The sequence below is a fragment of the Nonomuraea sp. NPDC047529 genome (genome assembly GCF_040642995.1).
Lineage (GTDB): Bacteria > Actinomycetota > Actinomycetes > Streptosporangiales > Streptosporangiaceae > Nonomuraea.
On sequence record NZ_JBEYTJ010000024.1, the window covers coordinates 55,854 to 164,720 of the forward strand.

Annotated in this window: 104 protein-coding genes, 1 tRNA gene and 3 pseudogenes; 56 read left to right on the forward strand and 52 right to left on the reverse strand. The window is 71.7% G+C overall.

What is annotated here, in order from left to right:
• Positions 1-37: 37 nt before the first annotated feature.
• Positions 38-388 carry a hotdog fold thioesterase gene (locus tag ABZ815_RS31840; protein WP_357704627.1) on the reverse strand — a complete coding sequence of 117 codons (351 nt, stop codon included), beginning with the start codon at positions 386-388 and terminating at the stop codon, positions 38-40.
• Positions 389-519: 131 nt separating this feature from the next.
• On the opposite strand from ABZ815_RS31840, the gene polA reads away from it, so the two are divergent.
• From polA to ABZ815_RS31860, 4 genes are all read left to right on the forward strand, one after another.
• Positions 520-3,210, forward strand: a complete 2,691-nt coding sequence (gene polA, locus ABZ815_RS31845; protein ID WP_357704430.1) for a DNA polymerase I — start codon at positions 520-522, stop codon at positions 3,208-3,210.
• Positions 3,211-3,372: 162 nt separating this feature from the next.
• Positions 3,373-4,428, forward strand: a complete 1,056-nt coding sequence (locus tag ABZ815_RS31850; protein WP_357704432.1) for a polysaccharide deacetylase family protein — start codon at positions 3,373-3,375, stop codon at positions 4,426-4,428.
• 192 nt (positions 4,429-4,620) lie between these two features.
• A complete protein-coding gene (rpsA, locus tag ABZ815_RS31855; RefSeq protein WP_352358288.1) occupies positions 4,621-6,102 on the forward strand; it encodes a 30S ribosomal protein S1 in 1,482 nt (493 codons plus the stop codon).
• Positions 6,103-6,210: 108 nt separating this feature from the next.
• A complete protein-coding gene (locus ABZ815_RS31860; protein WP_357704434.1) occupies positions 6,211-7,332 on the forward strand; it encodes an epoxide hydrolase family protein in 1,122 nt (373 codons plus the stop codon).
• A 10-nt stretch (positions 7,333-7,342) separates the two neighbouring features.
• On the opposite strand, the gene ABZ815_RS31865 is transcribed toward ABZ815_RS31860, so the two are convergent.
• The 3 genes from ABZ815_RS31865 to ABZ815_RS31875 all read right to left on the reverse strand — a co-directional run bounded on the left by ABZ815_RS31865 (position 7,343) and on the right by ABZ815_RS31875 (position 10,618).
• On the reverse strand, positions 7,343-8,071 hold the full coding sequence (locus ABZ815_RS31865) for a class I SAM-dependent methyltransferase (RefSeq protein WP_357704436.1): 729 nt from the start codon (positions 8,069-8,071) through the stop codon (positions 7,343-7,345).
• Between the two features lie 322 nt (positions 8,072-8,393).
• Positions 8,394-9,737: an erythromycin esterase family protein gene (locus tag ABZ815_RS31870; RefSeq protein ID WP_357704438.1), complete on the reverse strand. Its 1,344-nt coding sequence runs from the start codon at positions 9,735-9,737 to the stop codon at positions 8,394-8,396.
• Between the two features lie 107 nt (positions 9,738-9,844).
• The gene (locus ABZ815_RS31875; RefSeq protein ID WP_357704440.1) at positions 9,845-10,618 is read right to left on the reverse strand and encodes an SDR family oxidoreductase; all 774 of its coding nucleotides are present in this window, start codon (positions 10,616-10,618) and stop codon (positions 9,845-9,847) included.
• A 120-nt stretch (positions 10,619-10,738) separates the two neighbouring features.
• Here ABZ815_RS31875 and ABZ815_RS31880 point away from each other — a divergent pair, with 120 nt between their 5' ends.
• The gene (locus tag ABZ815_RS31880) at positions 10,739-11,197 is read left to right on the forward strand and encodes a LysR family transcriptional regulator (protein ID WP_357704442.1); all 459 of its coding nucleotides are present in this window, start codon (positions 10,739-10,741) and stop codon (positions 11,195-11,197) included.
• A 31-nt stretch (positions 11,198-11,228) separates the two neighbouring features.
• Here ABZ815_RS31880 and ABZ815_RS31885 read toward each other — a convergent pair.
• Positions 11,229-11,459, reverse strand: a pseudogene (locus ABZ815_RS31885) (alpha/beta hydrolase); the annotation flags it as partial.
• On the opposite strand from ABZ815_RS31885, the gene ABZ815_RS31890 reads away from it, so the two are divergent.
• The gene (locus tag ABZ815_RS31890) at positions 11,458-11,658 is read left to right on the forward strand and encodes a hypothetical protein (RefSeq protein WP_357704635.1); all 201 of its coding nucleotides are present in this window, start codon (positions 11,458-11,460) and stop codon (positions 11,656-11,658) included. The pseudogene ABZ815_RS31885 and the gene ABZ815_RS31890 sit on opposite strands and share 2 nt — an antisense overlap.
• A 38-nt stretch (positions 11,659-11,696) precedes the next feature.
• Here ABZ815_RS31890 and ABZ815_RS31895 read toward each other — a convergent pair.
• The 3 genes and pseudogenes from ABZ815_RS31895 to ABZ815_RS31905 all read right to left on the reverse strand — a co-directional run.
• Positions 11,697-11,939, reverse strand: a pseudogene (locus ABZ815_RS31895) (acetylhydrolase); the annotation flags it as partial.
• The gene (locus tag ABZ815_RS31900; RefSeq protein ID WP_357704444.1) at positions 11,825-12,196 is read right to left on the reverse strand and encodes a hypothetical protein; all 372 of its coding nucleotides are present in this window, start codon (positions 12,194-12,196) and stop codon (positions 11,825-11,827) included. The pseudogene ABZ815_RS31895 and the gene ABZ815_RS31900, both read right to left, overlap by 115 nt.
• Positions 12,197-12,250: 54 nt before the next feature.
• Positions 12,251-13,600, reverse strand: a complete 1,350-nt coding sequence (locus tag ABZ815_RS31905) for a hypothetical protein (RefSeq protein WP_357704446.1) — start codon at positions 13,598-13,600, stop codon at positions 12,251-12,253.
• A gap of 253 nt (positions 13,601-13,853) precedes the next feature.
• Here ABZ815_RS31905 and ABZ815_RS31910 point away from each other — a divergent pair, with 253 nt between their 5' ends.
• From ABZ815_RS31910 to coaE, 5 genes are all read left to right on the forward strand, one after another.
• Positions 13,854-15,050 (forward strand): MFS transporter, encoded by a 1,197-nt coding sequence (locus ABZ815_RS31910; RefSeq protein ID WP_357704448.1) that lies wholly within the window; start codon positions 13,854-13,856, stop codon positions 15,048-15,050.
• 32 nt (positions 15,051-15,082) lie between these two features.
• On the forward strand, positions 15,083-15,505 hold the full coding sequence (locus ABZ815_RS31915; RefSeq protein ID WP_357704450.1) for a heme-binding protein: 423 nt from the start codon (positions 15,083-15,085) through the stop codon (positions 15,503-15,505).
• 155 nt (positions 15,506-15,660) lie between these two features.
• On the forward strand, positions 15,661-17,247 hold the full coding sequence (locus ABZ815_RS31920) for an alpha/beta hydrolase (RefSeq protein ID WP_357704452.1): 1,587 nt from the start codon (positions 15,661-15,663) through the stop codon (positions 17,245-17,247).
• 51 nt (positions 17,248-17,298) lie between these two features.
• Complete coding sequence (locus tag ABZ815_RS31925) at positions 17,299-17,751, forward strand: GNAT family N-acetyltransferase (RefSeq protein WP_357704629.1); 453 nt, start codon at positions 17,299-17,301, stop codon at positions 17,749-17,751.
• 43 nt (positions 17,752-17,794) lie between these two features.
• Positions 17,795-18,397, forward strand: a complete 603-nt coding sequence (gene coaE / locus ABZ815_RS31930) for a dephospho-CoA kinase (protein ID WP_357704454.1) — start codon at positions 17,795-17,797, stop codon at positions 18,395-18,397.
• Positions 18,398-18,432: 35 nt separating this feature from the next.
• On the opposite strand, the gene ABZ815_RS31935 is transcribed toward coaE, so the two are convergent.
• Positions 18,433-24,024, reverse strand: a complete 5,592-nt coding sequence (locus ABZ815_RS31935; RefSeq protein WP_357704456.1) for a TIR domain-containing protein — start codon at positions 24,022-24,024, stop codon at positions 18,433-18,435.
• 57 nt (positions 24,025-24,081) lie between these two features.
• On the opposite strand from ABZ815_RS31935, the gene ABZ815_RS31940 reads away from it, so the two are divergent.
• Positions 24,082-25,254 carry an SLC13 family permease gene (locus ABZ815_RS31940; protein ID WP_357704458.1) on the forward strand — a complete coding sequence of 391 codons (1,173 nt, stop codon included), beginning with the start codon at positions 24,082-24,084 and terminating at the stop codon, positions 25,252-25,254.
• A gap of 13 nt (positions 25,255-25,267) precedes the next feature.
• Here the strand turns inward: ABZ815_RS31940 and ABZ815_RS31945 are convergent, their stop codons facing one another.
• Genes ABZ815_RS31945 through ABZ815_RS31955 form a run of 3 tightly spaced genes read right to left on the reverse strand, consistent with a single transcriptional unit; the run spans position 25,268 to position 27,690 of the window.
• Positions 25,268-26,071 (reverse strand): inositol monophosphatase family protein, encoded by an 804-nt coding sequence (locus ABZ815_RS31945; protein WP_357704460.1) that lies wholly within the window; start codon positions 26,069-26,071, stop codon positions 25,268-25,270.
• Positions 26,072-26,081: 10 nt separating this feature from the next.
• A complete protein-coding gene (locus ABZ815_RS31950; RefSeq protein WP_357704462.1) occupies positions 26,082-26,702 on the reverse strand; it encodes a hypothetical protein in 621 nt (206 codons plus the stop codon).
• Positions 26,703-26,712: 10 nt separating this feature from the next.
• A complete protein-coding gene (locus ABZ815_RS31955; RefSeq protein ID WP_357704464.1) occupies positions 26,713-27,690 on the reverse strand; it encodes a hypothetical protein in 978 nt (325 codons plus the stop codon).
• A gap of 266 nt (positions 27,691-27,956) precedes the next feature.
• On the opposite strand from ABZ815_RS31955, the gene ABZ815_RS31960 reads away from it, so the two are divergent.
• On the forward strand, positions 27,957-28,841 hold the full coding sequence (locus tag ABZ815_RS31960) for a PIG-L family deacetylase (RefSeq protein ID WP_357704466.1): 885 nt from the start codon (positions 27,957-27,959) through the stop codon (positions 28,839-28,841).
• Positions 28,842-28,885: 44 nt separating this feature from the next.
• Here the strand turns inward: ABZ815_RS31960 and ABZ815_RS31965 are convergent, their stop codons facing one another.
• From ABZ815_RS31965 to ABZ815_RS31975, 3 genes are read right to left on the reverse strand one after another with little or no spacing between them, the layout of a single operon-like run.
• Positions 28,886-29,659 (reverse strand): sporulation protein, encoded by a 774-nt coding sequence (locus ABZ815_RS31965; RefSeq protein ID WP_357704468.1) that lies wholly within the window; start codon positions 29,657-29,659, stop codon positions 28,886-28,888.
• 9 nt (positions 29,660-29,668) lie between these two features.
• Positions 29,669-30,910: an SPFH domain-containing protein gene (locus ABZ815_RS31970; protein ID WP_357704470.1), complete on the reverse strand. Its 1,242-nt coding sequence runs from the start codon at positions 30,908-30,910 to the stop codon at positions 29,669-29,671.
• Positions 30,907-32,523: an SPFH domain-containing protein gene (locus tag ABZ815_RS31975; protein WP_357704472.1), complete on the reverse strand. Its 1,617-nt coding sequence runs from the start codon at positions 32,521-32,523 to the stop codon at positions 30,907-30,909. The genes ABZ815_RS31970 and ABZ815_RS31975 overlap by 4 nt, the downstream gene beginning before the upstream one ends.
• A 141-nt stretch (positions 32,524-32,664) precedes the next feature.
• On the opposite strand from ABZ815_RS31975, the gene ABZ815_RS31980 reads away from it, so the two are divergent.
• From ABZ815_RS31980 to ABZ815_RS32005, 6 genes are all read left to right on the forward strand, one after another.
• Positions 32,665-32,898, forward strand: a complete 234-nt coding sequence (locus tag ABZ815_RS31980; RefSeq protein ID WP_357704474.1) for a helix-turn-helix transcriptional regulator — start codon at positions 32,665-32,667, stop codon at positions 32,896-32,898.
• A 35-nt stretch (positions 32,899-32,933) separates the two neighbouring features.
• The gene (gene uvrB, locus ABZ815_RS31985) at positions 32,934-35,042 is read left to right on the forward strand and encodes an excinuclease ABC subunit UvrB (protein ID WP_357704476.1); all 2,109 of its coding nucleotides are present in this window, start codon (positions 32,934-32,936) and stop codon (positions 35,040-35,042) included.
• 123 nt (positions 35,043-35,165) lie between these two features.
• Positions 35,166-35,789 (forward strand): PepSY domain-containing protein, encoded by a 624-nt coding sequence (locus ABZ815_RS31990; RefSeq protein WP_357704478.1) that lies wholly within the window; start codon positions 35,166-35,168, stop codon positions 35,787-35,789.
• A 299-nt stretch (positions 35,790-36,088) separates the two neighbouring features.
• Positions 36,089-37,033 (forward strand): COX15/CtaA family protein, encoded by a 945-nt coding sequence (locus tag ABZ815_RS31995; protein ID WP_357704480.1) that lies wholly within the window; start codon positions 36,089-36,091, stop codon positions 37,031-37,033.
• Between the two features lie 208 nt (positions 37,034-37,241).
• On the forward strand, positions 37,242-38,591 hold the full coding sequence (locus ABZ815_RS32000) for an alpha/beta hydrolase (protein ID WP_357704482.1): 1,350 nt from the start codon (positions 37,242-37,244) through the stop codon (positions 38,589-38,591).
• 101 nt (positions 38,592-38,692) lie between these two features.
• Positions 38,693-39,103: a VOC family protein gene (locus tag ABZ815_RS32005; protein ID WP_357704484.1), complete on the forward strand. Its 411-nt coding sequence runs from the start codon at positions 38,693-38,695 to the stop codon at positions 39,101-39,103.
• 28 nt (positions 39,104-39,131) lie between these two features.
• Here the strand turns inward: ABZ815_RS32005 and ABZ815_RS32010 are convergent, their stop codons facing one another.
• Positions 39,132-40,004: an RIO1 family regulatory kinase/ATPase gene (locus ABZ815_RS32010; protein ID WP_357704486.1), complete on the reverse strand. Its 873-nt coding sequence runs from the start codon at positions 40,002-40,004 to the stop codon at positions 39,132-39,134.
• Positions 40,005-40,251: 247 nt separating this feature from the next.
• Between ABZ815_RS32010 and ABZ815_RS32015 the strand changes: the two genes are divergently transcribed.
• Positions 40,252-40,809, forward strand: coding sequence for a hypothetical protein (locus ABZ815_RS32015; RefSeq protein WP_357704488.1), 558 nt, complete (start codon positions 40,252-40,254; stop codon positions 40,807-40,809).
• Positions 40,810-40,840: 31 nt separating this feature from the next.
• Here the strand turns inward: ABZ815_RS32015 and ABZ815_RS32020 are convergent, their stop codons facing one another.
• Positions 40,841-41,164 carry a transcriptional regulator gene (locus tag ABZ815_RS32020; protein WP_357704490.1) on the reverse strand — a complete coding sequence of 108 codons (324 nt, stop codon included), beginning with the start codon at positions 41,162-41,164 and terminating at the stop codon, positions 40,841-40,843.
• A 137-nt stretch (positions 41,165-41,301) separates the two neighbouring features.
• Here ABZ815_RS32020 and ABZ815_RS32025 point away from each other — a divergent pair, with 137 nt between their 5' ends.
• Both ABZ815_RS32025 and ABZ815_RS32030 read left to right on the forward strand, forming a co-directional pair.
• A complete protein-coding gene (locus tag ABZ815_RS32025) occupies positions 41,302-42,813 on the forward strand; it encodes a hypothetical protein (RefSeq protein ID WP_357704491.1) in 1,512 nt (503 codons plus the stop codon).
• A gap of 203 nt (positions 42,814-43,016) precedes the next feature.
• A complete protein-coding gene (locus tag ABZ815_RS32030; protein WP_357704493.1) occupies positions 43,017-43,328 on the forward strand; it encodes a hypothetical protein in 312 nt (103 codons plus the stop codon).
• 138 nt (positions 43,329-43,466) lie between these two features.
• Here ABZ815_RS32030 and ABZ815_RS32035 read toward each other — a convergent pair whose 3' ends face one another.
• On the reverse strand, positions 43,467-44,042 hold the full coding sequence (locus tag ABZ815_RS32035; RefSeq protein WP_357704495.1) for a Uma2 family endonuclease: 576 nt from the start codon (positions 44,040-44,042) through the stop codon (positions 43,467-43,469).
• A gap of 42 nt (positions 44,043-44,084) precedes the next feature.
• Complete coding sequence (locus ABZ815_RS32040; protein WP_357704497.1) at positions 44,085-44,690, reverse strand: hypothetical protein; 606 nt, start codon at positions 44,688-44,690, stop codon at positions 44,085-44,087.
• A 161-nt stretch (positions 44,691-44,851) separates the two neighbouring features.
• On the opposite strand from ABZ815_RS32040, the gene ABZ815_RS32045 reads away from it, so the two are divergent.
• From ABZ815_RS32045 to ABZ815_RS32055, 3 genes are read left to right on the forward strand one after another with little or no spacing between them, the layout of a single operon-like run.
• Positions 44,852-45,658: a glucose 1-dehydrogenase gene (locus ABZ815_RS32045; protein ID WP_357704499.1), complete on the forward strand. Its 807-nt coding sequence runs from the start codon at positions 44,852-44,854 to the stop codon at positions 45,656-45,658.
• Positions 45,648-46,559: an alpha/beta hydrolase gene (locus ABZ815_RS32050; protein ID WP_357704501.1), complete on the forward strand. Its 912-nt coding sequence runs from the start codon at positions 45,648-45,650 to the stop codon at positions 46,557-46,559. The genes ABZ815_RS32045 and ABZ815_RS32050 overlap by 11 nt, the downstream gene beginning before the upstream one ends.
• A gap of 11 nt (positions 46,560-46,570) precedes the next feature.
• Positions 46,571-47,365: an alpha/beta hydrolase gene (locus ABZ815_RS32055; protein ID WP_357704503.1), complete on the forward strand. Its 795-nt coding sequence runs from the start codon at positions 46,571-46,573 to the stop codon at positions 47,363-47,365.
• 101 nt (positions 47,366-47,466) lie between these two features.
• On the opposite strand, the gene ABZ815_RS32060 is transcribed toward ABZ815_RS32055, so the two are convergent.
• The 3 genes from ABZ815_RS32060 to ABZ815_RS32070 are packed head-to-tail and all read right to left on the reverse strand — an operon-like array spanning position 47,467 to position 50,179.
• Positions 47,467-48,603: a ScyD/ScyE family protein gene (locus tag ABZ815_RS32060; protein ID WP_357704505.1), complete on the reverse strand. Its 1,137-nt coding sequence runs from the start codon at positions 48,601-48,603 to the stop codon at positions 47,467-47,469.
• Positions 48,604-48,663: 60 nt separating this feature from the next.
• A complete protein-coding gene (locus ABZ815_RS32065) occupies positions 48,664-49,269 on the reverse strand; it encodes a DUF4126 domain-containing protein (RefSeq protein ID WP_357704507.1) in 606 nt (201 codons plus the stop codon).
• Positions 49,270-49,273: 4 nt separating this feature from the next.
• Entirely contained in the window at positions 49,274-50,179 is a 906-nt protein-coding gene (locus ABZ815_RS32070; RefSeq protein WP_357704509.1) for a phosphotransferase, read from the reverse strand.
• Positions 50,180-50,247: 68 nt separating this feature from the next.
• Here ABZ815_RS32070 and ABZ815_RS32075 point away from each other — a divergent pair, with 68 nt between their 5' ends.
• Positions 50,248-52,632, forward strand: coding sequence for an FAD-dependent oxidoreductase (locus ABZ815_RS32075; protein WP_357704511.1), 2,385 nt, complete (start codon positions 50,248-50,250; stop codon positions 52,630-52,632).
• Here ABZ815_RS32075 and ABZ815_RS32080 read toward each other — a convergent pair.
• The 3 genes from ABZ815_RS32080 to ABZ815_RS32090 all read right to left on the reverse strand — a co-directional run bounded on the left by ABZ815_RS32080 (position 52,595) and on the right by ABZ815_RS32090 (position 55,252).
• A complete protein-coding gene (locus ABZ815_RS32080; protein WP_357704513.1) occupies positions 52,595-53,368 on the reverse strand; it encodes a GntR family transcriptional regulator in 774 nt (257 codons plus the stop codon). The genes ABZ815_RS32075 and ABZ815_RS32080 overlap by 38 nt on opposite strands.
• 35 nt (positions 53,369-53,403) lie before the next feature.
• On the reverse strand, positions 53,404-54,522 hold the full coding sequence (locus ABZ815_RS32085; RefSeq protein WP_357704515.1) for a nitronate monooxygenase family protein: 1,119 nt from the start codon (positions 54,520-54,522) through the stop codon (positions 53,404-53,406).
• A gap of 67 nt (positions 54,523-54,589) precedes the next feature.
• Positions 54,590-55,252, reverse strand: a complete 663-nt coding sequence (locus ABZ815_RS32090) for a DapH/DapD/GlmU-related protein (protein ID WP_357704517.1) — start codon at positions 55,250-55,252, stop codon at positions 54,590-54,592.
• 131 nt (positions 55,253-55,383) lie between these two features.
• Between ABZ815_RS32090 and ABZ815_RS32095 the strand changes: the two genes are divergently transcribed.
• The 9 genes from ABZ815_RS32095 (at position 55,384) to ABZ815_RS32135 (ending at position 64,941) form a co-directional block, all read left to right on the forward strand.
• Positions 55,384-57,048 (forward strand): CTP synthase, encoded by a 1,665-nt coding sequence (locus ABZ815_RS32095; protein WP_357704519.1) that lies wholly within the window; start codon positions 55,384-55,386, stop codon positions 57,046-57,048.
• 76 nt (positions 57,049-57,124) lie between these two features.
• The gene (locus ABZ815_RS32100; RefSeq protein WP_357704521.1) at positions 57,125-57,733 is read left to right on the forward strand and encodes an NUDIX hydrolase; all 609 of its coding nucleotides are present in this window, start codon (positions 57,125-57,127) and stop codon (positions 57,731-57,733) included.
• A 15-nt stretch (positions 57,734-57,748) separates the two neighbouring features.
• Positions 57,749-58,654 carry a site-specific tyrosine recombinase XerD gene (locus ABZ815_RS32105; RefSeq protein ID WP_357704523.1) on the forward strand — a complete coding sequence of 302 codons (906 nt, stop codon included), beginning with the start codon at positions 57,749-57,751 and terminating at the stop codon, positions 58,652-58,654.
• 117 nt (positions 58,655-58,771) lie between these two features.
• Positions 58,772-59,713, forward strand: a complete 942-nt coding sequence (locus ABZ815_RS32110; RefSeq protein ID WP_125630250.1) for a ParA family protein — start codon at positions 58,772-58,774, stop codon at positions 59,711-59,713.
• A complete protein-coding gene (locus ABZ815_RS32115; RefSeq protein WP_357704526.1) occupies positions 59,710-60,531 on the forward strand; it encodes a segregation/condensation protein A in 822 nt (273 codons plus the stop codon). The genes ABZ815_RS32110 and ABZ815_RS32115 overlap by 4 nt, the downstream gene beginning before the upstream one ends.
• A gap of 346 nt (positions 60,532-60,877) precedes the next feature.
• Positions 60,878-61,399, forward strand: coding sequence for an SMC-Scp complex subunit ScpB (gene scpB / locus ABZ815_RS32120; protein ID WP_357704631.1), 522 nt, complete (start codon positions 60,878-60,880; stop codon positions 61,397-61,399).
• A complete protein-coding gene (locus ABZ815_RS32125) occupies positions 61,396-63,300 on the forward strand; it encodes a pseudouridine synthase (protein WP_357704528.1) in 1,905 nt (634 codons plus the stop codon). Before scpB ends, ABZ815_RS32125 begins: the two co-directional genes overlap by 4 nt.
• 69 nt (positions 63,301-63,369) lie before the next feature.
• Positions 63,370-63,729: a chorismate mutase gene (gene aroH / locus ABZ815_RS32130; protein WP_357704530.1), complete on the forward strand. Its 360-nt coding sequence runs from the start codon at positions 63,370-63,372 to the stop codon at positions 63,727-63,729.
• Between the two features lie 117 nt (positions 63,730-63,846).
• A complete protein-coding gene (locus ABZ815_RS32135) occupies positions 63,847-64,941 on the forward strand; it encodes a prephenate dehydrogenase (protein ID WP_357704532.1) in 1,095 nt (364 codons plus the stop codon).
• 40 nt (positions 64,942-64,981) lie between these two features.
• Here ABZ815_RS32135 and ABZ815_RS32140 read toward each other — a convergent pair whose 3' ends face one another.
• The gene (locus tag ABZ815_RS32140) at positions 64,982-65,836 is read right to left on the reverse strand and encodes a glycosyltransferase (protein ID WP_357704534.1); all 855 of its coding nucleotides are present in this window, start codon (positions 65,834-65,836) and stop codon (positions 64,982-64,984) included.
• Between the two features lie 116 nt (positions 65,837-65,952).
• Between ABZ815_RS32140 and ABZ815_RS32145 the strand changes: the two genes are divergently transcribed.
• From ABZ815_RS32145 to aspS, 5 genes are all read left to right on the forward strand, one after another.
• Complete coding sequence (locus ABZ815_RS32145) at positions 65,953-66,558, forward strand: TetR/AcrR family transcriptional regulator (RefSeq protein WP_357704536.1); 606 nt, start codon at positions 65,953-65,955, stop codon at positions 66,556-66,558.
• A 13-nt stretch (positions 66,559-66,571) separates the two neighbouring features.
• Positions 66,572-67,933, forward strand: a complete 1,362-nt coding sequence (locus tag ABZ815_RS32150) for a carotenoid oxygenase family protein (protein ID WP_357704538.1) — start codon at positions 66,572-66,574, stop codon at positions 67,931-67,933.
• A gap of 54 nt (positions 67,934-67,987) precedes the next feature.
• Entirely contained in the window at positions 67,988-68,644 is a 657-nt protein-coding gene (cmk, locus tag ABZ815_RS32155; RefSeq protein ID WP_357704540.1) for a (d)CMP kinase, read from the forward strand.
• A gap of 36 nt (positions 68,645-68,680) precedes the next feature.
• Complete coding sequence (gene der, locus ABZ815_RS32160; protein ID WP_357704542.1) at positions 68,681-70,072, forward strand: ribosome biogenesis GTPase Der; 1,392 nt, start codon at positions 68,681-68,683, stop codon at positions 70,070-70,072.
• A 275-nt stretch (positions 70,073-70,347) separates the two neighbouring features.
• Entirely contained in the window at positions 70,348-71,604 is a 1,257-nt protein-coding gene (aspS, locus tag ABZ815_RS32165) for an aspartate--tRNA(Asn) ligase (RefSeq protein WP_357704544.1), read from the forward strand.
• Between the two features lie 24 nt (positions 71,605-71,628).
• On the opposite strand, the gene ABZ815_RS32170 is transcribed toward aspS, so the two are convergent.
• Genes ABZ815_RS32170 through ABZ815_RS32180 form a run of 3 tightly spaced genes read right to left on the reverse strand, consistent with a single transcriptional unit; the run spans position 71,629 to position 74,362 of the window.
• Positions 71,629-73,185 carry an MFS transporter gene (locus tag ABZ815_RS32170; RefSeq protein WP_357704546.1) on the reverse strand — a complete coding sequence of 519 codons (1,557 nt, stop codon included), beginning with the start codon at positions 73,183-73,185 and terminating at the stop codon, positions 71,629-71,631.
• 5 nt (positions 73,186-73,190) lie between these two features.
• Positions 73,191-73,844, reverse strand: a complete 654-nt coding sequence (locus tag ABZ815_RS32175; protein WP_357704547.1) for an LppX_LprAFG lipoprotein — start codon at positions 73,842-73,844, stop codon at positions 73,191-73,193.
• A gap of 59 nt (positions 73,845-73,903) precedes the next feature.
• Positions 73,904-74,362: a MarR family transcriptional regulator gene (locus tag ABZ815_RS32180; protein WP_357704549.1), complete on the reverse strand. Its 459-nt coding sequence runs from the start codon at positions 74,360-74,362 to the stop codon at positions 73,904-73,906.
• Positions 74,363-74,442: 80 nt separating this feature from the next.
• Here ABZ815_RS32180 and ABZ815_RS32185 point away from each other — a divergent pair, with 80 nt between their 5' ends.
• Positions 74,443-75,372, forward strand: coding sequence for a cation diffusion facilitator family transporter (locus ABZ815_RS32185; protein WP_357704551.1), 930 nt, complete (start codon positions 74,443-74,445; stop codon positions 75,370-75,372).
• Here ABZ815_RS32185 and ABZ815_RS32190 read toward each other — a convergent pair.
• The 3 genes from ABZ815_RS32190 to ABZ815_RS32200 all read right to left on the reverse strand — a co-directional run bounded on the left by ABZ815_RS32190 (position 75,369) and on the right by ABZ815_RS32200 (position 78,042).
• On the reverse strand, positions 75,369-75,959 hold the full coding sequence (locus ABZ815_RS32190; RefSeq protein ID WP_357704553.1) for a 4'-phosphopantetheinyl transferase superfamily protein: 591 nt from the start codon (positions 75,957-75,959) through the stop codon (positions 75,369-75,371). The genes ABZ815_RS32185 and ABZ815_RS32190 overlap by 4 nt on opposite strands.
• 17 nt (positions 75,960-75,976) lie before the next feature.
• Positions 75,977-76,561: a hypothetical protein gene (locus ABZ815_RS32195; protein WP_357704555.1), complete on the reverse strand. Its 585-nt coding sequence runs from the start codon at positions 76,559-76,561 to the stop codon at positions 75,977-75,979.
• Between the two features lie 86 nt (positions 76,562-76,647).
• On the reverse strand, positions 76,648-78,042 hold the full coding sequence (locus tag ABZ815_RS32200) for an aminopeptidase P family protein (RefSeq protein WP_357704557.1): 1,395 nt from the start codon (positions 78,040-78,042) through the stop codon (positions 76,648-76,650).
• A gap of 137 nt (positions 78,043-78,179) precedes the next feature.
• Between ABZ815_RS32200 and ABZ815_RS32205 the strand changes: the two genes are divergently transcribed.
• From ABZ815_RS32205 to ABZ815_RS32230, 6 genes are all read left to right on the forward strand, one after another.
• Positions 78,180-78,608 carry a CBS domain-containing protein gene (locus ABZ815_RS32205; protein WP_357704559.1) on the forward strand — a complete coding sequence of 143 codons (429 nt, stop codon included), beginning with the start codon at positions 78,180-78,182 and terminating at the stop codon, positions 78,606-78,608.
• Between the two features lie 46 nt (positions 78,609-78,654).
• Positions 78,655-79,311: a hypothetical protein gene (locus tag ABZ815_RS32210; RefSeq protein ID WP_357704561.1), complete on the forward strand. Its 657-nt coding sequence runs from the start codon at positions 78,655-78,657 to the stop codon at positions 79,309-79,311.
• Between the two features lie 207 nt (positions 79,312-79,518).
• Entirely contained in the window at positions 79,519-79,860 is a 342-nt protein-coding gene (locus ABZ815_RS32215) for a PfkB family carbohydrate kinase (RefSeq protein ID WP_357704563.1), read from the forward strand.
• Positions 79,857-81,143, forward strand: coding sequence for an alpha-glucosidase/alpha-galactosidase (locus ABZ815_RS32220; RefSeq protein WP_357704565.1), 1,287 nt, complete (start codon positions 79,857-79,859; stop codon positions 81,141-81,143). The genes ABZ815_RS32215 and ABZ815_RS32220 overlap by 4 nt, the downstream gene beginning before the upstream one ends.
• A gap of 90 nt (positions 81,144-81,233) precedes the next feature.
• Complete coding sequence (locus ABZ815_RS32225) at positions 81,234-82,007, forward strand: cyclase family protein (RefSeq protein WP_357704567.1); 774 nt, start codon at positions 81,234-81,236, stop codon at positions 82,005-82,007.
• A complete protein-coding gene (locus tag ABZ815_RS32230; RefSeq protein WP_357704569.1) occupies positions 82,004-83,653 on the forward strand; it encodes a thiamine pyrophosphate-binding protein in 1,650 nt (549 codons plus the stop codon). Before ABZ815_RS32225 ends, ABZ815_RS32230 begins: the two co-directional genes overlap by 4 nt.
• A gap of 70 nt (positions 83,654-83,723) precedes the next feature.
• On the opposite strand, the gene ABZ815_RS32235 is transcribed toward ABZ815_RS32230, so the two are convergent.
• The 3 genes from ABZ815_RS32235 to dhaK are packed head-to-tail and all read right to left on the reverse strand — an operon-like array spanning position 83,724 to position 85,713.
• The gene (locus ABZ815_RS32235) at positions 83,724-84,098 is read right to left on the reverse strand and encodes a phosphoenolpyruvate--protein phosphotransferase (RefSeq protein WP_357704571.1); all 375 of its coding nucleotides are present in this window, start codon (positions 84,096-84,098) and stop codon (positions 83,724-83,726) included.
• The gene (gene dhaL / locus ABZ815_RS32240; RefSeq protein ID WP_357704573.1) at positions 84,086-84,733 is read right to left on the reverse strand and encodes a dihydroxyacetone kinase subunit DhaL; all 648 of its coding nucleotides are present in this window, start codon (positions 84,731-84,733) and stop codon (positions 84,086-84,088) included. Before dhaL ends, ABZ815_RS32235 begins: the two co-directional genes overlap by 13 nt.
• Positions 84,733-85,713: a dihydroxyacetone kinase subunit DhaK gene (gene dhaK / locus ABZ815_RS32245; RefSeq protein ID WP_357704575.1), complete on the reverse strand. Its 981-nt coding sequence runs from the start codon at positions 85,711-85,713 to the stop codon at positions 84,733-84,735. The genes dhaL and dhaK overlap by 1 nt, the downstream gene beginning before the upstream one ends.
• 155 nt (positions 85,714-85,868) lie before the next feature.
• Between dhaK and ABZ815_RS32250 the strand changes: the two genes are divergently transcribed.
• Positions 85,869-86,615: a lysophospholipid acyltransferase family protein gene (locus tag ABZ815_RS32250; RefSeq protein ID WP_357704577.1), complete on the forward strand. Its 747-nt coding sequence runs from the start codon at positions 85,869-85,871 to the stop codon at positions 86,613-86,615.
• A 28-nt stretch (positions 86,616-86,643) separates the two neighbouring features.
• Here the strand turns inward: ABZ815_RS32250 and ABZ815_RS32255 are convergent, their stop codons facing one another.
• Together ABZ815_RS32255 and ABZ815_RS32260 are read right to left on the reverse strand one after the other, a co-directional pair.
• Positions 86,644-87,450, reverse strand: coding sequence for a serine/threonine-protein kinase (locus ABZ815_RS32255; protein WP_352358144.1), 807 nt, complete (start codon positions 87,448-87,450; stop codon positions 86,644-86,646).
• Between the two features lie 56 nt (positions 87,451-87,506).
• A complete protein-coding gene (locus tag ABZ815_RS32260; RefSeq protein WP_357704579.1) occupies positions 87,507-88,760 on the reverse strand; it encodes an MFS transporter in 1,254 nt (417 codons plus the stop codon).
• Positions 88,761-88,825: 65 nt separating this feature from the next.
• Here ABZ815_RS32260 and ABZ815_RS32265 point away from each other — a divergent pair, with 65 nt between their 5' ends.
• Entirely contained in the window at positions 88,826-89,431 is a 606-nt protein-coding gene (locus tag ABZ815_RS32265; RefSeq protein ID WP_357704581.1) for a winged helix-turn-helix domain-containing protein, read from the forward strand.
• Positions 89,432-89,503: 72 nt separating this feature from the next.
• Here the strand turns inward: ABZ815_RS32265 and ABZ815_RS32270 are convergent, their stop codons facing one another.
• The 4 genes from ABZ815_RS32270 to ABZ815_RS32285 all read right to left on the reverse strand — a co-directional run bounded on the left by ABZ815_RS32270 (position 89,504) and on the right by ABZ815_RS32285 (position 93,765).
• Positions 89,504-90,127: a DJ-1/PfpI family protein gene (locus ABZ815_RS32270; RefSeq protein ID WP_357704583.1), complete on the reverse strand. Its 624-nt coding sequence runs from the start codon at positions 90,125-90,127 to the stop codon at positions 89,504-89,506.
• Positions 90,128-90,131: 4 nt separating this feature from the next.
• A complete protein-coding gene (locus tag ABZ815_RS32275) occupies positions 90,132-91,094 on the reverse strand; it encodes a GlxA family transcriptional regulator (protein WP_357704585.1) in 963 nt (320 codons plus the stop codon).
• A 127-nt stretch (positions 91,095-91,221) separates the two neighbouring features.
• Positions 91,222-92,847, reverse strand: a complete 1,626-nt coding sequence (gene pruA, locus ABZ815_RS32280; RefSeq protein WP_357704587.1) for an L-glutamate gamma-semialdehyde dehydrogenase — start codon at positions 92,845-92,847, stop codon at positions 91,222-91,224.
• On the reverse strand, positions 92,848-93,765 hold the full coding sequence (locus tag ABZ815_RS32285) for a proline dehydrogenase family protein (protein ID WP_357704589.1): 918 nt from the start codon (positions 93,763-93,765) through the stop codon (positions 92,848-92,850).
• Between the two features lie 76 nt (positions 93,766-93,841).
• Between ABZ815_RS32285 and ABZ815_RS32290 the strand changes: the two genes are divergently transcribed.
• Positions 93,842-94,909 (forward strand): helix-turn-helix domain-containing protein, encoded by a 1,068-nt coding sequence (locus ABZ815_RS32290; protein WP_357704591.1) that lies wholly within the window; start codon positions 93,842-93,844, stop codon positions 94,907-94,909.
• On the opposite strand, the gene ABZ815_RS32295 is transcribed toward ABZ815_RS32290, so the two are convergent.
• From ABZ815_RS32295 to ABZ815_RS32305, 3 genes are all read right to left on the reverse strand, one after another.
• Positions 94,894-95,613 (reverse strand): glycoside hydrolase family 16 protein, encoded by a 720-nt coding sequence (locus ABZ815_RS32295; protein ID WP_357704593.1) that lies wholly within the window; start codon positions 95,611-95,613, stop codon positions 94,894-94,896. The two genes, ABZ815_RS32290 and ABZ815_RS32295, sit on opposite strands and share 16 nt — an antisense overlap.
• A gap of 160 nt (positions 95,614-95,773) precedes the next feature.
• A complete protein-coding gene (locus tag ABZ815_RS32300; RefSeq protein ID WP_357704595.1) occupies positions 95,774-96,877 on the reverse strand; it encodes a glycosyltransferase in 1,104 nt (367 codons plus the stop codon).
• A gap of 106 nt (positions 96,878-96,983) precedes the next feature.
• Complete coding sequence (locus ABZ815_RS32305) at positions 96,984-98,816, reverse strand: SpoIIE family protein phosphatase (protein ID WP_357704597.1); 1,833 nt, start codon at positions 98,814-98,816, stop codon at positions 96,984-96,986.
• Between the two features lie 73 nt (positions 98,817-98,889).
• Here ABZ815_RS32305 and ABZ815_RS32310 point away from each other — a divergent pair, with 73 nt between their 5' ends.
• Positions 98,890-99,597: an ANTAR domain-containing protein gene (locus ABZ815_RS32310; RefSeq protein ID WP_357704599.1), complete on the forward strand. Its 708-nt coding sequence runs from the start codon at positions 98,890-98,892 to the stop codon at positions 99,595-99,597.
• A gap of 4 nt (positions 99,598-99,601) precedes the next feature.
• On the opposite strand, the gene ABZ815_RS32315 is transcribed toward ABZ815_RS32310, so the two are convergent.
• Positions 99,602-99,958, reverse strand: a complete 357-nt coding sequence (locus ABZ815_RS32315; RefSeq protein ID WP_357704633.1) for an STAS domain-containing protein — start codon at positions 99,956-99,958, stop codon at positions 99,602-99,604.
• Between the two features lie 206 nt (positions 99,959-100,164).
• Between ABZ815_RS32315 and ABZ815_RS32320 the strand changes: the two genes are divergently transcribed.
• Entirely contained in the window at positions 100,165-100,908 is a 744-nt protein-coding gene (locus tag ABZ815_RS32320) for a SigB/SigF/SigG family RNA polymerase sigma factor (protein WP_357704601.1), read from the forward strand.
• A 37-nt stretch (positions 100,909-100,945) separates the two neighbouring features.
• Positions 100,946-101,359 carry an ATP-binding protein gene (locus ABZ815_RS32325; RefSeq protein WP_357704603.1) on the forward strand — a complete coding sequence of 138 codons (414 nt, stop codon included), beginning with the start codon at positions 100,946-100,948 and terminating at the stop codon, positions 101,357-101,359.
• A gap of 103 nt (positions 101,360-101,462) precedes the next feature.
• Here the strand turns inward: ABZ815_RS32325 and ABZ815_RS32330 are convergent, their stop codons facing one another.
• The 4 genes from ABZ815_RS32330 to ABZ815_RS32345 form a co-directional block, all read right to left on the reverse strand.
• Positions 101,463-101,660: a hypothetical protein gene (locus ABZ815_RS32330; RefSeq protein ID WP_357704605.1), complete on the reverse strand. Its 198-nt coding sequence runs from the start codon at positions 101,658-101,660 to the stop codon at positions 101,463-101,465.
• Between the two features lie 5 nt (positions 101,661-101,665).
• Positions 101,666-102,736 (reverse strand): hypothetical protein, encoded by a 1,071-nt coding sequence (locus tag ABZ815_RS32335; RefSeq protein WP_357704607.1) that lies wholly within the window; start codon positions 102,734-102,736, stop codon positions 101,666-101,668.
• Positions 102,737-102,742: 6 nt separating this feature from the next.
• On the reverse strand, positions 102,743-103,288 hold the full coding sequence (locus tag ABZ815_RS32340; RefSeq protein ID WP_357704609.1) for a hypothetical protein: 546 nt from the start codon (positions 103,286-103,288) through the stop codon (positions 102,743-102,745).
• A 70-nt stretch (positions 103,289-103,358) separates the two neighbouring features.
• A complete protein-coding gene (locus ABZ815_RS32345; protein ID WP_357704611.1) occupies positions 103,359-103,787 on the reverse strand; it encodes a hypothetical protein in 429 nt (142 codons plus the stop codon).
• Positions 103,788-103,877: 90 nt separating this feature from the next.
• On the opposite strand from ABZ815_RS32345, the gene ABZ815_RS32350 reads away from it, so the two are divergent.
• Positions 103,878-103,954, forward strand: a tRNA-Pro gene (locus ABZ815_RS32350).
• Between the two features lie 75 nt (positions 103,955-104,029).
• Here the strand turns inward: ABZ815_RS32350 and ABZ815_RS32355 are convergent.
• The 3 genes from ABZ815_RS32355 to ABZ815_RS32365 are packed head-to-tail and all read right to left on the reverse strand — an operon-like array spanning position 104,030 to position 106,850.
• Positions 104,030-105,175, reverse strand: coding sequence for a tyrosine-type recombinase/integrase (locus ABZ815_RS32355; RefSeq protein ID WP_357704613.1), 1,146 nt, complete (start codon positions 105,173-105,175; stop codon positions 104,030-104,032).
• A complete protein-coding gene (locus tag ABZ815_RS32360; protein ID WP_357704615.1) occupies positions 105,172-105,372 on the reverse strand; it encodes a helix-turn-helix domain-containing protein in 201 nt (66 codons plus the stop codon). Before ABZ815_RS32360 ends, ABZ815_RS32355 begins: the two co-directional genes overlap by 4 nt.
• Positions 105,369-106,850 carry a replication initiator gene (locus tag ABZ815_RS32365; RefSeq protein WP_357704617.1) on the reverse strand — a complete coding sequence of 494 codons (1,482 nt, stop codon included), beginning with the start codon at positions 106,848-106,850 and terminating at the stop codon, positions 105,369-105,371. Before ABZ815_RS32365 ends, ABZ815_RS32360 begins: the two co-directional genes overlap by 4 nt.
• A 110-nt stretch (positions 106,851-106,960) precedes the next feature.
• On the opposite strand from ABZ815_RS32365, the gene ABZ815_RS32370 reads away from it, so the two are divergent.
• Positions 106,961-107,827, forward strand: coding sequence for a GntR family transcriptional regulator (locus ABZ815_RS32370; RefSeq protein WP_357704619.1), 867 nt, complete (start codon positions 106,961-106,963; stop codon positions 107,825-107,827).
• Between the two features lie 157 nt (positions 107,828-107,984).
• Positions 107,985-108,867 (forward strand): annotated as a pseudogene (locus tag ABZ815_RS32375) (IS3 family transposase); the annotation flags it as partial.

Sequence of the window (108,867 nt, forward strand, 5' to 3'; positions counted from 1 at the left end):
GATGGGGCCGCTGCGCAAAGGTTCCGTCAAAGTGACGTCAGGGGCGCTGGTCGCGCAGCATGCACGTCAATCTGGAGGTGCACACGCGGCGTCCCTCGTCGTCGGTGATCTCGATCTCGTACGTCGCCAAAGTGCGTCCGCCGTGCAACCTGGTCGCGACCCCGGTCACGTGGCCGGAGGTCGCCGAGCGGTGATGGGTGGCGTTGATCTCGATGCCGACGGCGATCCGGCCGGGGCCCGCGTGGATCGCCGCGGCCACCGAGCCCAGCGTCTCGGCCAGCACCACCGACGCGCCGCCGTGCAGCAGGCCGTAGGGCTGGGTGTTGCCCTCGACCGGCATCCTGCCGACGACGCGCTCGGCGCCGGCCTCGACGAACTCGATGCCCATCCGTTCGGCCAGCGTGCCCTCGTGCACCGCGCCGTAGGCGGAGAAGTCCAAAGGATCGGTATGCGTCAAGGGGATCTCTCCACTCTTCCGAGCTCGGGTTTTCTGTCGTTGACGCAGACTAGGCTGCGTACGTGCCGAAGAGTGAAGTGACCCCCAGCCGCCCGTGTCTGTTGCTGCTCGACGGGCATTCCCTGGCCTACCGCGCCTTCTACGCGCTCAAAGACGCCAACCTCATGACCACCGACGGTCAGCACACCGAGGCGGTCTACGGGTTCACCTCGATGCTGACGAACATCCTGCGCGACGAGCAGCCGACCCATGTGGCGGTGGCCTTCGACAGGTCGGAGCCGACGTTCCGCCACGAGGAATACTCCGACTACAAGGCCAACAGGAGCGAGACCCCCGAAGACTTCCGCGGCCAGATGCAGCTCATCTACGAGCTGCTCGACACGCTGCGCGTCCCGCACCTGTCCAAGGCGGGCTTCGAGGCCGACGACCTCATCGCCACCCTGGCCACCCGCGCGGCCGAGCAGGGGATGAACGTCCTGATCGTCACCGGCGACCGCGACGCCCTGCAGCTCGTCAACGAGAACGTCACCGTCCTCATGACGCGCCGGGGCATCAGCGACATGACCAGGTTCACCCCCGAGGCGGTCGAGGAGAAGTACGGCCTGACCCCGGCCCAGTACCCCGACTTCGCCGCCCTGCGCGGCGACCCCAGCGACAACCTGCTGTCCATCCCCAGCGTCGGCGAGAAGACGGCGGCCAAGTGGGTGCGCGAGTTCGGCTCGCTGACCGCCCTGGTCGACCGCGTCGACGAGGTCAAGGGCAAGGTCGGCGACAAGCTGCGCGAGCACGTCGCCCAGGTGCTGATGAACCGCCGCCTCACCGAGCTGCTGCGCGACGTGCCGCTCGACGTCGACCTCGGCGACCTCACGCAGGGCGTGTGGGAGCGCGAGGAGATCAACAAGCTGTTCGACACCCTGCAGATCCGCGGCGAGCTGCGCGAGCGCGTCTTCAAGGTGCTCGGCACCGGCGAGGCGGAGCCCGAGCAGGGCTTCGAGGTCGAGACCGTCATCCTCGGGCCCGACCGGGTCGCCGGCTGGCTGGCGGCGCTGCCGCAGGGCCGCGCCGGGCTGGCCTTCAAGGGCTCCTACGGCAGCGGCTCGGGCCGCATCGACGGCATCGCCGTCGCCTCGCCCGACGGCACCGCCGCCCACATCGACCCCGTCAAGCTCACCGAGGCCGACGAGGCGGCGCTGCGGGCCTGGCTGGGCGACGCGAGCAGGCCCAAGGCCGTCCACGACGCCAAGGGCCCGATCCTGGCCCTGTGGGCCCAGGGCCTGGAGCTGCGCGGCCTGAGCTGCGACACCGCGCTGGCCGCCTACCTCGCCATGCCGGGCCAGCGCACGTTCGCGCTGGAAGACCTGGCCAGGCGCTACCTCCACCGCGACCTGCGGGCCGAGGAGGACTCCGGCGGCCAGGCCGCGCTGTTCGGCGACGACGAGGACGCCCCGGCCAAAGACCTCGCGCTGCGCGCCCACGCCGTGCGCGAGCTGGCCGACTCCCTGGAGAGCTTCCTGGCCGGCCGCGGCGGCACCCAGCTCCTGGCCGACGTCGAGCTGCCGCTGCTGTCGGTGCTGGCCGAGATGGAGCGGGCCGGCATCGCCGTCGACAGCCAGTACTTCGCCGGTCTGGAGGCCGAGTTCGGCGCCGCGGTCAAGCACGCCGTGGAGGAGGCCCACCGCGCCGTCGGCGAGCAGTTCAACCTCGGCTCGCCCAAGCAGCTGCAGGAGATCCTCTTCACCCGGCTCAACCTGCCCAAGACGAAGAAGATCAAGACCGGCTACAGCACCGACGCCGACCAGCTCGCCTGGCTCGCCACCCAGACCGAGCACGAGCTGCCGACGATCATGCTGCGCCACCGCGACCAGCAGAAGCTGCGCACCACGGTCGAGGGCCTGATCAAGGAGATCGGCGACGACGGCCGCATCCACACCACGTTCAACCAGATCATCGCCGCGACCGGCCGCCTGTCGTCGGAGAAGCCCAACCTGCAGAACATCCCGATCCGCACCGCGGAGGGCCGCCGCATCCGGCAGGGCTTCGTGGTCGGCGAGGGCTTCGAGCAGCTGCTGACGGCCGACTACAGCCAGATCGAGCTGCGCATCATGGCCCACCTGTCCGGCGACGAGTCGCTGATCGAGGCCTTCGAGTCCGGCCACGACTTCCACCAGGCCACCGCGGCCCGGGTGTTCGACCTGCCGCCCGAGCAGATCGACGGCGAGCTGCGGGCGCGCATCAAGGCGATGAACTACGGCCTGGCCTACGGCCTGTCCGACTTCGGCCTGTCCGGGCAGCTCAACATCCCGGTCTCCGAGGCGCGGGCGCTGAAGGAGGAGTACTTCACCGAGTTCGGCGGCGTGCGCGACTTCCTGCAGGCCATCGTGGCCCAGGCGCGCACCGACGGCTACACCGAGACGATCATGGGCCGCCGCCGCTACCTGCCCGACCTGACCAGCGACAACCGCCAGCGCAGGGAGATGGCCGAGCGCATGGCGCTCAATGCCCCCATCCAGGGTTCGGCGGCCGACATCATCAAGGTCGCCATGCTCCACGTCCACCAGGCCATCGCCGAGGAGGGGCTGGCCTCCCGGATGTTGCTGCAGGTGCACGACGAGCTGGTGTTCGAGGTCGCGCCGGGCGAGCTGGAGACGTTGCGGCAGCTCGTGTGCGACCAGATGAACGCCGCCTACCACCTGCGCGTTCCGCTGGAGGTCTCGGTGGGCGTCGGGCGTACGTGGGAGGACGCCGGCCACTGACGATGTTTATCCCGACACGGCGGGGCAGTCCGACATATCGCGAACGGCGTAGCCCCGCCGTCTCCGGGGCTTCTCGTCTACGCTGAAGATAGTTTTGGCCGAGTTGCCGGGAGATTTGTGCGGGTACCAACGTCGTTCACGCGGATCATCGCAATCGCGAACGTGGCGGTGGTGGCCGTGGCCATCGTCGGGCTGAGTCTCTTACCTGACGGTGAGACCCCTACTACCCAGGCGTCGGCCAGAGTCGGCGTGATCGCCCCCGTCACTCCTCCGCAGGGACAACCCCAGAACGTCTCCGAGCCTCCGGGCGTGGTCGCCACCCCCGAGTTCGCCCGGCAGGTGCGCGCCAACGAGGCGGGCCTGGTGCCGATCATCATGTACCACCGGATCCTGCGCAAGCGCGTGGCCTCCATTGACCGCACCCCCGGCCAGCTCCGGCAGGAGCTGGAGAAGCTGGCCAAGCAGGGCTACGTGCCCATCACGGCCGGAGAGTTCGCCACCGGCGACATCCGGGTGCCGGCCGGGCGGTTCCCCGTGGTGCTGACGTTCGACGACGGGCACCCGAGCCACTTCGCGCTGGACGCCTCCGGCAACCCCGAGCCCGACACCGCCGTCGGCGTGATCCTCGACGTGGCCGCCCGTTACCCCTCGTTCCGGCCGACCGCGACGTTCTGGATCACCCGTGAGCCCTTCGGGCTGCGCGATCAGGAGCAGCAGGCGGCCGCCGTGCGGTGGCTGGTCGAGCACGGCTTCGAGGTCGCCAACCACACCTGGTCCCATCCGGACCTGCGGCGGCTGTCGAAGAAGAAGGTACGCGAGCAGATCGTCCGGGTGGAGCGCCTGCTCAAGAGGCTGGGGGCGCCGCCCGACAGGACCCTGGCCCTGCCGTACGGGTCGATGCCGCGGCCCAAGAAGCTCGCCCGTACCGGTTCCTGGGACGGAACCCGATATGATTTCGCCGGCGTGTTCCTCGCCGGAGCCCAGCCGTCCCTTTCGCCCTACGCGAAAAATTTTGATCGTGGGGCGATCCAGCGGATCCAGAGCAACGGCAAGCGCGGGGAGTGCCGCAAGTGGTGCTCGCAGTACTGGCTGGAGTGGCTGAACAAGCACCCTGGCGAGCGCTACGTCTCGGACGGCGATCCCGAGCGGATCTCCATCCCGCAGAAACAAAGAGGTAATATCAACCCCAAGCGGGAGTCCCAGATCATTGCGTACTGATGCGCCCCCGGATTGACCTCGTGGCCAACGTCTCATATGCTGATCGCTGCGCTGTGGGCTCGCGCGCGCCTCAGACGGAGCGGGCTCGCGCTCGGTCACGTCGATGTCGTAATTCCTCGGCTTGATGCGGAAGAGGGCCTGCCGCGCATCCGCCACATCGACATCCTGTCCGCGTTCGGAGCAATTCCACACATGACGTCCAGCACTGAGGCCACCTCGAGCACCCCGCAGGTAGCGGTCAACGACATCGGGTCCGAGGAAGCCTTCCTCGCAGCGATCGACGAGACCATCAAATACTTCAACGACGGCGACATCGTCGAGGGCACCGTCGTCAAGGTCGATCGAGACGAGGTCCTTCTCGATATCGGCTACAAGACCGAGGGTGTCATCCCCTCGCGCGAGCTTTCGATCAAGCACGATGTCGACCCTGCTGACGTCGTGGAGGTCGGGGAGCACGTCGAGGCCCTGGTTCTCCAGAAGGAGGACAAAGAGGGCCGCCTGATCCTGTCCAAGAAGCGCGCGCAGTACGAGCGCGCCTGGGGCACGATCGAGAAGATCAAGGACGAGGACGGCATCGTCACCGGTACCGTCATCGAGGTCGTCAAGGGTGGTCTCATCCTCGACATCGGCCTGCGCGGCTTCCTCCCCGCCTCCCTGGTCGAGATGCGACGGGTCCGCGACCTGCAGCCGTACGTCGGCCGCGAGCTCGAGGCGAAGATCATCGAACTCGACAAGAACCGCAACAACGTGGTTCTCTCCCGCCGCGCCTGGCTGGAGCAGACGCAGTCCGAGGTGCGCCAGACGTTCCTCAACACCCTGCAGAAGGGCCAGGTCCGCAAGGGCGTCGTCTCTTCGATCGTCAACTTCGGCGCCTTCGTCGATCTCGGCGGGGTCGACGGTCTGGTCCACGTGTCCGAGCTGTCCTGGAAGCACATCGACCACCCGTCTGAGGTCGTCGAGGTGGGCCAGGAGGTCACGGTCGAGGTCCTCGACGTCGACATGGAGCGCGAGCGCGTCTCCCTGTCGCTCAAGGCCACGCAGGAAGACCCGTGGCAGCAGTTCGCCCGTACCCACCAGATCGGCCAGGTCGTGCCGGGCCGCGTCACCAAGCTGGTGCCGTTCGGTGCGTTCGTCCGGGTCGAGGAGGGCATCGAGGGCCTGGTCCACATCTCCGAGCTGGCCGAGCGCCACGTGGAGATCCCGGAGCAGGTCGTCCAGGTCGGCGACGAGATCTTCGTGAAGATCATCGACATCGACCTCGACCGTCGCCGCATCAGCCTCTCGCTGAAGCAGGCCAACGAGGGTGTGGGCACCGAGGTCGAGTTCGACCCGACCCTCTACGGCATGGCGGCCACGTACGACGACCAGGGCAACTACATCTACCCCGAGGGTTTCGACCCGGAGACCGGGGAGTGGCTCGAGGGCTTCGACAAGCAGCGTGAGGAGTGGGAGCGGCAGTACGCCGAGGCCCAGACTCGCTTCGAGGCTCACCGCAAGCAGATCGAGGAGGCCCGCAAGGCCGAGGCGGAGGCCGGCGAGGCCGCTCCCTCGTCCTACAGCGGCGAGACCGCTCCTCCGTCGGGCAGCTCGTCGTCGGCTCCGGCCAGCGGCGCGCTCGCCTCTGACGAGGCGCTCGCTGCCCTCCGCGAGAAGCTCGCGGGCGGTCAGAGCTAAGGCTCAGCCTTGAAAGGCCCCGCACGGGTTTCCTGTGCGGGGCTTTTTCATGCTCCCGTACGGGGATCGCGGAACGATCCTTGCCGCATGGGTTCCTAGTGTTCCCCCATGAAGCCCTTTCGCATCGACATTCCGCAGGCCGACCTCGACGACCTCAAGGAGCGGCTGCGGCGCACCCGCTGGGCCGGGCCGCTGCCGGGCGGGTGGGACCGGGGCGTGCCGGTCGGCTACCTGCGTGAGCTGGCCGCGTACTGGGCCGACGAGTTCGACTGGCGGGCCGTCGAGGCCCGGCTCAACGCCTTCGACCAGTACACGACGATGATCGACGGGCAGACGATCCACTTCCTGCACGTCCGCTCGCCCGAACCGCACGCGCTGCCCGTCGTCCTGACGCACAGCTGGCCGAGCTCCGTGCTGGAGTTCACCGAGGTCGTCGGGCCGCTCACCGACCCGCGGGCGTACGGGCTCGACCCGGCCACCGCCTTCCACGTCGTGGCGCCCTCGCTGCCCGGGTTCGCCTTCTCGCCGTTCCCCGACCCGCCGGACGAGCGGCCGTGGAGCATCGTCCGCGTGGCCCGGACGTGGGCCGAGCTCATGGCCCGCCTCGGCTACGACCGGTACGGCGCCCACGGCAACGACGCGGGAGCGCTGGTGACCCCTCAGCTGGCCGCCCTGGACGGCGAGCACGTGGTGGGCTCGCTCATCACCGCCGGCCTCGGCATCCCCACCGGCGAACCCGGCGAGCTCGACGGGGCGGACGAGGAGGAACTGGCCTCGCTCGCCGAGCTGACCGCGTGGACCTCGGGCGGCAGCGGATATGGGCCCTACCTGGCCAAACGGCCCCAGACGCTCTCCTACGGGTTCGTGGACTCGCCCGTGGCGCAGCTCGCGTACCTGGTGGAGCGGTTCAAGGAGTTCGACGGCTGGTCGCCGCTGAAGGAGCCGGTCGCGCGGGACCTCGTCCTGGCCAACGCCAGTCTGTACTGGCTGACCGGCACCGGCGGGTCTTCGTCATGGCCGTACTACGAAGGGGCCGCCGGGCTGCCGATCGATCAGCGGGCGGTGCCGACGGGGGTCTCGCACGGAGGTGCGGCGATCATGCGGCGCATCGCGTCCCGCCGGAACGACCTGCGGTGGTGGGGCGACGCGGTGAGCCCCAGCCACATGGTGGGCCTGGCCGCCCCGGAAACCCTGGTCACAGCCATCCGCACCTTCTTCGGCCTGCTCTGACCCGCGACCGTCAGGCGGCTTCCAGGACGAAGAACAGGAAGCTCAGGAACCGCGTGCCGGTGATCTCGCGGAACTCCTCGGGGAACAGCTCGCGGGCCTCCGGCGCGGCCGGCGGTTCGCTGATGACGCTGATCCGGAAGCCGGCCTCGGTGAACGCCTCGCTCATCGCGTGCAGCGGCCGGTCCCAGAACCTCATCCGGGCGGTCTGCCCTCCCATGGTCCATTCTTCGACCCGGTCGCGAGTTCCGAAGTAGACGGGCCTTTCCCCGGCCATGTGCTTGACGAGGGTGCTGACGAAGGGATGGTCGACCGAGACGAGGAGCCGGCCGCCGGGCTTCAGCACGCGTCGCAGCTCGGCCAGCGCCGGCCCCCAGTCCTCCAGGTAGTGCAGCACCAGGGACGCGATGACGTCGTCGAACTCGCCGTCGGGCAAAGGCAGTGGGCTGCCCAGGTCGGCGACCCGCAGGTCCGCGTCGGCGCCCAGCCGTCGCCGGGCCAGCTCCAGCATCCCGGCGCTCGCGTCGACGCCGGTCACGACGGCCCCTCGATCGCGCAGCTCGGCGAACAGGGGACCCGAGCCGCAGCCGGCGTCGAGGACGCGCCGGCCGGTCACGTCCCCGGCGAGCTCCAGCATCGCGGGCCGCTCGTAGTACGCGTTCACGAGGCCGGTCTCGTTCTCGGCCGTGTACCCCTCGGCGATCCTGTCGTAGTCGTTGAATCCGGACGGAGTGGAAGGCATGCGGGCCATTTTGGCCCATGGCGAGATGATCAGGTGAGAGGAGGGAGCACGGCAGGCCGTGCGGTACCGGCGCCCGCCTGTGCCGAAACAACGCGGCTCACCGCGAATCGCCGGACGACGTCGACACGTCGACCTTCGGCTCGCTGGATCACCGGTCAGGTGCTGCGGGTCGCCGGCGGGCACGCCCTCTGAGGGCTCGGCCGTGCGTGCCCACCACCACGAACGGTGGTGGGCACAGGGGGCAGGGACGGGCGGTTCCCACGCGAGCCAGGTCAGCGCGGTCGTGGCTCGCCCTGCTCCCGTCCGGCCGTGCCGTGAGATCTCACGGCAGGAGCCGGGCGGCCTTGACCTGGTGCAGGTGGATGACCACGTCGAAGGAGCGTCCCAGGGCGGCCTGGACGGCCTGGCCGGGCGACCAGAACCCGCCGCCGATCAGGCGGGTGTTCCGGGCTCGCGACAGCCACGCCTTGGCGGCGGCCGGCGCGGTGCGGGTGTCGAGCATGAAGTCGCGGTGGCGCACCTGGTCCAGCGTATGCTCGTTGTAGTCGGCGGGCGCGGCGGGGACCGAGCCCTTGCACGTCATCGGCCGCTCGGCGGGCTTGACGCCGTCCGGGCAGCCGTCCTCGGAGCCGGCGAAGTTGTAGCCGCCCTGGTCGAAGCTGGTGCCGACGGTGACGAACCGGTCGCCGAGCCGCTTGCGCAGCAGGCCGCCCATCGGGGTCGGCACGAACGCGGTGTCGATCGGGGTGTAGCTCAGATGCGCGTTCAGCCCGGACACCTGGATCTTGGCCCCGGTGGTGGCGTTCCACCAGGCCACGTTGTCGGCCAGCACGCTGTCGCGGTACTCCTGGGCCTGGCGGCGGCCGTCCTCGGTGGCCTGGTCGAAGGCGAAGTCGGTGAAGGTCTGCGACAGCGCGCGGGCGTGCTGCACCGCCCACTTGTCCGCGCCCTGGCGCTCCAGCAGCCTGAGCGCCTGCGTGGCGCGCCGCGCGTGGTCCTGCCTGGTCTTCAGGGGTACGGCCATCGCCTGTGCCATGTACTCCCCGGCGTTCTTCGTGGTGGGCCGCAGCCCGTCGTACAGCCGGGTGAGCTCGGGCAGCAGGGCGGGGTGGCGCTGCTTGACGTAGGCCAGCACCTTGTCGAAGAGGATGTCGCCGGGGTAGAGCAGGTCGGCGCCCATGAACTGGACCTTCTCTGCGTGGCCGGCGTTGTGGGCCCGCATGTACCGGACCAGGTCGAGGAACTCGCGGTTGTCGAACAGGTCGTAGGGGCCCTTGACCTCGTCGTGGAAGATCGCCTGCGGGTCGCCCTTGCCGTACAGGACGTAGTCGTTCAGGCGCAGGCCGGTGCTCCAGCTCAGCTCGCGGGCGAACGTGGTGAACCCCTTCTCGGCCACCAGGTAGCGGAACAGCCGCTGGTTGAGGGTGTAGAACTCGGCGGTGCTGTGCGTGGCCTCGCCCACGCCGACCACCTGCGCCCGCCCCACCATGGCGCCGAAGGCGTCGAGGTCGTGCCCGCGAGCCCCGGGAGAGGTGGAGGCCAGCGGCTTGGCCACGCTGTCGAGCGCGGCCACCACGCCGGTGTCGGCCGACGCGGGCGCGGCGACGGCGATGGTGCCGGCCATGGTCAGGCCGGCCGAGGCCAGGCCGAGGGCAAGAAGCTTCATCGTGTTTCCTGAAAGGTGAGAGGGCTGTTTGCGGTAGGTCCAAAACTGCCGGGACGCGCTGACACCCGGTTGAGCATCGGCTGACGGCGGCCCGGGGCGCTGTCAGCTCAGATCCGGGGACCGAGGAAACAGCCGCCGGAGGCGTCGACGACCTGGCCGGTCACCCACCGTCCGGCCTCCGAGGCCAGGAAGGCGACCACGTCGGCGATGTCGTCGGGCCGGCCGACGCGGGGGATGGCGTTGCCGGTGCCGACCATCTGCTGGACCTCGGGGTTGCCGAGCATCCATGGGTTCATGTCGGTGACCGTCGGCCCGGGCGCGACGGCGTTGACGGTGATGCCGCGCGGGCCCACCTGCTGGGCCAGGGAACGGCTGAGCACCTCGATGCCGACCTTGCTCATCGCGTACGGCGCCTCGGGCATGGCGATCCTGGTCGCCGCGGTGGTCACGTTCACGATCCGGCCGCCGTCGTTGAGCAGCGGAAGGGCCCGCTGGACGATGAACAGCGGCGCCTTGGTGTTGATCGCGATCAGCCGGTCGAAGGCCTCGGGGGTGACGGTGCCGATCGGCCCGCCGGTGTTGATGGCGGCGTTGTTGACCAGGATGTCCAGCCGCACCTGGCCGGTCCTCGCGGTGAGCCCCGCCTCCAGTCCGGCGAACAGGGTGTCGACGTCCCCGGGCACGCCCAGTTCGGCCCGTACCGGGAAGGCGCGGCCGCCGTCCTTCTCGATCAGCTGCACGGTCTCCAGGGCCGCGTCCTCGTTGCTGCCGTAGTGCACGGCCACCAGCGCGCCCGCGGCCGCCAGCCGCCGTGCCACGGCCCGGCCGATCCCTCGCGAGGCCCCGGTCACCAGTGCCGTCTTGCCTGTGAGCTGCGTCATCTTGTCACTCCAGAATCGTTCGACTTGTTCGGTGACCCAGGATCCAGGCGCTGAACAGCCCGAAACAATGACAAAATGCGCAAGGCAGAATTGACCCCGAGAGCAACGTGAGGGGGAGTCGTGGAGCTGCGCGACATCGAGATCTTCCTGACGCTGGCCGAAGAGCTCCACTTCGCCCGCACCGCCGAGCGGTTGCACGTCACCCCCGCCCGGATCACCAAGGCGGTCCAGAAGCAGGAGCGCCAGATCGGCGCCCTGCTCTTCGAACGAAGCTCTCGGTCGGTACGGCTGACGCCGATCGGCCGGCAGCTCCGCGACGACCTCTGGCCGATGTACAGCGGCCTCCAGGAGGGCGTGCGCCGGGCCAGGCTGGCCGCCGAGGGGATCACCGGCGTGCTCAGGGTCGGCATGATCCCGCACAACTCCTACGACCTGCGGCGCTACTGGGACGATTTCCGCGACCACCATCCCCAGTGGAGGCTGCAGATCCGGATCTCCCCGTTCGCCGATCCGTTCGCCCGGGGACGCCGGCGCCGTCCTCAAGGCCGAGCTGGTCCATCAGGACGCCCAGGTCGGTGAAGGACGTGTGCGCGGCTCCCGTGAGCAGCAGCCAGCGCTTCCAGCCGTTCAGCCGCGTCCAGACGCGCTCCCACGAGGCGGCCGAGTCGCCCTTGCCCGGCGTGTACGTGGCCGGCTTGCCCAGGAACAGGAACGGCCGTGTCGACCCGGCCTCCGGGAGCGTCGTCTCCACGCTGCCGTCGAGGTCGATGCCGGCGCGCAGCCGGCTGTCGGCCAGCAGGGACGCGACGGTCGCCGCGCCGCCCGCCGAGTGACCGGCCATGGCGATCCTGGACGGGTCGACGAGGCCGGCCCCCTTCCACTTCGCGTGTGCGCCGGTGAGCTGGTCGAGCACGAACGACACGTCGGCCGCCCGGCTCTTCTCCAGCTTCGCCCACCAGGCCGGGCCCTTGTCGTCGATCTCGCACGTGACGCAGGTGGTGACCCGGCCGTCGGGGAAGGAGGTGGCGACGTTCTCGTAGGTGTGGTCGACGGCGGCCACCACGTAGCCGCGGCTCGCCAGCTCTTCGGCCAGGGCCGTGAGCTCGGTCCGGGGCTTGCTGTGCCCGGGGGACAGGACGACGAGGGGCAGGCTGCGGGGGCGTCCGGCGGGGCGGGCGTCGGTGAAGGCGTTGGTCCGGGTCCTGCTCAGGATGTCGGGCGGGAGGTCGGTGATCCCGCCGTCCTTGAGAGCAGCAGCTCGGACGCCTTCGCCGTCATGTACGGGGCCCGGTGACGGCCCGGCGACCTGGCCGGGTACCACAGCGAGACCATGAGCTCGCGCGCCTTGACCGAGGGGACCCAGGGGTCGGGACGCGAGGTGTCCTTCAGGTACAGGGACGTGGTGCCGACCGGCCGTGACCCGGTGGGGGCCGGCAGGTACGGCGCAGGCGTCCCGGACGCCGCGGCGGGAGAGGCGTGGACGAGCCCGGCGGCCAGGACGGCGGCCAGCCCGGCGGCGACCGCCGTCCGGCCACGACGCGGACGGACTGATGTCAGGTGCTTGATCGTGTGAACCACGCCAGCAATATACCTCGGGAGTATATACGCGGTGTATAAACCGATCGCGGGCGCTCAGAGGCAGCCGGCGCGCGGCCGGACCGCGACGACGACGTCCACGCTTGAGCCCGCGGGCACGGTGCCGCCCGGCTGCGGGCTCTGGCCGACGACCTCGCCCAGGTGGTTGCACAGACGGTCGTCCGGCGTCGTGCTCCCGGTGCCGAGCAGGAGGCCGACGGCGAGCAGCGGCCGGCTCGCCAGGATTCCGAGCGTCCCGGTCAGGTCGGGCACCACGACCGATCCCGGCGCCGCGACGGCCAGGACCGCGATGCCGGCGCTCGCGGTCACCACACCGCTCAGGCCGCCGACCACCGCCGGAGCGAGAACAGGATTGCCCGCGCTCGCGACGCCGTTGCCGGCCTGGCCGTAGGTGTTGTCGCCCCAGTAGCGCAGCGCGCCGGCGGAGTCGACGGCCAGGCTCTCACCCTGGCCCGCGCTGACATGGGTGACGCCGGACAGGCCGAGGCGGACCGGGGTGGCGTGGTCGTTCACCGTGCCGTCGCCGAGCTGGCCGGCCCAGTTCCTGCCCCAGGCCCAGACGGTGCCGTCGCCGCCGAGCGCCAGCGTGTGCCCGATGCCCGCGGAGATCTCGGTGATGCCGGACACGTGCCGGTCCACGCGGACGGGTGTGGAGCGGTCCGTGGTGGTGCCGTCCCCCAGCTCGCCGGAGAAGTTGTATCCCCAGGACCAGACCGAGCCGTCGTTGCGCAGCGCCATCCCGAACTCGCCCGTGGCCGACACCTGCGTGATCCCGTACGGGACCTTCACCCGGACCGGGGTCGCGCGCTGGGTGGTCGTGCCGTCGCCCAGCTGCCCGAAGCGGTTGAGCCCCCAGGCGAACGCCTCGCCGTTCGACCTCAGGGCGAGACTGAAGCCCGACCCCGCGGCCGCCTGGACGACGCCGGTGATCGGCACCCTGATCGGGGTCGGGGTGCGGGTGGTGGTGCCGTCGCCCAGTTCGCCGAAGTCGTTGGAGCCCCACGCCCAGAGCGAGCCGTCCCGTCCCACGGCCAGGGTGTGGCCGATGCCGCTGCTGACCTGCTTGATCGGCGGCAGGCCGGGCACCGGCTCGGGGATCTGCCGGGTTCCGTCGCCCCACGTCCACAGCGAGCCGTCGGCGTGCAGGCCGTAGCTCTCCAGGTAGACGCCGCTCACCTGGACCACGTCGTGGCCGCCCGCGGAGACCATCGGGATCGGCCGGGTGACGGGGGTGTCGTTCGTGCCGTTGCCGACCTGGCCGAAGAAGTTGTACCCCCACGCGTGCACGATGGGCGCCCCGGCGGCCTCCGCCGGGGACGCGTGGACGCCGGTCGCCACCAGCGCGGCCCCGACCAGAACCGATCGAAATCCTCTCGACAGCTTCAACCTCGCTCCTCTCCGGTTGCCCGTCTCTACCGGCAGGGCGTTCCATCCCGTTCCACGGCCCTGCCTTTGCGCGTCCAGGGGGTTCCGGCGGCGCCGACCTGGAGATCGTCCAGCCCGAGGGCGGGCTTCGCCGCCCGGCGACCCCGGCCTTACCGGGCGGCGCGGGCAAATGCCCGCGTTTGCACTTATAGCGCGTGTGCAACTATTGTCGGAGCTTGCAAAGTGCACCAGCAATCACATGAAGGGTCGCGCGATGCCTCTCGCACTCCTCGCCCTGGCCATCGGGGCCTTCGGGATCGGCACCACCGAGTTCGTGATCATGGGCCTGCTGCCCGAGATCGCCGGCGACTACGGTGTGTCCATCCCCACCGCGGGCCTGCTGGTCACCGGCTACGCGATCGGCGTGGTCATCGGCGCCCCGCTGATGACGGCGCTCGGCACCAGGATCAGCCGCAAGACGATGCTGCTCGTGCTGATGGGCCTGTTCGTGGCCGGCAACCTGCTGTCCGCGCTGGCGCCGGGCTTCGGCACGATGCTCGCCGGCCGCATCGTGGCCTCACTGGCCCACGGCGCCTTCTTCGGCATCGGCTCGGTGGCCGCCGCCGACATGGTCGCCCCGCACAAGAAGGCCGGCGCCATCGCCACCATGTTCACCGGCCTGACCATCGCGAACGTCGTGGGCGTGCCGCTGGGCACCTTCATCGGGCAGGCGGTGGGCTGGCGCACCACGTTCGCGATCGTCGCCGTGCTGGGACTGGTCGGCCTGCTCGGCATCGCCGTGCTCGTGCCCGCCATGCCCCGGGCCGAGGGCACCCGCCTGCGCGGCGAGCTGAGGGCGTTCCGCAACCCGCAGGTGCTGCTCGCGATGGCGATGACCGTGCTCGGCTTCGGCGGCGTCTTCGCCGCGATCACCTACGTCGCGCCGATGATGACCCAGGTGGCCGGTTACTCCGCCGACGCGGTCACGTGGCTGCTCGTGCTGTTCGGCGTCGGCATGTTCCTCGGGAACCTGCTCGGCGGCCGGTTCGCCGACCGCGCCCTGATGCCCCTGCTCTACACCACCCTCGGCGGGCTCGCCGTCGTGCTGGCGCTGTTCACCCTGACCGCGCACAACAAGGTCGCCGCCGCCGCGAGCATCCTGCTGGTGGGGGCGCTGGGCTTCGCCACCGTGCCGCCGCTGCAGAAGCGCGTGCTCGACCAGGCCCATGGCGCGCCGACGCTGGCCTCCGCCGTCAACATCGGCGCGTTCAACCTCGGCAACGCGCTCGCCGCCTGGCTGGGCGGCCTGGTCATCGCCGCGGGCCTGGGCTACACCGCTCCGAACTGGGTGGGCGCCCTCCTGGCCGCCGCCGCCCTGGTCCTGGCCGTCTTCTCGGCCGCACTGGAGCGCCGCGCGCCCGCGCGTGAGGCGGCCGGCGCGGTCCCGGTTCCCGCCCTCGTGCACGACTGACCACCTGTCCGCCTCACCACAGGAGAAGCCTCATGAACGCCACCGCCGTCACACCACTGACCACCGCCGACGCCGAGACCCTGATCACGGCCGCCCGCTCCGCCGCCGGGACGGCCGGCGTCCCGGTCAGCGTCAGCGTCCTGGACGCGGGCGGGCACCTGCTCGCCTTCCGCCGCGACGACCGCGCCGTGCTGATCTCCGGCGAGACCAGCACCCGCAAGGCCTACACCGCCCTCCAGCTGAACGCCCCGACCGCCGACCTGGTCGACCTCGTCAAGCCCGACGGTCCCTTCCACACCCTGCAGACCGCGCTCGACCGGCCGCTGCTGTTCATCGCCGGCGGGCTGCCGATCCACCGCGACGGCCACCTGATCGGCGCGATCGGCCTCGGCGGCGGCGCTCCCGAGCAGGACCACTCCTTCGCCACCGCCGCACTGGAGCAACTCAGCCGGTGACCCCGTAGGGGGGCATCGCGGCCCGCCGAGCGGTCGCAAGATTTTACCCAACGACCTTTTGCGACTTCTCTACCTGCGCAGACGCCCACTGGGAAACTGGCAGGCGGCTGGAGGCACGAACGTTCGGGGGCGATGCGGTGCGAATGGTTCAGCGCGTGATCCCGGTGGTGGCGGCGGTCACCGTCCTGGTCCCGACGGCAGGCGGCGGAGTCGGGCAGGCGATGCGCGTCGCGGAGCCGGAACGGGACACGGCTGAGCTGTCGGTGCCCGCACGGGAGGCGGCGGCGCTCACCTGGTCCGAATGCGGGAACGGGCTGCGGTGCGCCACGTTGTCCGTGCCCGCCGACTGGGCCAGGCCACGCGAGACCCGCACGACCGTCGAACTCGCCATGATGCCCGCCCAGGACCCGCTGCGACGGCTTGGGGCGCTGGTGGTCAACACCGGTTCCGCCTCCGTCGTACGTGAGGTCAGGGCCCGGCCGGACACCGTGGGCGAACTGGCCAGGTGGTTCGACGTGGTGCTGGTCGAGGCGCGCGGAGCCGGCGAACGGGGGACCACGGGGGTGTGCCCCCGCTCGCAACCCGACCCGGCCCGGCTGCGGGTGGCCGAGGGGCGCACGGCCTGGCGCGCGTTCGCCCGGGACAACGCCGCCTACGACCGTTCCTGCCGCGCCGCGCTCGGGCCCGCCTACGCCGGGCTCACGTCCTGGCAGGTCGCCCACGACCTCGACGCCGTACGTGCCGCGCTGGGCGAGTCCCGGCTGAGCTACCTCGGCAACGGCTACGGAAGCGTGTACGGGCAGGCGTACCTGGAGCTGTTCCCCGGCCGGGCCGGGCGGATGTACCTGGAGGGGCTGCCCGACCACACCGAGACCGGGCTCGAACGGCGGTTGCTCGCCCAGGCCCGTGCCCAGGAACGGCAGCTCGGCCACTTCCGCGACTGGTGCCGGACCCGTCCCGGCTGCCCGCTCGGCCACGCGGACGCCGTCCGGGTGTTCGACGCCCTGGTCAGGCGCGCGCCTCTGCGGCCGGGCGGCGGCGAACGCAGGGTGAGCCGGAACGAGGTCGCCGCCGCCGTATGGGCGGGCCTCACCCCGGCGCGCTGGCCGGCACTCGCGCACGCCCTCTCCGCAGCGAGAACGGGCGACGCCACGGGCCTGGCCGCCCTGATCCCCGCCGAGCAGCCGGAACGGACGCCGGCCGCCGGCGCGGCGGTTCCCGGCCCGCCGCAGGCGGCAACGCAGCGACAGGCTCCCGGGACAGCGGCTGGGGAGGCCGTGCCGGGGGACGTGGAAGGGGTCAGGTGGTGCCGTGACTTCGGGTTGGCCGTGCCGGGCTATCGCCGGTTCCTGCAGGTGGAGGCGCGGTTGCGGAGGGCGGCGCCGCGGGTGGGGTGGCTGAGCGGGAGGGCGGAGGCCGCCAGGTGCCTGGGCGCGGCGCGGTCGCCCGGCTGGCCGCCGCACCCGGTGGCGGCCGGGCTCAAGGTGCCGCCGGTGCTGGTCGGCGTGGGACGGCTGGACAACGGCACGCCGTCCTCCGGGGCCGCGCGGGCAGCCGCGCAGATCCCCGGGGCGCGGCTGCTGTGGCACGGGGACGGGCAGGGCGCGTACCTGGCACAGGGGGTGAGCAGGCTGCGGGCGGCCTGCCTGCGCACGAAGGTGCACGACTACCTGGTCAACGGCGTCCTGCCGAAGCCGGGCACGTTCTGCCCGGGCGAGCTGACGGCGGGGAACGCCCCGTAGCCGAGATTTCCCAGGCCGGGTGGAGAATCAGGCCGATAGGGTGCTGACGTGATGGTCGAACGGGCGGTGGCGGCGGACGCGGGAGAGATCCTCACCCTCCAGCGGGCCGCGTACGTGAGCGAGGCCCAGCTCTACGGCGACCCCTACATCCCGCCGCTGGTGGAGTCGCTGGAACAGGTGCGCAAGGCCGTCGAGACGGCCGTCGTGCTCAAGGCCGTGGACGCGGGCCGGATCGTTGGCGTTGTGCGCGGCCAGGTGGCCGGCACCACCTGCCTGATCGGCCGGCTCGTCGTCGCGCCCGACCGGCAGGGGCAGGGGCTCGGCACGGCCCTGCTGGAGGCGCTGCACGAGCAGGTGCCGGAGGCGGAGGCGTTCGACCTGTTCACGGGCCACCTGTCGGACGGGAACCTGCGCCTGTACCGGCGGCTCGGCTACCGGGAGACCCACCGCGAGCGCATGGACGACCACCTGACCCTGATCCACCTGCGCCGCCGGCCGGCCTGAACACCGGGCTCGACGGGTGCGGCGGGATGGATAGTCTTTTCCGGTGCTGAAGATTGGGCTCACCGGCGGCATCGGCTCGGGCAAGAGCGAGGTGTCCAGGCGGCTGGCGGCCAGAGGCGCCGTCGTGGTCGACGCTGACAAGATCGCGCGTGAGGTGGTCGAGCCCGGCACGGTGGGCCTGGCCCGGGTGGTGGCGGCGTTCGGGGAGGGCGTGCTGCACCCCGACGGCTCGCTGAACAGGGAACGGCTGGGCTCGGTGGTCTTCGCCGACCCCGACCGGCTGGCCGCGCTCAACGCGATCGTGCATCCGCTGGTGGGCGAGCGGGTGGCCGAGCTCCAGGGGCAGGCGGCCGACGACGCGATCCTGGTCTACGACGTGCCGCTGCTGGTGGAGAACAAGCTCGCGCCCATGTACGACCTGGTGATCGTGGTCGACGCGGCCGACGAGGTGCGGATCAGGCGCCTGGCCGAGCATCGCGGCATGGCGGAGGCCGACGCCAAGGCCCGCATCGCCGCCCAGGTCGACCGGGAGCAACGCCTGGCCGCCGCCGACCTGGTGATCCCCAACGAAGGCTCGCTCGACGACCTGGAGGCCCGGGTCGACGAGGTCTGGCACGAGCTCGTACGCCGCGCCGCCCGCGGATAGCGGCAAGGGCGGGCGGGGATGGCCCCCGCCGGCCCTCAGAAGGGCGAGTCGAGCGGCACCTGACGCACCCCCGGCAGGTACGGGTCCAGCTCGCCCAGCTCGAACCGCGACATCCCGATGACGTGCCAGAACTGCCCGCCCGGCTCGCCGTGCACCTTGTAGCGCCCGTCCGGCGTCAGGGCGGCCCACCCCTCGGGCAGCCCCAGCAGCGTCGCCCGCCGCTCGCCGCCCTCCCACAGGATCACCACGCCGTCGTCGCCCGCGCTGGCCAGCAGGTCGGACGTGGGGCTGTAGGCCACCGACCACACCCGGCGCGCGTGCCCGGTGAGGGAGTGCAGCAGCCGCCCCGTCGCGGTCTCCCACACCCGCACGGTCAGGTCGTCGCCGCCGGTCGCCAGGTGACGGCCCGTGGCGTCGAAGGCCAGGCTCCACAGCCGGCCGTCGTGCCGGGTCAGCGTGTGGGCCAGGCGCGGCTGCCAGGGCTGGCCGGGCCGCAGCTCCCACACCATCGCGCGGCCGTCGTTGCCGGCGCTGGCCAGGTAGCGGCCGTCGGGGGAGAAGGCCACGGAGTAGACCCGGTCGGTGTGGCCCTCCAGCGTCGCCACCCGGCCGCCGGAGGCGACGTGCCACAGGCGGACGAGCTTGTCGTCGCAGCCGGTGGCCACGTAGTCGCCGAAGGGGCTGAAGGCGATCGAGCGCACCCGTCCCCGGTGGTCGACCAGGTCGACGGCCATGCGCCCGGTCGGCCGGTACCAGATCTTGACGCTGTCGTCGTCGTTGGCCGTGGCCAGCATGTTCCCGTCGGGGCTGAACGCCTCGGCCCACACGTGGTCGGTCTCGGCGTGCAGCTCGCGTTCGTAGTCGCCGGTCGTGGCGTTCCAGAAGTGCACGCCGCCGTCGTTGCTGGAGGTGGCCAGCACCGGGCCGGCGGGGGAGAACAGGGCGGAGATCAGCCGGTCGGCGGTGCCGGTGAACTCCCGCAGCCGCCGCCCGGTGTGCGGCTCCCACACGCGGACGACGCCGTCGTTGCCGCTGGTGGCCAGCATCGAGCCGTCGGCGCTGAACCGCACCGACGAGATCCGCCGGCCGTGGCCGCGCAGCACCCGCTGGCACTGCCCGGAGACCGGGTCCCACAGGCGGACGGTGCCGTCGTTGCTGCTGGTGGCGAGCTGCTGGCCGTCGGGACGGAACGCGAACGGCCACACCGAGCTGCGGTGGCCGGTCAGCTCCACGCGCTTGCCGCCGCCCACGGGCTGCAGCCGGACCGTGCCGCCGGAGTCGCCGCTGGCCACCGTGCGGCCGTCGGGGCTGAAGGTCACCTGGTAGACGGCCGCCGTGTGCGTGGTGTGCACGCCGAGCGGCTCGCCGGTCGCCTCCCACAGCCGTACGCTGCCGGCCGTGTCGCCGCTGGCCAGCATCGAGCCGTCGGGCGAGAACGTCAGGCAGTAGACGCTGCCGGCGTGGCCGGTCAGCTCGTGCCGGGGGGACCAGGTGGCGGTGTCCCACAGCCGGATCGTGCCCGCCTCGTCGCCGGTGGCCAGCAGGGTGCCGTCGGGGCTGTGCACGGCCCGGTAGACGCTGCCGCGGTGGCCGTCGAGGGTCACCGTCGTCTCCCCGCCGACCAGGTCCCAGACCCGGACGACGCCCGCGGAGTCGCCGGTCACGAGCTGCGAGCGGCCGAAGGAGGCGGTGTAGACCGGCGCGCGGTGCCCGGGCAGCTCGTGGACCAGCCGCCCGGACGCGGTCTCCCACACCCGCACCACGCCGTCGCCGCCGCCGGCCGCCACCAGCTCGCCCGAGGGGCTGAGGCGTACCGGCCACACGCCGTCGGGGTGGCCGGTCAGGGTGTGCAGGCGCCGGCCGGTGAGGGTGTCCCAGAGCAGGACCGTGCCGTCGCTCGCGCCGGTGGCCAGCAGGTCGCCGGCGAAGGTGACGGCGTAGACCCGGCCGCGGTGGCCCTGGAGGGTGCGCACCGGGGAGCCGCCGGCGCACAGCAGCACGCCGCCGTCCTCGTTGCCGATCGCGACGGTCGAGCCGTCGGGGCTGTAGGCGATGGGCTCGGGCAGGCGGGAGGTCTGGAAGTGGTAGCCGTACGGGACGCCGATGCCGGCCGGCGCGAACTCCACCTCGACGGGCTGGCCCGGCACCACCGCCGCGCCCGGCAGGTGCGGCAGCGTGCCGGTCACGTTGATCAGGGAGGCCCGGTGCCAGCGGGCGCCCTCGACCGTGACGTCGCTCAGGTCGACCTGCGCCAGCCGCGCGCCCGACAGGTCGGCCCCGGTCAGGTCGGCGCCGGTCAGCCGGGCGCCGTCGAGCCGGGCGCCGGCCAGGCTGGCGTGACGCAGGACGGCCCTGGACAGGTTCGTGCCGGCGAGGGTGGCCTCCGACAGGTCGGCGCCGGTCAGGTCGACCTCCTGGAGGTCGCGCGCCGACAAATCCTCGCCCTTGAGGTTCGCGCCGCGCAGGTCGGCCTTGGCCGGGGTGCGCAGCCGGGCCGCGATCTTGACCGCGTTCGCCCTCGCCACGTCGTCGGCGGGCGGGTCGGCCACCCAGGCGCGCAACGCCCGTACGTCGGCCAGGTCGCACAGGAACTCGACCGTCAGCGCCGACAGCGGCCTGCGGGCCAGCGGGAGAGGGTTGTCCAGGTTCGCGGCGATATGGCGGGCGATGAGCCACTCCATCACCGAGGCATGGATGAACCCGAACATGCCCTCCTCGGTACGGACGAGCAGACTGCCCGAGCCCATCGCGTGCGCGGCGTGCGCGGGCGAGAGCTGGCCCGAGGCCAGGTCGCTCAGGGTCTCGCCGATCTCGGTCAGCTCGTCCACGCCGAGCAGCGTCTCGCCGCTGTCCCACAGGCGCAGCGCCAGCGCGGTCACCACCCGCCACAGCTCGTCGATCGTCAGCGCCCCGGGCGAGCCGGGGACGCGGGCCCGCCGCTCCTCGAAGGCCAGCCAGGTGCTGAGGATCTCCTCGTACAGCAGGGCGGGGCTGAGGGTGTGCTGGGCGCCGGCGACCGTGCGCAGGCGGTCGGCGTCGAGGTCGGCGATGAAGCTGAGCATGCGCGGGTTCTGGGCCAGCGCGAGAAGGTCCTTGATCTCGGCCATGAGCGACATGCGCGCGCCGGCCTCGTCGCCGTCGTCGAACCGGTTGGCCAGGTAGGAGCGGATCTGGTCCTGGGTGAAGTCCTCCACGCTGAGCACCCGCCGCTGCGGCAGCACGCCCACCATCTCGCCCAGCGAGGTCAGCACCTGGCTGTGCGACTTGAAGTGCTGCGTACGGCTGGCCACCACGATCTTGGCCTTGTCCTCGGCCGCGGCGAGCAGGGTGGCCAGGTGGTCGGCCGCCCGGTCGTAGGTCAGCCGGGTGACCAGCTCGTCGAACCCGTCGAACAGCAGCACGATGCGCCCCTGCCGGAGCAGGTAGCGGAACGCCTTGAGGTCGATGAACTCCTCGCCGTGCCCGGCCAGGTGCGCCGCCACCAGGGCGTCGACCGAATGGGCCTTGTCGAGGGCGCGCAGCTCGATGAAGATCGGCGTCAGGTGCGGCAGCTCGACCGGGATGCGCCTGGCCAGCTCGCGCAGCGCGAACGTCTTGCCGTGGCCGAAGTCGCCGAGCATCAGCAGGAACCGGCCGTGGTCGGTGGCCAGCAGCCGCATCAGCTCGTCGGTGAGCCCCTGCCTGATCTGGCTGTTGGGGCGGTCGAGCTCGCGGTAGCGCTGGGGGACGTAGAGGCCGGGCGGGTAGCGGCGGTCGCCGGTGAGCCTGCCGGTCTGCTCGGCGACGTACCCCGACAGGTCGAGCAGGCCCTGGAACTCCACGAAGCTGCGCACCCGCACGCCCTTGCGCATGAGGTCGTCGCGGAGCGCGCGGGGGGCCGGCGGGCCCTGGTAGACCAGCTCGGCGGCCAGGTCGGCGGCATGGGCGCGGCGGGCGAACCCGACGGCGGCGGCCTCGGTCAGCTCGCCGACGTGCGCGCCGATCATGAGCTGCCGGACGAACCCGTCGTCGGGGTGGGTGACCACCAGGTGGTCGGGGAACCGGCGGATCTTGGCCCGCTCGTGCCGGGCCTCGCAGACCTCGGTGATGCGGTCGAGCAGCAGCTCGACGGGGCTCGGCTCGCGTTCCTCGGGCTTGGCGGCGGGCGGCGGCGCGTCGGGGGTCTCGCCCGTGAACGTGGCCCGCACCGCCCGCCAGCCGTGCCGGGCGCGGACGGGCTTGCCGGCGTCGGGCGTCCAGGTGCGCATGCCGTCGGGGGTGATCTCGACCACCTGGTGATGGCCGGAGCGCGGGGCCACGACCGCCGCGAAGCCCGGCCGGGGCTCGATGGTCGCGCCGGTCGCGCCGGACCCGTGGAAGAGCAGGTTGAGCCGGTGGGTGAGCAGCCGGTCGAAGGTGGGCGCGTCGCGCAGCGCGGCCGGCGGATGGCCGATCGCGCCCAGCCGCAGCCAGGCGCTCTCCTCATAGGGACGCAGCCGCTCGGCGAACCACGCGGCCTGCGCCTCGCCCAGCAGCGCGTACGCGTCGCGCTCCAGATGGCTCATCGCCATCGTCGAGTTGAGCCCCGCCACGACCACCCGCAGGTCGGGCACCTCGAACAGCGTCCAGGGCTGGCCCCCGTCGAACACCCGGTCGTCCAGGCCCTGGTACACCTCGCGGAACAGCCCGGCGAAATGCCGCCACTTGGGCCAGTAGGGGGGCTGCGGGCTCACGTCGTCGGCCTCGCAGGTCATGAAGTACGCGCTGGCCGCGGCCTTGGTGACGTCGCGCGGGCCGGGCAGCAGCACCAGCCGGTGGGGCTCCAGCCCGATCAGCAGCCGCAGGTCGGTGACGAACTGCGTGGCCTGCGCGAACTGCCCCAGACTGCCGGACTCGGTCAGGTCGCCGCTCACCACCATGAGGTCGGGACGCGGCATGCCCCGGTCGTACATGGCGGTCAGGTCGGCCCAGATACGGGCCTGCATGTCCTCCGGCGTGAACGGCTCGCCCGGATCGGGCAGCGCCCGGCCGAACCTCGGCCCGCCGATGTGCAGGACGTTGACCGACTCGCGCCCCCGCTCGCCGCCGCCCGCCGGCGGGAACTTGGGGGCCGTCGCCGGGGTGCGGCGGGCCCTGGTCAGATCGGTCGTCGGGGGCAGCGTCGGGGCCGGGGGCGGCACCAGGCGGCCGGAGGGGAAGGCGGGGGCGGCCTCCGGCTTGGCCCGTCCGGCCATCGCCTCGCCGACCCGGCCCAGCAGCAGCGCCCTGGCCTGCCCCGAGTCGGTGACGCCGAGCAGGTCGACCCAGGTGATCGTGGACAGCAGGCCCTCCAGTTGCACGTCCTCCAGCCGGATCGTGACGAGCTTGTTGGAGGGGTTGTCCGGGTCGGCGCGCATGGCCGCCTGCCACTCCATGCGCCCGTAGCGCGAGGTCAGGTAGTTGCGCGAGAGCACGGCCACGACGAGCTGCGCCTCGCTGACCCCACGGTCCATGAAGTCGATGAAGTTGGTGCCGGGCACGAAGTCCCAGGCTTGGATCATGGTCCGGTAGCCGGCCGCCTCCAGCTCCCAGGCGATCCAGGTCGCCCAGGCGGTGTCGGCCGGGGAGTAGCTGACGAAGATCTCGGTCGGCCTGCCGTCACGTGCCATCTGCTCAGTATCCACCGAGGAATCGGCGTTTTGGAGTCAGTGTGCGATCATCGTCAAGTGTGGCGGCGTCTGAGCGTGCTCGATCTGATCAGGATCGGGCTGCTTGCTCTCGGTCTGGTCTTCGTGGCGACCGGTCTACTGCCGTGGCGCGACGCCGTGGAGAGCCTCGCTGACATCGGGCCGCTGCTGATCTTCCTGGTCGCCATCATCGTGCTGGCCGAGCTGACCAAGGAGGCGCAGGTCTTCGACGCCATCGCCGCTCGGATGGCGGTGCTCGGCCGCGGCAACTACACCGCACTTTTCTTTCTTTGTACGGCCTTCGCGTCATTTGTCACGATATTTCTGAACCTCGACACCACCGCCGTCCTGCTCACCCCCGTCATGCTGGCCCTGGCGCCCCGGGCCCGCATCGCCGCCCTGCCGCTGGCGATGACCACCATCTGGCTGGCCAACACCGCGAGCCTGCTGCTGCCGGTCTCCAACCTCACCAACCTGCTCAGCATGGAGAAACTCGGCCTCGACGCCCAGGGCTTCGCCGCCCGCATGTGGGCCCCGCAGCTCGCCTCGATCGCGGTGACGATGGCCTTCCTGTGGGTGTTCTTCTGGCGCCGGGGCGAGCGCCGCGACCTGCGCTACACGCCGCCGGTGCTGGAGCCGGTGGCCGACCGCGTGCTGTTCGGCGCGGCCTCGGCGGGCTGCCTGCTGTTCATCGCCCTGCTGCTGCTCAAGGCGCACGTCGCCGTCGCCGCCACCGCCGCGGCCGTGCTGGTGGTGCTGGCCTTCCTGCTCCGCGCCCGGGGCAGGCTGACCTGGAGCCTGATCCCCTGGCAGCTCGTCGTCTTCGTGACCGGGCTGTTCCTGGTGGTGCCCACGCTCAGCGCCCACGGGCTCGACGCCCTGATGACGTGGATGATCGGCACGGAGGGCGACCCGTACCGGGCGGCGGCGGTGGGCGCGGGCCTGTCCAACGCGATCAACAACCTGCCCGCCTACCAGGCCGTCGCGCAGGTCATCCCGGCCGCCGACCAGGACCACCTGCTGGCCCTGCTGGTGGGCACGAACGTGGGCACGGTGATCACCCCGTGGGCCTCGCTGGCCACGCTCCTGTGGTTCGAGTCGTGCCGCCGCCACGACGTGGCGGTGCCGCTGCGCCGCTTCCTGCTCACCGGCGCGGGCCTGGCCGTCACCGGGCTGCTGGCCACGGTCTGGGCCCTGGTCACGTTCGGCTGAGCGCCGCGGGCCGTCACCCGGGCAGCAGCGACATCAGCCCGGGAAGGGCGCGCGGGTGGGCGGCCACGAAGCTGCGGTCCTCGGCCGAGCCGTCGATGCTCTCCTCGAACGGCCCGCCGTCGAGCGCCCTGATCTCGATCCCGGCCTCCTGGGCCAGCAGCGCCCCCGCCGGCAGGTCGACCGCCTCGGCGCGGTAGCCGACGATGCCGTCGATGTCGCCGCGGGCCAGCATCGCCCACGACAGCAGCGGCGCCCACAGTTGCAGCACCCGCCGCGCGCCGACCTCCAGCGCCGCCTTCAACGCCAGCACGGTGGCGTCGCCCCTGTTCACGCCGTACCCCTGGGTCCAGGCCAGCAGCGGGCCGTGCGGGCTGGCCGTGTACGGCGGCGCCAGCCGCGCCCCCGTGGACGCCACCGCCCCCCGCCCCCGGATCGCCGACCACGTCTGGGCCGTCACCGGATCGTGCACCACGCCCAGCACCGGCCGCCCGCCCTGGCACAGCGCCACCCCCACGACGTACGTGGGCAGCCCGATGGCCACGTTGTTGGTGCCGTCGAGCGGGTCGACCAGCCACGTCCACTCGCCGCCCGCCGCGCCGATCAGCCCCGACTCCTCGGCCACGATCGCGTGCGTGGGGTAGGCCGTCAGGATGCGCTCGACCAGCAGTTTCTCCGAGGCCAGGTCGAGATCGGTGACCACGTCCCCGGCGTCGCCCTTGGCCCGGATGCCGACGGCCCCGCGGGTGCCCGCTGCGAGCAGCGCCCCGGCGGCCTGGGCGGCCTCCACGGCCACAGTGCGAGCGTGATCCAGGTCCATCGGGCACCCCTCAGGTCAGGTGGGCGGTGATCAGCCGGACGGCGAGCGCCGTCTCCTCGGCGTCCAGCGGCTCGCGGGGCACGTGGTGGCCGCCCGCCCCGAGCGGGCCGAGCGACAGGTCGCGGCTGCCGGGCCGGCCGCGCCCGAGCGCGATCGTGGCCGCCTCGCCGCCCTCCGGCACCACGCTGCTGTGGAAACGGTCGGCCGACAGCGTGTAGGTGTCGCCGGGCCCGAACAGCTCCACCAGCCCGGTCGCGTGCCGCACGGTGCGGCCGGTGGGCGAGATGCGGTCGCCGTCGGCGCCGCTGACCACCTCGAACACCCGGTGCGTGGCGTCGGTGCCCGCGTCGGTGACCACCGCGTGCACGTTGCGCACCTGGCCGTAGAGCACGTGGCTGACCAGGTCCCAGCTGTGGCAGTGGATCTGCGAGGTGGTGCTCTCGGCGTGCTTGAGCGAGTCGGACCACAGGTGGAGGCATACCCCCTCGCCGCCCTCACGCTCCAGCGGCAGGCAGACGAACCCGAGCGGATGGCGTACGGCCCTGGGGCGCGCGGACCCTCTCAGCACCCCGAGCGCCCACGACCTGGCCTGTCCGTCGCAGACCCGCTGGAAGACCGACCGATAGCTCATGGAGTGGCACTCACGTTCCGTCTCGTCGGAGGGCCGCGGGATGCGCCTCGCCGTACGGGTCGACCGCGCGCAGGGCCTTGCGTGCGATGTCCACGACGTCGCGGCCGTCGTAGGCCTTGGGAAGAGGCACCCCGATGCGACCGAACAGGTCCTGGACCTCCTCGATCGTGGGCTCGTCGCTGAGCGGGGCCTTCTTGTACATGTCCATCGGCACCCGCCGCGCCTGCTCGAAGCTGAGCCGCAGCTCGGTGTCGCAGTTCTCGTAGTAGAACGTGCCGGCCAGCGCGGTCATGGCCCGGTTGGGGTCCTCGACCGTCATGATCAGCCGGGTGGCCGACAGGTCCCACCGGAACGTGGTCATCGACGCCGACAGACCGACCTCGATGTCGAGCAGGCCGTAGCGCTGGCGGTACCAGAAGGCGGCCAGGATCGTCGCGTACGACTCCTTCCTGACCCGGTCGGTCGTCCACGTCTCGCCGGTCGCGTCGGGGGAGTCGGACAGGGAACGCCGGTAGTGGGCGTACGTCTCGCACACCTCCACGTTGGACGGGTCGATCACCTCGACCCGCACCACGAGGTGCCGCTTGTCCCGGCGGGCGGCCGCCACGCACTCGGGCAGGGTGACCGCGCGCAGGTAGGTGCCGGTGCCGCCCTTGAAGCTCCACCGGGTGGTGTCCTTGCGCGCCTCGGCGTGCATCTGGGCGATCTCCTGCTTGCTGCCCAGCACCCGGACGAGCTGCAGCGCGTCGAGGGCCTTGCGGGTGCCGTGGACGAGCGTCTCGATCTCCTCCAGCCGCGACAGCCGGACGGGGAGCTGGGCCAGCGCGCCGGAGGTGATGGTCTCCTCTACCGGGGCCTGGCGGACGCGGTCGCGCAGCAGGGCGGTGGCCACCAGCGCCATGATGACCAGCGTCGCGGCGTTGACGAGCTGGGTCTGCACGTCGGTCGGCACGATCTTGTCCGGCATGATGCCGAGCACGCCGATCACGACCGCCAGTAAGAGCGCGATAGCGCCGTCGGCGTTCTGGGCAGCCCATGGGGCAGCTCGCTTCAACGCCGCCGTGAACCGTGCCATCGTCCGCCCCACCGTTCGACGATCAGTCAATCCCTAGGTCATCGTAACGACCGTCGGCATGCGACTTCCAGCGCACGGGAAGGAGGTATCTCCTACCCGGGAATGACATGACATCTCCCCCTGGCAGCTCAGGACCGGGGCCTGACCAGGTTCGATACTGGAAGCGCACGGGGGTGGGGATGAAGGGGATCAGGATGTTCGCGGCGGCCGCGCTGGCGCTGGTGCTGGTGGCCGTGCTGGCCTGCCCGGCGCCGCCCGCCGCGGCCTGGACGGAGGCCGGCCGGCCGTCGCGGTGGGAGCGGTTCATGCAGGTCGTGGCCCATCCGGACGACGACCTGCTGTTCATGAGCCCCGACCTGTACGGCGCCGTCCAGTGGCACCTGCCGACGCTGACCGTCTACCTGACCGCCGGCGAGGGCCAGGCCGGCTGGGACGACGACCGCGACCCCGTCGCCTACGCCCGCGACCGCGCGGAGGGCCTGCGGGCCGCGTACGCCTTCCTGGCCGGGCAGCGTGACGTCTGGCGGGTGCGCACGATCATGGCGGCCGGCTTCCCCGTACGTCTGGAGGAGCTGGCCGACAGGCCGGCGGTCAGGCTCGCCTTCGTCGGGCTGCCCGACGGCGGCGACCCGCGCGCCGACGGCGGCCGCGACGCGCTGACCAGGCTGTGGGAGGACCGCTCCTGCGTGCGCCGGTTCCCCTCGGGCCCCGAGCCGCGCTGCGTGGTCAGGAGCGACGTGGTCGGCGTGCTGCGCGCGCTCTACGCCCGGTTCCGCCCGACGGTGCTGCGTACCCTCGACCCGGACCCGCCCAGGAACCGGAAGTTGTGCGACCACCCCGACCACGTGGCCTCGGCCCGCTTCGCCCTGGCCGCGGCGAGCGGCCTGGGGCTGCGGACGGTCTCCTACCGCGGCTATCCGATGACCGGCTGGGCCCCCAACGTCGTGGGGGCGCTGCGCGAGCTCAAGCGCCAGGTCTTCGGCCTCTACCTCGGCCACGACTACCGCGTCGGGCACACCTGGCGCTACCGGGCCTGGACCGAGCGCATGTACCGGGTCCCCTGAGCCGGCCCCTGAGCCGGGACGCCGCCCGGCCCGGGGGACGCCCGCTAGAACCAGCCGCGGCGGCGGGCCATCTGCTCCAGGCCGTGCTGCAACGCCTGGTCGGCCGCGCCGGGGTGGTCGTCGTAGCGCACGGTGAAGCGGTTGTAGGTGTCGTGGCTGGAGGTCAGGAAGCCGCCGCGCTTGTCGGCCTCCAGGATGACGTCCATCTGCCGCGGCCCGGCGATGAACGTCAGCTCCAGCTCGCTGAAGTGCCGCCGCCACTGGCCGCCCGCGTGGTACTCGATCTCCTGGAAGAACGGCATGGTCGAGCCGTACAGCGTGCCGCGCTCCAGGTCGGCCTTCTTGAAGTGGAAGCCCAGCCGGTCGAGGGCGGCGATGACGTGCTCCTGGGCCGGCAGCGGGCTGACGAACAGCGGGTCGAGGTCGCCCTTGTCGATCGCGCCCGCGAGTGCCAGCTCCGTCTGCACGCCGAGCCGCATGCCGTGCAGCGGGTGGCCGCCGATCGCGCTGATCGGCGTCTCCCACGGCACCATGATCTGGAACGGCTGCTGGTGCTGGGCGCCCGAGGCGAGCTGGAACGTCCCGGCCACCTGCTGGCGCAGGAAGCTGTAGGTCGTCTTGTACTCGTTGTCGCCGCTCTCGACCTCCACCACGGCGGTCAGGTCGAGGTAGATGCCCTCGACCTTGTAGTCGGCGCCGCCGCCGCGGAAGTGCACGACGCCGCGCAGCGGCTCGCCGGGGCGCACGGTCGTGTCCGTCAGCATCGTGTCGACCTCGACGCCCGCGCCGAAGGCGGCCATCAACTTGCGGAACACCATGGGTCTCTCCTATGCGGTGGGGGTCTGGCCGTTGACGGCGGCGGGGCCCGTGCCCGAGATGCGGGGGAGCAGCTGGGCCAGGATGAGGGTGGACAGCGCCGAGTCGCCCTGGCCCTGCTGGGTCCGTACGACCAGGGGCTGGGGGGCGTTCTCGGTGAGCTTGGCGCCCACGTCCAGGCGCCGGCGGGCCAGCTCGTACTGCAGCACGGCCCGGTTGTCGCGGTAGGACTCGGCCAGCCTGCGCAGGGCCTTGGCCTCGTTCTCGGCGGCGGTCAGGTCGGCCCTGCCGCGCGCCTCGATCTCCCACGTCACGCGCTGGGCCTCGGTCTCCTGCTCCTCCAGCATGCGCGCCACGTTCTTGCGCGCGGTGTTGTGGGCGGCCTTGACCTCGACCACGCGGGCGTCGCGGGTCTTCTTGGAACGCTCGATCTCCATGAGCAGCGTGTCGATGCGGCGCTTGCGGGTCAGCTCCCACTCGCGCTCGTAGGCCGACAGCTCCTTGGCGACCTTCTCCCGGGTGGCCAGGTGCTGCTGGTACTGGTCGGGGAGCTGGACGTCGGGGATGTTGGCGCCGGTGACGCGCACGCCGTACCGGCCGAGCTGGCGGTTGAGCGCCTCCTGCATGTCGCCGACGTCGGAGCCGCGCAGGTCGTAGGCGCGCTCGGTGTTGACGCGGCGGCTGCGCTGCCGGATCGCGTCCTGGACGGCGCTGGAGAGCACGAGGTCGAAGTTGCCCGCGCCGATCGTCCGGACGAACGCCACCGGGTCCACGATGCGGAACTTCAGGAAGAACTCGATCGACTTCAGCGGCACGTTCTCGGCCGTCGGGCAGGCCACGATCGGCGCCGAGTACGGGATCTCGGTGGAGGTGTCCACGACCGCGTCCACGCGGTCCCACGGCAGCCACAGGTAGTGGCGGCCCGGCGGGAGCGTGCCGGTGATCGCGCCCCAGCGGCTGCGGATGCCGGTGGTGCCCTCCTCGATCTCGATGATCGCCTTGCGCCAGATCGTGACCAGCGCCACGACCAGGAAGAACAGCGCGGCCAGCGCGGCCGGCACGGTGAGTTCGGTGAGCGCGGCCATGCCGGCGAAGTACAGCGCCAGCAGCACCAGCGCCATCCAGGCGAAGCCGCGCCGGTCCTTGGGGATCACGACCGGCACGAGCTGGCCCTGCTCGCCGCCGCGCAGGAGCTGACGGATGTCGGACCAGGAGGCCAGCGACTCCTTGATCTTGGAGAACTCGCGGGTCATCGGACCTCACCCTCGCTCAGGCGGCCGGGCAGCAGGCGCTCGACCGTGCTTTCCAGGTCGTGGTCGGGCTCAGGCGTCGCCTGCGGCTCGCTCACGTCGGCGGCGGCCTTCTTCAGCAGCGCCGCGATCTCGTCCTCGCGGTCGCTGACGCGGGCGGCGATCTCGCCGAGCCGGCCGCGGATGGCGGCCATGTCCTCGGCGGAGAACAGCGCCGCGCCCTTGCCGCCCACGAGCTGCTGGGCCAGGGCCAGGAAGTCGATGTCGGTCTGCTCGCCCACCTGCACCACCTGCGGCAGCCTGGTGGCCACCGACTCCAGCTTGTTCAGCAGGTCCTGCTGGAAGCGGTAGTCGAGGATCTCGGGGGCCTCGGCGGCCGACAGCGCCCGGATGTCCAGGGCCTGGGCCTCCAGGAGCGCGGCGTTGGCGTTGGCCGTGGACTCGGCCTCGACCAGGCGCTGCCTGGCCTGCGCGGTGGCCTGGTGGCTGGCGCGTTCGAGCGCGGTGTCCATGCGGGCCTGGTAGCCGGCGATCTCGGCCTGGATGGCGCTCAGCGTCTCCTGCAGGCCGGCCAGCTCCTTGACCAGGTCGCCCTCGTTCTGCTCCTTGCGCAGCTGGAGCTCGTACTCGTAGGTGTAGGCCTCCTTGGCCACGCGGACCATCTCGGGGGCCGCCAGGTCCATGCGGTACTCCTGGCTGGACGGCTCGGCGTGGGTGATGTTCACGTCGGTGAGCCGTACGGCCGGCAGGAACTGCTGGTTGAGGTTCTCCAGCATGCCGAGGGTGCTCTCGCCCACCAGGTCGTAGATGTCCTCGGCCCGCTGGGCGTAGATCAGGGACCGGGTGACCTCGCTGATGGCGTTCTGCAGCTTGGACTGGAAGCCGCTGACCGAGCCGAGCACGAAGATGAACTCGGCCGGGTTCTCGATCCTGAACTGCAGGAACAGGTCCACGCTGGCCTTGACGCCCTGCTGCGTCGGCGCTTCCCTGATGGGGGCGTTGAAGGGGTACTCGCGGGTGGTGTTGACGATGTAGCTGACCCGCTTCCACGGGTTGAACAGCGTCACCCGGCCCGGGTCGGCGATGTGCACCAGCTTGCCGAACTTGGTGATCAGCGCCTTGCAGCCCTCGGGCACCATCACCACGCTCCTGCGCCACCACAGGAACGCGGCGGCCAGGACCAGCACGACCCAGTAGTGGGGGCCGAAGAAGATGTCGGACCCCGGCACGATGCCGCCGAGCGCGCCGATCAGACCGAGGACCACCAGAACGGTCAGCGGGATGACCACCTTGGCCGTGCTGCCCTTGGGGATCACCACCGGCGAGATGACGTGCATGCCGTTCTCGGCGAAGCTGCGGTTGACGATCTCGCCGGCCTCGTTCAGCGAGGCGGACCTGGCCTCGATCAGCGTGCCGACGGAGACGCCGCCGTCACGGGCGGCGGCGAAGTCGTGCGGGTTGAGCGCGAAGCCGGGGGCCTGGCCGGTGAGCTGGCCGGCCTGCTCGGTGACCTGTCCGATCGCCTGGCTCATCGCCTGTCGCACGTCACCTCCTTGAGCGACCGCTTGGGCTATGCCCTGACCTGCCTGGATCAGTGCCTCTCGGGGTCGTGACATCGAACCTTCCTTTTCCGCTACAGGCGAATACGACCGTATCGGGTATGGCTTGCTGTTCGCTTGCAATGTGTCGTCATATGCCTGTTACGCCCCATAGTGGATGTGCTATGGATGAAGCAGACCTACTACGCGGGGTGATCAATGAGCGGGACGGTCCACAACCGCATCGCGCTGCTGCGCGCCGAGCGCGGAGTGACCCGCAGGCAGCTCGCCGACGCCGTGGAGGTCCATTACCAGACCGTCGGGTACCTGGAGCGGGGCGAGTACAGCCCGAGCCTTTACCTGGCGTTGCGCATATCCGCGTACTTCGGGGTGCCGGTCGAGGTGGTCTTCTCCACCACTCCGTTCCCCCGGATCGGGGAGCCCGCGGCCTGACGGTTTCTGTCGGTGGCGCCGCCTACAGTGGCAGCATGCGTCCGGTCACAGATTTGCAGCGGAAGGTGGCGCCCTTCGAGGTCGTCACCGAGATGACTCCATCCGGCGACCAGCCGACGGCCATCGCCGAGCTGGAGCGCCGCGTCAAGGCCGGGGAGAAGGACAACGTCCTGCTCGGCGCCACCGGCACCGGCAAGACGGCCACGATCGCCTGGCTGATCGAGCGGTTGCAGCGGCCCGCGCTGGTCATGCAGCCCAACAAGACGCTCGCCGCCCAGTTCGCCAACGAGCTGCGCGAGATGCTGCCCAACAACGCGGTCGAGTATTTCGTCTCTTACTACGACTACTACCAGCCCGAGGCGTACGTGCCGCAGAGCGACACGTACATCGAGAAGGACTCCTCGATCAACGACGAGGTCGAGCGGCTGCGCCACTCGGCCACCAACTCGCTGCTCACCCGCCGCGACACCATCGTGGTCGCCTCCGTCTCGTGCATCTACGGCCTGGGCACCCCGCAGGAGTACGTCGACCGCATGGCCAGGCTCCGCGTCGGCATGGAGGTCGACCGCGACCAGCTCCTGCGCCGCCTGGTCGACATGCAGTACACGCGCAACGACCTGGCCTTCACCCGGGGCACGTTCCGGGTGCGCGGCGACACGATCGAGATCATCCCGAAGTACGAAGAGCTGGCCGTGCGCATCGAGATGTTCGGCGACGAGATCGAGAAGCTCGCCACCATGCACCCGCTGACCGGCGAGGTCATCACCGAGGACGAAGAGCTCTACATCTTCCCCGCCTCCCACTACATCGCCGGCGAGGAGCGCATGGCGGCGGCCGTGGCCGGCATCGAGTCCGAGCTGGCCGCGCGGTTGTCGGAGCTGGAGCGGCAGGGCAAGCTGCTGGAGGCCCAGCGGCTGCGCATGCGCACCACCTACGACATCGAGATGATGCGCCAGATCGGCACCTGCTCCGGCATCGAGAACTATTCCCGCCACCTCGACGGCCGCGCCGCCGGCACCGCGCCCAACACGCTGCTCGACTACTTCCCCGAAGACTTCCTGCTGGTCCTCGACGAGTCCCACCAGACCGTGCCGCAGATCGGCGCGATGTACGAGGGTGACGCCTCGCGCAAGCGCACGCTGGTCGACCACGGGTTCCGGCTGCCGTCCGCGCTGGACAACCGGCCGCTGAAGTGGGAGGAGTTCCTGGAGCGCATCGGGCAGACGGTCTACCTGTCGGCCACGCCGGGCTCGTACGAGCTGGGGCGGGTCAAGGGCGACGTCGTCGAGCAGGTCATCCGGCCCACCGGCCTGGTCGACCCCGAGATCGTCGTCAAACCCACCAAGGGGCAGATCGACGACCTGGTCCACGAGATCCGCGAGCGCGCCGACCGCGACGAGCGCGTCCTGGTCACCACGCTGACCAAGAAGATGTCCGAAGACCTGACCGACTATCTCCTTGAGCTTGGCATCCGGGTCCGCTACCTCCACAGCGAGGTCGACACGCTGCGCCGCATCGAGCTGCTGCGCGAGCTGCGCATCGGTGAGTTCGACGTGCTGGTCGGCATCAACCTGCTGCGCGAGGGCCTCGACCTGCCCGAGGTGTCGCTGGTGGCCATCCTCGACGCCGACAAGGAGGGCTTCCTGCGCTCGGAGACCTCCCTGATCCAGACGATCGGCCGCGCCGCCCGTAACGTGTCCGGCCAGGTCCACATGTACGCCGACAAGATCACGCCGTCGATGGAGCGGGCCATCGACGAGACCAACCGGCGGCGGGCCAAGCAGATGGCCTACAACGAGGCCAACGGCATCGACCCGCAGCCGCTGCGCAAGAAGATCGCCGACATCCTCGACTCCCTCCAGCGCGAGGACGCCGACACCGACAAGCTGCTGGGCGGCGGCCGTCAGCAGTCGCGCGGCAAGGCCCCGGTGCCGGGCTTCGCCGCCCGCCAGGCCGGCCAGCACGCCAAGGCCATCGCGGGCGAGATGCCGCGGGCGCAGATGGAGTCGCTGATCGAGTCGCTCACCGAGCAGATGCACCAGTCGGCCGCCGACCTCCAGTTCGAGGTGGCCGCGCGGCTGCGCGACGAGATCAAGGAGCTCAAGCGCGAGCTCCGGGACATGCGCGAAGCAGGCGTCCAGTAGAGCGGCGGGGGCGACGGATCGCCCTTGCCCGCCTGGCTTTGTCGGTCCGCGTCGGCCGGGAGTGCTGGCCCAGGGTTCTGACCTGCGGGAATGAAGGCGGAATCCTGGGGCAGCGATCCTGGTATGAACAAGTCGATCATCGGGGCTCTGGTCGGGGCGGCGGTGCTCGCCGCCGGCTGCGGCGCCGTACGGGAAGTCGGCCAGTTCGTCGAACCGACACCGGGTTCCACCATGGGAAGCCCGTCTCCGTCGATGGAGAGCCCGCCCGCCACGGGGACCATGTCCCCCTCGCCGGGTAGCACGTCCACGATGAAGCCGGGGGCCGGAGAGCTGAAGGAGGCCGCCAAGGTCGCCATGGCCGCGGTGCCCGGGTCCAAGGTCGTCTCCGTCGAGAGCGAGGAGAACGGCAAGATCTGGCAGGTCGAGGTCGTCGGCTCCGACGGCACCGAACACCAGGTCGACGTGGAGGCAGGCAAGGTCGTCAAGGGGCCCACGGCCAAGCAGGAGGACGAGCAGGAGAAGGCCAAGATGCGGGCCCGCATCGACGCGGCCAAGCTCGACTACGCCCAGGCCGCCGACAAGATCGCCGCCGCCGTACCGGAGGGACGCGTCACCGAGCTGAAGCTCGAAACCGAGAACGGCAAGACCGTCTGGAAGTCCGACGTGATGACCCCGGACGGGACCAAGCACGAGGTGATGGTCGACGCCGCCACCGGTGAACTCACCAAGAAGAACGAAACCAGCTGACCCACGGGGGATCAGGCCACCTCTGCCCGAACGGCGGAGGTGGCCGCCCGCGGCCCGGCACCACCCTCCGCGGCCCCGGTTCCACCGCCCGCGGCCCCGGTTCCACCGCCCGCGGCCCCGGCACCACCGCTCGCGGCCCGGCTCCACCGTCCGTCGTCCGGCCGTCGCCGTTCGCCCGGCTCCGCCGCTCGCGCGCCGGGGTGGCGAGGTGCTCTACGGGTTGTAGAGTAAATTCTTGATCGCGTTTTCGGCCGCCCTGGGCGGCGGTTCGTCGAGCAGCAGAGAGACCTCTTTCCCCCATGATCACTCCCTTCCAATGGCTCGCCGCCCGGGTCGGCTTCGAGCGCGTGGCCCTGCGACGGGCCGCGGGCGCGGCGCTGGCGACCAGCCTGATGATCATCGTGACCGGCGGAGTCGTCCGGCTGACCGGGTCCGGGCTGGGCTGTGACGGGTGGCCCCGCTGCTCGGAGGCCGGTTTCGCGGCCACGCCCGAGCTCGGCGTCCACGGCGCGATCGAGTTCGGCAACCGGGTGCTGTCCGGGGTCGTGTGCGTGGCCGTCGGCTGGCTCATCGTCGTCGCCCGGCTGCAGCGCCGTCCCGTGCCCGAGCTGACCCGGTGGGGGTGGGCGCAGTTCTGGATCGTCATGCTGAACGCGGTCGTCGGCGGGCTCACCGTGTGGGCGCGGCTGAGCCCGTACCTCGTCACCGCGCACTTCCTGGCCGCCGTGCTGTTCCTGACCAGCACCACGGTCGTCTGGCACAAGGCGCGACGGCTCGACCGGCCCGCGCGGCCCCTGTCCGCGCCGGTGGGCCGCCTTCCGGTGGCGCTGGTCACGTCCGTGGCGGTGCTGATCGTGGCGGGCACGATCGTCACCGGCACCGGGCCGCACGCGGGTGACTCCTCCGACGTGCCGCGCATGCCGTTCAACTGGACGGCGCTCACCTGGCTGCACGGTGCGGCCGCCGCGCTCAGCCTCGGGCTCGCCGTCGCCCTGTGGCTCAGGACGCGCCGCGAGCCGGGTTCGGCCGCTCACCGGCGAACCACGCTGTTCCTCGCCGTGCTGCTCGCCCAGGGGCTCGTCGGCCTGACGCAGATCGTGACGGACCTGCCCGAGGTCGTCGTCCTCGTCCATCTGCTCGGCTCGGCGCTCGTGTGGGTGGGTGCGGTGCGCGTCCTCCTCGACACCCGGCCCGCGGCGGCGGGCGACTGGGAACCGGCCCCGCTCGCCGACGCGCGCGCCTGATCCGCTGATTCTTCTGTCAGGACTTCCGAGAGCCGTACCCGATGAACCATCGTCCGTTCGGCCGAGGCGGCAGGCCGAAAGGCCGATGACGGAGGCCGGTGAGCGGGAGACGATCTAGATCATGAAATGGACCCCCCTCATCACAGGCTTGGCGCTGATCGCGATGGCGGTCCCGGCAACACCCGCCGCCGCGACCCAATCAGCAGGCGTGAGCAGTACAGACGCGATCGACTGGCGAGCCTGCGGGACGGAGCCGGGAGCCGAGTGCGGCACCCTTGCCGTGCCGGTGGACTGGGCGCAGCCGGACGGACCGCGGATCTCGCTGAACATGACGCGACGCAAGGCCACCGGACAACGGATCGGAGCGCTGTTCTACAACCCGGGCGGACCGGGGACGGGTGCGGCCGATCTGGTGCGGGACTGGGCCCCGTACTACTTCTCCGACGAGCTGCGCGAGCGGTTCGACATCGTCGGGATCGATCCGCGCGGGGTCGGCGGCAGCGAGCAGATCTCCTGCGGGAAGGCGGTGCATGATCCGGCCGTCACGCAGTTCCCTGAGACGCGGCGGGAGTACGACCGGCTCGTCGCGCACAACCGGGCCGTGGGCGACAGTTGCGGGCCGTTGATCCGGCACATGGACACCGGGAGCGTGGCACGGGACTTCGACGCGGTGCGGGCCGCGCTGGGCGAGGAGCAGATCAGCTACCTGGGACGGTCCTACGGGAGCATGCTGGGGACCGAGTACGCGCGGCGGTTCCCCGACCGGGTACGGGCGATGGCTCTGGACGGGATCGTCGATCACGGGATGAGCTCGCGCCGGATGGTGCGCGATGCCGCGGCGGCGGTGGAGGACGGGTTCGGCCGGTTCGCCGGTTGGTGCGAGCGGACGCAGGAATGCGAGCTGCACGGCCGGTCCGTACCGCGGGTGTGGGACGCGCTGGTCACCAAGGCGGAGAAGACGCCGATCCCGGTGACCGGCGGGCGGCCGCTGACGGCGGACGAACTGCGCTACGTCGCATACGCGATGCTCACGATGGCCCCCGACTTCAACGGCGGTCTGGCCCGGGGCATCGTTCAGGCGGAGCAGGGCGATGCGGTGACCTTCGGGCAGATGCGGGCCGAGGCGCTGGACAACCCTGCGACGACCTCGGCCTACCGGGCGGTCCTGTGCCAGGACATCGACCCTGAGATCAACGCATTCGCGCAGCTCAGGACGCGGGCTCGGGACGTCGCGCGGAGGGCCCCGCACATGCGCGGGACGTCGGAGTTCTGGGACATGACGACCGGATGCGTGGGATGGCCCGTCCCGCCGTCCAACCCGCAGCGGCCGGTGCACATCACCCAGGCGCCGCCCGTTCTGCTGGTCGGGAACACGCATGATCCCGCAACGCCGCTCGCCTGGGCCAAGAGCCTGGCCACGGGCATCAAGGGGTCACAGGTGCTGACCTACGACGGCGACGGGCACACCTCGTACCTGCGTAACGCCTGCGCGACCGGGAGCATCGACCGCTACCTGGTCTCCGGGACGCTTCCCGTGCCGGGCACGGTCTGCCGCTGAACCCTGCGAGGCCTGCGGGTTCCCGGCTCGCCCCAGCTCCCTCGGGGCGGCCGTGTCCAGGCAACGTCCCCGCGTATCTGATCTTGTGACAGGATCGCGGGATGCTGCGACTCACCGATTTCATCATCGACTGCCCGGACGCGATGAAACTGGCGGCCTTCTACTCCGAGGTGACGGGTCGCCCGATCAAGGAAGGCAGCCACGCGAACTGGGCCGGTATCAAGTTCGGCGAAGTCGAGCTGGCCTTCAACCCGGTGGAGGACTACCGCGCCCCGCAGTGGCCCGACAGCGAGCACCCCAAGCAGTTCCACCTCGACTTCGAGGTCGACGACGTCGAGGCGGAACAGAGCCGCGTGCTGGCCCTCGGCGCGTCCTTGCACCACGACTCCATCGGCCCCGACGGCTACGGCTGGCGCGTCTACACCGACCCGGTCGGCCACCCCTTCTGCCTCTGCCGCAACAAGGGTGTCGTCTGGACCGACCAGGGCCTCATCTGGCCCGAGCGCGCCTAGCCGCTTCGCGGACGACGGCTCCGGCCGGTCACGTCCGGCCGGACGCCTTGCGGAGGAGGGCGGCGAGCGCGTCGGGGTCCGCGGCGGCCACGCCCTTCGACGCGAACCACGTGGCCACGTTGCGGGCGTCCCGTTCCAGGTACGACGGGCCCGCGGGGTGGGCGATCACGTCCACGATCTGCGGCAGGTCGATGATCACCAGCCGCCCTTCGTGCACCAGCAGGTTGTACGGCGACAGGTCCCCGTGCGCCAGCCCCTCCCCGGCCATCGTCACCATGGCGTCCACGAGCTGCCGCCACAGGTCGTCGAGGCCGTCGGTGACCTGGGCCAGGCGCGGGGCGGCGTACCCGTCGGGGCTGCCGACGAACTCCTGGAGGATCTCCGTCCCCAGGATCTGCACCGGGTACGGCACCGGCACCCCCAGCTCCCAGAGCCGGCAGAGCGCCCCGAACTCGGCCACCGCCCACTGCGCGGCGATCACCTGCTTGCCGAAGGCGGTGCGGTTGGCCATGGCCCGGTTCATCCGGCTCTCGCGGGCCCTGCGTCCCTCCAGGTAGCCGGAGTCACGGTGGAACAGGCGATGCTCGGAGGAGCGGTAGCGCTTGGCCGCCAGCAGGCAGACCCGGTCGGTGCCGGGCACGCCGCGCGAGATCAGGTGGACGTCGGCCTCCTTGCCCGTCTTGAGCAGGCCGTGCTCGGTGTCGACGGCGGCCAGCTCGGTGATCAGCCAGCCGGGGTACGGCTTCGGCCCCTTCTCGGTGGGTGTGCTCTGGTCCCAGGTGGACCAGCGGTCGCCCTCGGGCGGGCCGTCATCGGTCTCGGGGGTGGCTTCGAGCCATTCGATGTCGTCGGCGTCGAGCGCGAACTTGCCACGGCGGCGGTGTTGCGAGTGCTTGGGCACGGTGAGATCTCCAGTATCGAGGCCCACCGGCTCGCCGAACGGATCAGGTCAGCGGACGCCCGGTGGGAAGGTCTGAGGTCGCGGAAAACGGCACGCGGGCAACGGTCGTCACGGTCTCAGCCTCCCTTCGCGTCGCTCTGATCAACGCCGTCGAGTATGCCGTGTCCGGCACGGCCCTCGCAAACGAATAACCGGCGGCCCGATAATTGCGATGCGTCCTGACCTGCCTGGCTTGTACGGTGCGGGCATGCGGCAGTGCGAGATGTGTGGATACCAGGAGCCCGCCGGCGCGCCGGACTGCGAACGCTGCGCCGGCCTGGTGGACGAACTGGTCGAGGAGGGCTGGCGTGCCTTCCTGCGCGAGCAGTTCGGCACCGTCGAGCCCCGGGACGAGCGGGAGATCGCCCGCATGGTGGTCGACGAGCCCGACAAACACCCGTGGCGGGTCGTGGACGCCGCCTACGACCGTCTGACGTGCACCGAATGCGGTAACCGGCTGAGCCGCGGTCCGGCCGGATGCTCCGCCTGCGACCTCGCGAACGGCTTCCGCTACTCGGCCGTCGAGATCGACCGGCCCGGCGTGTCGCCCGGCAACGAGCACGCGCTACGGGTCAACGTGGCCGTGACGCGCCGCCCGTACGGGATCGCGGCGTCGGAGGTGCTGGTGCGCCGGCTCTCGCTGCCACTGCTGATCGAGGGCCGCCTGCCCACGACGGCCCAGGCCCAGGCCACCAAGGCCCTGGTACGCAAGGGCGCCACGGAAGAGGAACTGGCCGCCGCGATCTACGCGGGCTGGGGCAGCTGAGCGTGCCGCGTGGCCGGGCCCGGCGGGCCCGTCACTGCTGGTCGGCGGCGGGCCGGTCGGCGGAGTCGCGGGCGAGGGCGACGATCCGCTCCAGGGCCGCCGCGTGCCGCTGGAAGGCCGACCGTCCCCGCGGGGCGAGCTGCACGTACGTCCGCCGCGCCCGCTTGTCCTGGCCCCTGCGGACGACCACGTGTCCGGCGGCGGCCAGCGCGGAGACCTGCTTGGACAGCGCCGAGTCGCTGGTGCCGACAGAGTTCCTGATGAAGTCGAAGTCGCCCCGTTCGGCCGGAGCCGGCAGCGCCACGACCGACAGCCGCGCCGGGACGTGCAGGAACTCGTCGAAGAGCGGATCCATCAGGCGGCCCCGCCTTTCCTCTTGGGAAAGCCGTCGGTGGCCGAACCGCCCGGCGCCGGAGGTGAGACATGTCTCTTTGATCTCCGGTGCCGGCGGAACTAGGGTCGCTGCATGGTCAAGGCCAGAGGTGACAAACCGTGATCGGCCGCGCAAAGCTCGCCCTGGGGCGGCCGCTCGGGCGTGAGGGCCAGGGGATGGTCCACGAGGAGCTCAGCGGCAGGATCAACGGCCGGCCGGGCGTCGCGTACAAGGAGATCGACTACGACGTCCGACCGGGCCTCGACGTCGCCGTCCTCACCGCGATGACCCAGCTGAACGGCCGGCTCTCCCCGTCCGACGCCGCCTGGCTGGAGGAGCGCGCGGCCTGGCCGGCCGAACTGGTGGAGGAGAACGGCGCCGTCGTCGGCTTCCTGATGCGGACCGTGCCTCAGCGGTTCTTCCGCGAGACGCCCGGTCCGTCCGGCGCCGTACGCCGGCTCGCGACCGTCGACCGCCTGTTCGGCCGGGAGGACGTCACCGACCGCGACCGCCTGCTGATCCTGGCCGATCTCGCCGACACGCTCGCCCGCCTGCACACGATGGGCGTCGTCGTCGGCGACCTGTCCCCTGAGAACGTGCTGTTCACGACGGAACCCCGGCCGGGATGTTTCCTCATCGGCTGCGACGCGATGGGGCTGGGCGCGGCGCGGGCGCTGCCGTCGTTGGAGACGCCGCCCGACCGGCGGATTCCCGCCGGGGAGCAGCCAGGGACGCCGCAGGGTGACGCCTACCAGTTCGCGCTGCTGGCCATCCGCGTCTTCGCCCGTGACCCGTCCACCACCGACGTGTCCGCGTTGGCCGCCGTCCGTCCCGGGCTGGCGGAGTTCGCCATGGCCGCGCTTGACCAGCCCCCGTTCAGCCGTCCCATGCCCGCGCAGTGGGCCACGCGATTACGCGAGGCTACGCAGTCCGTCTCGCCGCCTGTCCGGCAGGCCGAGGCGGCTTCGGGTTCCGGCCGGTCCAAAATGGTCGGCATCGGAGCTGCGGCGGGGGCGGTCGTGCTGGTGCTGCTCGCGGTGGTCGGGAAGAACGTGATCAAGAACAACGTGCGCGAGACCCTGACCGGTTCTTCGCGGGCCACGAGCGAGTCCGCCGAGACGTCCTCGTCGTTCCCCGCGCCCACCGACGTCCCCACCCAGGCACCCACCCCCCAGGCACTCCCCACCCAGGCACCATCCACTGTGGCCCCCACTGTGGCCCCGAGCGCGGAGCCGAGTGAGCCGGTGGCCGACTTCAAGGTCGGCGACTGCCTGTCCGGCCTGCCGAACGCGCCGGTGACCGACAGTTGCAAGCAGGGCGCGCCCTACCGGGTGGCCGCCATCACCACTCCCTCCGGGTTATGCGACGGTACGACCAACCACCGCTACCTCATCCACAACGACGTGCTGTACTGCCTGGCGTACCAGTTCGGGCGGAACTACTGCTACAAGTGGTCAAAGAACGATGAATTCGTGGACTTCGCTCGCAAATGCCGAGCGCCGAAGACGTTCACCGTGCGGCGCGTCCTGCGGGGGAACGCCGACAAGGACGCCACCGCTTGCGATGGAGTGGCCAGACATTCCTGGACGTGGCCCGTCCCCGCGCTGACCATCTGCGTCGACAAGTACTGACCTCTCGACGCACGCGCCCGGCCGGCACCGATGAGTTCGGGACGGTTCTGATGTCTGACGTGTCGGCTGCACGTACGCCCCGGCACACCTACGTCCCGCGGCCTTCGATCCCCGCACGACCCGAGACCACGAAGACGCGCTCATGCGGAAGCTGATTGCGACAGTGTTCAACTACTCCCTCGACGGCCTGCTCGCCGACGAGGATGGGCCGCACCGCCTACGAGGGCATCGCCCCGGCCATGGCGACCGCCACTGACCACCCGTTCGCCGACATCCTGACCGCCGGGCGCAAGGTCGTCTTCTCCCGGACCCTGAAGACGGCCGACTGGGCCAACACCATCATCGCCGCCGGCGACACGGCAGCCGAGATCGACAAGCTCCGGCTGGACGGCGACGGCCACATCCTGGTCTGGGGCGGTGTCGGCCTCTGGCGGTCGCTCATGCGGCTCGACCTGGTCTCCAGCTTCGCCTCCGACAGCGGGATCATGGAGTTGCAGTACCGCCGGCACCGCTGACCCCTGCCGCGGCCCGTCCGCGCCGCCGAGGGGTCTCAGGACCGCCTGGGCCCCTCATGACCGCCCTGGCGGAGACGTAGGCCCCGGCGTCACGGAAGAGGAACTGGCCGCCGCGATCTACGCGAACTGGGGCCGGGCCTAGTCAGGCGGCCATCTCAAGTCGAGGTCGATGTCCACCTCGAACCCCACCGAGGCGCGCAACCGCTTGCGATGGATGCCGGTGGGGACGTAGGCCTTGACCGCCGGCTCCAGTTCGAAGGTGTAGACGACGGGCAGGCCGTCTTCCTGCTCCACCCGCCAGAAGTGCTTGATGCCGGCATCTGAGTACTTGATGGGTTTGGTGCTGCGATCCCGCTCCTGGGACTCCTCGGAGACCACCTCGGCGATGAGGTGCACATCCTCTGGACGGAAGGAAGTCGTCCTCCGGCCGATCGCCGACTTCTCCACCACCAGGATGTCCGGCTCCGGCCGCTGCCGTGGGCCCAGGGTGACGGTCATCTCACGCACGACCGCGAGATGCGCGGGCGGCTTCAGGGCATTCTCCAGCAACCTGACGGTGTACAGGTGAAAGGCGGTCCGCGGCGACGTCATGATGAGCGACCCGTCGATCAGCTCGACGTGCCGGGGCGCGCCAGGAGGAAGGTGATCGAGCATGTCGGCGGTCCAGCCGCCGGGTGGGCCGGGGTAGAACCACTCAGGAAGGGCTGTGTTCACGTGCCCCCTCCAAGGCAGCATTCGGCGAGCTCACGGTGACCGTCAGGAGTGGTCCTTGCGTTGTTCCATCGAGCGGCGGTAGAGCTCGTCGATCTGGTCCAGGGGGTCCGGGGGGCGGCGGCGGGCCTCGATCTCCAGCTCGGTACGGGAGTACAGCTCGTCGATGCCGGACGACGCGTGGTGCATCTGGTCGCCCAGGAGGTCGGCGCGGATGCGGGCGCACATGGCGGTCAGCTTGGCCTGGTGCTCGCGCAGCCGGTCGAGGGCGGCGTGGTCGATGTACGGCGAGACGCGGCGCTGCTGGGCGTACGTGGCGAGCTGGCCGTCGTGCACGTCGGCCTGGGCGGACAGGTCGGCCAGGAGCCGGGGCAGGTCGCCGAGACCCCAGCCGCGCTGCTGGGCCTGTTCGACGGCCTGGCGGGTGAGGGCCATCTCGCGGCGCAGGTCGAGCCGGAGGCGTTCGACCTCGGCGGCGTCGCCGGTGCCCATGGCGTTGACGTGCGTGGTCAGCCGGGTGGTGGCCTGCCGGGCCTTCTTGGCGGCCTTCTTGCCCAGCTTGACCAGCAGGTAGATGCCCACGCCGGTCAGCAGCAGGAGAAACGCCAGGATGGCCAGCACGATGACAAGGAACTCGCTGATCTCCGCCACCTCCCGTGGAGTCGTTACCTAGAAGGATAGTTCGACGCCCGAGGGGTTCAACGCGTGGCGGGGATTCCGGGTTCCGGCGGCTGGGCCGAGCAAGCTCTTGATCAGGGACGTGGGCGCGTGTTTCAGTGCACATGGTCGATCGTCTCGGGTGAGGGGTGCGCGTGCTCGACGGCAAGGTAGTGATCATCACGGGCGGCGCCCGGGGCATGGGGGCGGCCACGGCGCGCCGGTGCGCGGCGGGCGGGGCGCGGGTCGTGCTCACCGACGTGCTCACCGAGGAGGGGGCGGCCACCGCTAAGGACGTCGGGGGCATGTTCGTCCCGCACGATGTACGGAATCCCGAGCAGTGGGCCGCCGTCGTGGACGCGACCGTCGAGGCGCACGGGCGGCTCGACGGGCTGGTGAACAACGCCGGGATCCCGACCGTGGGGTCGATCGAGCAGCAGTCCCTGGCCGAGTTCGAGCACGTGCTCCAGGTGAACCTGGTCGGCGTGTTCCTCGGGCTCAAGGCCGTGGCCGGGGCCATGCGGGCCTCCGGCGGCGGGGCCGTGGTGAACCTCTCGTCGGTCGCGGGGCTGACCGCGCTGCCCGGCACGGGCGGGTACGGCGCGTCGAAGTGGGGCGTACGCGGCCTGACCAAGATCGCGGCGCTGGAGTTCGGGCGCGACCGCATCCGGGTGAACTCGGTGCATCCCGGGATGATCGTCACCCCGATGACGACCTCGCTGGGCGCGATCTCGGGGGAGGGCACGTTCCCGCTGGCCGCCGCCGGGCGTTGGGGAGAGCCCGAGGAGGTCGCCGAGGCCATCGCGTTCCTGCTGTCGGACGCGGCCTCGTACGTCACGGGCGCGGAGCTGGCGATCGACGGCGGCTGGACGGCGGGGGAGACGTCGCTGCTCGGCGCCTTCCCGGGCGAGAGGCCCACTGCGGACGACAAGGCGGAGAAGGAGGCCGAGGATGGCCGTTGACGAGGCGACCCGCGCGGTCATCGACCTGATGAGCGAGTTCTTCCCCAGGGGGAAGGGCCCCTGGGACCCGGTGGCGGCGCGCCGCGTGCTGGCCTCGGTCCCGAGCCCCGACCCGCTGCCCGTGGGCCGGGTCGAGGACCGCGACGCGGCGGGCGTCCCCGTGCGCGTCTACTGGCCGCCGGAGGGCGCGGAGGGCGGGCGGCCTCTGGTCGTGTACTTCCACGGTGGCGGGTTCACGCTGGGATCGCTGGACAGCCATGACGGCGTCTGCCGCCAGATCTGTGCCGGGTCGGGGGCGGTCGTGGTCGCCGCCGACTACCGGCTCGCGCCCGAGCACCCCTATCCGGCCGCCGTCGAGGACGCCTTCGCCGTCACCCGGTGGGCCCACGAGCAGGCGGCCGGGCTCGGCGCCGACCCGGGTGCGCTGGTGGTGGCGGGCGACAGCGCGGGCGGCAACCTTGCCACCGTCACCTGCCTGCGGGCGCGCGAGGAGGGCGGGCCGCCGATCGTGCTGCAGGTGCTGGTCTATCCCGCGACGGACGCCACCCGCCACTGGCGCTCGTACGACCAGAACGGCGAGGGATATTTCCTGACCACGGCGCACATGCGGTGGTTCTGGGACTGCTACCAGCCCGACCGGGAGCGGCGCGGGGAGCCGTACAGCTCGCCCCTGGGCGCGGACGTGAGCGGGCTGCCCCCGGCGCTGGTGATCACGGCCGGGCACGACCCGCTGCGCGACGAGGGCGAGGCGTACGCCCGCCACCTGCGCCACTGCGGGGTCGAGACGGAGACCGTCCGGTACGAGGGCCTGTTCCACGGCTTCTTCGGCACGGGCTCGGTCCTGCCCGCCGCCGCCGACGCCACGGACCGGGTGTGCGCCGCCATCCGCGCCCTCAAATAAGGGGATATTTCGTGCCGCACGCTGAAATTTCGCCAGCCCTCCGCCTCTTCTACACCGACGACGGCTCCGGCGACCCGCCGCTGCTGCTCGTGCACGGCTGGGGCGCCGACTCCCACCAGTGGTCCTGGCACATCGACGCCCTCGCCGCCCGTCACCGCGTCATCGCCGTGGACCTGCGCGGCCACGGCTACTCCACGGTGCCCGGGACCGGCAACACCCCGCGGGCGATGGCCGAGGACCTGAACGTGCTGCTCGACCGCCTGGACGTCCCCGAGGTGATCCCGGTCGGCCACTCGATGGGCGCCCAGGTCGTCTCGATCCTCGCGGTCGAGCACCCCGGGCGCGTACGGGCGCTGGTCACCCTCGACCCCGGCTACGGCATGGGCCAGGACCTCGCCGCGGCCTTCCCGGGCATGATCGCGGGCCTGCGCGGCGAGCGCCCGCACGCCGTCGCCGAGGAGATCGACCGGTGGTGCACCACCTCCGCGACCCCGGCCGTCATCCGGCGCTGGCACAAGCGCCGCCTGTACGGCATGCCCCCGCACGTGCTGGCCGAGGCCTTCGAGGCCATGTTCACCGCCCCGGGGGCCATCGGCGTGCGGCCGGCCAGTGACGACTACCTGGCCCGCAGGGACTGTCCGGTGTTGTCGATCTGGGCGGACCCCGAACGCGCGGTCTGGGAGGCCGGGCTGCTCAAGCACCCGGGGTCGAAGGTCGTCTGCTGGGAGGGCTCGGGCCACCGGCTGCACGAGGAGCGTCCGGCGGAGTTCGTCCGCCTGCTGGAGGGCTGGCTCAGGGCGCGGTGAAAGGCCCCTGGGCATGGTGAAGGGCCCGGCAGCGCGGACGCTGCTGCCGGGCCCTTCGTGTGAGCGCGCACACGGGGTTGGGGGCCATGGCGCTCACACGTCTATGAGGGCAGCTCCACCCGGACGATCTCGCCCTTGCCGGGGGTGAAGCCCTTGTTGGACACGTAGACCGACCCGTCGCCGGCGACGGCCATGCCCAGCGGCACGGTCAGCGTGCCCGGCCTGAGCAGCTCGGTGCGGCTGCCGTCGGCCTCGATGCGGTAGAGCGACGTACGGGGCTGCTGGTCGGAGGGCACCGGGCCGACCGAGCCGAGCACGAGCAGCCGGCCCGCGCCGTCGAAGGCGACGTCGACCGCGGTGGTGAAGCCCTTGACGGCGGCCTCGGCCTTCTTGCCGGCCAGCCTGAACACCCTGGCCACGCCCTCGGGCTGCGGGAACCCGGCGTGCTCTGCGACGTAGTAGGAGCCGTCGGGGGCGGCCGCGATGCCCATCGGCACCGACTGCATCGGCACCTTGCTGCCCTTGGGCAGCTTCAGCATGGCCGGGGCCGCGACCTTGCGGGCGTGGAACACCGCACGCAGCGTCACCTTGCCGGACGGGCTCACCTGGAGCACGTCGTTGCCGCCCACGTCCGTGACCAGCGCGCCGCCCTGCGGGGTCGGCACGACCGCGAACGGGTACGAGTCGATCGCGCTGCCCTTGTCCTTCTTGTCAGGGTTGTGCTTGACCTCGAACGCCAGCAGGTCGCCCATGACGGACGACTTCCCGTCCTTGATCTTCAGCAGCGTGCCCAGGGTCCTGCCCTTGGGGCCCAGACCGGCTCGCAGCTTGCCGTCGCCGCCCAGGCCGACGGGCACCAGCATGGAGCCGTCCTCGGCGAAGGCGACGTCGTGCGGGCCGGTGCCGAGCCCGTCGGAGCCGGCCGAGGGCAGGTCCTTGACCACGGTGGTCAGCGTGCCGCCGGCCAGCTTGGAGATCTTGCCGGTCAGGCCGAGGCAGACCTTGCTCGCCTTGCCGCCCGGCTCGGCGGGCACGGTCGCGCACCTGATCTTCCCGCCGGAGCCCGACTCGGCGACGTACAGGGCGCCGTCGGGGCCGAAGGCCAGGCCGCGCGGGCCGTCGAGCTTGGAGGCGACGACCGTGACGCTCGCCTGCGCCGACGCCGACGCCGGGACGGGCGCGAGCGACGCGGCCAGCCCGAGAGCAGCGACTCCCCCCGTGATGATGACTCGCTTCATGAGGGAACACCGTAGGAGCGCGGGACGGGGGAGCGGATCAGCCCGCAGGGTGAGGCGTCCTCAGCCTGGCGGTGGATTTCTCCTGATCCTGCGCCGGGCACGCAGCCGGCGTACCCGCCTGAAGGTCCACCACGCGAGCAGGGCGAGCAGCAGCAGCACGACGACCACCAGCAGGGGCAGGAACACCGCGATCAGGCTCATGCCGAGCGAGCCGGCGTCCTCGGCGGTGCTGACCACGGGCGCGCCCACCCCCGCCGTGCCCGCGTTGATCACCGGACGGGCCGTCGCCTTCAGCGTGTGGACGGCCAGCGCCATCACGATGCCCAGCAGCCAGCCGGCCCACGGGTTCTCCGCCATCCAGGTCGAGTGGTCGAGCTCGGCGGCGGCGTTGGTGGCGGAGAAGACCACGCCGCCCGCGGCCGGGCGCACCACGGTCTGGACGGCGTCGTTGACGGTGTCGACGGCCGGCACCTTGTCCAGGACCATCTCGGCGACCAGCAGCACCGCGATGATCGCCAGCACGCCCCAGTTCGACAGCCAGGCGTAGCCGTCGGGCAGTTTCACCCGGTCGGTGAGGTTGGCCAGCACGCCCACGACCAGGAGGGGGATGTAGGCGTTCAGGCCGGCGGCGGTGGACAGCCCGAGACCGGTCAGCGCGGCGAACATCCCCCTAGTCTGCCCCCGCCGCGGCCTCCATCACGCGCGCCAGCCCCGGCCGGGTGAACTCGGCCGCCGCGCGCTCGTACTTCTCCATGCCCCAGGACCAGAAGTCGAAGTCGATCGTGTCGTTGGCGCCGTCCTGGATCGAGGCCCACAAGGTCCAGCCGTACTTGGACATGAGGCCGAACAGCCGAGCGCGGGCGATCTTGTGACGGAGGCGGCGGCCGTAGTAGGCGGTGACGAGTTCGTCCAGGTGGCCGGGCGGCAGGTCGGCCTCGCTCCAGAGGTTGCCGAGCTCGAAGCAGGGGTCGTTGTTGCCGGCGTACTCGTAGTCGATGAGGTGGAGGCGGTCGCCGCACTCGACGATGTTGCCGGGGAGAAGATCGTTGTGGCAGGGGACGGCGGGCTCGGCACGTACCGCCAGACATTTCCTGATTTCTTCGGCGGCGGGCATGAAATCGAGATATTTCGCAGGAAGTCGAAAACCTCGCTCCTGGACGATCCGCAGATACCCCCGCTGCACCTCGAACATGTCGAAGTCCCGGACGAAACGCGGCCCCGCGTGCAGCCGCCGGCACACCTCCGCCACCCGCGGCAGGTTCTCCGGCTCCCACAGGTCGGCCTCGGTGAACGTCCGGCCCGGCAGGAACCCGATCACGATCACGCCCGCGTCCGGCAGGTAGCCGTGCACGGGCGCCCCCACCCCGGCCCGCGCGGCGGCGAGCGAGTCGGCGTGCTCGGCGTCCTTGTCGATGCCCAGCAGGGAGCCGTCGCTGGCGGCCACGCGCACCACGTAGGCCCCGGCGGGGGTGGTGACCTTGTAGTTGCGGTTGGTCATCCCGCCGGGCAGCTCCTCGACGGAGCGCGGCAGGCCGGACAGCAGCGGGATGCGGTCGAGCACCTGGGCCAGAGCCATGGTCGATGCTAGCTCCGCCGCCGTAAACGGTCTAGACCTTTTACGGTACGGAGGTTAGCCTCGCGACCATGAGCGACTCGGCCCGCATCGTGATCATCGGCGGCGGGGTGGGCGGCGCGTCCGTCGCCTACCACCTCACCCGACGCGGCGAACGCGACGTCGTCCTGCTGGAGCGGGACGAGCTCACCAGCGGCTCCACCTTCCACTCGGCGGGCCTGGTCGGCCAGCTCCGCTCCGACCCCACCCTGACCCGGATGAACCAGTACTCCGTCGAGCTCTACCGCACCCTCGACGCCGGATGGACCGAGTGCGGCGGCGTCAAGCTGGCCTCCACGCCGGAGCGGATGGCCGAGATCCGCCGCCAGATCGGCTGGGCCAGGACGTTCGGGCTGCCGCTGGAGGAGATCTCGGTCGCCGAGGCGGTGGAGCTGTTCCCGCTGATGGACCCGTCCGGGGTGGTGGGGGCGGCGTACCTGCCGACCGACGGCCAGGTGGACCCCTCGATGTTGTGCTACGCCCTGGCCGCCCGCGCCCGCGAGGGCGGCGCCCGCCTGCGCACCCGTACGCGGGTGCTCGGCATCGACGTCGAGCGCGGGCGCGTCACCGGCGTGCGCACCGACCAGGGGGACATCGCCTGCGAGATCGTGGTCAACTGCGGCGGCATGTTCGCCGCCGAGATCGGCCGCATGGCCGGGGTGCGCGTCCCGATCGTGCCGATGTCCCACCAGTACGTCGTCACCGACGCCTGCCACGACCACGCCGTCCTGCCCACGCTGCGCGACCCCGACCTGCTCGTCTACTACCGGCAGGAGGTGCGCGGCCTGGTCATGGGCGGCTACGAGCGCACCTGCGCCCCCTGGACCGCCTCCGAGACCTCCTACGACGCCGTCCCGGCCGACTTCAACGGCAGGCTGCTGCCCGAGGACTGGCCGCGCCTGGAGGAGATCTCCGCCAACTCCCGGATCCGGGTGCCCGCGATGGCCGACGTCGGCATCCGCAAGCTGATCAACGGGCCCGAGGCGTTCACCCCGGACAACGAGTTCTGCCTGGGGGAGACCGAGGTGGGCGGGCTCTTCGTGGCGGCCGGGTTCTGCGCCCACGGCATCGCGGGCGCGGGCGGCATCGGCAAGGTCATGGCCGAGTGGATCGTCGAGGGCGACCCCGGCATGGACGTCCACCACATGGACGTACGCCGCTTCGGCGGCCGGTACCGGTCGCCGTCGTACACGGTCAAGCGCTCGGTCGAGAACTACGAGACGTACTACGACATCCGCTACCCGGGCCACGAGCGGGGGGCCGGCCGCCCGCTGCGGGTCTCGCCCGCCTACTCCTGGCACGCCGCCCACGGGGCCGTCTTCGGCGAGAAGGCGGGCTGGGAGCGGGTCAACCACTACTCCACCGGCCCGGCGGGCGAGGACGAACGCCCCCGCGGCTGGGCCGGACGCCTGTGGTCGCCCGCCGTCGGGGCCGAGCACCGCGCCACCCGCACCACGGCCGGGCTGTTCGACGAGAGCTCCTTCGCCAAGATCGAGGTCACCGGGCCGGACGCCGCGGGCCTGCTGGAATGGGTGTGCGACAACCGCGTCGCCCGCCAGGTGGGCGCCGTCACCTACACCCAGGCGCTGAACCGGCGCGGCGGCATCGAGTGCGACTTCACCGTCACCCGGCGCGGCGAGCAGGAGTTCCTGATCGTCACCGGCACCGCGTCCGGCTCCCACGACCTCGGCTGGCTGCGCAGGCAGGCCCGGCTCACCGGCTCGACGGCCAGGATCGCCGACGTCACCGGCCAGTACGCCTGCTTCGCCCTGTGGGGCCCCGAGGCCCGCGACATCCTGTCCGGGCTGACCCCGGACCCGCTGGACTTCCCGTTCATGTCGGCCCGCGAGCTCACCGTGGGGGACGTGCCCGCGCTGGCGCAGCGGGTGACGTTCGTCGGCGAGCCGGGCTGGGAGCTGTACTGCTCCAGCGAGTACGGGCTCGCGCTGTGGGAGACGCTGTGGCGGGCGGGCGAGCCGTACGGGCTGGCCGCGGGCGGCTACCGGGCCATCGACAGCCTGCGGCTGGAGAAGGGGTACCGGGTGTGGGGGGCCGACATCGGGCCCGAGACGACGCCGTACGAGGCCGGGCTCGGGTTCTGCGTCAAGCCGGACAAGGACTTCCTCGGCCGGGACGCCCTCGACCCCGACCCGGCCCGCCGGCTCCGCTGCCTGACCCTGTCCGACCCGCGGGCGGTCGCCCTGGGCAACGAGCCCGTACGGGTGGACGGGCGGGTCGTGGCCCGGGTCACCTCCGGCGGCTACGGGTACACGGTCGAGCAGTCGATCGCGTACGCGTACCTGCCGGCCGGGCCGGGGGCCGCGGTCGAGGCGGAGGTGGAGATCGAGGTCGAGGGGGATTGGGTGCCGGGCGTCGTGGTCAGGGAGCCGCTGCTCGGCCCGGCGGGGTCGCGGTGACGCCGCTGCGCACCGACAGGCGTACCCGGTCGGGGCGGAACAGGTCGCGGGCGTGCTCGACCGGGGTGCCGTCGGCGGCGTAGGCCGTGCGCTCGATGCGCATGAGCGGCGCGCCCGCCGCGATGCCCAGCTCGGCCGCCTCCTCCGGCCCGGCGATCACCGGGTCGAGGTGCTCGACGGCGGTACGCGGCTCCAGGTCGTAGCGGGTGGCCAGCAGGGCGTAGAGGGAGCCGCCGAGGTCCTCGGCGAGGAATCCGGGCAGGGCGGGGAAGAAGGAACGTTCGAGCGCCACCGGCGAACGGCCCGCCGAGCGCACCCGGGCCACCTCGTGCACCGGCTCGCCCGGCTCGACGCCGAGCGCGGCGGCCACGGCGGCGGAGGCGGGCACGGTGGCGGCCGTCAGGATCCTCGCCTCGGCCCGTAGATGGGCGCGGCGCATCTGCTCGGTGAACCCGGCCAGGCCGGTCAGGTCGCACTCGATGCGCGGCTCGGCCACGAACGCCCCGCCCGACCTGCCGGGGAGCCTGATCAGCACGCCGTCGTGTTCGAGGGTGGCCAGGGCCTGGCGCAGGGTCATCCGGCTCACGCCGAGGCGGGCGGCCAGCTCCCGTTCGCCGGGCAGCCGGTCGCCCGGCGCCATCTCGCCGGAGGAGATGGCCTCCAGCAGCCACTGCTCGATCTGCGTGTGCGCGGGAACCCCGGTGCCACGCTCCAGCTCAGGCGGTGTCCCGACCACACGCGCATGCTATCGGGCCATACGGGAGGAACCACTCAGGACGACGAGAGGCGGGCCACGGCGTCGGTGAACTCGCTGATCATGTCGTACACCACGTCACGGGCCGGCCGGACCCGGTCGAGCTGGCCCACCACCTGCCCCACGTAGTAGGTGACGAGTTCCAGGGCGCCGGGATCGCCGCGGTCGGCCGCCGCGCCGATGCGGGCCATCGCCCCCTCGGCCAGCAGCAGTTGCAGGGGCATGCCCAGCGGCCCGGGACTCTCCGGCCCGTCGTCCCACTCCTCGGTCCAGGCCGACCTGAGCTGCCGCGCCGGCTTGCCCGTACGCGAGCGTGACCGCACGGTGTCCAGCGAAGAGGCGGCCAGCAGCTTGCGCCGGAGCGCGGGCGAGGTCTCGGACTCCTCGGTCGTCAGCCACACCGAGCCGCACCACACGCCCTCGGCCCCGAGCGCCATGGCCGCGGCCATCTGGCGTCCGGAGGCGATGCCGCCCGCGGCCAGCACGGGCACCGGCGCGACCGCGTCCACGACCTGCGGGACGAGCACCATCGTGGAGATCTCGCCGGTGTGCCCGCCCGCCTCGGAGCCCTGGGCCACGACGATGTCCGCCCCGGCCGCCACCTGCCTGCGCGCGTGCTCCACGGTCCCGACCAGCGCGGCCACCGGCACGCCCGCCTTCCTGGCGCTCGCGAGCATCTCCGGCGGCGGTGGGCCGAGCGCGCTGGCGATGAGCCCGATCGGGTGCTTGAGCGCCACGTCGATCAGCGCGGTCGCCCCGGAGGCCGTCACCCGCCTGCCGAACTCGTCGGCGACGGCGCTCAGCGGCTGCGGCGGCGCGTTCACGCCGTACTTCGACAGCAGGTGGGTGACGAAGTCGCGGTGGCGGTCGGGCACGAAGTCCAGCAGATGGGTCCGCAGGTCGAGCGCCGAGGCGTCGATCCGGCCCGGGACGAGCACGTCCACCCCGTACGGCCGCCCGCCCACCCGCTCGTCGATCCACGTCAGCTCGGCGTCGAGCCGCTCCGGCGCGTACGCGACGGCCCCCAGCACCCCGAACCCGCCCGCGTTCGTGACCGCGGCCACCACGTCGCGGCAGTGGCTGAAGGCGAACAACGGGAACTCGACGCCCAGGCGCTCACAGATGGCGGTCCGCATGCACCGACGCTAACCTCCAGAAGCTTGTTCGGTCCATCCCCCGACCGGCAGGACGTCGCCCGGCGCGTCAGGACGGCCCGGCCTGCCCGTCCAGCGCCAGGGCGATCGCCGCGGCGGCCTCCGCCGCGCCGGGGTCGTGCCAGCCCAGCTCGGGCGTGTACCCGCGGACGCGCCTGGCGGGCACCCCGGCGACCACGCTGTGGTCGGGGAACTCGCCGCGCACCACCGCGCCCCCCGCCACCACGCACTGCCGCCCCAGGACCGTGCCCGGCAGGATGATCGCCCCCGTGCCGAGCCACGAGCCCGCGCCGATGGAGACCGGGCTGTTGCGCGGCCACTGGCGGCCGATCGGCGTCTCGGGGTCGTCGTAGACGTGGTTCTGGTCGGTGATGTAGACGTACGGGCCGGTGAAGACGTGGTCGCCGATGTCGATCGACTGGTGGGCCACGATGTGCGAGCCCCTGCCGATCGAGCACGAGCCGCCGATCCGCAGGATCGAGCCGGGGCCGAGCTCCAGGCCGGGCCACATGCCGCAGGAGATCGACACCCGCTCGCCGATCAGCGTGTGCTCGCCGATCTCGATCCAGCGCTCGCCGAAGATCGCCCCCGGCGGGAAGGCGATGCTGACACCCTCGCCGATACGGCGGAAACGGTAACCTGCCGTGGAGTCCGGGGAGATCGCCCCGGCGTGCCGGATCGCCGCGTAGGCACGGTGAATCAGCGCACCCAAGGCCCGCCGTACAAGTGACATAGGGACCAAAGTTACCGCTAGGTCATGCCGTTCGGGCATGTGAGGGGCGTTGTTTGATATCCTGAGAGCCCGTGGACACTTCGGCCACACCACGAGCCACGGGAGCCCCTTTGCGCAGCGCATCGCAAACCAAGCATCTGTTCGTCACCGGCGGTGTCGCCTCCAGTCTTGGCAAGGGGCTCACCGCCTCCAGCCTCGGCCGCCTGCTCAAGGGGCGCGGCCTCCGGGTCACCATGCAGAAGCTCGACCCTTACCTCAACGTCGACCCCGGCACGATGAACCCGTTCCAGCACGGCGAGGTGTTCGTCACCGACGACGGCGCCGAGACCGACCTCGACGTCGGCCACTACGAGCGCTTCCTCGACACCGACCTGCACGGCTCGGCCAACGTCACCACCGGGCAGATCTACTCCAACGTCATCGCCAAGGAGCGGCGGGGCGAATACCTGGGCGACACCGTCCAGGTCATCCCGCACATCACCAACGAGATCAAGGACCGCATCCGCGGCATGGCCGGTCCCGACGTCGACATCGTGATCACCGAGGTCGGCGGCACGGTCGGCGACATCGAGTCGCTGCCGTTCCTGGAGGCCGTCCGCCAGATCAGGCACGAGGTCGGTCGCGACAACGTCTTCTTCCTGCACGTGTCGCTGCTGCCCTACATCGGCCCGTCCGGCGAGCTGAAGACCAAGCCGACCCAGCACAGCGTGGCCGCGCTGCGCAGCATCGGCATCCAGCCCGACGCGATCGTGCTGCGCTCCGACCGGCCCGTCCAGACGGCGATCAAGCGCAAGATCAGCCTCATGTGCGACGTCGACGAGGACGCCGTCGTCTCCGCCGTCGACGCCGCCTCCATCTACGACATCCCCAAGGTGCTGCACGCCGAGGGCCTCGACGCCTATGTCGTGCGCCGCCTCGGACTGCCCTTCCGGGACGTCGACTGGAAGGAATGGGAGCAGCTCCTGCGCCGGGTGCACCGCCCGGCCAAGGAGGTCACGATCGCGCTGGTCGGCAAGTACATCGACCTGCCCGACGCGTACCTGTCGGTCACCGAGGCGCTGCGCGCCGGCGGGTTCGCCAACGACGCGCGGGTCAACATCCGCTGGGTCAAGAGCGACGACTGCGAGACCCCCGAGGGCGCCGAGCGCGAGCTCGACGGCGTCGACGGCGTGCTGATCCCCGGCGGGTTCGGCGTGCGCGGCATCGAGGGCAAGATCGGCGCCATCCGGCACGCCCGCGAGGGCAGGATCCCGCTGCTCGGCATCTGCCTCGGCATGCAGGGCATGGTCATCGAGGCCGCCCGCAACATGGCCGGCATCGAGGACGCCAACTCCGCCGAGTTCGACCCCGACACCAAGCACGCGGTCATCTCCACCATGGCCGACCAGGAGGACGTCGTCGCCGGCGAGCGCGACATGGGCGGCACCATGCGGCTCGGCAGCTACACCGCCAAGCTCGGCGAGGGCACCCTGGCCAGGCAGCTCTACGGCGGCAAGGCCAAGGCCGACGAGCGCCACCGCCACAGGTACGAGGTCAACAACGCCTACCGCGAGCGCCTGGAGAACGTCGGCCTGGTCTTCTCCGGCCTGTCGCCCGACGGCCGCCTGGTGGAGTACACCGAGCTGCCCGCCGACGTGCACCCGTTCTTCATCGGCACGCAGGCGCACCCCGAGTTCCGCTCGCGTCCCACCCGCGCCAACCCGATGTTCAAGGGCCTGATCGGCGCCGCCCTGGCCTACGCCGACAGCCGCGTGAGCACGAAGGTCGGCAAGTGAACGTCACCGGAGCGGCGAGCCTCGGTCCGGAGGCGGTAGCTCGCGTGACCACGGAGGACCGGAAGCGAGTGCGAGCATGATCAGAGACACGCCCGAGGCGTGGGACGTCGTCGCGTCCAAGGAACACTTCCAGGGCTACGTGATCAAGGTCGTCACCGACACGGTCAAGATGCCCCAGGACGAGGTCGCCGACCGCGACTACGTCGTCCACCCGGGCTCGGTCGCCGTGCTCGCGCTCGACGACCGCGACCGCGTCCTGATGATCAGGCAGTACCGCCACCCCACCCGGCAGCTCATGTGGGAGCTGCCGGCCGGCCTCCGCGACGTGGCGGGCGAACCGCTCGCCACCACCGCGGCCCGCGAGCTCGCCGAGGAGTCCGGCTACCGCGCCGACACCTGGCACACCCTGGTCGACCTGCGTTCCTCTCCCGGCATGACCGACGAGCGGATCAGGGTCTTCCTGGCCCGCGGCCTGAGCAGGATCCCCGACGAGGAGAACACCTTCGTCCACCGGCACGAGGAGATCGGCATGCCGGTCGAATGGGTGCCGCTGGCCGACGCGGTCGAGAAGGCGCTCATGGGAATGATCCACAATTCCCCGGCCGTGGCCGGTATCCTCGCCGCATATGCGGCTTCGGTTGAGGGATTCGCCCTGTTGCGCCCCGCCGACGCCCCGGAGGCGTGACGGAAGGACCATGTCGTGGAGGCGGTGCTCTCCAGCTACCTCGCCCATCTGGCGGTGGAGCGGGGCCTGGCTGCCAACACGCTCGCGTCCTACCGCCGTGACCTGCGGCGATACTTCGAACATCTTCAGGCGCGGGGGCGGCTGAAGCTCGACGAGGTGGGGGAGGCCGACGTTCAGGCCTTCCTCGCCGCGCTGCGCGAGGGCGACCGGGAGCATCCCGCCCTCGTGGCCAGCTCGGCCGCCCGGGCCGTGTCGGCCGTACGCGGGCTCCACCGGTTCGCCCTGCGTGAAGGCGTCACGGCCCACGACCCCGCCCACGAGGTACGCCCGCCGCGCCAGCTCCGCAGGCTGCCCAAGGCGATCGCCGTCGACGAGGTCGAACGCCTCATCGCCGCCTCCGGCCCCGACGGCGCCCCGCTCACCCTGCGCAACCGCGCCCTGCTGGAGGTCCTGTACGGCACCGGCGCCCGCATCTCCGAGGCCGTCGGCCTGGCCGTCGACGACCTCGAACCCGACCAGGTGCGACTGCGCGGCAAGGGCGGCCGCACGCGCGTCGTCCCGCTCGGCCGCTACGCGCGCTCGGCCCTCGACGCCTACCTCGTCCGCGCCAGGCCCGGCCTGCTCGCCCACGGACGCGGCACCCCTGCGGTCTTCCTCAACGCCCGCGGCGGCCGCTTGACCAGGCAGGGGGCCTGGGAAGTGCTCCAGGCCGCCGCCGAACGCGCCGGTCTGGCCGGCGTCAGCCCGCACGTCCTGCGCCACTCCTTCGCCACCCACCTGCTCGACGGAGGCGCGGACGTCAGGGTGGTCCAGGAGCTGCTCGGTCACGCCTCGGTCACGACCACGCAGGTCTACACCTTGGTCACGGTCGACAAACTCCGCGAGGTCTACGCCGCGGCGCACCCGCGCGCCCGGCAGTGATCTATAGTCTTTTGCGCGTGCGCGGCGCCCCGGCGTGCCGCCTTGCCGCGTTTAGTGGTGACGCCATAGTGTCCGTCCGGACGGTCCGGTTCGGGATCGTCAGGGAGGTTCGAGCTGGTGACTGTGACGACCAAGGGTTCGACCCAGGGGACCCCCGACAACCCCTGGGGTGACACCAAGACCAACGCGCCTTCCAACGGCGTCAACCTGGGCCCCACCCAGCGCCCGCGACCGGTGTTCCCTGAACCGGTCCCGCCGCAGGTGCACGGGCCGGCGCGAGTGGTCGCGATGGTCAACCAGAAGGGCGGCGTCGGCAAGACGACCACCACCATCAACCTGGGCGCGGCGCTGGTCGAGTGCGGGCTGAAGGTGCTGCTGGTCGACTTCGACCCGCAGGGCGCGCTCTCGGTCGGCCTGGGCATCAACCCGCTCCAGCTCGACCTGACCGTCTACAACCTGCTGATGGACCGCGGGGTCACCGCCGAGGACGTCCTGCTGGAGACCGGCGTCGAGGGCCTCGACCTGCTGCCCAGCAACATCGACCTGTCGGCCGCCGAAGTGCAGCTCGTCACCGAGGTCGCCCGCGAGCAGGTGCTCGGCCGGGTGATCAAGCCGCTGCTGCCGCACTACGACGTCTGCCTCATCGACTGCCAGCCGTCGCTCGGCCTGCTCACCATCAACGCGCTGACCTGCGCCCACGGCGTCATGGTGCCGCTGGAGTGCGAGTTCTTCGCCCTGCGCGGCGTCGCGCTGCTCATGGACACCATCTCCAAGGTCCAGGAGCGTCTCAACGAAGACCTCGAGATCGAGGGCCTGCTCGCCACCATGTACGACGCCCGTACGCTGCACGGCCGCGAGGTGCTGGCCCGCGTGGTGGAGGCGTTCGGCGACAAGGTGTTCCACACGGTGATCAACCGTACGGTCCGCTTCCCCGACGCCACCGTCGCGGGCGAGCCGATCACCACCTTCGACCCGTCGTCCCTCGGCGCCAACGCCTACCGCGAACTGGCCCGCGAGGTGCTCTCGCGTTGGCCGGCGCCTGCGACAATGGCCAGGTGACCGCAGAGCAGACCGAGACCCCCCAAGGCTTCCAGGTTCACCTGGACGTCTTCGAGGGCCCCTTCGACCTGCTCCTCGGCCTGATCGCCAAGCACAAGCTCGACATCACCGAGGTCTCGCTCTCCAAGGTCACCGACGAGTTCATCGCCTACATCCGGTCCAGGGGCCCGGAGTGGGACCTCGACCAGACCAGCCACTTCCTGCTGGTCGCGGCCACGCTGCTCGACCTCAAGGCGGCCCGGCTGCTGCCCTCCGGCGAGGTGGAGGACGAAGAGGACCTTGCGCTCCTGGAGGCCAGAGACCTGCTGTTCGCCCGGCTGCTGCAGTACAAGGCGTACAAGGAGGTCGTGAAGGTCTTCGCGGGGCGGATGGCCGAGGAGGGGCTGCGCTTCCCCCGTACGGTGTCGCTGGAGCCGCAGTTCGCCGACCTCCTGCCCGAGCTCATCCTCGGGATCGGGCCCGAGCAGCTCGCCCGCATCGCGGCCAAGGCGTTCACCCCGAAACTTCCGCCCACGGTCAGCGTCGGCCACATCTACCAGCCTCTGGCCAGCGTCAAGGAGCAGGCGGCCATCCTGGTCATGCACCTGCGCCGGATGCGCCGGGCCACCTTCCGCGCGCTGACGGCCGACTGCGAGGGCACCTTCGAGGTCATCGCCCGCTTCCTGGCCGTGCTGGAGCTGTTCAGGGAGTCGGCGGTGACGTTCGAGCAGGTCGAGGCGCTGGGAGAGCTCCACGTGACCTGGACGGGCGCCGACGACGGCGACGTCGCGGTGGGCGACGACTACGAGGAATCCGCGGAGAAACCATCGAATGACTGACAACCCCAACCCCCTTCCAGGCCCCCGCAAGGCCCCCGATTCCGGGTCGCCGCTGCCCGCCTGGATGACCCTCCCGGGCTCCCTCGTCCAGCCCGCCTCCCCGGAGGAGTCGCCCGCCCTGCCCTCCGGCCCCGACCTCCCGGTCGCGCCGCCGAAGCCCTCGCCGTCGCCCGAGTCGTCCTTCCCGGAGTCGCCTTCCGCCGGCCCCGAGCGGCCCTCGGACACCGCCGCGCCTTCCGAGGCCGCGCCGGTGAGCGTCGCCGACCGGGAGGAGGGCCGGCAGGAAGCCCGGCAGGACGCGCCGGAGGAGGAGGCTCAGGCGGCGGGGCCCGCTCTTGAGGCGGCCCTGGAGGCCATCCTGATGGTCGTCGACGAGCCCGTCGCCGAGATCACGCTGGCCCAGGTGCTGGAGCGCCCCACCCACGAGGTCGCGGCGGCACTCAGAGGGCTGGCGAAGGAATATACCGACGCCGGGCGGGGTTTTGATCTGCGGGAAGTCGCGGGTGGCTGGCGTTTCTACACGCGGGCCGACTGCGCGGCGCTGGTCGAGCGGTTCGTCCGCGACGGCCAGCAGACGCGGCTGACCCAGGCCGCGCTGGAGACCCTCGCGGTCGTGGCCTACCGGCAACCGGTGAGCCGCGCCCGCGTCGCCGCCGTACGCGGCGTCAACAGCGACGGCGTCATGCGGACGCTCGTCGCCAGGGGGCTGGTCGAAGAGGCCGGCACCGACCCGGAGAGCCAGGCAGTGCTCTACCGGACAAGCTCATACTTCCTGGAACGTCTGGGACTGCGGGACCTCAGCGAGCTTCCCGAGCTCGCTCCCTTCCTCCCCGACGACGTGGAGAACCTCGAGGAGACAACAAAGTGATCAACAGGCGCAGCACCCCGTCCGGTGATGGACGCGGTCGTGGACGTACCGGCGGCTCCGGCCGCGGCGGGCGTCCCGCCTTCCGCTCCGACGACAACCGCCGCGACACCTTCGGCGGCGGCTTCGGCGGGGACGACCCCCGCCGCGACTCCCTCCGCGCGGACCGCGGCGGAGCCCGCGCCCGCTACGGCGACCGCGACGACCGCGCCCGCCAGGACTCCGGCCCCCGCGGTGGCGACCGCTCCGGCCGTCCCGCCTCCGGTGGCGACCGCTCCGGGCGTTCCGGCGGCGAGCGTTCCGGCCGGCCCGGCTTCGGCGGTGACCGTTCCGGCCGCCCCGCCTCCGGTGGCGACCGCTTCGGCCGTTCCGGCGGCGACCGCGACGGCTACTCGCGCGGCGACCGCGCGGACCGTCCGGCGCGTGACGACCGCGACGACCGCTACCAGCGCGCCGACCGGCCGGCCGGCGGCGACCGCTTCCGTGACGACCGCGGTGACCGCGGCCCGCGTGGCGACCGTTTCGAGCGTCCCCGTCATGAGGGTGGCGACCGTCCTCGTCGTGAGGGTGGCGACCGGCCGCGTGGCGAGGGCTTCGGCGGGGCTGCCCGGTCCGGCGACCGGGGCAGGTTCGGCGACGACCGGCGCGGCGGCTACGGCGGCGACCGGCGTGGTGAGCGCAGTGGTTACGCCGGTGGCGAGCGCGGCGGGTACTCCGGCGACCGTGGCGGATACTCCGGCGAGCGCGGTGGCCCCTCGGGTGACCGGGGCGGCTTCTCCGGCGGTCGTGGCGGGTCTTCCGCCGGCCGCGGTGGTTACGCGGGCGAGCGGCGCGGTTACGCCGACTCCCGTGGCGGCGCACGTCCCGCACGTGGCGGCGACGGCGAGCGTCAGGAGCGCGGCGGCTTCCGTGCCGACCGCGGCGGGCGCAGGGACGAGGCGCCTCGCTCGGCCGGCGCGGGCAACACCCGTGCCCGGTTCGGCAGGCGCGAGGACAACCCGCGCGGGCAGCAGCCGCGTACCCCGAGGCGCGACGACGTGCAGACGCTCGGCGGCGGACGGCCTGCGGCCGGCTCCCAGAGCCCCCAGGCCAGGCGCGTCAAGGCCGCCCGCCAGCCGCTGCGCGACCGTGCCTTCTACGACGACGACTACACCGACGAGCGCGACACCACCGAGGTCCCCAACGGCGTGCGCCTGCAGAAGGTGCTCGCCCAGGCGGGCGTGGCCAGCAGGCGCGCCTGCGAGGAGATGATCGGCGACGGCCGCGTCACGGTCAACGGCCAGGTCGTCCGCCGGTTCGGCGCCAAGGTCGACCCCGCGACCCAGGTCATCCACGTCGACGGCAAGCGCATCCCGACCGCCCCCGACCTGGTCTACTACGCCCTCAACAAGCCGATCGGCGTCGTGTCCACCATGGACGACCCGCAGGGCCGCCCGTGCCTGGCCGACTACGTCGAGGAGCTGGCGCCGAGGCTGTTCCACGTCGGCCGGCTCGACACCGAGACCGAGGGCCTGCTGCTGCTCACCAACGACGGCGAGCTGGCCAACCGGCTGACGCACCCCAGCTACGGGGTGCAGAAGAAGTACTGGGCCAAGGTGCCGGGGCCGATCCCGCGCGACCTCGGCCGCAGGCTCCGTCAGGGCATCGAGCTGGAGGACGGCATCGCCAAGGCCGACAGCTTCGCCATCGTGCAGGAGCACGGCCAGCAGGCGCTGATCGAGGTGGTGCTGCACGAGGGCCGCAAGCACGTCGTCAGGCGCATGCTGGAGGAGGCCGGTCACCGGGTGATCGACCTGGCCAGGATCGAGTTCGGCCCGGTGAAGCTGGGCCGCACCAAGGCCGGCACGGTCCGCGCGCTGACCTTGAAGGAGGTCGGCGAACTTTACGCGGCCGTGAAGCTGTAATCTGGCCGGAACGCAGGAGCCCGTGCGTATCTCGCACGGGCTCTCCCGCTATGGAGGGGGACAAGGCGCATGGTGCGGGCGATCCGCGGGGCGATCCAGCTGGACGCCGACGACCGTGACTCGATCATCCAGGGGACGACCGAGCTGGTCCAGGCGCTCATGGAGCGCAACAGCCTCACCACGGACGACGTGATCAGCGTGCTGTTCACCGCCACCCCCGACCTGACCGCCGAGTTCCCCGCCCTGGCGGCGCGCAAGCTGGGTTTCCACGACGTCCCGCTGATCTGCTGCACCGAGATCGACGTGCCGGGCGCGCTGCCCCGCGTGGTGCGCCTGATGGCCCATGTGGAGACCGACCGTCCGCGGGCAGAGATGCAGCATGTGTATCTGCGGGGCGCGGTCGCGCTGCGGCAGGACATCGCCCAGTAGGCGCGCCTGCCGCGAGCCGGATCGCCGTGCGGCGTCCGCCTGGCGGAGTCGTACGGCACCTGCCTGGCGGACACGACAGGCAACACTCTCACCAGCCCGATAAATCAGGACATCGATATGGCCTCGGAACTCCGTACCGTGCTCGTCGTCGGCACCGGTCTCATCGGCACCTCGGCGGCCCTGGCGCTGCGCAAGCACGACGTGCGCGTGCTGCTCGCCGACCGTGACGCGGCCGCCGTGCGGCTGGCCAGGGAGCTGGGCGCGGGCGAGGAGTGGGAGCCGGACCGGGCGCCCGCCGGGCAGGTGGACCTGGCGGTCATCGCGGTGCCCCCGGCCCACGTCGCCGACGAGCTGCTGAAGCTGCAGAAGCGCGGCGTGGCCCGGTTCTACACCGACGTCGCCAGCGTCAAGGCCGAGCCCATCAGTCAGGCCGCGCGGCTGGGCTGCGACCTGACGTCCTACGTCGCCTCCCACCCGCTGGCCGGGCGGGAGAAGTCCGGCCCGGGGGCGGCCAGGGCCGACCTGTTCCTCGGCCGGCCGTGGGCGTTGTGCCCGACCGGCGAGGCCGCGGCGGAGGCCAGGGCGGCGGTGCTGAGGCTGATCGAGCTGTGCGGGGCCAACCCCGTCGAGGTGGGCGCCGAGGAGCACGACCGCGCGGTCGCCGTCGTCTCGCACGCCCCCCACGTCGCCGCCTCGGCCGTGGCGGCCCGCCTGGCCGACGCCACCGAGGTCGCGCTCGGCCTGGCCGGGCAGGGGGTGCGCGACGTGACCAGGATCGCGGGCGGCGACCCCGGGCTCTGGCTCGGCATCCTGTCGGGCAACGCGACGCCGGTCGCCGAGGTGCTGGAGGCCGTCTCCCGCGACCTGGCCGAGGCCGCGACCGCGCTGCGCTCCCTGGCCGAGGGCGACGGCACCGCGAGCGGTGAACTGACCCATCTTCTGAAGCGCGGCGTCGCCGGGCACGGGCGCATCCCGGGCAAGCACGGCGGTCCCGCCCCGGCCTATGTGGTCGTCCAGGTGGTCATCGGTGACCGTCCCGGGCAGCTCGCGCGGCTGTTCCAGGTGTGCGACGAGGTCGGGGTCAACGTCGAGGACGTGCGGCTGGAGCACGCGCCGGGGCTGCCCCTGGGCATCGCCGAGCTGTGGGTCCAGCCGGACGCGGCCACGCCGCTCGCCGGAGCCCTGCGCGAACGAGGCTGGCAGGTCCCCTGATCAAGGGACGCTGGGCACGACGGGCCGGCGCCGAGCCCCCTCAGTCGGCGGCCCGTTCCAGCCTGCGCCGGGCGCGTTCCACGGCGACCGGCAGGCCGCGCCGGGCGGCCAGGGCCCTGGGCAGCCGCCGTACGACGGTGCGCAGCCCCCGGCGGCCCGCGGGACCGCCCAGCAGCGCCTGAAGGGACCGTCGGGCCACCACCGGCCACGGACGGCGCAGCACGGCGGTCAGCACGGCGTTGCGCGCCGCCAGCGCCTGCCTGCCGCGCGGGTCGCGGGAGGGTGACGGGTGGTGGTGGGCGACGACGTCCTCCACATAGGCCAGCCCCCAGCCGCGCGCGGCCAGGTCCACGGCCAGCCGTTCCTCCTCGCCGAAGAAGAAGATCACGTCGTCGAAGCCGCCGGCGTCCAGGAACGCCTCCTTGCGCACGACGGCCCCGCAGGCCAGGAAGCCGAGCACGCTGGGTCCGGGCAGGTCGTCCTCGACGCCGAGCGGGGAGTCGCGCATCGCCTCCGAGACGGGGTCCAGCCGCTCCTGCGGCCCGACCAGCACGCGCGCGCCCAGCACCGCCAGGCGGGGATGGGCGTCCAGCACGTCGGCCGCCCGCTCCAGCGCGCCCGGCGCCCACCAGGAGTCGTCGTCGGCGAAGGCGACGTACGGGGTCTCGGCCAGTCGCACGCCGGCGTTGCGCGCCGGCGCGCCGAGGTTGGCCCCCGCCTCGACCACGCGGACGTCGGGGAAGTGCTTGGCGACGAAACCGGCGGTCCCGTCGGTGGAGCCGTTGTCGACGAGGATCACCGGACTCGGGTGGCGGGGCAGCGTGCGGGCCAGCGAGCGGACCCGGTCCCTGGAGGCCACCACGACCGTGACCCGTGCTCGCTTCGTCTCCGTCACGCCGGACCTCTTACCTGGGCGGGCCCGCCTACTCCTCGCGGGAGGCATTGACGGTGGGCCGGGGGAGGCGTACAAAGGACGGTAACAGCGTTACCGACAAGAAACGGTGTTACTCAATGGTGGTCACCGCGTACCGGCAAGCCCAGCAGGAAGGCCAGAGCGTGGTCAGGTCGGCCATCCTCGACGCCGCGAAGAGCCTGCTCGTCGCCGAGGGCCCGGCGGCGCTCACCGTACGGCGCATCTCGGGCCAGGTCGGCTGCTCCACGAAGGTGATCTACACCCTCTTCGGCGGCAAGGACGGCCTCAGCGAGGCGTTGTGGCTGGAGGGCTTCGCCCGGCTGGAGGCGCGGCTGCTGGCCGTCCCCGCCCAGGAGGACCCGCTCCCGGCGCTGCACGCGGGCCTGGCGGCCTACCGCGAGTACGCGCTGGACGAGCCCGACTACTACCGGGTCATGTTCCAGAACGCGATGCACGGCTTCCAGCCCGGTCCCGACGCGGTCACCGCCGGGCGGCGGACGTTCGACATCCTGGTCGAGGCCGTGGCCGCCTGCCTGGAGGCCGGACGGCTGCGCGGGGCCGCCGCCGGCGAGATAGCCGACGTGCTGTGGATGGCGATCCACGGCGCCGTGAGCCTGGAGATCTCCGGCTTCTTCGACAGCGCCGAGGCCGGACAGCGCTTCCTGCTGCTCTGCACCTCCGTGCTCACGCCGTTCCAGACCTGAGAGGAAGCGCACGATGACCACCACCCCCTTCCGCAACGGCTTCGCACCCGCGACGGAGGAGATCACGGCCTTCGACCTGGAGGTCACCGGCCGCATCCCCGCCGAGCTCGACGGTCGCTACCTGCGCAACGGGCCCAACCCGCTCAGCCTCGACGACCCGTCCGCCACCCACCTGTTCATGGGCGAGGGCATGGTGCACGGCGTGCGGCTGCGCGGCGGGCGGGCCGAGTGGTACCGCAACCGGTGGGTGCGCAACGCCGAGGTCGCCCGGCGGCTGGGCGGGACGCCGGCGCCGGGCCCGGTGCACGCGGGCATGGACTTCGCGGCCAACACGCACGTCATCGGCATCGCCGGGCGCACGTTCGCGACCGTGGAGGCGGGCGGGCTGCCGTACGAGCTGAGCTACGAGCTCGACACGGTCGGCGCGTGCGACTTCGTCGGCGGCCTGCCCGGCGGGTACGCCGCCCACACCCACCTCGACCCGGTCACCGGCGAGCTGCACGCCATGGCCTACTTCGCCGGCTGGGACCACCACCAGCACATCGTGATCGACCCCAAGGGCGTGGTGGCCCAGGTCAGGGACGTCCCGGTCGCCGACCGCCCGATGCTGCACGACTTCGCGCTGACCCGCCGATTCGTCGTGATCTACGACCTGCCGGTCACGCTCAGCATGGCCCACGCCGAGCGCGGCGCGCCGCTCCCGTACGCGTGGGACGACGCCCGCCCGGCCCGGCTCGGCCTGCTCTCGCGCGAGACCGGCGACGTGCGCTGGGTGGACATCGACCCGTGCTGGGTCTTCCACACGCTCAACGCCTACGACGACGGCGACGAGGTCGTGGTGGACGTCGTCCGCTACCCCAAGCGGTTCGTGGACGCCCGGCTCGACCTGGGCGGCGCGCCCACGCTCGACCGGTGGCGCGTCGACCCCGCCGCCGGCCGGGTCACCACCACCCGCCTGGACGACCGTCCGCAGGAGTTCCCGCGCATCGACGAGCGCCGCACCGGCAGCCCGTACCGCTACGGCTACACCTCGGCCGCCGCCGACCTGCACGACGTGATCTACCCGGCCGGCGCCGAGCTGGAGGACCTGCCCGACGAGGCGTTCGACAACACGCTCATCAAGCACGACCTGGAGCGCGGCACGCAGGAGTCGCGGCGGTTCGGGCGGGGCGCGTACGTGGGGGAGCCGGTGTTCGTGCCCTCCGGCGCCGCCGAGGACGACGGCTACCTGCTCACCTACGTCAACGACCCGGCCAGGGGAGCGGCCGACCTGGTGATCCTGTCGGCCCAGGACTTCACCGGCGAGCCGGTGGCCACCGTGCACCTGCCCGCCAGGGTCCCGCTCGGCTTCCACGGGAGCTGGATCGCGGACTGACCGGAGGCGGTAGCCTCTTCAGGTTGGGGAAACACACGTGAAGAGGGAGAGGCCGTGTCCGGTCTGGTCGTCGCCATGGACGGTCCTTCGGGGTCGGGCAAGTCGAGCGTGTCGCGCGGGGTCGCCCGTGCGCTGGGCCTGCGTTACCTCGACACCGGGGCCATGTACCGGGCGATGACGTGGTGGATGCTCCGGCAGGGCGTCGACCTGGCCGATCCCGAGGCGATCGCGGCCCGTTGCGGCGAGCCGTCCATCGTCTCCGGCACCGACCCCGAGGGCCCCACGATCCACGTCGACGGCGTCGACGTGGGCGCGCCCATCCGGGGGTCCGACGTGACCGGCGCGGTCTCGGCCGTCGCCGCCGTCCCCGAGGTGCGCAGGCTGCTGGTCGCGCTCCAGCGGGAGATCGCCGGCGCCGGTGACATCGTGGTCGAGGGCCGCGACATCGGCAAGGTCGTCTGCCCCGACGCGCCCGTCAAGGTCTACCTGACGGCCAGCGCCGAGGCCCGTGCCCGCCGCAGGAGCGCGGAGCTGACCGGCTCCACGGTGGAGGCGCAGCAGGCCGCCATGGAACGCCGTGACACCCTGGACTCGACACGTAAGACGGACCCACTCTCGATGGCGGATGGCGCCGTCGAGCTCGACACCACCGCGCTCAACCTCGAAGAGGTCATCGCGGAGGTGCTGAGGCTGGTCAAGGAGCGCACCTGACCTCCAGGTGCGGTACTCACCTAAGGATGAACAATCATGTCAACGGGGGATTGGGTCGAGGCTGACCTCGACGAGCTGGAAGTCACCGAGCACGGCGACACCACGCCTCTGCCGGTCGTCGCCATCGTGGGCCGCCCCAACGTGGGCAAGTCCACGCTGGTCAACCGCATCATCGGCCGCCGCGAGGCGGTCGTCGAAGACGTGCCGGGCGTCACCCGCGACCGCGTCACCTACGACGCCAACTGGCGCGGCCGCCGCTTCACCGTCGTCGACACCGGCGGCTGGGACCCTGACGCCACCGGGATGAACCTGCGCATCGCCGAGCAGGCCCAGGTCGCGGTCGAGCTGGCCGACGTGATCGTGTTCGTGGTCGACGCCACCGTGGGCGCGACCGACGCCGACGAGATCGTGGGCGCGGTGCTGCGCCAGTCGGGCAAGCCGGTGATCCTGGCCGCCAACAAGGTCGACAACCAGCAGCTAGAGCTGGAGGCCGCCGGGCTGTGGGCCCTCGGGCTCGGCGAGCCCTACCCGGTCTCCGCGCTGCACGGCCGCTCCAGCGGCGACCTGCTCGACGTGGTGCTCGACGCGCTGCCCGAGACGCCGCAGCTGACCTTCGGCGTCGAGCGCGGCCCGGCCCGCGTGGCGCTGCTCGGCAAGCCCAACGTGGGCAAGTCCTCGCTGCTCAACAAGCTGGCGGGGGAAGAGCGGGTGCTGGTCGACCCGATGGCGGGCACCACCCGCGACCCGGTCGACGAGCTGATCGAGCTGGGCGGGCGCACCTGGCGTTTCGTCGACACCGCCGGCATCCGGCGGCGCGACCGCGAGCTGCAGGGGGCCGACTTCTACGCGGCCATGCGCACCCGGGCCGCCCTCGACCGCTCGGAGGTGGCGATCGTGCTGATCGACGCCAGCGAGCCGCTCACCGAGCAGGACCTGCGGATCATCGGCCTGGTGATCGAGTCCGGGCGGGCCATGGTGGTGGCGTTCAACAAGTGGGACCTCGTCGACGAGGACCGCCGCTACTACCTGGAGAAGGAGATCGACCGGCAGCTCGTGCGCACCCCGTGGGCGCTGCGGGTGAACATCTCCGCCAAGACCGGCCGCCACATGGACCGGCTGGTGCCCGCGCTGGAGAAGGCGCTCGACTCCTGGTCCACCCGGGTGCCGACGGCGCGGCTCAACGCGTTCCTGACCGAGCTGGTGCACGCGACGCCGCCGCCCGTCCGGGGGGGCAAGCAGCCGAAGATCCTGTTCGCCACGCAGGCGTCCGTCGAGCCGCCGAAGTTCGTGCTGTTCACCTCCGGCTGGCTGGAGGACACCTACCGGCGCTTCATCGAGCGGCGCATCCGCGAGGAGTTCGGGTTCGCCGGGTCGCCGATCGACGTCACGATGAAGATCCGGGAGAAGCGTCCCAAGAAGGACAAGTAACGGCGTTGCCGTATGATCTACGGCAACGCGTGGACGGAGACGAGTAGCCAGCGGGCCGCACGGGCCCAGAGAGCCGCCGGAAGCTGTGAAGGCGGTCCCGTGTTCCGCTGGCGAAGACACTCCTGAGTGCGGGGAGGAAATGCCCCGCCGGCCTGACCCCCGTCATCGGGTCGTGGAGGCCGCCCCTTCGCGGGCGGCGAAAGTGCGGTGGCACCGGGAGCTCCCTTCTCCCCCGCACTCCCAAGGGGTCATGCATTTCCTGCAGAGGAGCTGTAATGATCTCTCGTGTCCTGTCGGCGTCGCTCGCTGAGCACGCCGGCCGACGAGTGACGATCGCCGGCTGGGTCCATCGCCGCCGGCACCTGAAATCCGTCTCCTTCCTGGTCGTACGCGACCGTGCCGGGCTGGCGCAGGTCGTCAGCGCGTCCGGCGAGCTGCCGCCGGAGGAGAGCGTCGTCCGGGTCACCGGCACCGTGACCCCGGCCGGGCAGGCGCCGGGCGGGGTCGAGCTGACCGTGCCGGAGATCGAGGTCCTGTCCGAGCCCGCCCAGGCGCCGCCGTTCGACCTCTACCGGCCGGTCGTGGGCGCGACGCTGCCGACGGTCCTCGACCACGCGCCCGTCGCGCTGCGGCATCCGCTGCTGCGGGCGCCGCTGGAGATCTCGGCGGCGAGCGTGGCCGGGTTCCGCGAGGCGCTGGACGGGCTCGGGTTCACCGAGATCCACACGCCCAAGATCGTGGCCTCGGCCACCGAGTCCGGCGCGAACGTCTTCGGCATCGACTACTTCGGCCGCCGCGCCTACCTCGCGCAGTCGCCGCAGTTCTACAAGCAGACGATGGTCGGGGTGTTCGAGCGGGTCTACGAGGTCGGGCCGGTCTTCCGTGCCGAGCCGCACGACACCGTCCGCCACCTGGCCCAGTACACCAGCCTCGACGCCGAGCTGGGCTTCGTGGCCGACCACCGGGACGTGATGGCGGTGTTGCGGGAGGTCGTCGCGGGCATGGTCGAGTCGGTGCGCCGCCGGGCCGCGTCCGCCGTCGAGGTGGCCGGGGCCGTGCTGCCGGTCGTCCCGGCCGAGATCCCGTCCGTGCACTTCACCGAGGCCCAGCGGCTGACCGGCGAGGACGAGCCCGACCTGTCACCGGCCCAGGAACGGTGGTTGTCGGAGTGGGCGCTGCGCGAGCACGGGTCGGAGTTCCTGTTCGTCACCGGTTACCCGATGTCCAAGCGGCCCTTCTACACCCATCCCGACCCGGCCAGACCGGGCTACTCCAACGGCTTCGACCTGCTGTTCAGGGGCCTGGAGCTGGTGACCGGCGGCCAGCGGCTGCACCGGTACGAGGACTACGTCCAGGCCCTGGACGGGGACGTGGAGCCGTACGAGGGCTACCTCCAGGCGTTCCGGTACGGGATGCCGCCGCACGGCGGGTTCGCGCTCGGCCTGGAACGCTGGACGGCCCGGCTGACCGGCGCCGCCAACATCCGCCAGACCACCGCCTTCCCCCGCGACCTGCACCGCCTGTCACCCTGACCGGCGGCGCCACCTGATCCGCGGTCAATGTTCGGTGTCGGGGGCGGCGTCCGCGAGGGCGGGCGCCGCCTCCGGCAGGGCGCGGCGCGGCATGAGCAGCGCCACGGCTCCCCCCAGCAGGCAGACGAACGCCGTGAGCAGGAACATCTCGGTGTACTCGACGTGCAGGGCGGCGTCGATCTCGGCCAGGTAGTCGGCCAGCCGCCGCTGGTAGGTCTGCGCGTCGACGCCGAACGGCAGCGGCGTGTCCAGGTGGGCGGTCAGCGACTGGAACCGGTGGAACCCCCACGCCGACACGCCCGCCACGCCGACGAGCATGCCCATCATCCTGGCCACCACGACCGCCGCCGAGGCGACGCCGTGCTGGACGGCCGGGCTCACCCGCAGGACCGCCGACGAGACCGGCGCGATCACCAGGCCGAGGCCGAGCCCCGCCACGACCAGGTCGGCGTCCACGGCCAGGCCCGCCCCGGCCAGGTCGAGGGGCCAGCGGCTCATCAGCCAGTATCCGGCCGCCGCGACCAGCAGGCCCGGCACGGCCACCGCGCGTTCGCCCACGCGCCGGGCCAGCACGCCGCCGAGCAGCGCGCCCACGGTCAGCGCGCCGAGGAACCTGGCCAGGACCAGCGCCGCGCCGAGGGCGTCCTGATCCAGCAGCGTCTGCGCGGCGAACTGCACGAACACCATCGTCACCAGCAGCGCCGCGCCCGTCAGGAAGCTCACGGCCAGCGTCGCCAGCAGCGGCGACTTGCGGGCGGCCGACAGGTCGAGCAGCCGGACCGGGGAGCGGATCTCCCACCAGACGAAGACGCCGCCCGCCACCGCGCCGGCCGCGATCAGCGGCGGCCCCCACGGCGGCAGCACGGTCGTGGCCGGATCGGGGTTGTACAGGCCGACGACCAGGAGGGCCAGCGCCAGGGCCAGCAGCGCGCCGCCGACGACGTCGACGCGGGCCGTGCCGGAGGGCGGCCGGGCCGGGACCGTACGCTGCACGGCGACGGCGGCCAGGGCGGCGAGGGGCACGTTGACCCAGAAGATGGCGTGCCAGCCGCCCAGCTCCACGCCCGCCACGGCGACCGGCGGGACCAGCGCCAGCACGCCGCCGTACAGGGGGCCGAGGGCGCTGCCCAGCTCCTGCGCCGCGCCCACCGCGCCGAGCGCGAGCGGCCGGTCGCGCTCCTCCCACAGGTCGCCGATCAGCGCCATCGTGATCGGCAGCAGCGCCCCGCCCGCCACGCCCTGCACCGTACGGCCCGACACCACCATCGCCTCACCGGCCGCCAGCGCGGTCAGCACCGAGCCGAGCGCGAACGCCGCCAGGCAGGCGTGGATCAGCGGACGCCGGCCGTAACGGTCGGAGAGCTGGCCGAGCAGCGGCATCGCGGCGACGTACCCGAGCAGGAACCCGGTGACGACCGGCGTGACGCGTTCCAGGTGGTTCTGTGGCACGCCCACGTCATGGGCGATGTCCATCAGGACCGTCACGACCACGTAGGCGTCGAGCGCGGCCAGCAGCACCACGGCGCCGCCCGCGCCGAGCGCGACCCGGCGGGCGCGGTCGAGGGAGGTCGCCCGGCTCACCGTGCTCACCCGGAGGGGGGCGGCGTGATCGTGACCGGCGCGTCGTAGTCGCTGAACGTCACCGTGACCGTGCCGTTCTGCAGCGGCAGGCTCGCCTTGGTCAGCCTGCTGGTGGCCCGGTCGATCCAGACCTTGCCGTTGACGCCCTGCGTGACGCCCGGGACGATCTGCCCCACGACCTGCCCGGAGAACGTCGTCGCCACCCGGTAGGAGCCGTCCTCCAGCGCCTCCACCTTGGGGTCGGTCGCCGAGGCGAGCAGTTGCGCGATGCCCTTGGCCGGGCTGAGGATCACCGACGGGTCGTAGAACTGGGCGAGCTGCTGCCTGGTCATCGTCTGGAAGCCGCCGGTCGGGCCCTTGAAGTGCACGGTGTCGCCGATCACCGCGAAGGTGATCTCCTGCAGCGTGCCCAGCACCTCCAGCGTGATCGTGCCGTCGGCGTCGCCGCCCGAGGTGAGCCTGCCGTCGGCCTTCTTGAGCGGCACCTGGGGCTTGCCCTCCGTGGCGATCGAGAAGCCGGCCGACTTGACGGCCTTCATGGCCTCCGAGGACTTCTTCATCAGGTCGGGCCCGGCGGGGAGCTCGTCACCCCCGCCGCCACCGGCGGAGCAGGCCGGCATGAGCGCGAGCACGACGACGATCAGCAGCTTTCGGAGCATGAGCGGATCGTAGCGACCGCCCGGGACGCCGGTGAGCCGTCGGCGATATCGGTTGGGTGTCAGCGCAGCTTCTTCAGATGGTCGACGATCGGCCCGAACGCCTGCTCCAGCCCTTCGAGCTGGTCGTCGGTGAGCCGGTCGACGAAATGCTCGCGCACGCTCGCGACGTGGTCGGGCGCCACCCGCTGGATCGTCTCCCAGCCCTCGTCGGTCAGGACGGCGAACGTGCCGCGCCGGTCGTCGCGGCAGTCCTCCCGGGTGACCAGCCCTTTGGCCTCCATGCGGGAGATCTGGTGCGACAACCTGCTGCGCGACTGGATCGTGGCGTCGGCCAGGTCGCTCATCCGCATCCGCCGCTCGGGGCTCTCGGACAGGTTGACCAGGATCTCGTAGTCGTTCAGCGAGAGCTGATGCTCCTGCAGCTCGCGGTCGAGGCGGTGCATGAGCAGCTTGTGCAGCGCGAGATGCGTACGCCAGGCACGCTGTTCGGAGGGGGAAAGCCAGCGGGGCGCGCTCATGATCCCCAATCTAGCGCACGCCCGTGGCGATGCGGCTACCTGCGGGGGGCCGCCGCGCGAGGCCGCCGTAGAGTGACCGGATGGGGCAGAAGTCGGGGGAGAGCCTGGTGACCGTGCTGGTCGCGGGCGCCGCGAACCTGACCATCGCCCTGGCCAAGCTCGTCGCCGGACTGATCGGCGGCTCGGCCGCGATGTTGTCGGAGGCGGCCCACTCGGCCGCCGACACCGTGACCGAGCTGCTGCTGCTGGTCTCCGTCCGCCGCGCGGGCAAACCGCCCGACCGGCGCCATCCCTTCGGCTACGGCAAGGCCGGGTTCTTCTGGGCGATGATGGCGGCCGTCGCGACGCTGGTCGGCGGCGCGGGGTTCTCCGTCACCCACGGGATCCACGAGATCAGCACCGGCGAGAAGCTGGGCAACCTCACGCCGTCCTACGTCGTGCTGGCCGTCTCGTTCGTGATCGAGGGCATCTCGTTCACGAAGGCGTACTCGCAGTTGCGGGCCGAGGCCGGCAGGTACAAGGTCCATCCGGCGCGGTTGGTGCGGATCACGTCCGACACCGCGCTGAAGGCCGTGCTGTTCGAGGACGCCGCCGCGCTGGTGGGCCTGGTGATCGCGGCACTCGGCCTGGTCGGCTCGCAGTGGTCGGGCTCGGCCCTGTGGGACGGCGCCGCCTCGGTCGCCATCGGCCTGCTCCTGCTGGTCGTGGCGCTCATCCTGATCCAGTCGAACCTGTCGCTGCTCATCGGCCAGGCCGCCCCCAGGCAGATCGAGGTCGGCATCCGCGCGGTGCTGCTGGCCCAGCCCGAGGTGGAGGACGTGGTCGAGCTGCTGACGATGATGATCGGGCCGGGCTCCATCATGGTCGCCGCCAAGATCGACTTCCGGGACGACGCCAGCGCGGCGGGCGTGGAGATCGCCTGCGACGAGGTCGACCGGCGGCTGCGCGACCGCTTCCCGGGCGTCGACCTGGTCTTCCTCGACCCCACCCCCACCCGCCGCCAGCCCTAGAGCAGCGGGACGGGCACCCGTCCGGCGGGCGCGTCGGTGATCACGGCGACCCTGATGTCCGGATCGGCGCGCCATTCGAGCAGGTGGCGGCCCGGCGGGTCGCTCTCGGTGGTGCGCAGCTCGTCCAGGGTGAGCTCGCCGCGCTTGATCAGGGCTTCCTTGCGGGTCCAGTGGCGGATCAGGTCGTCGTTGCCGGTCACCAGGGCGCGTTCGGCGGGCGTGAGCGCGTGGTCGGCCAGGCCCTCGTTCAGCGGGCCCGGCGGCACGTGCTCGGCGTCCACGCCGACCCGGCCGGGGCCGGCCGCCGCGGCCACGTAGCCGCGGGTGTGGCTGAAGCTCACTCCCAGCTCGGGAGCCTCGCGCAGGGACGGCCTGCCGTGGCCGGGGCCGTGCACGTCGCAGTGTTGCAGCAGGGTCAGCCCATCCGGCGGCAGGTCGAGCACGGCCGCGGCGCACAGGCGTACGAGCAGGTGGGCCGCGACGAAACAGGCGCGGTCGGCCGGGAAGACGAACCGGTCGGCGCGCTCGCGCTCCGCCTCGGTCAGCCACGTCTCGGGGGCCCGCACCTCCTCGGGGCGGCCGCCCATCGCCAGGGGGACGATCGTCAGTCCTTCTTCCTCGCCGCGGGCCCGTACCGGTCCTGCGTGGCCGCGCCGAGCACGGTCACGTCCTGGACCTTCCAGGCGCCCTTCTGCTTCACAAGCGTGATCTTAAGGTGCGAATCGCGCGCCGTGCGAATCGCCCGCGCGGTGTTCACCTGCTGGTCCACGACGACGATGGCGTGCGCGGTGTGCTCGTCCACGTCGGCCAGGTACACCTGGCGCACCCTGGCCTGGGAGACGGCCCTGAGCTCGACGATCACCTGGGACATCGCGCCGCCGAACGCCGCGTCGTAGGTGGCCTGGAAGTCGCCCGTGGCCTGGGCGGACAGGGTCGAGCGGGTGCTGGCGAGGTCTTTGTAGTCGTAGCTGAGCAGGGCCCGGCCGAAGGCGCTCGCGGCGCCGGAGACGTCCAGGCGCCGGGCGCGCTCGCCCTCCAGGCGGGCCAGCGCGTCGCGGGCCCGGCCGGCGTCGATCAACGGCGGCGCCGCCGTGGCCGCGACCGCCGCCAGCGTCGCCGCCAGCGCCCCGAGCAGCCGCGCCCGCGTGACGCAGGCGGACGGGCCCACCCGCATGCGTGTACGCGCCATGGCCACCTGCTTCGCCGGGGTTTTCAGCAAAGGGTACGAGACCCGGGTCACCCCTTGTCAGGCATCCACGAGAAGTGCCCGGTTCGTCACGAACGGACGACGTTCATCCAGGACTCGATCTCGTCCGGATGGCGGGGGAGCGCCTTCGACATCAGGGTGGCGCCCTCGGCGGTGATCACGAGGTCGTCCTCGATGCGGATGCCCATGCCGCGCAGCTCGGCGGGCAGCGTCAGGTCGTCGGGCTGGAAGTACAGGCCGGGCTCGACCGTCAGGACGTTCCCCTCCTCCAGCACGCCGTCGAGGTAGACCTCGGTGCGAGACCTGGCGCAGTCGTGCACGTCGAGGCCGAGCATGTGGCCGCTGCTGCACAGCGTGTAGCGCCGGTACAGGCCGGACTCCATGAGCGCGTCGGGGGAGTCCTTCAGCAGGCCCCAGCCGTGCAGGCCCTCGCAGATGGCGCGCATGGCGGCCAGGTGGAAGTCGCGGAAGCTCGCGCCGGGCTTGAGCGCCGCGATGCCGGCGTCCTGCGCGGCCAGGACCAGCTCGTACGCCTGCCGCTGCGCCGGCGTGAACCGGCCCGACAGCGGGAACGTGCGGGTCACGTCGGCGGTGTACAGGGTGTCGGTCTCGACGCCGGCGTCCAGCAGGAGCAGGTCGCCCTCGGTCAGCGCGCCGTCGTTGCGGATCCAGTGCAGCACGCAGGCGTGGGCGCCGGAGGCCACGATGCTGTCGTAGCCGACCGCGTTGCCCTCCAGGCGCGAGCGCAGACCGAACACGCCCTCCAGGTAACGCTCGCCGCGCGGGTGGCCGATGGCCGCGGGAAGGGCGCGGACGACGTCCTCGAAGCCGCGCACGGTGGCGTCCACGGCCGACTGGAGCTCGCCGACCTCCCACTCGTCCTTGATCAGCCGCATCTCCGACAGGAACACCTCCAGCTCGGTGTCACGCCCGCCGGCCGGCGCCAGGGCGTCCACGGAGGCGTCGACGCCGCGCAGCACGCGGGCCGGGCCCTCCAACCGCAGGTCGCGGATGTGCGCGCACTCGATCTGATACAGCTCGGACGCCTCGGCCAGGTCGGGCCTGCGGCCCACCCAGAACTCGCCGTAGCGGCGGTCGCGGTAGAACTCCTCGCCCTCCTCGCGCGGCGAGCGCGGGCGCACGTACAGGACGGCCTGCCCGGACGGCTCGACCACGAGCACGTCGCCGGGCTCGCCCGCGCCCGTCAGGTAGGAGTACGCGCTGTGCGGCCGGAACCGGTAGTCGCTGTCGTTGCTGCGCACCTTGAGCGTGCCCGCCGGGACGACCAGGCGCTCACCGGGGAAACGCGCGGCCAGCGCCGCCCTGCGCCGGGCCGCCCAGGGGGCGATCGGCAGCGCGGCCACGCCGGTACGCCGCGTGTCGGCCCAGCCGGTACGCATGAACGCGGCCAGCTCCGGGGTGATGGGGAGGTCGTGGCTTCCGGTGTTGAGCTGCTCGGTCATGGTGCCTTCCACGTCGTCGGAGATGCGGCAAGTCAGCCTACGTGACCGCTTGACGGGGTCCCCACTCGGTTGTTTGCCTGGAGGACCGGGCATAAGCCGGGCCCCGGCCGGGGAGATTGGGAGCAGAGGTGGTGCACATGCTCATCGGGACGATCCTGCGCAACAAGGGAAGCGCTGTGACTACGGTGGCACCGGAGGAGACGGTGCGGGAACTGCTCGGCAAGCTCGCCGACCACAACATCGGCGCGGTCGTCGTCTCCACCGACGGCACGACGATCCAGGGGATCGTCTCCGAGCGCGACGTGGTGCGGCGGCTGCACGACCGGGGCCCGGAGATCCTCGACGCGCCGGTCTCCTCGATCATGACGACCGAGGTCCGCACGGCCGGGCCCGGCGACAACGTCGACGAACTGCGCCGCAGGATGACCACCCACCGGTTCCGGCACATGCCCGTGGTCGAGAACGGCCGCCTGGTGGGCATCGTCAGCATCGGTGACGTGGTCAAGAGCGCGATCGAGGAGCTGGAGACGGAGAAGGAGTCGCTCGTCGACTACCTCCACCGTTGACAGGGGCGTTGACAGGGGTGTCGATGGAGATGGCACCCTTGGGTCCGTGACGTACGGCCCCCCCGAGCTTCCCCGGGCGACGAGCAGTCCGCCGATCATCCTGCTCGTGTCCGGGCTGGCCGCGGTGGTGGCCTTCATCCTGGGCGTCTTCGTCGGGTACGGCGCGGACGATTCGTCGGCCTCGCCCGCCCCCAGGGTCACGGTGACGGTCGAGGGCACGGGCCCGCCTTCGGGCGAGCCCTCGGCCTCCGGCCCGGCCACCCAGCCCGACACGCCGCAGACGGACCCCCTCCAGACCGGCCCAGCCCAGACCGGCCCAGCCCAGACCGGCCCGCCCCGAACCGGCCCCACCCAGACCGGCCCGCCCCGAACCGGCCCCACCCAGACCGGCCCGCCCCGAACCGGCCCCACCCAGACGGGACCCGCTCAGACCGGGCCTGCGCAGACCGGTCCCGCTCAGACCGGGCTGACCGCCGGGATGCGGACGCTCGTCGTGGGTGTGGACATCCAGCCCGGCACCTACCGCACCACCGGTCCCGTCGCGGGCTCCACGAACTGCTTCTGGGCCCGGCTGAACAGCACGTCCCCCGACGTCGGCTCGGTGATCAACGCGGGCGCCCCGACGGGCCCGGCGAGCGTCACCATCGAGCCCGGCGACAAGGCGTTCCAGACCGCCGGATGCGCGGAGTGGACCAAGGCGTGACGCCTTCCTGCCGCGAACTCTGGACATAGGTGCAAGAACGCGCAATTCTATGGGGCAGCGGAAGGGAGGCACGCTCAGCGTGCTGGCGTGATCGTCCTACGGTCCATGGGCCACGCCACTCCGGCGTCCCCGGCGAGGGCGCGGCACGGAGAGTGCGGAACAGCGCGCATCGCCACGAATCCGAACCATCGTTCGCGAGGAGTGACCATGCGTCTTCCTGTGCCGTTCGACCTGCTGGTCATCGGCGACGCCAACCCCGACGTGGACGCCGCGGCGCGGCTGGGCGCCCTCGGGCCGGCCGTCGTCGTCAAGGACGGCGCGAACGGCGCACTGGCCTGGGAGTCGGGCCTGGTGACGCGGGCCCCGGCCGTGCCCGTCGAGCCCGTGGACACCGTCGGCGCGGGCGACAGCTTCAACGCGGGCTTCCTCGCCGCCAGGCTGCGCGGGATGAGCCCGCGCGCATGCCTGGACGTGGCCGTGGCCTGCGGATCCCTGTCCACCCGCGCGGCCGGCGGCACCGCCGCCCAACCCACCTGGAAGGAACTGTGAAGATCACCTTCCTCGGCGCGGGAAGCGTCGAGTTCACCCAGGGCCTGCTGGCCGACCTGGTCGGGTTCACCGACCTCGGCCCCTTCGAGGTGGCCCTGCACGACATCCACCCCGAGCGCCTGGAGACCGCCGAGGCCGCCGCCCGCGCCATCGTCGGCGACCGGACGGACATCGCCGTCTCCGCCCACCCGGACCTGCGGCGCTCGCTGGAGGACGCCGACTTCGCGATCAACATGATCCAGGTCGGCATGATCGACGCCACCCGCGTCGACTTCGAGCTGCCCGCCCGGTACGGCCTGCGCCAGACGATCGCCGACACCATCGGCGTGGGCGGGATCTTCCGCGCGCTGCGCACCTTCCCCGCGCTCGACCGCATCGGCCGGGCCATGGCCGAGGTCTGCCCGGACGCCTGGCTGCTCAACTACACCAACCCGATGGCCATGAACGTCTGGTACCTGGCGGCGGCCACCCCGGTGCGCAACGTCGTCGGCCTGTGCCATTCGATCTACTGGACCGTCCACGACCTGGCCGAGCTGGTGGGGGTGCCGTACGAGGAGGTCACGTACCTGGCGGCCGGGGTGAACCACCAGTCGTGGCTGCTGCGCTTCGAGTCCGGCGGCCGGAGCCTGTACCCGCGCCTGGACGAGGTCATCGCGGCCGACCCCGGCCTGCTGCGCCGGGTCCGCGTGGACATGTACCGCAGGCTCGGCCACTACCCGACCGAGACCAGCGAGCACTCGGCCGAGTACGTGCCCTGGTACCTGCACGACGACGCCGAGATCGAGCGGCTGCGCATCCCCGTGGGCGCCTACCTCGGCATCAGCGAGGAGAACGTCCGCGCCTACGAGGCCACCCGCGACGCGCTCAGGGCGGGCCGGCCGATCACCGCCGAGGGGACCATGGAGTACGCCCCGCAGATCATCCACAGCGTCACGACGGGCGCCGGCCGCACCGTCTACGGCAACGTGCCCAACCACGGCCTGATCGGGAACCTGCCCGCCGGATGCGTGGTCGAGGTGCCCGTCGTGGCCGACGCGCTCGGCGTGCGGCCGGTCGCGGTCGGCGACCTGCCCGCCCAGTGCGCCGCGCTCAACCGGGCCTACGTCAACGTCAACGAGCTGACCGTGCGCGCCGCGGTCGAGGGCCGTCCCGAGCACGTGCGGCACGCCATGATGGCCGACCCGAACACGGCCGCCACCCTGACCCTCGACCAGATCGACGAGCTGTGCGGGGCGCTGTTCAAGGCGCACGGCGACCTGCTGCCCGAGTCGCTGCGGCCGTGAGGCGCGCGCCGGCGGGCTGCGGAACCGACCATGTTTGCACAGGTGAGCCCGACTGGAGGAGGATGCGCTCAGCCCAACGAGGAGGATGACATGTCGGTGTTGCAGAGCTTCCTGGACCACGTGCGCAGCGGGGCGATCGAGGTGATCGACCTCACCGCGCCCCTCAGCTCCGAGACGCCGATCCTCCAGCTCCCCGAGCCGTTCGGCAACACCAGCCCGTTCCGGCTGGAGGAGATCAGCCGTTACGACGACCGCGGCCCGGCCTGGTACTGGAACGACATCCACACCGGCGAGCACACCGGCACCCACTTCGACGCCCCGGTCCACTGGGTCACCGCCCGCGACGGCCAGGACGTCTCCCAGGTGCCCGTACGCAGCCTGATCGCGCCCGCGGTCGTGCTCGACTTCGCCGCCGAGGCGTCCAAGGACCCCGACTTCCTCCTCCAGATCGACCACGTCAAGGAGTGGGAACGCGCCAACGGCCCGCTGCCCGACGGCGGCTGGCTGCTCTACCGCACCGGCTGGGACGCCCGCTCCGCCGACCAGGCCGCCTACCTCAACGTCGACGAGACCGGCCCGCACACGCCGGGCATCTCGGCCGAGTGCGCGTCCTGGCTGGCGGCCGAGACGCCGATTCTCGGGCTCGGCGTGGAGACCGTCGGCACCGACGCCGGCGCCGCCCACTCCTTCGACCCGGCCTTCCCCTGCCACTCGTTCCTGCTCGGCGCGGGCAAGTACGGCCTGACCCAGCTGCGCAACCTCGACCGCCTGCCGGTGACCGGGGCCGCCGTGGTCGCGCCGCCGCTGCCCATCACGGGCGGCTCCGGCAGCCCCGTCCGGGTGCTGGCCCTGGTGGAACGTTGACCGTCCCGGAGACGGCGGCCGCGGCGGTCGGCCGGACGCTGGCCGCGAGCGGCGTCCGTACGGCGTTCGGGGTGGTCGGCAGCGGCAACTTCCACGTCACGAACGCGCTGGTCGAGCACGGCGTGCGCTTCGTCGCCGCGCGGCACGAGGGCGGCGCGGCGACCATGGCCGACGCCTACGCCCGGATGAGCGGCGAGGTCGCCGTCGTCACGGTGCACCAGGGGCCGGGGCTGACCAACGCGATGACGGGGATCGCCGAGGCGGCCAAGAGCCGTACCCCGATGATCGTCCTGGCCGGCGAGGCGACGGACGCGCGCTCCAACTTCCACGTCGACCAGGACGCCCTGGCGACGGCGGTGGGCGCGGTCCCCATGCGGGTCACGGAGGCGGCGACCGCGCGGGAACGGGCGCTCGAAGCCTTCCGCGCGGCCTCCCAGGAGCGCCGCACGGTCCTGCTGAACCTGCCGCTCGACGTGCAGTCCGCCCCGGCGTCCGGCGTAACGGCGTCGGCGGCGGGCGCCACGGGCCCGTCAGGCCACGAGGGCCAGGTCGGGGCGGAGGAGCAGGTCGCGGAGCTGGGGCGGTTGCTGGCCGGGGCGCGACGGCCGGTGTTCGTCGCGGGCCGTGGCGCCCGGCACGCCCGCCGCGAGCTGGAGGCGCTGGCCGACCGCGCCGGCGCCCTGCTGGCCACCTCCGCCGTCGCCAAGGGCCTGTTCCGCGGCAACCCCTGGGACCTCGACGTGAGCGGCGGCTTCGCCACCCCCCTGGCCGCCGAGCTGATCCGCGGCGCGGACCTGGTCGTCGGCTGGGGCTGCGCGCTGAACATGTGGACCACCCGGCACGGTTCGCTGATCGGGCCGGAGGCGAAGGTGGCCCAGGTCGACCTCGACCCGGCGGCCGTCGGCGTCCACGTCCCGGTCCACCTCGGGGTGGTCGGCGACGTCCGCGCCGTGGCGGCCGCCCTGACCGTGCCGGGCGGTGCCGCGCCGGGTTACCGGTCGGCCGAGCTGGCCCGGCGCATCCGGGACGAAGGCCGCTGGCGGACGGTCCCGTACCAGGACGAGAGCGGCGCGGGACGCATCGACCCCAGAACGCTCACCATCGCCCTGGACGACCTGCTCCCGGCCGAACGCGTCGTGTCCGTCGACTCCGGCAACTTCATGGGATACCCCTCGATGTTCCTGGACGTGCCGGACGAGGGCGGGTTCTGCTTCACACAGGCGTTCCAGTCGATCGGGCTCGGCCTGGCGACCGCGATCGGCGCCGCCCTGGCCCGTCCCGACCGGCTCCCCGTGGCCGCCCTGGGCGACGGCGGCGCGCTGATGGGCATCGCCGAGCTGGAGACGGTCGTCCGGCTGGGGCTGCCCATGGTGGTGGTGGTCTACGACGACGAGGCGTACGGGGCCGAGGTGCACCACTTCGGGCCGCACGGGCATCGGCTGGACACGGTCCGGTTCCCGCCCGCCGACCTGGCGGCGATCGCCTGCGGACACGGGTTCGCGGCGGTGACCGTCACGGACGCCGCCGGGCTGGCGGGCGTGGCCGAATGGCTCAAGGGGCCCAGGGACCGCCCGCTGCTGGTGCACGCCAAGATCACCGGCGAACGCGGCTCCTGGTGGCTGGAGGAGGCCTTCAAGGGCCACTGACGGGCCGGGCCTCATGCCAGTGCGCACCGGGCGACCGGACACCGCCAGGGCCGGGGAGGTGCGGGGCTGGTCAGAGTTTGCGGTAGGTGCGGGCCTCCTCGGCGGCGGCCAGCACCTCCGCCAGCGACCCGCCCCCGCACGCCGCCACGCACGCCGCCACCGCCCCCTCCACGAACGGCACGTCCGCGATCACCACCCGTCCCTCCTGCTCCAGCAGCCGGGCGGTCAGCACCGAGCTGCCGAGGTCGGGGATGATCAGCACGCCGTCGCCCTGGTCCACGGTCAGCACCGCCCGCTCGACGAGGTCGAGGCTGGTGCCCAGGCCGCCGTCCGCGGTGCCGCCGGCCGCCGCCACCGGCACGGGCTCCGCGGCGATCCCCAGAGCCAGCGCCGCGGTCTCGGACGCCAGCCCGGCGCTGTGCGAGACCAGCACTAGTCCGACCATCGGCCCTCCGCCTGCTCCCGGTCCGCCACCGCGGCCAGCGCCCCCATGATCAGGGCCGCCGAGGCCGCCCCCGGATCCTCGTGCCCGACGCTGCGTTCGCCCAGGTAGCTGGCCCGGCCCTTGCGGGCCTGGAGCGGGATCGTCTCCCGCGCGCCCTCGGCCGCCGCGTCCGCGGCCCGCCGGAACGCCTCCAGCGTCCCGATGCCGTCCCGTACGGCCAGGGCCAGTGACCGCGAGGCCGGGACCAGCGCGTCCACCATGGTCTTGTCGCCCAGGGCCGCCTTGCCCAGCCGTTCCAGCGCGACGACCCCCTCCTCGAACGCCGCCTCGAAGCGGGGCAACGTCACGGGCGACGCCAGCGTCCGGCCCATCTGGCGGAACATCGAGCCGTACAGCGGGCCCGAGGCGCCGCCGACGCGGCGGATGAGGGCCGTGCCCGCCTCGGTCAGCACCTGTCCTGGCGAGTCCGGCGGCCGGTCGGCCAGGGCCTTGGCGACCTCGGTGAAGCCCCGGTCGAGGTTCGTGCCGTGGTCGGCGTCGCCGATGGCCGCGTCGAGCTCCGTCAGCCGCTCCCGGTCGCGGCGGACCAGCCTGGCCGCCTCGTCGAGCCAGGCCGCGAAGAAGCGGGTGTCCATCAACGGCCCCAGCGCAGCGCGGGCGTCTCGACGGGCGCGTCCCAGAGCCGGGTGAGGGTGTCGTCGAGCCGGCACACGCTGACCGAGAAGCCCTGCATGTCCAGGCTCGTCACGTAGTTGCCGACGAGCGAGCGGGCCACCCGGGCGTCCTTGCCCTTCACGAACGCCGCCACCTCGGCGAACAGCACGTACAACTCCATGAGCGGGGTGCCGCCCATGCCGTTGACCATGACCAGCAGGTCGCCGCGGAGCGGCAGGTCGCTGTGCAGGGCCTCCATCGCGACGGCGGCCAGCTCGCGGGCGGAGGCCATCGGCACCCGCGTGCGGCCCGGCTCGCCGTGGATGCCGATGCCCAGCTCCACGTCCGTCTCGGGCAGGTCGAACGTCGGTTTGCCCGCCGCGGGCGTCGTGCAGGAGGTCAGCGCGATGCCGAAGGACCGGCTGCGCTCGTCCACCTCACCGGCCACCCGGGCCACCTCGGTCAGCGGCGCGCCCTCCTCGGCCAGCGCGCCCGCGATCTTCTCCACGAACAGCGTCGCGCCCGTGCCCCGCCGCCCGGCCGTGTACGTCGAGTCCTGGACGGCCACGTCGTCGTCCACCAGCACGGAGGCCACGTCGTTGTCCTCGGCCAGTTCGGCGGCCATCTCGAAGTTGAGCACGTCGCCGGTGTAGTTCTTGACGATGTGCAGCACGCCGGCGCCGCCGTCGACGGCCCTGGTGGCCTCGATGATCTGGTCGGGCACGGGTGAGGTGAAGATCTCGCCGGGGCAGGCGGCGTCCAGCATGCCGTGGCCGACGAACCCGGCGTGCAGGGGCTCGTGGCCCGAGCCGCCGCCGGACACCAGCCCCACCTTGCCGGGCCGCGGTCCGGCGGCCCGGTAGACCACGCGGTCGCGGACCCGCAGCGCGGGATGGGCCGCGGCCATGCCGTTCAGCGCGTCCTCGACCACGGAGTCGGCGGTATTGATGAGCTTCTTCATGGTCAAAACATCTGCCCGTTCTCACGGGAGGGCAAGCGCCGCCGCGTGAACAGGGACGATGTCCTACGATCTCGTGACCCGAGCCGATGTTCTCCTGGCGCGGACGGTTCCGCCGGGTGGCCTGCCGACCGGCGTGAGTAGGCTACCTTCTGCTCATGGCTGAGATTGTGTACCCGCCGGTGATCGCCGCCGCGCGGACCCTCTTTCGCGTGCTCGACTACCGCTTCCACATGGAGGGCACCGAGCACGTGCCGCGGACCGGGGGCGCGGTGCTGGTGAGCAATCACATCAGCTATCTCGACTTCATCTTCGCGGGGTTCGCCGCGCTGCCGTCCAAGCGGCTGGTGCGGTTCATGGCCAAGCAGGACGTCTTCGAGCACCGGATCTCCGGGCCGCTGATGCGCGGCATGCACCACATCCCGGTCGACCGCGGCGCCGGCGCCGGCTCATACGCCACCGCGCTGCGCAAGCTCAAGGCCGGCGAGGTGGTGGGCGTCTTCGCCGAGGCCACGATCAGCCGCTCCTTCACCGTCAAGGAGATCAAGAACGGCGCCATCCGCATGGCCCAGGCCACCAACGTGCCGGTCATCCCGGTCGCCCTGTGGGGCAGCCAGCGCATGTGGACCAAGGGCAGGCCCAAGCAGCTCACCCAGCGGCACGTGCCGATCACCATCCTGGTGGGCGAGCCGTTCCACCCCAAGCGCGGGGAGGACGTCAACCAGCACACCGTCGACCTGCACACGCGCCTGTCCGAGCTGGTCGACCGCGCGCAGCGCACCTACCCGGAGGTGCCGCCGGGCGTGTGGTGGCAGCCCGCGCACCTGGGCGGCACCGCGCCCACCCCCGAGGAGGCGGCCGCCATGGACGCCGCCGAGGCCGAGGCCCGCGCCCAGCGCGACTGAAGGCGGCCCGCCGGGGCTCGGCGAACGCTCAGATGGCGGCCTGGTAGGCGCTGGCACGCATGCCCGCCAGCAGGCCCGCTGTCTGCTCCGGCGTGTAGCGGCGCACCGGGTCGTGGTGGAGCAGCCCCTCGATCAGAGGGCGCATCACCCCGGCCCGCCGCGGCGGCGGGTAGGGGCCGCTGCGGGCCATGCCCAGCACGGTGGCCGCGTCCTGCCCGGGGTAGGGCGGCTGGCCCTCGACGGCGCTGTAGAGCGTCGCGCCGAAGGACCACATGTCGGCCTCCTTGCTGGCCGGCCCGCCGTGCAGCCGCTCCGGGGCCATGAACGCGGGCGTGCCGCGCAGCCGCCGCGAGGTCGTCATGCGGATGTCGCCCTCGGCGGTGGCGATGCCGAAGTCGGTCAGCACCACCCGGTCGCCGGTCAGCATGACGTTCGCGGGCTTGACGTCACGATGGAGCACCCCGGCCTTGTGCGCGGTGCGCAGCGCGGCGAGCAGGTGCTGGCCGATCGCGACCACCGACTGGGCCGGCAGCGTCCCCACCTGGGAGAGCAGCTGGTGGAGTGAGAGCCCGTGCAGGTACTCCATCACGATCCAGAGCTTTCCGCCCACTTCCATCAGGTCGTGGACCGTGACGATGTTGGGGTGCGTCAGGCCGGCCGCCATCCGGGCCTCACGCAGCACCCGGCGGCGAACCATCTCGGCCTCACCGGCCAGAGTCAGCTCCTTCAACGCCACCTCTCGGTGGAGGAGCCGATCGAACGCCCGCCAGACGACTCCCATACCCCCACGACCGGCCTCCTCGTTCAGGAGGTACCGTCCGCCGATCTCCCGCATACCATCCCCTCAAGCTCGGGGATAATCATGTCATCTCCGCACACGGCATAGGGTGCCTAACGTGATCTGGATATGTCGGGAAGTGTAGGTTCGCTGGTCAGCGCCGCAGAAATTCGCCCGGGCATGGCGCGCCACACGAGCCACACCGCCACCAGGCACACCCCCGCGGCCCCGGCCAGGACGGCGGCCAGCCCGAACAGGTCGCCCGCCACACCCCCGAGCGCCGCGCCCACCGGCATGCCGCCCATGCCGATCAGCCGGTAGGCGGAGTTCACCCGTCCCAGCAACTCGCCGGGGATCAGTCGCTGGCGTACCGAGACGACCAGCACGTTGGCCGCCGCCCCCGTCACCCCCCACACCACGGCCACCGGGTACAGCGCCCACGGCGACGGCACGAGCATGGGGACGATCAGCAGCAGGCTGCTGATCGACCACGCCCCCACCAGCGTGCGGGACTCGCCGACCAGCCGCGTGAGCGGCCCGGTCAGCGGCGAGCCGAGCACCGCGCCGGCCGCGAAGGCCGTCATCATGAGGCCGTAGCCGCTCGGGTCCAGGCCGATGCGCGACCCGTCGCCGACGGCCCACAGGACGAAGACGGCGAAGTAGCCGGCGTTGGCCAGGTTCAGCAGGCCCGCGGAGATCGCCAGCCTTCTCAGGACGCGGTGGGCCAAGAGGTAACGCAGTGCCTCGCCGATGTCGGCGCGCAGCGGGCGGCGCGGCCCCGATGTGGCCGGGGCGGCCCGGAAGGAGCCCGCCATGCCGGTCAGGAGCAGCGCGGCGGCGGCGTACAGGAGGGCGGGGGCGCCGAAGAGGGCGGCGGGCAGCAGGCCGGCGAGCAGCCCGGCCACCGGCGCGCCGACGAAGTCGTTGCCGACGGTCTGGACGCCGACGATCCGGGCGTTGGCCCGGGTGAGGTCGTCCTTGGAGACGGCCATGGGCAGGACGGACTGCGCCGAGGTGTCGGCGAAGACCTCGCTCACACCGGCCGCGAACACCACCGCGAGCAGCGTCCACAGGTTGAGCAGGCCCGCCACGGCCAGCAGCGCCGCCACCGCCAGTACCGCCGTACGCGCGGTGTTGGCGGCCATCATGACGCGGCGGCGGTCGACGCGGTCGGCGACCGCCCCCGCGTGCAGCGCGAACAGCAGCCAGGGCGCGGTCGCGGCGGCCCCGGCCAGCGACACCAGGGTGGGGGACCGGGTCATGGACACCGCCAGCAGCGGCGCGCCGACCCGCATGACACCGTCGGCCAGGTTCGACAGCGCGGTGGACGACCACAGGAACCAGAAGGCCCGCCCGAGACGGTTCACGACTCACTCCGATAGTGTGTAAGGAAAAGTGTGCATAGATTCCTTTGCAAAGATAGGCTTGCACAGTGACAGAAGGCAAGAGCTTCTCCGCCCGGACTCTCGACGCGAATGCGCTGAAGTCGTTCGCGCACCCGCTGCGGCTGCGCATCTACGAGCTGCTCGACGAGCACGGCCCGTCCACCGCCACCGGCCTGGCCGGCCTGCTCGGGCAGAACACCGGGGCCACCAGCTACCACCTGCGGGAGCTGGCCCGCCACGGCATGATCGAGATCGCGCCCGAGCTCGGCCGGGGCAAGGAGAAGTACTGGCGCATCACGCCCGGCGGCTTCAGTTTCGGACCGGCGAAGGGCAACCCCGAGGAGGTCGACGCCGCACTGGGGTTCCTGCTGGACGACATGGTCCGGCAGCGCGGCACGGAGCTGACCCGCTGGCGGGAGGGGGCGATGCGGGCTCCCGAGGAATGGATGCAGGCCGGCGTGTTCGCCCGCCGCTCCCTGCGGCTCACCCCGGAGGAGACGGCCGACCTGCGCGACCAGGTGCTGGAGGTGCTGGACCACTTCCGCGGGCTGTCGGACGGCAGGGACGCCCCCGCCGGCGGCGGCCACGTCGTCGTGCACTTCGACGTCCTGCCGCTCGGCGCCATCGGCGACCCCCCGGAGGGCGGCGCCTGACCCCGTGCGGGGCCCGGGAACGGCGGCGCCCCCGTCCCGAGGGGTCGGAACGGGGGCGCGGCGGCCGGGTGGTCAGGAGATCAGGCTCAGGGCCCGCTCGGCCGTGCCCTCGGGGGCCTTGGCGGGCGAGCCCGCGTCGAACGGTGGCTGCGGGTCGTACTCGATCGCGAGCTGCACCGCCTGCGCCGTCTCGACGCCGTCGGCCTGGGCCAGCAGGGTCAGGGCCATGTCGATCCCGGCCGACACCCCGGCGGCCGTCACGATCTTGCCCTGGGTGACGACCCGCTCGCTCACCGGCTCGGCGCCGAACTCCTTCAGGCCGTCCAGCGCCGCCCAGTGGGTGGTCGCGCGCAGGTCCTTGAGCAACCCCGCCGCGGCCAGCACGTACGAGCCGCTGCACACCGACGCCGTCCACCGCGTGTGCTCGTGGGCCTCGCGCAGCCAGCCCAGCAGCGCCGCGTCGGACATCGCCTCAAGGGTGCCCGGCCCGCCCGGCACGATCACCACGTCGGGACGGGGCAGGTCGGCGTACGCCGCGGTGGCGGCTATCGACAGGGTGCCCTGGTCGTCGGTCACCGGCCCCACCTCCCCGGCCACGAACGTCACCGTCACGCCGGGCGCGAACGCCAGCACCGTGTAGGGGCCGACCGCGTCGAGCGCGGTGAACCGGTGGTAAAGCGGAATTGCCACATGCATGGTGTCATTTCTCCTTCGACTGGAATCTGCGGCGATGCTCGCCCGGCGACACCCGCCAGTGGCGGCGGAAGACGCGGTAGAGGGTCTCCGGCGTGCCGAGCCCCGACTCCCTGGCAACGGTCTCCAGGGGGTGCCCGGTGACCTCCAGGAGGCGTCTGGCGGCGTCGGCGCGGCTGCGTTCGACGTACCTGCCGGGTGGCAGGCCGGTCTGCTCGGTGAAGACGCGGGAGAAGTGCCGTTCGCTCATCCCGACGCGCCGGGCGAGCGCGGGCACGCTCAGGTCGGCGGCCGGGTTGGCGTCGATGTAGCCCTGCAACTCCCGCAGCGGCAGGCTGCGCGGCGTCATGGCCCGCATCGGCGCGCTGAACTGGCTCTGCCCACCCGGCCTGTGCAGGTAGACGACGAGCCCGCGGGCGACGTCACGGGCCAGCTCGTGGCCGTGGTCCCTGGCCACCAGCGCCAGCGCGAGGTCCACGCCGGACAGCACGCCCGCGGACGTCCAGACGTTGCCGTCCTCGATGTAGAGGGGATCGGGGTCCACCTCGACGTCGGCGTAGCGGTGGCGCAGGTCGTCGGCGGACAGCCAGTGGGTGGTGGCCCTGCGCCGTTCGAGCAGCCCGGCCTCGGCCAGTACGAAGGCCCCGTTGCAGACCGAGGCGACCCGTCCGGCCCGCGCCGCCAGGTCGCCGACGGCCGCCACCAGCGCGCGGTCCTCCAGCTGCTGGGGCACGGTCAGCCCGCCGGCGACCAGGAGCGTGTCGAGCGCCCCCGTCACCTCGCCGATCGCCCCCGCCATGACCGTCACCCCGTTCGACGCGCACACCGCCCCCGCCTCTGCGGCGACCACCTCGACCCGGTAACCACGCCCCCGGGCGATCAGGTCGGCGGTCGCGAACACGTCGGCCGGCCCGGCCATGTCCAGCAACTGGAAGCCCGGGAAGACGACGATCACGATCCGCCGCTGCATGCCTTCATGCTGGTCGCAGCCCTGCGATGGCGTCAATGACACAAACCTTGCACATTACGCCACACCCGTGGAATTGGAGACGGCCGGCACCCCGGTTGGGGTGCCGGCCGTGGCTCTGGGTGGGTGGTCAGCCCATGTGCGGGTAGCGGTGGTCGGTCGGCGGGACGAACGTCTCCTTGATCGTGCGGGCGTTCACCCAGCGGATCAGGTTGAAGATCGAGCCGGCCTTGTCGTTGGTGCCCGAGGCCCGCGCGCCGCCGAACGGCTGCTGGCCCACGACCGCGCCCGTCGGCTTGTCGTTGACGTAGAAGTTGCCCGCCGCGAAGCGCAGCCGCTCCGAGGCCGCCGCGATGGCGTACCGGTCCTGGGCGATGATCGAGCCGGTCAGCGCGTACGGGGCGATGCCCTCCATCTGGTCGAGCACCGTGTCGAAGTCGCGGTCCTCGTAGACGTGCACGCCGAGGATCGGCCCGAAGTACTCCCTGACGAAGATCTCGTCCGTCGGGTCGGCGCACTCCAGGATGGTCGGCTTGACGAAGTAGCCGACGCTGGAGTCGTACGAGCCGGTGAGCACGTCGATGTTCGAGGCCGCCCGCGCCCGGTCGATGGCGTCCTTGTGCTTGGCGAAGGCCCGGTCGTCGATGACCGCGCCCATGAACGTCGACAGGTCGGCGGCCACGTCGCCCACGGTCAGCGACTCGGCCGTGGCCACGAAGTCGTCACGCATGCGGTTCCACACCGAACGCGGCACGTACGCCCGCGAGGCCGCCGAGCACTTCTGGCCCTGGTACTCGAAGGCGCCCCTGACGAGCGCGGTCGAGAGCACGGCGGGGTCGGCCGACGGGTGGGCCAGCACGAAGTCCTTGCCGCCGGTCTCGCCCACCAGGCGCGGGTAGCCGTGGTAGGAGGCGATGTTGGCGCCGATCGTGCCCCACAGGTGCTGGAAGGTGGGGGTGGAGCCGGTGAAGTGCACGCCGGCCAGGGCCGGGTGCGTCATGGCCACGTCGGAGACGGCCTGCCCGTTGCCGGTGACCATGTTGATCACACCGGGCGGCAGCCCGGCCGCCTCCAGCAGCCGCATCGTGTGGTGCGCGGCGAGCTGCTGCGTCGGCGACGGCTTCCAGACGACGACATTCCCCATCAAAGCGGCAGAAGTCGGCAAATTTCCTGCGATGGCGGTGAAGTTGAACGGCGTGATCGCCAGCACGAACCCCTCAAGGGGCCGGTACTCCATCCGGTTCCACACGCCGGGCGACGAGATCGGCTGGTCGGAGTAGAGCTGACGGGCGTAGGCCACGTTGAAGCGCAGGAAGTCGATCAGCTCACAGGCCGCGTCGATCTCCGCCTGCTGCGCCGACTTCGACTGACCCAGCACGGTGGCCGCGTTCAGCGTCTGGCGCCACGGGCCGGCCAGCAGGTCGGCGGCCTTGAGGAAGACCGCGGCCCGCTCGTCGAAGGACAGCGCCCGCCAGGCGGGCGCCGCCCGCAGGGCGCCGTCGATGGCGTCCTGCACGTCCTGAGCCGTAGCGTCGTTGGTACGGCCCAGGACGGAGGCATGGTTGTGCGGCTGCACCACGTCGATGGGCGCGCCGCCGCCGAGCCGCTGCTCGCCGTCGATGGTCATGGTCAGGTCGGTGGCGGAGCCGGACAGCTCCTTGATGCGGTCCTCCAGTGCCGAACGCTCGGCGCTGCCCGGCGCGTAGCCGAGCACGGGCTCGTTCACGGGGACGGGGACGTTGCTGATGGCATCCATTTACTTACCCCCAAGGGCACGAAGGAAGAAGGCGACGTTGGCGGGGCGCTCGGCCAGCCGGCGCATGAAGTATCCGTACCAGTCGTCGCCGTAGGGGACGTACACGCGGACCGTGTGGCCGGCCCCGGCGAGGGCCTCCTGCCGGTCGGTCCTGATCCCGTAGAGCATCTGGAACTCGTGGTCGCCGAGCGTCCGGCCGAAGCGGTCGGCGAGCAGCTCGGTGATGGAGATCAGCCGGTCGTCGTGCGTGGCCACCATGGGGTAACCCTTCCCCGCCATGAGGATGCGCAGGCATCGCACGTACGCCTTGTCCACGTCCTGCTTGTCCTGGTGCGCGACCGAGGCGGGCTCGCGGTAGGCGCCCTTGACCAGCCGTACGCGGGAGCCTTCGTGGGCCAGGTCGCGGCAGTCGTCCTCGCTGCGGAACAGGTACGCCTGGATGGCCACGCCGGTCGCGGGGTAGTCCTCGCGCAGCTTGCGCAGGATGCCCAGCGTCGAGTCGACGGTGGTGTGGTCCTCCATGTCGAGGGTCACGGTGGAGCCGTTGGCCGCCGCGGCGGCGCAGATCTGGCGGGCGTGCTCCAGGGCCATGCCGTCGTCGAGCCGCTGGCCGACGGCCGACAGCTTCACCGACACCTCGCCCCGGCGGCCGAGCTGCAGCGGCTTCAGCGCCTCCAGCAGCGTCACGTACGCCTGCGCCACGGTCTCGGCGGCCCGCGCGTCGCGCGTCTCCTCGCCGAGGTGGTCGACGGTCACGGCCAGGTTGGCGTCGCGCAGCCGTTCGATGGCGTTCCGGGCCTCCTGGACGCTCTCGCCGGCGACGAACCGGTCCACCACTTTGCGGGTGAGCGGGAAGCCTGACACGGAACGGCGTACGATGCCGCTCCCGGAGGCGGCAAGGAGCAGTTGACCCAACATGCCTCAAGTCTAGAAACCCCAGGTCAGAGGGGGCCATGAACGCGCGTAACGATCGATATGGCAGGCTGTCATACAAATGCACAACACGTCCGACCTTCAGGAAATAGTCGACGAGATCGCCGCCACGCTGGGGGCGTCCGCGACGCTGGAGGACCGCTCGTTCCGGCTGCTCGCCTACGGCGCCCAGCACGGCGACATCGACACGGTCCGCCAGGAGTCGATCCTGCGCCGCCGCGCCACCGGCGAGGTGCGCGACTACTTCGAACGCTACGGCATCGCCAGGGCCGGCGGCCCGGTCCGCATCCCCGCGGACGCCGAGCTCAAAGTGCTGGCGCGGGTCTGCTGGCCGCTGCGGCACGGCGAGGTCACCTACGGCTACCTGTGGCTGCTGGACTCCGGCAGCCTCGCCGACGAGGCGCTGGGCCGCGTCGCGCCGCTGGTCGCCAGGGCCGCCGCCGCGCTCGCCCAGGAGGCCAGGAGCCGCCAGGACCTCGGTCGTGGCCTGCTCGCCCTGCTCTCGGCCGACCCCGAGGAGCGCGCCGCGGCCTCCATCGAGGTTCCCGGCCCGGTCGCCGCCGTCGCCGTGCGCGAGTCCAGCGAGCGGGTGGCCGCCCTCTGGACGCTCCCACGCGGCGTGCTGGCCCGCACCGGCTCGCCCGTCGCCCTGCTCGCCCCCGCCCACCTGGCCGGGGAGGTCGCCCAGACCCTGCAGAGCGCGTACGGCACCGCCGCCGGCATCGGGGCCCCCAGGTCCGACCCGGCCGAGGCGTGGCAGAGCTGGCGCGAGGCCCGTCAGGCGCTGCGCATCGCCGAGCACTTCCCCCGGCACGCCCCCATCGCCCGCTGGCAGGACCTGGGCGTGCACCGCCTGCTGGCCCGCCTCGGCCGCTCCGACCTGTGCGAGCTGGCCGCCGAGACCGCCGCGCTGGACGCCGAGCTGGCCCAGACGCTGGAGGTCTACCTCGACCTCGGCGGCCACGCCCAGAAGACGGCCGCCGAGCTGGGCATCCACCGCCAGACCCTCTACTACCGCCTCGGCAAGGCCGAACGCCTCCTGCACCGGGACCTGTCCGAGGGCGACGACCGGCTGACCGTGCACCTCGCGCTGAAGGCGGCCAGGCTGCTGCCTCAGGACGGCCGGTAGACCTTCACCCAGTCCACGTACATGGAGACCGTCGCCGGGATGGCGGAGTCGCGGCACCGGGGCTCGCACACCACGTCGTTCTGCAGCGCCAGGCCCATCCGGTCGCTGTCGGGCACGTAGGGGCCGCGGTAGTCCCACACCTTCCTGCCGTCCAGCCAGAACGTCAGCCGGCCGGGGAGCCAGTCCACCGCGGCGGTGTGCCAGCGGGTGAAGTCGGCCCGGAGCTGCCGCTGCGCGCGCCCGCGGCCGCCGTGCACGAAGATGCCGCCGCCCTGCCGGCGCGGGTCCACGATCTCGGCGAAGTCGACCTCGGCGTAGCCGTCGCCCTCGCCCTGGGAGGTGGGCCAGAGCAGCGCGACCGGCGTGTAGCCGTTGCCCGCCTCGGCCCTGAAGCGCACCTCCCACCTGCCGTACCGCTGGGCCAGCCGGGTGGCCACGCCGCCGGACAGGTCCCTGCCGCCGTACCGGCCGCCCTTGAGGCGCAACATCCCGTTCGCGACCGTGGCGGCCTTGCCCGTACGGGGGTTACGCTCCGCGTCCGGCGAGTGGTAGACCATCCACCTGCTCGTGTCGACCGAGGAGCCGTCGAAGTTCTCGACGAGGACGGGCGCGCCCCACCTCGACGTCTCCGCCTGTGCGCTCTGGGGGAGGGCGAGGGCCGTGATGAGCGCCGCCGCCGCCAGGATCGAACCGCGTGTAGACATACGGACCATCGAAGCAAAGGTGTCACTCCGGTAACAAGGGCCCCTTCCGGACAGGCATGGCGCCCCGCCCGGGTCGACTCGTCCTGTGCAGCGGCTCCCGGTTCCGCCCGGGAACGACGAGAGGCGGGCGGCTGTCGCCGCCCGCCTCTCGTACGTTCCGTCAGGCGCAGGCCGCCTCGTAGACGCGGACCAGCTCCTGGCTCACGCGCTCCCAGGAGTAGCGCGAGCGGGCGCGGTCGGCGCCGGCGTACCCGAGCGCGGTGCGCAGCGTCGGGTCGCACAGCAGCTCGCGGGCCAGCCGCGCGGTGCGCGCCGGGCGGTCCGGCGGGACCAGCAGGCCGGTCACGCCGTCGATCACGGAGTCGAGGTGGGCGCCCACGGCCGAGGCGATCACCGGCACGCCGCAGGCCATGGCCTCCAGCGCGACGACGCCCGTCGCGGCCTCGCGCGGCACCGACACCACGGCGTCCGCGCTGCGCATCAGCTTGGGCACCGAGGCCCGCTTGACCTGCCCGAGCAGCGTCACCCGGTCGGCGACGCCGAGCTGCTCGGCCAGCGCCCGCAGCCGGCGCGCGTCCCTGTCCTGGTCCAGGTCCTCGGGCTCGGGGCCGCCCGCGATGACCAGCTCCACGTCCGTCAGCCCCTGCAGTGCCCGCACCGCCGTGTACGCCCCGCGCTCGGGCGACAGCGGCCCCACGTGCACCAGCCGCTTGCGGGCGCCCTTGGTGGCGATCGCCCCGCGTCGCTGGAAACGCTCGGTGTCCACACCATGCGGCACGATCGCGATGTTCCCGCGCGGCACGCCCAGCCTGATCAACGCCGACTCCTCGTCGCCCGAGCCGGCGATGACCGCCTTGGCCCGGCGTCCGAGCGCCCGCTCCAGCTTCTGGTGCGTGGCGTCCACGGTGTGGAAGGTCTGCATGACCGGCACGTCCAAGCCCTTGGCGCCCGCCACGGCGGCGAGGCCCCCGGTCCAGGAGTGGGCGTGGATGACGTCCGGCCGCTCCTGGTTCCACCGCTTCATCAGGTGCTCGCCCACGTCGTTCAGGTACGGGACGAGGTCTTCCGGCATGAGGTCCTTGGCCGGGCCCACGTCGATCTGCTCCAGAGTGACCCCCGGGGCCACCCGCGTCTTGGGCTTGCCCTCGGCGTCGTCACGGCGGGAGTAGATGGTGACGTGGTGCTCGCGCCCCAGCTCGCGTGCTACGGAGAGAATACGGTGGTGCTGATTTCCCTTGGCGGACGCGACGATCGCAATATTCATGGCACACCTCAGCGTGGAAAAGCCTTCAAGGTGTGCCTGCGTCTTAGGCACGTTGTTCTACGGAAAGACAATACCCATGTTTAGCCGGATCGCAAACCCCCGCAGATCAGACACCCTTGAGGGCGAGGACGACGATCTCGTCCCACACCTGGCCGCCGGAGAAGGCGTGCCGGTCTGCCTCCACGGCCTTGACCACGGTGGCCGGTGACTGCCCCGCGCAACGCCCCAGCACGTCGGCCAGCCGCTCCTCGCCGTACGGTTCGCCGGAGTCGTTCCTGGAGGAGATCAGGCCCTCGGAGTAGAGCACCAGCGTCTCCCCGACGGAGACCGTCAGCTCCTGCACGCCCGTCTCGGCCTCGGGGGAGATGCCCAGCGGCACGCCGCCGCCCGCCGCGAAGCGCACGTTGCCGTCGGGCTGCAGCAGCGCCGCCGGATGATGGCCGGCCGAGGACAACTGGATCTTCCGGCCCTTGACGAACCCCGCCACGGCCATCACGAACATGCCCGTGCCCTGCGCCACCAGGGCCTGGTTGACCTTGCGGATCACCAGGTCGGGGTGGGATTCCCAGGTGCTGAGCACCCGCAGCCCGCCGCGCACCATGGCGCTGACCGAGGCCGCCTCCTCGCCCTTGCCCGCCGCGCCGCCCAGGGCGAACCCCCAGCCGCCCGCGACCGGGAACACGTCGTAGAACTCCGCGCCCACCGAGGCGCCCGGGTGGTAGACCGCCGACGCCTCGTAGCCGGGCACGTCGGGCAGGTTGCGCGGGGCCACGCTGGCCGACAGGGCGTCGGCGGCGCGCGAACGGCTCTGGAAGCTCGACTGGGCGCGTACGGCCAGGCCGAGCTGCATCCCGACGTCCTGCAGGACGCCGAGGTCGGCCAGCGAGAACGGCTGCCTGTCGTGCGTGCGCACCAGCGTCAGCACCCCGTCGGACTGCCCGATCGGCACCGACAACATCGAGCCGGCCCCCATCGCGGTCAGCAGCGGCCCGTCGGCGGCGAAGCCGAGCAGCGACTCGTCGTCGACCATCTCGTGCACCACGCCCGAGCCGCGCTCCAGCACCTGCATCACCACCTGGCTGCCGGCCGGGTCGGCCGACTCCACCAGCCGCACCAGGTCGCCCAGCGGGTGGTTCTTCGGCGCCACCACCACCGAACGCCTCGGCAGCCCGTCGCGCACCAGGTCGGCGATCACCCAGTCGGCCCACTCGGCCGCCAGCAGCCGCGTCGTCCGCGGCAGCGCCACCGGGCGCAGCAGCGCCTCCTCGTCCAGCAGCAGCGCGCCGATCCTGGCCAGCAGGTCCTGCCGCCTGGACGCGGCCAGCAGCAGCGCACCGTCGGACTGCTCCGGCCGTCGCCCGCCGGGCTCGGGCAGCTGCACCTCGGTGGGCAACGCCACGGCCGCCACCATCTGCTGCGGCTCGCCCGGCATCGTCACCCGCGTGAGGGCGAGCTGCACGGTGTGCGTCCGGCCCTGGTGCGCCAGCCGGGTCTCGAACGCCGACGGCTGCCCGGTCTGCAGCACCGAGTTCAGGTGCGAGCGGAACGCCGCCCGCCTGGAGACGTCGACCAGCAGCGGGAACGACCGCCCGACCAGGTAGCCGTCAGGGCTGCCGAGCACCCGCGAGGTCTCTGGGTTGATCCGCCGGACCATCCCGCCGCCGTCGAGCACGATCACCGGCACCGGGAAGGCCCGGAACACCTGGCGCAGCAGCTTCAGCTCGCGCTGTGTGCCGTCCTTCTTGCTCGCGGCCCGCTTGGGCGCCTTGCGCAGCGCCTCGCGCGCCTCGGCCAGCAACTCGGCGGCGGTGTCCAGTTCGGCCAGGGCGGCGTCGAGCGTGGGCGCGAGGTCGGTAGGGTAGGCGGTCCTCGCCTCACGCAAGGACGACACGCGTCCCGCCAGCGCGTCCAGAGCGTGTTCGAGGTCCGGCATGGTCATCCTTTGACGCTACGCCACCGGGGATAACGGTAGCCATAAGGGGTAGGGGCTTCTTGCTATGGAATCGACGGCGATGATCACTCCCGGGCTCGCCCGAGACCTGGCGGCGCTGGGGCGGCTGGGCGAGGACACCTCCACGGAGAGCGTCCTGCGCGGCCTGACCACGGCGCTGGCGGCCGGTGTGCCCGGGTGCTCGGGCGGCTCGGCCGAACACTGGCGCGACCAGCGGGTGCTGGTCTCCGGCTCGCACAGCGAGCTGATCATGCTGGTCGAGGGCGAGCGCGAGCTCGGCGAGGGGCCCTCTCTCGAGGCCCGCCAGAGCGGCGCCCGCGCGAGCCTGGGCGACGTGCTGACCGACAGCCGCTGGCCCCGCTACAACGCACTGGCGACCCGCTGGGGGGTGCGGTCGGTACTGATCGTGCCCATCGAGGTGGCGCCGGCGCAGCTCATCGTCGGACTCTACTCGGTCCGCAGGGGAGCCTTCTCCCCGCAGGCCGCCCACTCGCTGGCCGACATGCTGACCGAGCAGGTCGGGGTGGCCATGGCCAACATGTGGGAGTTCGAGGAGGTGCGCACCGACGCCGCCCAGCTCCAGGAGGCCCTGGCCGGACGGTCGGTCATCGACCAGGCCAAGGGCATCATCATGCAGACCAGCGGATGCACGGCCGAGGCCGCCTTCGAGGAGCTGCGCAGGATCTCGCAGCACCATCAGGTCAAGGTGGCCGATCTGGCCAGGCTCCTGGTGGAGGAGCATCAGCGCAAGTCGACGCGTCGCGCATAGGGCCTCAGCCGATGGCGGCCAGCGCGTCGTCGAGCGTGTCGTACAGCGGCAGGCGCTGGGCCAGCCCGGTGATCCACATCACTTTCGACTTCGAGTACTCCACTCCCACCAGGGCGAACTTCGAACCCGACGTCAGGCTGGTCTGCCAGTGATGGACTATCAGCCCGAGCGCGCGCGAATCCATGAACGTCACCCCGGCCAGGTCGAGTATCAGGTCGGTGCCGGTGAGCGACAGGTAGTCGGCGAACTGCTCACGCGTCGTGGCGTCGAGCACGCCGTCGACCTTGACGACTGTGATCTCGTCGACGGTCGACGACGTCAGGCTCAGGGCGGCCACGGGCCCCTCGCCGTTTTCGGGCATTGTCACGAAGCAACCCTACTGTCACCACGCGACCGAGGAATACTTCTCGCGGCAGGGGGGACACTGGATCCGAAGTCCAGCAGAGGGCTTCCGTCTCGAGAGTAGAGCGAGGCGTGCCTCTGCCTGGGCTTTTTCTGCTGGCGGAGGCCGCCCTGCGACCCATATGAGGAGCAGCGATGGCTGTGCAGGAATATGTCCTCGAGGAGATGTCAGCAGAAGACCTCCTGGCCGAGATGGTCAGGGAAGGCACACCCGACAGCCACAGGGAACGGCTGCGCGAGCGCATCGTGGAGATGCACCGGCCGCTGGCCATGGAGATCGCCAGGCGTTACCGCTACCGGGGCGAACCTCTGGAGGACCTCCTCCAGGCCGCGTACGTCGGCCTGATGAAGGCCGTCAACGGCTTCGACCCGAGCCTCGGCCACGCCTTCAGGGGCTACGCCGTCGTCACGATGACCGGTGAGGTCAAGCGGCACTTCCGCGACCGCACCTGGGCCATCCGGGTTCCGCGCCTCTACCAGGAGCGCCGGTCCGAGCTCAACCGGCTCGTCGCCGACCTCAGCCAGGACCTCGGCAGGTCCCCGACCGTGGCCGAGCTGGCCGCGAAGATGAACATCTCGGAGGAGGACGTCCTGCTCACCCTCGACGCCTCGGCCGCGTACAGCACGCTGTCGCTCGACGCGCCGCTCGGCACCGACGACGACGCGGCCTCGCTCGGCGACGTCATCCCCGAGGACGACGACACGCTGAGCACCATGGTCGACCGTGAGGCCGTCAAGCCGCTCATCGACGCGCTGCCCAGCCGCGAGAAGCACATCCTGCTGCTGCGCTTCTTCGGCAACATGACGCAGGCCGAGATCGCCGCGGAGTTCGGCATCTCGCAGATGCACGTCTCACGGATTCTCCGTAAGGTACTCGACCAGCTCCGCAGTGAGCTGCTGGTCGGTTAGCCGCTGGTCGGCTGGTGAGAGAAAGGCGAGTCGCCGGGTGAACGAGGACGTCGAGCCTCAGTCGGGCTACACGAGCCCGCCACCCGGCGTGCCCGTGAAGGAGCTGCGCTTCCGGCTGCCGGATCTGCCGACGGTCCGGCAGTTCGCCGAGGACGAGGCTCGCGCCGTCGGGATGCCCGAGGAGGCGGTCGGCGACTTCGTCATCGCGGTCAACGAGGTGGCGACCAACGCGGTCACGCATGGGGCCGGCCGGGCCGCGATGCGGACGTGGGTGATCAGCGGGGACCTGGTGGTCGAGGTGCACGACGAGGGGTCCTGGAAGCCCGGGCCGCTGCCGGGGGCCGTCGGGGGGATGGGGTTGTGGGTGGCCCGGCTGCTCTCCTCCGATTTCACGTTGCGGGTGGGGAGCGGGGGGAGCACCGTGATCATGAGGTTTCCCGGTAAGGGGTGACCTCGGTTTTTTTGTCTGGATATTTGCCTGCATCTGATGCTTTGGGGGGTTTGGGCGGGAGGCTTGGTCGGCCTCCCGCCCGGACCTTTGTTCTTGTCCTGGCTCAGCGGCGGGTGCGTCCGCGCCAGTTGCCGGACCCACTGCGGACGCTCGCCGTGCCGATACCTGCCTGGTGCAGGGCCAGCAAGGCCAGACCCAGCAGGACGAACGTCATGCCGGAGATCCCACCGGGGATCCTCACGCCCACCAGGTCGAGCAGGAAGCCCAACCCGAAGATGATCGCTGCGACGACCGCGAGCATGCCGGTCACCTCCTCGTTTCAGCGGACAGATTGTGCGTGGACAGCGCGAGCAGCCGCTCCAGGACGTTGCGGTAGTCCCGGAACGCCTGCCGCAGGTCCTCGGTGTCGGGGGAGTCGACGTCCTTCCAGCGGTCGCGAAGAGCGCCGGTACGGCTGGTGAGGGAGTTCGTCAGCGACTCCACCACCTCGCCGACCAGGCCGTCGGCGCGCTGGATCGCCTCGGCGGGGTCGTCCACGAAGGACGCCTGGACGTCGCGCCAGCGGGCCTGAACCTCGGCGGGATCCTGGTCGAGCAGGGCGACCTCCAGGGGGGCCGCGTGCGAGGGGACGTCCTCCGCGGGAGCCCCCTCGACGGGAGCCTTTTCCGCCGGTCGCTCGTCCTCGGTGCGCTCGCCGTCGACGAGTTCGCCGTCGGTGAGTTCGTGGTCAGAGGGGTCGCTGTCGAAGCGGTCGCGGACGGAGGAGGCGCGGTCGTCGCTCAGCCGGTCGTGCGCCAGGTCGTCGTCGGTCCGGTCGCCGTGGATCAGGACGTCCTCCTGAGCCTGTTCGCCGTGGGGCAGTTCGTCCCGCGGGTGGTCGCTGTGGACCAGCACGTCGTTGGAACGTTCGCCGTGGTGTGTCCCGGTTCCGGACAGGACGTCCCGGGAGGTCTCGTGTCCAGGCGTCTCGCCGGCGGGGACGTCAGCGTGGACGTGGGCGGGGACGTCAGCGGGGATGTCGGTGTGGGCCGGGTCGGGAGCCGGGGTGGGGGAGCGGTGGTCGGTGCCGCGTCCGAGAGGGGTGTCGCGCTCCGGATCGCCTGGCAGGTCGCCGGCCGTGGCGGAGTTCGCATAGGGGTCCTTGTAGGGCGGCTCGTCATCGTCGTCCCGGTCGTGGTCCCGGTCGTGGTCACGGCCGGGGACCGTGGGGGTGTACCCGTGGGTCACCGGGGTGTGACCGGCCTCGTTCCGGTAGCCACTGTCGTACCGATCGCCGGTCTGGTCGGCCGGATCCTTGTGCTCGTCCTCCCCGTGAGCCCCGTCCGACCGCTGCGACGGGACCTTGAGCTCGTCCTCACTTCTTCTGCTGCTGCTCATCTACACTCACCGCCCTCGCGTGGTCTCGTGCAGCAGTTCCTCGAACAACGCGCGGTAGTGCACCATGGCCTGCCGGAGCTCCTCGGTCGAGGCTTCCTTCCTGACCGCCCGCCCGCTGATCTCGTGGGCCGTCCTGTAGTGGTCGAGAGTGGCCGCGTGCCCGACGGACAGGTCGGACAGCCGCTGCTCGAAGTCGTCCGTGGGGTAGCCCCGTTCCGCCATCACCGAGGTGACGAGCTGGTCGGCCTCGGTGACCGCGAACCCGGGGGCGTCGACGAAACGCTCCTGGACCTCGGTCCACCGGTTGGCGTAGGTGTCGCGCGTCTCCTCAGGCAGCGGACGGATGTCGAGCTCGGAATGGCGCTGCTCGCGGGCGATGAGCTCCCGCTCGGCGTCACGCCGGTTGTCGCTCTCGGCCACCGTACGCTCGTACTCAGGGCCGAAACGTTCGCGGAGACGGCTGCGGCGTTGCTGCTGTAGCACGACAAAGCCCACTGCGGCGAGCGCCACCACCGCGACCACGACGACGGCCACCCAGATCAAGGTGGTCATTATGTTCGCCTCCGGTCTCTGTAATGAGACCTGCGACTGCCCACGATCAAGGCCGTCGAAACTCGCGTACTCAGTGAGCTGCGAGCCCTTTCCTGGCGGCCTCCAGCACCGTCGCGACGTGTGAGCCCGCCGGCGGCGCCGGGACCTCACTGAACCCTTCGGCCGCGTCGTACCGCACGTCGAGCCCCGCGTCCACGAGCCGCTGAGCCCACCGCAGAGCCGTGTTCAACCGCTCGGCCGCCGGCGGCTTCCCCTGCGCCGCCGCCGACAGGTTCCGCAGGTTCGTCGCCGGCCCGGACTGCGCGTGCACGCGCGCCAGCTTCCACGGGACGGCGGCACTGTGGTCGAGCATCGGCTTGGCCAGCCCCGCGGCCCGCTTGGCCTGCAGCACCCCGGACTCGGACACCCCGAAATGAGCGGCCAGTTCCTGCACGCTCATCCCGCCGGCCACCAGCCGCGCCAGCTCCGCCCGATCAACGCTCGGCCTCCGCCCCACCACGCCCTCCGCTCCCGCTTTCCGTGTACGCGCCTACCTCCGATGTGCGCTAAGGTTATGACGTCCCGCCCCGCAGGGGGCGGCCGACACAACCGGGACGTAGCGCAGCTTGGTAGCGCACTTGACTGGGGGTCAAGGGGTCGCAGGTTCAAATCCTGTCGTCCCGACCAGGTTTTAGCTGGTCGGTAAGGGTGTCACTCGAATGGGTGGCACCCTTTCGCATTGATGAGTGACTAACTGAGTGACTACCGGGCGAAGATCGTGTCCATTGCCGCAGCTCCTTGCAGGAGTACGGGGCGGATCTGCTTCCGGTAGACGGCTTCAGTGACTGCGGTCCCGCTGTGGCCGACGAGCCGGGCGATGTCCTCCAGGGGGACGCCCGAGTCGGAGAGCAGTGAGACGAAGCTGTGCCGCATCTCTCGGGGCGTCCAGTAGTACGCGGGCATTCCGGCATCCTTGACGATCTTCCGGAATGCTCGTCTGACGTTGTGGGCGTCGAGCGGTGTGCCGACGAGCGAGGCGAAGACGAGCCCGTGATCCTGCCACTTATCGCCCGCCGTCCTCTTGTCCTTTCGCTGCTGCTGCCTGTGTGCTTGGAGCGCTTCCACGCAGCGCTTGGGCAGCGCCAGTGATCTCCGCGAGCGCTTGGTCTTGGTGTCGCCTCCTTCACGTACTGAGCGCCACACGGCGATCCACGGCGGAACGTCCTTGTCCGGATCGCCGAGGAGATCGACCTCCTTCCAGGTGAGCGCCCGCAGCTCCTCCGTGCGGGCCCCGATCAGCAGCGACAGGACGATGTAGGCGTACAGGCGTGTGCCTTCGGCAGCGTCGAGGAGGGCGGTGGCCTGGTTGAGAGTGAGGGACTTGGACGGGCGGCCTTCCTTGCCCTCGGGGATCTCGCAGAGGCCCACGACATTGCGCTTCACCTTGTCGCGGGCCTGAGCGAACTTCACGGCGCGGTTCAGGCAGGAGTGGAGCAGCCGGACCGTGCGAGCGGCCAAGACCTTGGCCTTGCCAACGAGCCACCGATCCACGTCCTCGGCGCTCAGCTCGCGCAGCTTCCGGGCGCCCAGGTCGGGGACGATGTGCTTGTGGCACAGGGTCTGATAGTTCGTGACCGTGGTCTGGTTGCGGCCGTGCAGGCCGTAGGCGAGCCAGCTCGTCACGGCATCCGACACGGTGTAGTTCGCCGGGCCGCTGGCAAGCCCGTCCTCGTGGTCGCGGATGATCTCTTTGAGCTTGGCCTTGGCTTCGGTCTTGGTCCTGCCGCTGGCCTTCTTGACGATGCGCTTGCCCGCCGGAGTGTAGCCGACCGTGACTGAGGCGATCCAGCGTTGCCGGTTCTCGTCCCAGTGCAGGCCGCCGTCTCCTCGGCTGCGTCGTTCGGTCATGGAGCCTCCTGTTCGAGCAGGGAGATGTAGTCCTCTATGGCTGAGGCGGGGATGAGCCGGGTTCGTCCCTGGGTGACGGAGCGGAGCCGGCCGGAGCGCAGGAGTTCGTAGATCACGCTGCGGCTGAGGCTGAGCAGGTGCATGGCGTCGGTGACGCGGTAGAGCCGCCGGTCGTGGGCGGGGAGGGGTGGGGTCATTCATCCGCCTGCGCGGCCGCGATGTGGCGGGCGGTCTGGACGCGCTGGCGGATGTGTTCGGCCATGATCGCCTCGCCGGAGGTGTAGCCGATTCCGGCGAAGCGCCAGTGGCCCAGAACGAGGGTGGTGGCGTCGCCGAGGGCGGGCAGGCCGTGGCGTTCGCGGGCTTCGGCGGCGCGGTGGGCGGCGCGGGCGTTGCGCAGGTCGGTGAGGTTGAGGGAGTAGGCGCGGCTCTTGCTGGAGAAGTGGCCGCGGAAGCCGAGCATGTGCGCCCAGGGGCGGAGCCGCAGTGCCCGGAATTCGGGGCGTGCGCCCAGCTCCCAGCAGGTGCGGATGATGCGGCGGGCGTGGTCGGTGACGGGCAGGGCGTCCAGGGTGAGGCCGGGCTTGAGGCCGGTGCCGTGGCAGTGTCCGCAGGGAGTCATCGCGGTCAGTCGTCCGCGTCCGGTGCAGGCCCGGCAGGACAGGCGGTGGTCGACGGTGCCGGTGGCTTCGGCGCCCTTGGTGGCGTATTTGGCGATGTAGGAGGCGACGGCGCGTTCGCTGAGCCCGTCGGCGCGTGGGTCGAACAGGATGGGGCGGATGTCGAGTTGTTCGCCCCAGGTGAGGGTCCATCGGCCCAGGTCGCTGGGTGGCGTGGTGACGGTGACCTGTTGCGCGGCGGGTGGGATGGCCTGGGTGAGCAGGTGGTGGTCGGCCCAGTCGGGTGGTGGCTGGTGCGGTCCGGCGGGGCCGTCGAGGCGGATGATGGCGTGGAAGTGGATCAGGCCGCGCCGCTGGTACTCGGCGACCTTGGCGAACGACACCTTGACGTGTTGGGCGAAGGCGCGGCGGGTCATCCCGGCCTGGGTGGCCAGTTCTTGCCGGAGGGCGAGGGTGAAGCGGTGCCACAGTGCGCCCGCGTGTGCCTGCCAGAGCACTGCGCCGGTGTAGTCGTAGCAGTCGGGGCACAGGGGTTGGCCGAGGCGTTCGTCGTGGGGTTGGTGCCGATGGTGGCAGCCGATCGGGTTTCCGTGTTCGCATCGGGTGTCGTGCTTGCGGGGGCGGCAGGCGCGGCCGTCGCGGTGGGAGTGGACGGGGCCGAAGGAGGGCGCGGTCAGGGTGACGAACGCGCGGGGGTGTGCGCTGACCGTCTCCGGGATGCCCTTGCCGCCGGACAGGCCCGCCCGGATCAGGTGGAAGGTGTCGGCCTGGTAGGTCTGTGAGCAGGCCGGGCAGACCGAGGCCCGCCGGTTGCCGCAGGCCACCAGGAGATGTCCGGAAGGTTCACCGTCGGTGGTGTAGGCGTGCAGGACCTCGCCGGTGCCCGCGTCCACGATCGTGGACCCTCCGGCCAGGTGCACCGGGTGGGCGCATCCGCCCGTCGCCGCGACCATGGAGCGCCACCGCTCGTAGTCCGGGGCGTTGATCAGGCGGGCGAGATCGGCCATCCATTCCGTGCCGGATGTCTGCTCGTCGTGCCGTTCCTCCTTGCTCATAGGGCACCACCTCCTTGTTTGACGTCCTGTACTACAGGTTGACAGACATGGCGATGCACGTCAACCTGTAGTACAAGTAGTCCTGGAAGCTTTACCAAGGAAGGCGCAGCATGGAGACCACCGACGACAAGGACGCCCGCTGGCGCGTCATCGCCACCGACCTACGAGCCGCCATCCTCGACGGCCGCTACCCACCCGGCGGCGCACTGCCCAGCGAGCCCGAACTCGTCCGCAAGTACGACGTCTCCCGCCCCACCGTCCGCAAGGCCATCGACACCCTCGTCTCCGAAGGACTGGCCTACGTCATGCGCGGACGCGGCTCCTTCGTCCGCCCCATGCCCGAACGCCGCGCCATCCTCATCACCGACCGCGACCGGCCCGACCTCGCCGCCCCCGGCAACCACCCCGACGTGCAAGCCTTCGGCTGGGACCTCGCCCAACGTGACCGGGAAACCCCGCTGTTCATCGGCGAGAAGACCACCGCCAACCGCGACGTCGCGATCATGCTCAGCGTCCGGGCCGGCCACCCTGTCATCCACCGTCGCAGCATGTGGCACCGAGGACACACCGCCGTCATCCGCGGCGCATCGGCCCGCCTGGAGATCAACTCCTACACCAACGCCGACATGCTCCCCGACTGGGACGACCCCAAGCGCCACGCCCAGTACCGCAAGCGGCCCGGCTTCTTCTACCAGTCGCTCGTCCGTGAACACGGCCCCGTCCGATGGCTGACCCTCACCACCGCCCGTATCGCCTACGAAGACGAACGAGCCGCACTCGGTATGGACTACGCCGAAGCCGTCCTCATCATCCGCCGCACCATGGCCCACCCCAACGGCCATCCCATCGAAGTCACCGAGGTCAAAGCGCCCGCCAACCGCTACGAGATCGGCTACCACCACGAACTCGCCGACGACCCCGACATCGACTTCACACCCCAAGAACTCTCCGACAGCGGCATATCCCTCGTGGTCTAAAAGCGGTCGAACATCGGAATCGCGTCACAGTGACAGAGTCAACGTGCCACTGGCATGATCCGCTGTATGCATGCACGCGCATGGCTCAGCGCCGCAGGCCAATTCGTGAATCGCCCCGGGTTCGGTGGAGACTTGATCTCTTGAGAGGATCAAGTCCATGCCAGGTAAGTCTCCCTACCCCGCCGAGCTGCGCCGCCGAGCGGTGCGGATGGTCGCCGAGGTGCGGCCGGATTACCCGACCGAGTGGGCCACGATCAACGCGGTGGCGACCAAGCTCGGCATCGGCACCGCGGAGACACTGCGCACCTGGGTCCGCCAGGCCCAGATCGACGAGGGCAGCCGGCCCGGCCGCACCACGGATGAGTCGGCCGAGCTGAAGCGGCTGCGCCGGGAGAACGCCGAACTACGTCGCGCCAACGAGATTCTGAAGGCCGCCTCGGCTTTCTTCGCGGCCGAGCTCGACCGGCCACACACGCACTCGTGACCTTCATCGACCAGCACGCCGGCGTGTTCGGTGTCGAGCCGATCTGCCGTGTCCTGACCGAACACGGCTGCCCCATCTCCACCAGCACCTACTACGCCGCCAAGAACCGGCCACCCTCGCCGCGGGCGGTGCGCGACACCGAACTGGACGCCCACATACAACGCGTTCACGCCGACAACTACGGCGTCTACGGCACCCGCAAGGTCTGGCAGCAACTGCTGCGCGAGGGGCACCGGGTGGCCCGCTGCACCGTCGAGCGGCGGATGCGCGCGCTCGGCCTGCAGGGTGCGCGACGGGGCAAGAAGATCCGCACCACGACGCCCGATCCGAGCCATGCGCGGGCGGTCGACCGGCTGCGGCGCGACTTCACCGCCACCCGGCCGAATGCCACCTGGGTGGCCGACTTCACCCATGTGACGGCCTGGTGCGGCGTCGTCTTCGTCGCGTTCGTCGTCGACGTCTACTCCCGGGCGATCGTCGGCTGGGCCGCCTCGCTGAGCAAGCACACCACCCTCGTGCTGGACGCCCTGGACATGGCCCTGTGGCGGCGCGAGCG

Coding starts and splice junctions, on each gene's coding strand:
- ABZ815_RS32250 (WP_357704577.1), top strand. CDS start 85,869: ATGGCTGAGATTGTGTACCCGCCGGTGATCGCCGCCGCGCGGACCCTC.
- ABZ815_RS32185 (WP_357704551.1), top strand. CDS start 74,443: ATGGGGCAGAAGTCGGGGGAGAGCCTGGTGACCGTGCTGGTCGCGGGC.
- ABZ815_RS31910 (WP_357704448.1), top strand. CDS start 13,854: ATGCCTCTCGCACTCCTCGCCCTGGCCATCGGGGCCTTCGGGATCGGC.
- ABZ815_RS32270 (WP_357704583.1), bottom strand. CDS start 90,127: ATGCATGTGGCAATTCCGCTTTACCACCGGTTCACCGCGCTCGACGCG.
- ABZ815_RS32255 (WP_352358144.1), bottom strand. CDS start 87,450: ATGCGGGAGATCGGCGGACGGTACCTCCTGAACGAGGAGGCCGGTCGT.
- ABZ815_RS31975 (WP_357704472.1), bottom strand. CDS start 32,523: ATGTCACGACCCCGAGAGGCACTGATCCAGGCAGGTCAGGGCATAGCC.
- ABZ815_RS31840 (WP_357704627.1), bottom strand. CDS start 388: ATGGGCATCGAGTTCGTCGAGGCCGGCGCCGAGCGCGTCGTCGGCAGG.
- ABZ815_RS31960 (WP_357704466.1), top strand. CDS start 27,957: ATGAAGGGGATCAGGATGTTCGCGGCGGCCGCGCTGGCGCTGGTGCTG.
- ABZ815_RS32365 (WP_357704617.1), bottom strand. CDS start 106,850: ATGAGCAAGGAGGAACGGCACGACGAGCAGACATCCGGCACGGAATGG.
- ABZ815_RS32295 (WP_357704593.1), bottom strand. CDS start 95,613: ATGTCTACACGCGGTTCGATCCTGGCGGCGGCGGCGCTCATCACGGCC.
- ABZ815_RS31870 (WP_357704438.1), bottom strand. CDS start 9,737: ATGAAGCTTCTTGCCCTCGGCCTGGCCTCGGCCGGCCTGACCATGGCC.
- ABZ815_RS32225 (WP_357704567.1), top strand. CDS start 81,234: ATGTCGGTGTTGCAGAGCTTCCTGGACCACGTGCGCAGCGGGGCGATC.
- ABZ815_RS32285 (WP_357704589.1), bottom strand. CDS start 93,765: ATGTTGGGTCAACTGCTCCTTGCCGCCTCCGGGAGCGGCATCGTACGC.
- ABZ815_RS32195 (WP_357704555.1), bottom strand. CDS start 76,561: ATGGCGCGTACACGCATGCGGGTGGGCCCGTCCGCCTGCGTCACGCGG.
- ABZ815_RS32370 (WP_357704619.1), top strand. CDS start 106,961: ATGGAGACCACCGACGACAAGGACGCCCGCTGGCGCGTCATCGCCACC.
- ABZ815_RS32005 (WP_357704484.1), top strand. CDS start 38,693: ATGCTGCGACTCACCGATTTCATCATCGACTGCCCGGACGCGATGAAA.
- pruA (WP_357704587.1), bottom strand. CDS start 92,847: ATGGATGCCATCAGCAACGTCCCCGTCCCCGTGAACGAGCCCGTGCTC.
- ABZ815_RS32290 (WP_357704591.1), top strand. CDS start 93,842: ATGCACAACACGTCCGACCTTCAGGAAATAGTCGACGAGATCGCCGCC.
- ABZ815_RS32030 (WP_357704493.1), top strand. CDS start 43,017: ATGGGCCGCACCGCCTACGAGGGCATCGCCCCGGCCATGGCGACCGCC.
- aroH (WP_357704530.1), top strand. CDS start 63,370: ATGGTGCGGGCGATCCGCGGGGCGATCCAGCTGGACGCCGACGACCGT.
- ABZ815_RS32300 (WP_357704595.1), bottom strand. CDS start 96,877: ATGAATATTGCGATCGTCGCGTCCGCCAAGGGAAATCAGCACCACCGT.
- ABZ815_RS32075 (WP_357704511.1), top strand. CDS start 50,248: ATGAGCGACTCGGCCCGCATCGTGATCATCGGCGGCGGGGTGGGCGGC.
- ABZ815_RS32340 (WP_357704609.1), bottom strand. CDS start 103,288: ATGACCACCTTGATCTGGGTGGCCGTCGTCGTGGTCGCGGTGGTGGCG.
- ABZ815_RS32190 (WP_357704553.1), bottom strand. CDS start 75,959: ATGGGCGGCCGCCCCGAGGAGGTGCGGGCCCCCGAGACGTGGCTGACC.
- ABZ815_RS32135 (WP_357704532.1), top strand. CDS start 63,847: ATGGCCTCGGAACTCCGTACCGTGCTCGTCGTCGGCACCGGTCTCATC.
- ABZ815_RS32065 (WP_357704507.1), bottom strand. CDS start 49,269: ATGTTCGCCGCGCTGACCGGTCTCGGGCTGTCCACCGCCGCCGGCCTG.
- ABZ815_RS32100 (WP_357704521.1), top strand. CDS start 57,125: ATGATCAGAGACACGCCCGAGGCGTGGGACGTCGTCGCGTCCAAGGAA.
- ABZ815_RS31995 (WP_357704480.1), top strand. CDS start 36,089: ATGATCACTCCCTTCCAATGGCTCGCCGCCCGGGTCGGCTTCGAGCGC.
- ABZ815_RS32175 (WP_357704547.1), bottom strand. CDS start 73,844: ATGCTCCGAAAGCTGCTGATCGTCGTCGTGCTCGCGCTCATGCCGGCC.
- ABZ815_RS32020 (WP_357704490.1), bottom strand. CDS start 41,164: ATGGATCCGCTCTTCGACGAGTTCCTGCACGTCCCGGCGCGGCTGTCG.
- ABZ815_RS32060 (WP_357704505.1), bottom strand. CDS start 48,603: ATGAAGCGAGTCATCATCACGGGGGGAGTCGCTGCTCTCGGGCTGGCC.
- ABZ815_RS32355 (WP_357704613.1), bottom strand. CDS start 105,175: ATGACCGAACGACGCAGCCGAGGAGACGGCGGCCTGCACTGGGACGAG.
- ABZ815_RS31990 (WP_357704478.1), top strand. CDS start 35,166: ATGAACAAGTCGATCATCGGGGCTCTGGTCGGGGCGGCGGTGCTCGCC.
- uvrB (WP_357704476.1), top strand. CDS start 32,934: ATGCGTCCGGTCACAGATTTGCAGCGGAAGGTGGCGCCCTTCGAGGTC.
- ABZ815_RS32145 (WP_357704536.1), top strand. CDS start 65,953: ATGGTGGTCACCGCGTACCGGCAAGCCCAGCAGGAAGGCCAGAGCGTG.
- ABZ815_RS32305 (WP_357704597.1), bottom strand. CDS start 98,816: ATGACCATGCCGGACCTCGAACACGCTCTGGACGCGCTGGCGGGACGC.
- ABZ815_RS31860 (WP_357704434.1), top strand. CDS start 6,211: ATGAAGCCCTTTCGCATCGACATTCCGCAGGCCGACCTCGACGACCTC.
- ABZ815_RS31945 (WP_357704460.1), bottom strand. CDS start 26,071: ATGGACCTGGATCACGCTCGCACTGTGGCCGTGGAGGCCGCCCAGGCC.
- ABZ815_RS32180 (WP_357704549.1), bottom strand. CDS start 74,362: ATGAGCGCGCCCCGCTGGCTTTCCCCCTCCGAACAGCGTGCCTGGCGT.
- ABZ815_RS32205 (WP_357704559.1), top strand. CDS start 78,180: ATGCTCATCGGGACGATCCTGCGCAACAAGGGAAGCGCTGTGACTACG.
- ABZ815_RS32310 (WP_357704599.1), top strand. CDS start 98,890: ATGATCACTCCCGGGCTCGCCCGAGACCTGGCGGCGCTGGGGCGGCTG.
- ABZ815_RS32015 (WP_357704488.1), top strand. CDS start 40,252: ATGCGGCAGTGCGAGATGTGTGGATACCAGGAGCCCGCCGGCGCGCCG.
- dhaK (WP_357704575.1), bottom strand. CDS start 85,713: ATGAAGAAGCTCATCAATACCGCCGACTCCGTGGTCGAGGACGCGCTG.
- ABZ815_RS31965 (WP_357704468.1), bottom strand. CDS start 29,659: ATGGTGTTCCGCAAGTTGATGGCCGCCTTCGGCGCGGGCGTCGAGGTC.
- ABZ815_RS31935 (WP_357704456.1), bottom strand. CDS start 24,024: ATGGCACGTGACGGCAGGCCGACCGAGATCTTCGTCAGCTACTCCCCG.
- ABZ815_RS31890 (WP_357704635.1), top strand. CDS start 11,458: ATGGCGATCCTGGACGGGTCGACGAGGCCGGCCCCCTTCCACTTCGCG.
- ABZ815_RS32235 (WP_357704571.1), bottom strand. CDS start 84,098: ATGGTCGGACTAGTGCTGGTCTCGCACAGCGCCGGGCTGGCGTCCGAG.
- ABZ815_RS32200 (WP_357704557.1), bottom strand. CDS start 78,042: ATGACCGAGCAGCTCAACACCGGAAGCCACGACCTCCCCATCACCCCG.
- rpsA (WP_352358288.1), top strand. CDS start 4,621: ATGACGTCCAGCACTGAGGCCACCTCGAGCACCCCGCAGGTAGCGGTC.
- ABZ815_RS32070 (WP_357704509.1), bottom strand. CDS start 50,179: ATGGCTCTGGCCCAGGTGCTCGACCGCATCCCGCTGCTGTCCGGCCTG.
- ABZ815_RS32215 (WP_357704563.1), top strand. CDS start 79,519: ATGCGTCTTCCTGTGCCGTTCGACCTGCTGGTCATCGGCGACGCCAAC.
- dhaL (WP_357704573.1), bottom strand. CDS start 84,733: ATGGACACCCGCTTCTTCGCGGCCTGGCTCGACGAGGCGGCCAGGCTG.
- ABZ815_RS32315 (WP_357704633.1), bottom strand. CDS start 99,958: ATGCCCGAAAACGGCGAGGGGCCCGTGGCCGCCCTGAGCCTGACGTCG.
- ABZ815_RS31980 (WP_357704474.1), top strand. CDS start 32,665: ATGAGCGGGACGGTCCACAACCGCATCGCGCTGCTGCGCGCCGAGCGC.
- ABZ815_RS32330 (WP_357704605.1), bottom strand. CDS start 101,660: ATGCTCGCGGTCGTCGCAGCGATCATCTTCGGGTTGGGCTTCCTGCTC.
- ABZ815_RS32085 (WP_357704515.1), bottom strand. CDS start 54,522: ATGCGGACCGCCATCTGTGAGCGCCTGGGCGTCGAGTTCCCGTTGTTC.
- ABZ815_RS31970 (WP_357704470.1), bottom strand. CDS start 30,910: ATGACCCGCGAGTTCTCCAAGATCAAGGAGTCGCTGGCCTCCTGGTCC.
- ABZ815_RS32275 (WP_357704585.1), bottom strand. CDS start 91,094: ATGCAGCGGCGGATCGTGATCGTCGTCTTCCCGGGCTTCCAGTTGCTG.
- ABZ815_RS32320 (WP_357704601.1), top strand. CDS start 100,165: ATGTCAGCAGAAGACCTCCTGGCCGAGATGGTCAGGGAAGGCACACCC.
- ABZ815_RS32335 (WP_357704607.1), bottom strand. CDS start 102,736: ATGAGCAGCAGCAGAAGAAGTGAGGACGAGCTCAAGGTCCCGTCGCAG.
- ABZ815_RS31950 (WP_357704462.1), bottom strand. CDS start 26,702: ATGAGCTATCGGTCGGTCTTCCAGCGGGTCTGCGACGGACAGGCCAGG.
- ABZ815_RS31915 (WP_357704450.1), top strand. CDS start 15,083: ATGAACGCCACCGCCGTCACACCACTGACCACCGCCGACGCCGAGACC.
- ABZ815_RS32150 (WP_357704538.1), top strand. CDS start 66,572: ATGACCACCACCCCCTTCCGCAACGGCTTCGCACCCGCGACGGAGGAG.
- ABZ815_RS32360 (WP_357704615.1), bottom strand. CDS start 105,372: ATGACCCCACCCCTCCCCGCCCACGACCGGCGGCTCTACCGCGTCACC.
- ABZ815_RS31865 (WP_357704436.1), bottom strand. CDS start 8,071: ATGCCTTCCACTCCGTCCGGATTCAACGACTACGACAGGATCGCCGAG.
- aspS (WP_357704544.1), top strand. CDS start 70,348: ATGATCTCTCGTGTCCTGTCGGCGTCGCTCGCTGAGCACGCCGGCCGA.
- ABZ815_RS31875 (WP_357704440.1), bottom strand. CDS start 10,618: ATGACGCAGCTCACAGGCAAGACGGCACTGGTGACCGGGGCCTCGCGA.
- ABZ815_RS31925 (WP_357704629.1), top strand. CDS start 17,299: ATGGTCGAACGGGCGGTGGCGGCGGACGCGGGAGAGATCCTCACCCTC.
- ABZ815_RS32050 (WP_357704501.1), top strand. CDS start 45,648: ATGGCCGTTGACGAGGCGACCCGCGCGGTCATCGACCTGATGAGCGAG.
- der (WP_357704542.1), top strand. CDS start 68,681: ATGTCAACGGGGGATTGGGTCGAGGCTGACCTCGACGAGCTGGAAGTC.